Origin of the sequence: Acinetobacter sp. 22323, from assembly GCF_052044895.1 — a bacterium.
In the GTDB taxonomy this organism is placed as follows: Bacteria; Pseudomonadota; Gammaproteobacteria; order Pseudomonadales; family Moraxellaceae; genus Acinetobacter; species Acinetobacter schindleri.
The window spans coordinates 1-115,343 of the sequence record NZ_JBQEOL010000009.1; the positions used below are offsets into that span (position 1 = coordinate 1).

97 protein-coding genes, 2 tRNA genes and 2 pseudogenes (1 of these 101 running past the window's edge) are annotated in these 115,343 nt (G+C 42.1%); 65 read left to right on the top strand and 36 right to left on the bottom strand.

The genetic code is table 11. The features are described from left to right. Positions 1 to 32: 32 nt before the first annotated feature. The 3 genes from ACTJIX_RS07390 to ACTJIX_RS07400 form a co-directional block, all read right to left on the bottom strand. Positions 33 to 108: transfer RNA gene (locus tag ACTJIX_RS07390), tRNA-Asn, on the bottom strand. 148 nt (positions 109 to 256) lie between these two features. After that, entirely contained in the window at positions 257 to 883 is a 627-nt protein-coding gene (locus ACTJIX_RS07395; protein ID WP_005221437.1) for a superoxide dismutase, read from the bottom strand. 154 nt (positions 884 to 1,037) lie between these two features. Then, positions 1,038 to 1,796 carry a Nif3-like dinuclear metal center hexameric protein gene (locus ACTJIX_RS07400; RefSeq protein WP_005221439.1) on the bottom strand — a complete coding sequence of 253 codons (759 nt, stop codon included), beginning with the start codon at positions 1,794 to 1,796 and terminating at the stop codon, positions 1,038 to 1,040. A gap of 172 nt (positions 1,797 to 1,968) precedes the next feature. Between ACTJIX_RS07400 and ACTJIX_RS07405 the strand changes: the two genes are divergently transcribed. From ACTJIX_RS07405 to ACTJIX_RS07445, 9 genes are all read left to right on the top strand, one after another. Next, positions 1,969 to 3,150 carry a trypsin-like peptidase domain-containing protein gene (locus tag ACTJIX_RS07405; RefSeq protein WP_004810569.1) on the top strand — a complete coding sequence of 394 codons (1,182 nt, stop codon included), beginning with the start codon at positions 1,969 to 1,971 and terminating at the stop codon, positions 3,148 to 3,150. 140 nt (positions 3,151 to 3,290) lie between these two features. Beyond that, positions 3,291 to 3,548, top strand: coding sequence for a hypothetical protein (locus ACTJIX_RS07410; RefSeq protein WP_004810565.1), 258 nt, complete (start codon positions 3,291 to 3,293; stop codon positions 3,546 to 3,548). 80 nt (positions 3,549 to 3,628) lie between these two features. Continuing rightward, entirely contained in the window at positions 3,629 to 4,426 is a 798-nt protein-coding gene (gene rutD, locus ACTJIX_RS07415) for a pyrimidine utilization protein D (protein WP_005221441.1), read from the top strand. 330 nt (positions 4,427 to 4,756) lie between these two features. Next, complete coding sequence (gene rutA / locus ACTJIX_RS07420; RefSeq protein WP_005221443.1) at positions 4,757 to 5,863, top strand: pyrimidine utilization protein A; 1,107 nt, start codon at positions 4,757 to 4,759, stop codon at positions 5,861 to 5,863. Then, on the top strand, positions 5,860 to 6,621 hold the full coding sequence (gene rutB, locus ACTJIX_RS07425) for a pyrimidine utilization protein B (protein ID WP_262478606.1): 762 nt from the start codon (positions 5,860 to 5,862) through the stop codon (positions 6,619 to 6,621). The genes rutA and rutB overlap by 4 nt, the downstream gene beginning before the upstream one ends. 33 nt (positions 6,622 to 6,654) lie before the next feature. Next, the gene (gene rutC, locus ACTJIX_RS07430; protein ID WP_440611321.1) at positions 6,655 to 7,035 is read left to right on the top strand and encodes a pyrimidine utilization protein C; all 381 of its coding nucleotides are present in this window, start codon (positions 6,655 to 6,657) and stop codon (positions 7,033 to 7,035) included. A gap of 145 nt (positions 7,036 to 7,180) precedes the next feature. After that, positions 7,181 to 7,696, top strand: coding sequence for an NADH-dependent FMN reductase RutF (rutF, locus tag ACTJIX_RS07435; RefSeq protein ID WP_372510662.1), 516 nt, complete (start codon positions 7,181 to 7,183; stop codon positions 7,694 to 7,696). 33 nt (positions 7,697 to 7,729) lie between these two features. Further along, entirely contained in the window at positions 7,730 to 9,091 is a 1,362-nt protein-coding gene (gene rutG / locus ACTJIX_RS07440; protein WP_284879217.1) for a pyrimidine utilization transport protein G, read from the top strand. Positions 9,092 to 9,142: 51 nt separating this feature from the next. Continuing rightward, positions 9,143 to 9,982 carry an NAD(P)-dependent oxidoreductase gene (locus ACTJIX_RS07445; protein WP_440611338.1) on the top strand — a complete coding sequence of 280 codons (840 nt, stop codon included), beginning with the start codon at positions 9,143 to 9,145 and terminating at the stop codon, positions 9,980 to 9,982. A gap of 134 nt (positions 9,983 to 10,116) precedes the next feature. Here ACTJIX_RS07445 and ACTJIX_RS07450 read toward each other — a convergent pair whose 3' ends face one another. The 3 genes from ACTJIX_RS07450 to lipA form a co-directional block, all read right to left on the bottom strand. Beyond that, positions 10,117 to 10,509, bottom strand: coding sequence for a carboxymuconolactone decarboxylase family protein (locus ACTJIX_RS07450; RefSeq protein ID WP_440611339.1), 393 nt, complete (start codon positions 10,507 to 10,509; stop codon positions 10,117 to 10,119). Positions 10,510 to 10,677: 168 nt separating this feature from the next. Beyond that, positions 10,678 to 13,182 (bottom strand): acyl-CoA dehydrogenase, encoded by a 2,505-nt coding sequence (locus ACTJIX_RS07455; protein WP_440611322.1) that lies wholly within the window; start codon positions 13,180 to 13,182, stop codon positions 10,678 to 10,680. Positions 13,183 to 13,531: 349 nt separating this feature from the next. Further along, the gene (gene lipA, locus ACTJIX_RS07460) at positions 13,532 to 14,545 is read right to left on the bottom strand and encodes a lipoyl synthase (protein WP_163168404.1); all 1,014 of its coding nucleotides are present in this window, start codon (positions 14,543 to 14,545) and stop codon (positions 13,532 to 13,534) included. Between the two features lie 217 nt (positions 14,546 to 14,762). On the opposite strand from lipA, the gene sthA reads away from it, so the two are divergent. Then, the gene (gene sthA / locus ACTJIX_RS07465; RefSeq protein WP_004810544.1) at positions 14,763 to 16,178 is read left to right on the top strand and encodes a Si-specific NAD(P)(+) transhydrogenase; all 1,416 of its coding nucleotides are present in this window, start codon (positions 14,763 to 14,765) and stop codon (positions 16,176 to 16,178) included. Between the two features lie 130 nt (positions 16,179 to 16,308). On the opposite strand, the gene ACTJIX_RS07470 is transcribed toward sthA, so the two are convergent. The 5 genes from ACTJIX_RS07470 to ACTJIX_RS07490 form a co-directional block, all read right to left on the bottom strand. Continuing rightward, the gene (locus ACTJIX_RS07470) at positions 16,309 to 16,638 is read right to left on the bottom strand and encodes a four-helix bundle copper-binding protein (RefSeq protein WP_180184318.1); all 330 of its coding nucleotides are present in this window, start codon (positions 16,636 to 16,638) and stop codon (positions 16,309 to 16,311) included. Between the two features lie 603 nt (positions 16,639 to 17,241). After that, the gene (locus tag ACTJIX_RS07475; RefSeq protein ID WP_004810539.1) at positions 17,242 to 17,376 is read right to left on the bottom strand and encodes a hypothetical protein; all 135 of its coding nucleotides are present in this window, start codon (positions 17,374 to 17,376) and stop codon (positions 17,242 to 17,244) included. Further along, the gene (locus tag ACTJIX_RS07480) at positions 17,369 to 18,583 is read right to left on the bottom strand and encodes an MFS transporter (protein ID WP_368781345.1); all 1,215 of its coding nucleotides are present in this window, start codon (positions 18,581 to 18,583) and stop codon (positions 17,369 to 17,371) included. The genes ACTJIX_RS07475 and ACTJIX_RS07480 overlap by 8 nt, the downstream gene beginning before the upstream one ends. 224 nt (positions 18,584 to 18,807) lie before the next feature. Beyond that, positions 18,808 to 19,881 (bottom strand): OmpW family protein, encoded by a 1,074-nt coding sequence (locus tag ACTJIX_RS07485; RefSeq protein WP_368781344.1) that lies wholly within the window; start codon positions 19,879 to 19,881, stop codon positions 18,808 to 18,810. 230 nt (positions 19,882 to 20,111) lie between these two features. Further along, positions 20,112 to 21,182 (bottom strand): OmpW/AlkL family protein, encoded by a 1,071-nt coding sequence (locus ACTJIX_RS07490; RefSeq protein ID WP_004893975.1) that lies wholly within the window; start codon positions 21,180 to 21,182, stop codon positions 20,112 to 20,114. Positions 21,183 to 21,432: 250 nt separating this feature from the next. Here ACTJIX_RS07490 and ACTJIX_RS07495 point away from each other — a divergent pair, with 250 nt between their 5' ends. Continuing rightward, positions 21,433 to 21,612: a hypothetical protein gene (locus ACTJIX_RS07495; protein WP_004810533.1), complete on the top strand. Its 180-nt coding sequence runs from the start codon at positions 21,433 to 21,435 to the stop codon at positions 21,610 to 21,612. A 67-nt stretch (positions 21,613 to 21,679) separates the two neighbouring features. Here the strand turns inward: ACTJIX_RS07495 and ACTJIX_RS07500 are convergent, their stop codons facing one another. After that, positions 21,680 to 23,131 carry a diguanylate cyclase domain-containing protein gene (locus tag ACTJIX_RS07500; protein WP_440611323.1) on the bottom strand — a complete coding sequence of 484 codons (1,452 nt, stop codon included), beginning with the start codon at positions 23,129 to 23,131 and terminating at the stop codon, positions 21,680 to 21,682. 186 nt (positions 23,132 to 23,317) lie between these two features. Next, positions 23,318 to 24,106 carry an A1S_2505 family phage non-structural protein gene (locus tag ACTJIX_RS07505; RefSeq protein WP_004893982.1) on the bottom strand — a complete coding sequence of 263 codons (789 nt, stop codon included), beginning with the start codon at positions 24,104 to 24,106 and terminating at the stop codon, positions 23,318 to 23,320. Between the two features lie 384 nt (positions 24,107 to 24,490). On the opposite strand from ACTJIX_RS07505, the gene uvrB reads away from it, so the two are divergent. The 7 genes from uvrB to ACTJIX_RS07540 all read left to right on the top strand — a co-directional run bounded on the left by uvrB (position 24,491) and on the right by ACTJIX_RS07540 (position 32,480). Further along, entirely contained in the window at positions 24,491 to 26,512 is a 2,022-nt protein-coding gene (gene uvrB / locus ACTJIX_RS07510) for an excinuclease ABC subunit UvrB (protein WP_004893985.1), read from the top strand. Positions 26,513 to 26,664: 152 nt separating this feature from the next. Then, complete coding sequence (locus tag ACTJIX_RS07515) at positions 26,665 to 27,252, top strand: lipocalin family protein (RefSeq protein WP_004893989.1); 588 nt, start codon at positions 26,665 to 26,667, stop codon at positions 27,250 to 27,252. Between the two features lie 157 nt (positions 27,253 to 27,409). After that, the gene (rarD, locus tag ACTJIX_RS07520; protein ID WP_004893992.1) at positions 27,410 to 28,348 is read left to right on the top strand and encodes an EamA family transporter RarD; all 939 of its coding nucleotides are present in this window, start codon (positions 27,410 to 27,412) and stop codon (positions 28,346 to 28,348) included. An 81-nt stretch (positions 28,349 to 28,429) separates the two neighbouring features. Continuing rightward, the gene (locus ACTJIX_RS07525; protein ID WP_004893993.1) at positions 28,430 to 29,866 is read left to right on the top strand and encodes a hypothetical protein; all 1,437 of its coding nucleotides are present in this window, start codon (positions 28,430 to 28,432) and stop codon (positions 29,864 to 29,866) included. Next, positions 29,860 to 30,018: a hypothetical protein gene (locus ACTJIX_RS07530; RefSeq protein ID WP_004893995.1), complete on the top strand. Its 159-nt coding sequence runs from the start codon at positions 29,860 to 29,862 to the stop codon at positions 30,016 to 30,018. Before ACTJIX_RS07525 ends, ACTJIX_RS07530 begins: the two co-directional genes overlap by 7 nt. Before the next feature lie 444 nt (positions 30,019 to 30,462). After that, positions 30,463 to 31,920: a glyceraldehyde-3-phosphate dehydrogenase gene (locus ACTJIX_RS07535; protein WP_004893999.1), complete on the top strand. Its 1,458-nt coding sequence runs from the start codon at positions 30,463 to 30,465 to the stop codon at positions 31,918 to 31,920. 185 nt (positions 31,921 to 32,105) lie between these two features. Further along, a complete protein-coding gene (locus tag ACTJIX_RS07540) occupies positions 32,106 to 32,480 on the top strand; it encodes a winged helix-turn-helix transcriptional regulator (RefSeq protein WP_004810515.1) in 375 nt (124 codons plus the stop codon). Between the two features lie 500 nt (positions 32,481 to 32,980). On the opposite strand, the gene ACTJIX_RS07545 is transcribed toward ACTJIX_RS07540, so the two are convergent. Then, positions 32,981 to 34,183, bottom strand: a complete 1,203-nt coding sequence (locus ACTJIX_RS07545; protein ID WP_004894007.1) for an MFS transporter — start codon at positions 34,181 to 34,183, stop codon at positions 32,981 to 32,983. 273 nt (positions 34,184 to 34,456) lie between these two features. On the opposite strand from ACTJIX_RS07545, the gene cgtA reads away from it, so the two are divergent. Beyond that, on the top strand, positions 34,457 to 35,662 hold the full coding sequence (gene cgtA, locus ACTJIX_RS07550; protein ID WP_312080436.1) for an Obg family GTPase CgtA: 1,206 nt from the start codon (positions 34,457 to 34,459) through the stop codon (positions 35,660 to 35,662). Positions 35,663 to 35,689: 27 nt separating this feature from the next. Further along, entirely contained in the window at positions 35,690 to 36,823 is a 1,134-nt protein-coding gene (proB, locus tag ACTJIX_RS07555) for a glutamate 5-kinase (RefSeq protein ID WP_004894012.1), read from the top strand. Between the two features lie 62 nt (positions 36,824 to 36,885). On the opposite strand, the gene ACTJIX_RS07560 is transcribed toward proB, so the two are convergent. Both ACTJIX_RS07560 and ACTJIX_RS07565 read right to left on the bottom strand, forming a co-directional pair. After that, complete coding sequence (locus ACTJIX_RS07560) at positions 36,886 to 37,482, bottom strand: phosphatase PAP2 family protein (RefSeq protein ID WP_440611324.1); 597 nt, start codon at positions 37,480 to 37,482, stop codon at positions 36,886 to 36,888. A gap of 164 nt (positions 37,483 to 37,646) precedes the next feature. Beyond that, positions 37,647 to 38,351 carry an SIMPL domain-containing protein gene (locus tag ACTJIX_RS07565; protein WP_004810506.1) on the bottom strand — a complete coding sequence of 235 codons (705 nt, stop codon included), beginning with the start codon at positions 38,349 to 38,351 and terminating at the stop codon, positions 37,647 to 37,649. A gap of 475 nt (positions 38,352 to 38,826) precedes the next feature. Between ACTJIX_RS07565 and ACTJIX_RS07570 the strand changes: the two genes are divergently transcribed. The 10 genes from ACTJIX_RS07570 (at position 38,827) to ACTJIX_RS07615 (ending at position 49,593) form a co-directional block, all read left to right on the top strand. Then, on the top strand, positions 38,827 to 40,200 hold the full coding sequence (locus ACTJIX_RS07570) for a diaminobutyrate--2-oxoglutarate transaminase (RefSeq protein WP_004894020.1): 1,374 nt from the start codon (positions 38,827 to 38,829) through the stop codon (positions 40,198 to 40,200). Positions 40,201 to 40,203: 3 nt separating this feature from the next. Beyond that, positions 40,204 to 41,736 carry a pyridoxal phosphate-dependent decarboxylase family protein gene (locus ACTJIX_RS07575; protein ID WP_004894021.1) on the top strand — a complete coding sequence of 511 codons (1,533 nt, stop codon included), beginning with the start codon at positions 40,204 to 40,206 and terminating at the stop codon, positions 41,734 to 41,736. Between the two features lie 382 nt (positions 41,737 to 42,118). Beyond that, a complete protein-coding gene (locus ACTJIX_RS07580) occupies positions 42,119 to 43,147 on the top strand; it encodes a substrate-binding domain-containing protein (protein ID WP_005221480.1) in 1,029 nt (342 codons plus the stop codon). Between the two features lie 99 nt (positions 43,148 to 43,246). Next, on the top strand, positions 43,247 to 44,626 hold the full coding sequence (pstC, locus tag ACTJIX_RS07585; protein WP_005221482.1) for a phosphate ABC transporter permease subunit PstC: 1,380 nt from the start codon (positions 43,247 to 43,249) through the stop codon (positions 44,624 to 44,626). Further along, positions 44,626 to 46,017 carry a phosphate ABC transporter permease PstA gene (pstA, locus tag ACTJIX_RS07590; RefSeq protein ID WP_005221485.1) on the top strand — a complete coding sequence of 464 codons (1,392 nt, stop codon included), beginning with the start codon at positions 44,626 to 44,628 and terminating at the stop codon, positions 46,015 to 46,017. Before pstC ends, pstA begins: the two co-directional genes overlap by 1 nt. Positions 46,018 to 46,027: 10 nt before the next feature. Next, positions 46,028 to 46,942, top strand: coding sequence for a phosphate ABC transporter ATP-binding protein PstB (pstB, locus tag ACTJIX_RS07595; protein ID WP_004810494.1), 915 nt, complete (start codon positions 46,028 to 46,030; stop codon positions 46,940 to 46,942). Between the two features lie 109 nt (positions 46,943 to 47,051). After that, on the top strand, positions 47,052 to 47,750 hold the full coding sequence (locus ACTJIX_RS07600; protein ID WP_262478614.1) for a hypothetical protein: 699 nt from the start codon (positions 47,052 to 47,054) through the stop codon (positions 47,748 to 47,750). 47 nt (positions 47,751 to 47,797) lie between these two features. After that, entirely contained in the window at positions 47,798 to 48,760 is a 963-nt protein-coding gene (gene sohB, locus ACTJIX_RS07605; protein WP_004894036.1) for a protease SohB, read from the top strand. Between the two features lie 107 nt (positions 48,761 to 48,867). Further along, positions 48,868 to 49,329 carry a hypothetical protein gene (locus ACTJIX_RS07610; protein WP_005221490.1) on the top strand — a complete coding sequence of 154 codons (462 nt, stop codon included), beginning with the start codon at positions 48,868 to 48,870 and terminating at the stop codon, positions 49,327 to 49,329. Positions 49,330 to 49,356: 27 nt separating this feature from the next. Beyond that, the gene (locus tag ACTJIX_RS07615) at positions 49,357 to 49,593 is read left to right on the top strand and encodes a hypothetical protein (RefSeq protein ID WP_005221492.1); all 237 of its coding nucleotides are present in this window, start codon (positions 49,357 to 49,359) and stop codon (positions 49,591 to 49,593) included. Between the two features lie 64 nt (positions 49,594 to 49,657). On the opposite strand, the gene ACTJIX_RS07620 is transcribed toward ACTJIX_RS07615, so the two are convergent. The 7 genes and pseudogenes from ACTJIX_RS07620 to ACTJIX_RS07650 form a co-directional block, all read right to left on the bottom strand. Beyond that, positions 49,658 to 50,299 (bottom strand): DUF2238 domain-containing protein, encoded by a 642-nt coding sequence (locus ACTJIX_RS07620; RefSeq protein ID WP_004894044.1) that lies wholly within the window; start codon positions 50,297 to 50,299, stop codon positions 49,658 to 49,660. Between the two features lie 90 nt (positions 50,300 to 50,389). Beyond that, complete coding sequence (purB, locus tag ACTJIX_RS07625; RefSeq protein ID WP_004810482.1) at positions 50,390 to 51,778, bottom strand: adenylosuccinate lyase; 1,389 nt, start codon at positions 51,776 to 51,778, stop codon at positions 50,390 to 50,392. 56 nt (positions 51,779 to 51,834) lie between these two features. Beyond that, positions 51,835 to 52,566: a high frequency lysogenization protein HflD gene (gene hflD, locus ACTJIX_RS07630; RefSeq protein ID WP_004894049.1), complete on the bottom strand. Its 732-nt coding sequence runs from the start codon at positions 52,564 to 52,566 to the stop codon at positions 51,835 to 51,837. A 13-nt stretch (positions 52,567 to 52,579) separates the two neighbouring features. Continuing rightward, on the bottom strand, positions 52,580 to 53,713 hold the full coding sequence (gene mnmA, locus ACTJIX_RS07635) for a tRNA 2-thiouridine(34) synthase MnmA (RefSeq protein WP_004894053.1): 1,134 nt from the start codon (positions 53,711 to 53,713) through the stop codon (positions 52,580 to 52,582). A 4-nt stretch (positions 53,714 to 53,717) separates the two neighbouring features. Continuing rightward, on the bottom strand, positions 53,718 to 54,203 hold the full coding sequence (locus ACTJIX_RS07640) for an NUDIX hydrolase (RefSeq protein WP_005221494.1): 486 nt from the start codon (positions 54,201 to 54,203) through the stop codon (positions 53,718 to 53,720). Between the two features lie 280 nt (positions 54,204 to 54,483). Next, positions 54,484 to 55,866, bottom strand: coding sequence for a heavy metal sensor histidine kinase (locus ACTJIX_RS07645; protein WP_440611325.1), 1,383 nt, complete (start codon positions 55,864 to 55,866; stop codon positions 54,484 to 54,486). Next, a pseudogene (locus ACTJIX_RS07650) lies at positions 55,863 to 56,534 on the bottom strand (heavy metal response regulator transcription factor). Before ACTJIX_RS07650 ends, ACTJIX_RS07645 begins: the two are co-directional and overlap by 4 nt. A gap of 121 nt (positions 56,535 to 56,655) precedes the next feature. On the opposite strand from ACTJIX_RS07650, the gene ACTJIX_RS07655 reads away from it, so the two are divergent. The 3 genes from ACTJIX_RS07655 to ACTJIX_RS07665 all read left to right on the top strand — a co-directional run bounded on the left by ACTJIX_RS07655 (position 56,656) and on the right by ACTJIX_RS07665 (position 58,411). Further along, a complete protein-coding gene (locus ACTJIX_RS07655; RefSeq protein WP_005221499.1) occupies positions 56,656 to 57,132 on the top strand; it encodes a heme-binding protein in 477 nt (158 codons plus the stop codon). A gap of 30 nt (positions 57,133 to 57,162) precedes the next feature. Further along, positions 57,163 to 57,561, top strand: a complete 399-nt coding sequence (gene uraH, locus ACTJIX_RS07660) for a hydroxyisourate hydrolase (RefSeq protein WP_005221501.1) — start codon at positions 57,163 to 57,165, stop codon at positions 57,559 to 57,561. A gap of 334 nt (positions 57,562 to 57,895) precedes the next feature. Then, on the top strand, positions 57,896 to 58,411 hold the full coding sequence (locus tag ACTJIX_RS07665; RefSeq protein ID WP_005221505.1) for a DUF1543 domain-containing protein: 516 nt from the start codon (positions 57,896 to 57,898) through the stop codon (positions 58,409 to 58,411). A 141-nt stretch (positions 58,412 to 58,552) separates the two neighbouring features. Here the strand turns inward: ACTJIX_RS07665 and ACTJIX_RS07670 are convergent, their stop codons facing one another. The 5 genes from ACTJIX_RS07670 to ACTJIX_RS07690 form a co-directional block, all read right to left on the bottom strand. Then, positions 58,553 to 59,332 (bottom strand): DUF4262 domain-containing protein, encoded by a 780-nt coding sequence (locus tag ACTJIX_RS07670; protein ID WP_005221506.1) that lies wholly within the window; start codon positions 59,330 to 59,332, stop codon positions 58,553 to 58,555. A 77-nt stretch (positions 59,333 to 59,409) separates the two neighbouring features. Next, positions 59,410 to 59,940 (bottom strand): gamma carbonic anhydrase family protein, encoded by a 531-nt coding sequence (locus ACTJIX_RS07675; protein ID WP_005221508.1) that lies wholly within the window; start codon positions 59,938 to 59,940, stop codon positions 59,410 to 59,412. 111 nt (positions 59,941 to 60,051) lie between these two features. Continuing rightward, positions 60,052 to 61,200 carry a D-alanyl-D-alanine carboxypeptidase PBP5/6 gene (dacC, locus tag ACTJIX_RS07680; protein WP_004810469.1) on the bottom strand — a complete coding sequence of 383 codons (1,149 nt, stop codon included), beginning with the start codon at positions 61,198 to 61,200 and terminating at the stop codon, positions 60,052 to 60,054. A 127-nt stretch (positions 61,201 to 61,327) separates the two neighbouring features. Beyond that, entirely contained in the window at positions 61,328 to 61,711 is a 384-nt protein-coding gene (locus ACTJIX_RS07685; protein WP_004810468.1) for an MCR_0457 family protein, read from the bottom strand. Positions 61,712 to 61,869: 158 nt separating this feature from the next. Further along, positions 61,870 to 62,244 carry an MCR_0457 family protein gene (locus ACTJIX_RS07690; protein ID WP_440611326.1) on the bottom strand — a complete coding sequence of 125 codons (375 nt, stop codon included), beginning with the start codon at positions 62,242 to 62,244 and terminating at the stop codon, positions 61,870 to 61,872. A 109-nt stretch (positions 62,245 to 62,353) separates the two neighbouring features. Between ACTJIX_RS07690 and surE the strand changes: the two genes are divergently transcribed. The 3 genes from surE to ACTJIX_RS07705 all read left to right on the top strand — a co-directional run bounded on the left by surE (position 62,354) and on the right by ACTJIX_RS07705 (position 65,091). Beyond that, a complete protein-coding gene (surE, locus tag ACTJIX_RS07695; protein ID WP_008306600.1) occupies positions 62,354 to 63,130 on the top strand; it encodes a 5'/3'-nucleotidase SurE in 777 nt (258 codons plus the stop codon). A 108-nt stretch (positions 63,131 to 63,238) separates the two neighbouring features. Continuing rightward, entirely contained in the window at positions 63,239 to 64,069 is an 831-nt protein-coding gene (locus ACTJIX_RS07700; protein WP_005221515.1) for a peptidoglycan DD-metalloendopeptidase family protein, read from the top strand. A gap of 92 nt (positions 64,070 to 64,161) precedes the next feature. Continuing rightward, positions 64,162 to 65,091, top strand: a complete 930-nt coding sequence (locus ACTJIX_RS07705; RefSeq protein WP_008306598.1) for a LysR family transcriptional regulator — start codon at positions 64,162 to 64,164, stop codon at positions 65,089 to 65,091. 60 nt (positions 65,092 to 65,151) lie between these two features. Here the strand turns inward: ACTJIX_RS07705 and ACTJIX_RS07710 are convergent, their stop codons facing one another. Then, positions 65,152 to 66,363 (bottom strand): aspartate aminotransferase family protein, encoded by a 1,212-nt coding sequence (locus ACTJIX_RS07710; protein ID WP_005221525.1) that lies wholly within the window; start codon positions 66,361 to 66,363, stop codon positions 65,152 to 65,154. A gap of 198 nt (positions 66,364 to 66,561) precedes the next feature. Between ACTJIX_RS07710 and grxD the strand changes: the two genes are divergently transcribed. Beyond that, positions 66,562 to 66,903, top strand: coding sequence for a Grx4 family monothiol glutaredoxin (gene grxD / locus ACTJIX_RS07715; RefSeq protein ID WP_004810457.1), 342 nt, complete (start codon positions 66,562 to 66,564; stop codon positions 66,901 to 66,903). A gap of 93 nt (positions 66,904 to 66,996) precedes the next feature. On the opposite strand, the gene ACTJIX_RS07720 is transcribed toward grxD, so the two are convergent. Continuing rightward, complete coding sequence (locus ACTJIX_RS07720; RefSeq protein WP_440611327.1) at positions 66,997 to 69,669, bottom strand: Lon protease family protein; 2,673 nt, start codon at positions 69,667 to 69,669, stop codon at positions 66,997 to 66,999. 196 nt (positions 69,670 to 69,865) lie between these two features. Here ACTJIX_RS07720 and ACTJIX_RS07725 point away from each other — a divergent pair, with 196 nt between their 5' ends. From ACTJIX_RS07725 to rpmE, 4 genes are all read left to right on the top strand, one after another. Then, entirely contained in the window at positions 69,866 to 72,028 is a 2,163-nt protein-coding gene (locus tag ACTJIX_RS07725) for an AmpG family muropeptide MFS transporter (RefSeq protein WP_440611328.1), read from the top strand. A 1-nt stretch (position 72,029) separates the two neighbouring features. Beyond that, positions 72,030 to 72,431, top strand: coding sequence for a lactoylglutathione lyase (gene gloA / locus ACTJIX_RS07730; RefSeq protein ID WP_440611329.1), 402 nt, complete (start codon positions 72,030 to 72,032; stop codon positions 72,429 to 72,431). A 147-nt stretch (positions 72,432 to 72,578) separates the two neighbouring features. Beyond that, positions 72,579 to 73,559, top strand: a complete 981-nt coding sequence (locus tag ACTJIX_RS07735; protein ID WP_005221531.1) for a bile acid:sodium symporter family protein — start codon at positions 72,579 to 72,581, stop codon at positions 73,557 to 73,559. A gap of 200 nt (positions 73,560 to 73,759) precedes the next feature. Further along, positions 73,760 to 73,984, top strand: a complete 225-nt coding sequence (gene rpmE, locus ACTJIX_RS07740; protein WP_004782616.1) for a 50S ribosomal protein L31 — start codon at positions 73,760 to 73,762, stop codon at positions 73,982 to 73,984. Between the two features lie 87 nt (positions 73,985 to 74,071). Here the strand turns inward: rpmE and ACTJIX_RS07745 are convergent, their stop codons facing one another. From ACTJIX_RS07745 to epmB, 3 genes are read right to left on the bottom strand one after another with little or no spacing between them, the layout of a single operon-like run. Next, a complete protein-coding gene (locus ACTJIX_RS07745) occupies positions 74,072 to 76,261 on the bottom strand; it encodes an EAL domain-containing protein (RefSeq protein WP_005221533.1) in 2,190 nt (729 codons plus the stop codon). Continuing rightward, positions 76,243 to 77,988, bottom strand: coding sequence for a hypothetical protein (locus ACTJIX_RS07750; RefSeq protein ID WP_005221534.1), 1,746 nt, complete (start codon positions 77,986 to 77,988; stop codon positions 76,243 to 76,245). Before ACTJIX_RS07750 ends, ACTJIX_RS07745 begins: the two co-directional genes overlap by 19 nt. Positions 77,989 to 78,000: 12 nt before the next feature. Next, positions 78,001 to 79,017 carry an EF-P beta-lysylation protein EpmB gene (gene epmB / locus ACTJIX_RS07755; protein ID WP_262478617.1) on the bottom strand — a complete coding sequence of 339 codons (1,017 nt, stop codon included), beginning with the start codon at positions 79,015 to 79,017 and terminating at the stop codon, positions 78,001 to 78,003. Between the two features lie 378 nt (positions 79,018 to 79,395). Here epmB and efp point away from each other — a divergent pair, with 378 nt between their 5' ends. The 11 genes from efp to ACTJIX_RS07810 all read left to right on the top strand — a co-directional run bounded on the left by efp (position 79,396) and on the right by ACTJIX_RS07810 (position 92,902). After that, a complete protein-coding gene (gene efp / locus ACTJIX_RS07760; protein WP_004810438.1) occupies positions 79,396 to 79,965 on the top strand; it encodes an elongation factor P in 570 nt (189 codons plus the stop codon). A 170-nt stretch (positions 79,966 to 80,135) separates the two neighbouring features. Continuing rightward, positions 80,136 to 82,235, top strand: coding sequence for a carbon starvation CstA family protein (locus ACTJIX_RS07765; RefSeq protein WP_004894100.1), 2,100 nt, complete (start codon positions 80,136 to 80,138; stop codon positions 82,233 to 82,235). A gap of 10 nt (positions 82,236 to 82,245) precedes the next feature. Beyond that, complete coding sequence (locus ACTJIX_RS07770; protein ID WP_004894103.1) at positions 82,246 to 82,548, top strand: YbdD/YjiX family protein; 303 nt, start codon at positions 82,246 to 82,248, stop codon at positions 82,546 to 82,548. 462 nt (positions 82,549 to 83,010) lie between these two features. Beyond that, positions 83,011 to 83,970 (top strand): AAA family ATPase, encoded by a 960-nt coding sequence (locus ACTJIX_RS07775; protein ID WP_004894105.1) that lies wholly within the window; start codon positions 83,011 to 83,013, stop codon positions 83,968 to 83,970. 10 nt (positions 83,971 to 83,980) lie between these two features. Next, positions 83,981 to 84,886: a DUF58 domain-containing protein gene (locus ACTJIX_RS07780; RefSeq protein ID WP_004894108.1), complete on the top strand. Its 906-nt coding sequence runs from the start codon at positions 83,981 to 83,983 to the stop codon at positions 84,884 to 84,886. A gap of 10 nt (positions 84,887 to 84,896) precedes the next feature. Then, a complete protein-coding gene (locus tag ACTJIX_RS07785) occupies positions 84,897 to 86,906 on the top strand; it encodes a transglutaminase family protein (protein WP_004894110.1) in 2,010 nt (669 codons plus the stop codon). A gap of 32 nt (positions 86,907 to 86,938) precedes the next feature. Next, positions 86,939 to 87,015 (top strand) — tRNA-Val (locus tag ACTJIX_RS07790). A gap of 677 nt (positions 87,016 to 87,692) precedes the next feature. Further along, positions 87,693 to 89,420, top strand: coding sequence for an NAD-dependent malic enzyme (locus ACTJIX_RS07795; RefSeq protein ID WP_034592862.1), 1,728 nt, complete (start codon positions 87,693 to 87,695; stop codon positions 89,418 to 89,420). A 314-nt stretch (positions 89,421 to 89,734) separates the two neighbouring features. Continuing rightward, positions 89,735 to 90,958 carry an efflux RND transporter periplasmic adaptor subunit gene (locus ACTJIX_RS07800; protein ID WP_008306585.1) on the top strand — a complete coding sequence of 408 codons (1,224 nt, stop codon included), beginning with the start codon at positions 89,735 to 89,737 and terminating at the stop codon, positions 90,956 to 90,958. Then, positions 90,955 to 92,178: an ABC transporter permease gene (locus tag ACTJIX_RS07805; protein ID WP_005221575.1), complete on the top strand. Its 1,224-nt coding sequence runs from the start codon at positions 90,955 to 90,957 to the stop codon at positions 92,176 to 92,178. Before ACTJIX_RS07800 ends, ACTJIX_RS07805 begins: the two co-directional genes overlap by 4 nt. Then, entirely contained in the window at positions 92,171 to 92,902 is a 732-nt protein-coding gene (locus ACTJIX_RS07810) for an ABC transporter ATP-binding protein (protein ID WP_004894119.1), read from the top strand. Before ACTJIX_RS07805 ends, ACTJIX_RS07810 begins: the two co-directional genes overlap by 8 nt. Positions 92,903 to 93,095: 193 nt before the next feature. Here the strand turns inward: ACTJIX_RS07810 and ACTJIX_RS07815 are convergent, their stop codons facing one another. Beyond that, positions 93,096 to 93,287: a hypothetical protein gene (locus ACTJIX_RS07815; protein WP_004894121.1), complete on the bottom strand. Its 192-nt coding sequence runs from the start codon at positions 93,285 to 93,287 to the stop codon at positions 93,096 to 93,098. 424 nt (positions 93,288 to 93,711) lie between these two features. Here ACTJIX_RS07815 and ACTJIX_RS07820 point away from each other — a divergent pair, with 424 nt between their 5' ends. The 3 genes from ACTJIX_RS07820 to ACTJIX_RS07830 all read left to right on the top strand — a co-directional run bounded on the left by ACTJIX_RS07820 (position 93,712) and on the right by ACTJIX_RS07830 (position 98,939). Next, entirely contained in the window at positions 93,712 to 94,365 is a 654-nt protein-coding gene (locus tag ACTJIX_RS07820) for a YitT family protein (protein ID WP_004894123.1), read from the top strand. A 988-nt stretch (positions 94,366 to 95,353) separates the two neighbouring features. Continuing rightward, on the top strand, positions 95,354 to 97,591 hold the full coding sequence (locus tag ACTJIX_RS07825) for an NADP-dependent isocitrate dehydrogenase (RefSeq protein ID WP_004894125.1): 2,238 nt from the start codon (positions 95,354 to 95,356) through the stop codon (positions 97,589 to 97,591). A 307-nt stretch (positions 97,592 to 97,898) separates the two neighbouring features. Then, positions 97,899 to 98,939: a metallophosphoesterase gene (locus ACTJIX_RS07830; RefSeq protein ID WP_004894128.1), complete on the top strand. Its 1,041-nt coding sequence runs from the start codon at positions 97,899 to 97,901 to the stop codon at positions 98,937 to 98,939. A 79-nt stretch (positions 98,940 to 99,018) separates the two neighbouring features. Here ACTJIX_RS07830 and ACTJIX_RS07835 read toward each other — a convergent pair whose 3' ends face one another. After that, on the bottom strand, positions 99,019 to 99,441 hold the full coding sequence (locus ACTJIX_RS07835) for an OsmC family protein (RefSeq protein WP_004812288.1): 423 nt from the start codon (positions 99,439 to 99,441) through the stop codon (positions 99,019 to 99,021). Positions 99,442 to 99,588: 147 nt separating this feature from the next. Between ACTJIX_RS07835 and crp the strand changes: the two genes are divergently transcribed. From crp to clpB, 3 genes are all read left to right on the top strand, one after another. Then, positions 99,589 to 100,293 (top strand): cAMP-activated global transcriptional regulator CRP, encoded by a 705-nt coding sequence (crp, locus tag ACTJIX_RS07840; protein WP_004812290.1) that lies wholly within the window; start codon positions 99,589 to 99,591, stop codon positions 100,291 to 100,293. A gap of 181 nt (positions 100,294 to 100,474) precedes the next feature. Further along, a complete protein-coding gene (locus ACTJIX_RS07845) occupies positions 100,475 to 101,524 on the top strand; it encodes an NADP(H)-dependent aldo-keto reductase (RefSeq protein ID WP_333839401.1) in 1,050 nt (349 codons plus the stop codon). Between the two features lie 250 nt (positions 101,525 to 101,774). Beyond that, positions 101,775 to 104,354: an ATP-dependent chaperone ClpB gene (gene clpB / locus ACTJIX_RS07850; RefSeq protein WP_440611330.1), complete on the top strand. Its 2,580-nt coding sequence runs from the start codon at positions 101,775 to 101,777 to the stop codon at positions 104,352 to 104,354. A gap of 150 nt (positions 104,355 to 104,504) precedes the next feature. Here the strand turns inward: clpB and rlmKL are convergent, their stop codons facing one another. Continuing rightward, on the bottom strand, positions 104,505 to 106,709 hold the full coding sequence (gene rlmKL, locus ACTJIX_RS07855; RefSeq protein WP_004894138.1) for a bifunctional 23S rRNA (guanine(2069)-N(7))-methyltransferase RlmK/23S rRNA (guanine(2445)-N(2))-methyltransferase RlmL: 2,205 nt from the start codon (positions 106,707 to 106,709) through the stop codon (positions 104,505 to 104,507). A gap of 248 nt (positions 106,710 to 106,957) precedes the next feature. On the opposite strand from rlmKL, the gene ACTJIX_RS07860 reads away from it, so the two are divergent. The 7 genes and pseudogenes from ACTJIX_RS07860 to ACTJIX_RS07890 form a co-directional block, all read left to right on the top strand. Then, complete coding sequence (locus ACTJIX_RS07860; RefSeq protein ID WP_004894140.1) at positions 106,958 to 107,284, top strand: hypothetical protein; 327 nt, start codon at positions 106,958 to 106,960, stop codon at positions 107,282 to 107,284. Positions 107,285 to 107,509: 225 nt separating this feature from the next. Continuing rightward, positions 107,510 to 108,526, top strand: coding sequence for an aspartate carbamoyltransferase catalytic subunit (locus tag ACTJIX_RS07865; RefSeq protein ID WP_004812299.1), 1,017 nt, complete (start codon positions 107,510 to 107,512; stop codon positions 108,524 to 108,526). 10 nt (positions 108,527 to 108,536) lie between these two features. Beyond that, a complete protein-coding gene (locus ACTJIX_RS07870) occupies positions 108,537 to 109,775 on the top strand; it encodes a dihydroorotase (RefSeq protein WP_004812302.1) in 1,239 nt (412 codons plus the stop codon). Between the two features lie 184 nt (positions 109,776 to 109,959). After that, a complete protein-coding gene (locus ACTJIX_RS07875) occupies positions 109,960 to 111,453 on the top strand; it encodes an OmpA family protein (RefSeq protein ID WP_004894141.1) in 1,494 nt (497 codons plus the stop codon). A gap of 126 nt (positions 111,454 to 111,579) precedes the next feature. Continuing rightward, complete coding sequence (locus tag ACTJIX_RS07880; RefSeq protein WP_004894145.1) at positions 111,580 to 112,359, top strand: Rossmann-like and DUF2520 domain-containing protein; 780 nt, start codon at positions 111,580 to 111,582, stop codon at positions 112,357 to 112,359. Positions 112,360 to 112,496: 137 nt separating this feature from the next. Next, positions 112,497 to 114,106 (top strand): annotated as a pseudogene (locus ACTJIX_RS07885) (GMC family oxidoreductase). Positions 114,107 to 114,148: 42 nt separating this feature from the next. After that, positions 114,149 to 115,343, top strand: the 5' portion of a protein-coding gene (locus tag ACTJIX_RS07890; RefSeq protein ID WP_440611331.1) for a coniferyl aldehyde dehydrogenase. Its footprint extends 233 nt past the window's final position; only the first 1,195 of its 1,428 coding nucleotides appear in the window; its start codon is at positions 114,149 to 114,151; the stop codon falls past the right edge of the window.

The following is a 115,343-nucleotide window of genomic DNA, read 5'->3' on the forward strand; positions in this document are numbered from 1 at the left end:
CGCTCTACCGACTGAGCTATGGGAGAATAGATTGGCTCTCCAACCTGGGCTCGAACCAGGGACCTGCGGATTAACAGTCCGTCGCTCTACCGACTGAGCTATTGGAGAATCTGATCGGCATTTTAGGGAGGAATCGGCAGGTCGTCAATCAATTAATGTAAAGAAATGAATTGTTTGCTTTATAAATATTCATTTAGAGCCTAAAAATAAAAAAATCACCCAAAATGGGTGATTTTTTTAGTAAAGAAATAAAGAATTATTTCTCAACACCTGCAGGCTGGCCTGCATATTTCGCGTTTGCGTAGTCCCAGTTCACCAGGCTTTCTAGGAAAGTAGAGATATATTTAGGACGAGCATTGCGGTAGTCGATGTAGTAAGCGTGTTCCCAAACGTCAATTGTCAACACAGCAATTTTACCGTGTGCCATTGGAGTATCAGCATTAGACGTTTTAAGAATAGAAAGGTTGCCGTTAACTTGGTCAGCAACTAACCAAGCCCAACCTGAACCGAATTGAGTTGCAGCAGCATTGGCAAATTCTTCAGCGAATTTTTCGTAAGAGCCGAAAGCTTCATCAATTTTCGCAGCCAATGGGCCAGTTGCAGCACCACCGCCATTTTTCGCCATACAGTTCCAGTAGAACGTGTGGTTCCAAACTTGAGCCGCGTTATTGAAGATACCTGCTTTAGATGAATCGCCAGCAGAAGCCAGGATGATTTCTTCTAAAGTTTTGCCTTCAAGCTCAGTACCAGCGATCAGGTTGTTCAGGTTAACCACGTAAGTATTGTGGTGTTTGTCGTGATGGTATTCTAAAGTTTCTTTGCTGATGTGTGGAGCAAGATCTTCGTAGCCGTAAGGTAATGCTGGTAAAGTAATGGTTGTCATGTTTTCAATTCCTTGCATTTTGCTGGGTTTTGACAATAAGTGGCTTTATTGTAATAGAAAAACAGGCAGAAATGCGCATTGTAGATAAATAAGAATACAGAATAAAGCCTGAAATTATACGTATAAAGCCGCTGTCAAATACCGTCAGGTGAAATTAAATCGGATTGTTTAATTCGAAATAACTATACTCAATATTGAACTGCTGGGAAATAGCTTTTGCAAGGCGTTGAACACCATATTTCTCGGTTGCATGGTGACCACAGGCATAATAATGCACATCCAGTTCCTGAGCTTCATAGAAGGTCCGTTCAGACACTTCACCAGAAATATAGGCATCACAGTTCTGTGCTGCAGCTTTTTGAATATAATCCTGCGCACCTCCAGTACAGAAACCAACTTTACGAATTTCAGTTTTGTCTGCTGGTAAATGAATCGCATCAAAGCCCAATTTTTCAGAAACATAAGCCTTAAATTGTTCTGGTGTCATGGCCTGTTTTAAATAGCCAATATTGCCAATTGGACGACGTTCATTTGGATCTAATTGTTCCAGATTTTCCAGTTCCAGCAGGTCGGCAATTGCCGCATTATTTCCCAAAGTCGGATGACTGTCTAAAGGCAGGTGATAGCCAACCAGTGAGATATCATGTTGAATTAGCGTCTTAATCCGTTTACCGCGCATGCCAGTAATTGGGTAGGGTTCACCCTTCCAGAAATAGCCATGATGTACCAGTAGGAGATCCGCACCCTGAGCAATTGCGGCTTCAATGGCTCCTTGAGAAGCAGTCACAGCACACAGAATTTTATTGACCTCAGACTTACCTTCAATTTGCAAACCATTTGGGGCATAGTCCTTGAATTCATGTGCAATCAGCGTTTGGTCGCACCATTGAATAATGTCCTGCAATCTGGCCATAAATTTCTCTCTAAACCTTTCAATTGTCATCATCAAAACATATTTTGAATTGTAACTAAAGCAGCACAAATCTCTTTTGCTTTTTTTATGTTTAGTTTTGTGTTTAGCTTTACAATAGAGCACAAATTGCTTAGTCATCAATAAATTAAAAATATTGTCAGAGGATAATAACGTGCGTCGGACCTTTACATGGTTACCTTGGGTATTGCTGATCTTAGTGATCATCGTCTTTCTAGGTTGGCAACAGTTGCAAAAGCCAAAAGCACCTGTTGCGCCAGATGGCGTCAAAATGCCTGCTGAAAAAGTTGAACCATTACTGGATACTTCACGTGCTGGTGGGGTGGTTTCTTACAGCGCTGCGGTGAAAGTGGCTGCACCGGCTGTAGTGAATATTTTTACCACACAAAAAGTGAAGAGACAGGATAATCCTTTACTGAATGATCCTGTGTTCCGTGAGTTTTTCGGTGATCAGTTACCAGAACAGTTCTCTCAGGGGCCAAATGAAAATAGCCTGGGTTCAGGCGTAATTGTGCGTGCAGATGGTTATATTCTGACGAATAATCATGTGATTGCACAGGCTGACCAGATCATTGTCGCCTTAAATGATGGCCGCCGTGCTGAAGCAGAAGTGATTGGGACTGACCCGGATACTGACTTGGCAGTGATCAAGATTGAGCTGGATAAATTACCGGTATTGCCATTTAAATTGAGTGGTAATGAAGTTGGTGATGTCGTTCTGGCGATTGGTAATCCGTTCGGTGTGGGTCAAACCGTGACGCAGGGGATTATTTCTGCGACGGGTCGTTCTGATCTGGGTATCAATACCTATGAAGACTTTATCCAGACGGATGCAGCAATTAATCCAGGAAACTCAGGTGGTGCCCTGATTGATGTCTCAGGGAATCTGATTGGGGTGAATACGGCAATTTTCTCTCAGTCTGGCGGTTCATTAGGCATTGGTTTTGCAATTCCAGCCAAAGTCTGTCAGCAGATCATGAATGCCATTTTGAAAGATGGCCGTGTAGTGCGTGGCTGGTTAGGTATTAGCTTGTTGCCTCCACAACGAAATGATGTAATGAAACCATCCGAACAGGGCGTGACTGTGGCAGAAGTATTGCCAAATGGTCCTTCCGCCCAAGCAGGTATTCAGCGCGGTGATAAGATAATCATGGTCAATGACGAACAGATTACTTCAGCCTCACATCTGATTAACTACGTAGCTCTGCAAGCTCCAGGTAGTAAAATTAGGATTGAAGTGGAACGTGAAGGTAAAAAACAGGATCTGGAGGTTGTGGTGGGTGAACGTAAACAGCAGCAAAATACATCATCGCAATATATTCCTTTACCAGAATAAAATTTAAATCGCTTAAAAAATCTCTCCTAGTGGGGGATTTTTTTATGACCAATTTTTATTTTTGGTTTACAAAACACGAATATTTTATGTGATTTAAATCATTTAATTTCATTGAATAAAATCAAAAAAGAGTAAAAACAATGAGTTTTATGACTGCTGATCAGGCCAAAGTTTTATCGAATGTAGCCAACTTGAATATTGAAATGTATAAGCCCCGTTTGGCTCAATTAATTGAGGACAATGCCCGACAAGGCAATACTGCTGTATTAACGGTATTTCCAAAACATTTGCCTTTAGAAGAGATCCGTGGTCTTTCGGCAGAATTGACTGAACTGGGCTATAACGTGCGCTTTGAGGTGCAGGAATTTTATTATAGCTTTAATGTCTACTGGCTATAATTTTATCAATTGTTCAAAAAAAATCCTGTTCAGGCATATATCTTGCTGCATTCAACTCATAGTTAAAATATGAGAGTGATATGTCTTTATCTATTCATCTTGCAGCACGGGCAGATGCACCTTATGTGGTGCTTTCACCCGGACTGGGCGGGCATGCCAGTTTCTGGAATCCTCAAATTAGAGTTTTACAGCAGCATTTTCATGTAGTCACTTATGATCAGGAAGGCTGTCATTCAGATTCTGAACTCTTGCCCATGTCTTATTCGATCGACCATATGGCCTGCCAGATTCTGGATTTATTGATCAATGATGGTATTCGAGAGTTTCATTTTATCGGGCATGCATTGGGCGGACATATCGGCATGCAACTGGCGACCTATCAGGCTGAAAGAAAGTTTAAGCTGCTCAGTCTGACCATGTTAAATGCTTGGGGAGAGCTGGATGCTCATACTCAGAAATGTTTCGAGGCACGAACTTCCTTATTGGTGAATAGCGGGGCAGAGGCTTATGTGAGAGCACAGGCTTTATTTCTTTATCCGCCGCAATGGATCTCGACTCATATTGATCAGTTAACTGAAGCAGAAAATAAGCAGCTTTTAGATTTTCCTCCAATTTCAAATGTTCTAGCACGCTTACAAGCTGTACAGGCCTTTAAACTGAACGAAGAGCATCAGCAAGCACTCAAAGATGTTCGTGTGCATCTGCTTGCCAATCAGGATGATTTTCTGGTGCCTTATCAACGGTCACAGCAATTACAGCAATGCCTGCCGCATAGTTACCTCAGTTTGCTTGCTACAGGTGCGCATGCCTCCACTGTGACCGAGACAGATCAGGTCAATCAACGGATCCTTTCCTTCCTGATTTCCCCCTTAGCTTGAAGATTTTTTAAAAGCCAGACCTCGTGTCTGGTTTTTCATTTTTTCTAATCAATCATTTTGTAGCATCAGCATGGTTTTTACTTCGAATTGATGCATGAACTGCAAATGCACAAATTGCTACGAGTGCACTTGAATGAAACAGTATGTTCAAAATTGACTCATAGGTAAAAATAGATATTTTACTAAAAATTCAAAAAATAAAATATTAAGTGTATGATATTTATAAATTAAATATAGTTGGCACACGCTTTGCAATGTTTATCTTGTAAATAAAATTCCCGAAGTGGAATCAGAATTTTGAATAAGTGTTAAAAATAATGAGGTGTGAAAATGAAAATAGGTGTCTTCTGTCCAATCGGAAATAATGGCTGGTTACTCTCTGAAAATGCACCGCAGTACATGCCGACTTTTGAGTTAAATAAACAAATCGTACAGCGCGCTGAGCACTATGGTTTCGATTTCGCACTTTCCATGATCAAGCTGCGTGGCTTTGGCGGCAAGACTGAATTCTGGGAACATAACCTGGAAACGTTTACCCTGATGGCAGGTCTTGCGGCTGTCACCAGCAAAATTAAAATTTTCGCAACTGCCGCAACTCTGGTGATGCCACCTGCAATTGTCGCGCGCATGGCATCAACCATTGATTCGATTTCAAATGGCCGTTTTGGTCTGAATGTCGTAACTGGCTGGCAGCCACCTGAATATACCCAAATGGGTATGTGGCCAGGTAATGACTATTTTGGCAAACGCTATGAATATCTGTCTGAATATGTACAAATTCTGCGTGAACTTTGGGCGACTGGTAAATCAGACTTTAAAGGCGAACATTTCCAGATGGAAGATTGCCGTGTTAGCCCACGTCCACAAGCCGACATGAAGATTATCTGTGCAGGTCAATCTGATGCAGGTTTAGAGTTTTCTGCACAATATGCTGACTATAACTTCGTGTTTGGTAAAGGCCTGAATACTCCAACAGCTTATGCAGAAATTAATGACCGCCTCAAAGAAAAAACAGATGTGACTGGCCGTGATGTACAGACTTATGTGCTGTTTATGGTGATTGCTGCAGAAACTGATGAAGAAGCGCAAGCCAAATGGCAGCACTATAACGATGGTGCTGATATGGAAGCGATTAACTGGCTGATGAATCAAGGCGGTAAAGATACCACTTCCGGTGCAGACACCAATATCCGTCAAATGGCTTCTAGCGTATCTCCAGTGAATATCAATATGGGTACGCTGGTGGGTTCTTATGAAAATGTGGCACGAATGTTGGATGAAATTGGTGAGATCAAAGGTACGGAAGGCGTACTACTAACTTTTGATGATTTTATTCAAGGGGTTGAAGACTTTGGTCAAAAAATCCAGCCGCTAATGAAATGCCGTGATCATATTGTCATTGAAGATGCAGCGCCAGTTTTGGAGAAAAGCGCATGAGTGAATCAGTCGTAACAGCCGGTTTTACGGAAAAACTCGGCACAGGAAAAACGCTTAAAGCGGAACCCGAAGCGATTTGTCTTGCACCAGAACAGACAGCCTTGATTGTGATTGATATGCAAAATGCCTATACCTCTCAGGGTGGCTATCTGGATCTGGCGGGCTTTGATGTCTCGAAAACCAAGCCCGTGGTTGAAAATATTAAAAAGGCCGTTGATGCCGCACATGCAGCCGGTATTCAGGTGATTTATTTCAAAAATGGCTGGGATGCAGAATATAAGGAAGCGGGTGGTAAGGACTCTCCAAATTTCCATAAATCCAATGCCTTAAAGACCATGCGTAAACGTCCTGAATTACAGGGGCAATTGTTAGCAAAAGGTGGCTGGGATTTTGAGCTGATTGATGAGTTAAAGCCACTGCCACAAGACCTGGTGATCGAAAAGCCACGTTATAGCGGTTTCTTTAATACTGCGCTGGACAGCATGTTGCGTGTAAGAGGAATTCGCAATCTGGTCTTTGTGGGGATTGCCACCAACGTGTGTGTGGAGTCGACACTACGTGATGGCTTCTTCTTAGAATATTTTGGTATCGCACTTGCTGATGCCTGCCATCAGGCCGGTCCAGTCGAAGCGCATGAAGCCAGTCTGTATAACATCAAGACTTTCTTTGGCTGGGTATCAGATACCAAAAATTTTGTAGAGACCTTACAAAAAGAAAGTGAGTCACTAAAAGAAACTAAATTAGCTGTAAGCGCATAAAGAATTAAAGAACAGAATTAAGGAAAAAATAGTATGCCTAAAGAAATCATTATTCCAGCAGGAACATCGAAACCATTAGCACCGTATGTACCGGCAACCAAGGCAGACAATATCGTGTATGTATCCGGTACATTAGCTTTTGATGAAAATAATAATGTGGTGCATGTCGGTGATGCCGCAGCACAGACCCGTCATATTCTGGAAACTATCAAGCGTGTGATTGAAGAAGCCGGTGGCAGCATGGATGACGTAACGTTTAACCATGTCTTTGTCAAAGACTGGGCAGATTATGCTGCGATTAATACAGTTTATGCTGAGTATTTCCCGGGAGATAAGCCGGCACGGTATTGCGTACAGACGGGTTTGGTCAAACTTGATGCGCTAGTCGAAATTGCTTCGATTGCCCATGTATAAGCCGATCCACCTGATTCAATCTCATTACTAGATGCCCCAGGTCTGAAACTGAACATCGACTTGGGGTAGGGAGAACAGCATGAATGCCAAACTATCTAAAATCATCACAGAGACAGTTGCAGAAAATAAAGCATTAAATAAGGTTTTGGCGACTAACGCATCGGGTGACATCTTTACCCAAGTTGATCAGCAGATTTTCCGTCAAGGCATGTCCAATCTCGGGGCTGCAGTCAATGTCATTACCACGCAAGGTGAGGCAGGACAGGCAGGATTTACTGCCTCAGCCGTATGTAGCGTGACGGATACACCACCAACGTTGCTGGTGTGTCTGAACCGTTCTGCTTCAGTTTATGAAACCTTTAAAAAGAATCAGGTGTTGTGTGTGAATACCCTGGCATCACATCAACAACATCTTTCCAATCTGTTTGGTGGAAAAACACCAATGGCAGAGCGTTTCAGTCAGGGGAACTGGAAAACTTTGGTGACTCAGTCACCTGTACTTGAGGATGCCTTAGTCAGTTTTGACTGCGAGGTGGTCCAATGTTTATCCGTAGGCAGTCATGACGTGCTGTTCTGTGAGGTGAAAGCGATGTGCCAGAGTCAAGGCAATGCGCTGATGTACTTCAACCGTTCTTACTGTGAGCCACACAAAATGTGCTAATTCAATTCAATCCTAATCAAGGAGGGGAAGCCGATGCAAGAAAAAGAAACGTGGTTTCCAAAATTTAAGCCTTACCAAGGCAATCTCGATACCACACCCGTGCAAACAGATGAATATCTGCCTGCTGGAAAAAGTATTATTCTCGGGTTGCAGCATGTGTTTGCCATGTTTGGCGCAACCGTGCTGGCACCCTTATTAATGGGGTTTGATCCCAATCTCACGATTTTCATTACTGGGATTGGGACCATTTTATTTTTCCTGATCACGGGCGGTCGATTGCCTAGTTATCTGGGATCAAGCTTTGCCTTTATTGGTGCGGTCGTCGCAGTGACGGGTTATTCAGGGGTTGGAGCCAATCCAAATATAGGATTAGCCCTTGGCGGTACGATTGCTTGCGGTATTGTCTATGCCTTGATTGGGCTACTGGTGATGAAAACTGGTACCAACTGGATTGAAAAACTGATGCCACCTGTAGTGACAGGCGTGATCGTGATGATCATCGGTTTGAACTTGGCGCCCGTGGCGATTAAGAGTGTTTCAGCGAACCAGTTTGATTCGTGGATGGCTTTAATCACGATTATCTGTATCAGTGTGATTGCTGTGTTTACCCGAGGAATGGTACGCCGTCTATTATTGTTATTGGGCTTATTATCTTCCTACCTGATTTATTTCCTTTTCACCAATGTGATGGGCTTCGGACCTGCGATTGATTTTACCAAAGTCAGTGAAGCAGCATGGTTTGGTTTGCCGAATTTCCAGAGTCCGGTCTTTGAAATGAATGCCATGCTGATGATTGCACCAGTGGCAATTATCTTGGTTGCAGAAAATCTAGGGCACTTTAAGGCAGTCTCTGCGATGACCGGTAAAAACCTGTCTCCATATATGGGTCGTGGTTTCTTTGCTGATGGGGTGTGTACTTCATTGTCCGCTTCTGTCGGTGGTACGGGGATGACCACTTATGCTGAAAATATCGGTGTGATGGCAGTCACCAAGGTTTATGCAACCACGGTATTTGTCTTCGCGGGTATCTTCGCGATTTTACTCGGACTTTCACCTAAATTTGGTGCAGTGATCAGTACCATTCCAGTGGCTTTATTGGGTGGTGCATCGATTGTCGTATTTGGTCTGATTACGGTGGCTGGTGCAAAAATCTGGGTAGATAACAAGGTTGATTTTACCAAGAACAGTACGCTGATTATTGGTGCCGTGTGTCTGATCATGGGTACAGGGAACTATAGCTTGCAGATTGGTGGTTTTGATCTAGGGGGTATTGGTACTGCGACTTTAGCTGCGATCTTACTCAATCTATTCCTGAATCGTGGTGAAGATAAAGAATTGCCAGCCTCTGAACCAGCTGAAACCATAACTGAGGTTGAGGCTAAGCCAGTCGCTTAAAATGAGGAGTATTTTTTGAGTCATACAATTGCATTTTTAGGACTCGGGGCAATGGGCTGGCATATGGCCTCCCATCTGCCAAAACTCGGACATCAGGTTTGGGTCTGGAACCGGACTGAACAGAAAGCTGTAGCGCATGCTGAAACTTTTGTAACGCAGGCAGTTGGTATTGAGCAGGCGGTTCAGGCAGATTTTATCTTTTCCTGTTTGCCGACCAGTCAGGATGTAGAAGCATTAATTGCAGCTCATCCACCCAAACAAGGGGCAATCTGGATTGACTGTACCAGTGGTGTACCGGAATCAGCACAGAAACTGGCGAAGCTCTTGGAGCAACAAAGCAGTTTTTATCTGGATGCACCGGTTTCTGGTCAAACCATTGGAGCGGAACGCGGTACTTTAACTGTTATGGTGGGTGGTAATGAACAAGCTTTTGAACAAGCCAAACCGATCATTGATGCCTTTTCTGGCCTGATTGAATATGTGGGAGAAAGCGGTTCTGGCTTTGCGGTGAAAGCCGTGAATAATACCCTAATGGCGACTCATTTATGGGCATTGGCTGAAGGGCTGACTGTGCTGAAAGGGCAGGGCGTTGATTTAAGCAGTGCACTAAACTGTATTAATCATTCCAGTGGTAAAAGCAGCATGTCGGAAAATATCATGGCACAGCGTGTACTGAGCCGTGAGTTTCACAAGACCTTTGCGCTGGATTTGTTGCAGAAAGATATTGGCATTGCTTTGGAGCTGGCACAACAACAGCAACTGGATTTATCAGTGATGTCTTTGGTTCAGCAGGAATTTCAGCAGATTTCCAAGCCACAGGCTAGCCAGCTGGATTTCTCCGCTGCGGTGCAAGGCTTGGAGCAACGTACTCAAATTGAATTAAGAGAATAATCTTTTCAAACAATATTAAAGACAGTGTTAAAGAAGTTATAGCTATAGATATATCAGTTTAAAATTTAAAAAGCCGGGAATTTTAATTCCCGGCTTTATTTATTCATTAAGCAGCTCAATAGCCTAAGTAATTCTTAATTCTCTTGATTCGTCTGATATTCCTGAATCACTTCGAGCGCTGCACGGAATGCTTCTTGTGTTGCAGGAGCGCCGCAGTAAGGCAGGCTATGCAGTAGCACTTCCTGAATTTCTTCCACTGTCGCACCGTTATTCAAAGCGCCACGAACATGGCCTTTCAATTCAGTTGGGCTTTTTTGCGCGGTAAGAAAAGCAATGGTAATTAGAGAACGGTATTTACGTGGTAAAACCCCTTCACGTTGCCAGGTTGAACCCCAGGCATGTTCATTAATCCAGTCCTGCAAAGGTTGGGTAAAAGGCACCGTATTGTCCTGAGCACGCTTTACAAAGCTTTCACCCATCACTTCAGTACGGACTTTCAATCCATTTTCATAATCTTTTTGTGACATCATTGACCCTCAATTTTATTATGGGTCTAGCTTAACGTTTAATATCTTAAATACCATCGTGCAATAGTCGTAAAAAAGTGGCTGAATAGCCACTTGTGATATTCCAAAGTGAAATCAGGAAATAACCTCACTTTGGAAAGCAAGATCCGATTTAGATAAAAGTTCTATCTAAGGACTGGTTGAATGTGAAGGTGCACTTTGAACTGATGTATCAGTACCTGTTGCATCTGCTTTCGAAATATGAGGATTTTCAAGTTCCAATACTTCCTGTAAATGCAGATCGAAGACATCAGTCAACATGCTGTCGTAGCGACGCGCATTATAGTCCAGCAACTTATTGGCTTCTTCTTCATTAATAAAGCCTTGTTCATGCGCATCAGCCACATGATCAGCAAAACTGAGTCCTTTAAATTGACCTTTGTTTTCGGCTTTTTTAAAGCGATCCCAAAGCTGCTCAATCTCCAATAACATGGTGAAGGTCGATTCCATACGACCATTCACATCATCTTCCGCTGTGCTATAGAAAATATGCTTTTTCAGTACTTTCCGGAAAGCGTTATCTTCCATCATGACATTTGCGACTTCCTGTTTAAGTCGGTCAGATGGCTTCGCGACAGGTCGGCCAAATGGGAAACAGATAAGTTTGACCATGCCAGCAGCAACACCCACCGGGAAATTTGCAAACAGGTCATAAAACGCTTCCTGAGCGGTATATAAAGATTTCTCAATTGCCAATTGTGCATGCAGACGTTCAGCTTCAGTTTTTTTGCTATGTTCAAAGAATTTCAGGATTGCCGTCGCAATAAACAGATGGGCATGAATATCAGCCAGACGGCCAGAAAGCATTTCCTTGCGTTTAATATCACCGGCAAGTAAACCCAGACACATATCTGCAGTCAGGGCAAAGTTGGCACTGAGCCGGTTAATAATCTTGTAATAAGGACGGGTAAAATCAACTGCACTTTGTGGCGCAGCACTTGAACCACCGCTAAAAGCATAGGCAAAAGAGCGGGCAGTCCGGTTAAAGGTATAACCCAGATGTTTAAATAACATAATATCGAATGGATTCAGAGCGGCTTTTGGGTCTTCAGCTTGCAGAAGCTGTAATTCTTCATATAGATAAGGATGGCAACGCATTGAGCCTTGACCAAAGATCATCAATGAACGGCTCAGAATATTGGCGCCTTCGACTGTAATCGATACTGGAATGGCCTGATAGTTGAGAGCCAGGAAGTTACGAGGCCCCATTTGAATAGCACGACCGCCCACGACATCCATACCATGATTGACGATTTTACGCATGGTCTCTGTGGCATAGTATTTGGCAATCGCGGTCATAACTGCCGGCTTACCACCTTGATTCAAGCCACAAGTCACTAAATAACGGAATGCTTCCAGCATATAGGCATCACTGGCAATTTCACTATTGGCTTCCTGTACGCCTTCAAATTTACCCACTGAAATCTTGAATTGCTGACGGATTCGCGAGAACGCACTGACATTCAGATAAGTCATTTCAGCACTGGAGGTAGACAAAGCCGGTAGGGAGATACCACGACCAACCGCTAGACATTCCATCAGCATACGCCAGCCTTTACCGGCATTTTTCACGCCACCAATGATCCAGTCTAAAGGAATAAATACATCCTTACCTTCAACAGTACCATTCATAAAAGGGGAGCCAGGATTATGACGTGGACCGACTTTTACCCCTTCATGATTGGCCGGTAGCAAGGCACAAGTAATCCCATAATCTGTTTTATCACCGAGTAAATGATCAGGGTCATACATTTTAAAAGCTAAACCGACGACAGTGGCAATTGGTGCTAGAGTAATCCAGCGTTTGGAGAAATTCATCCTCAGACCAAGCACTTCCTGACCTTCAAACTGGCCATAGCAGACTACACCGGTATCTGGAATGGCTCCGGCATCTGAGCCTGCCTCTGGACTGGTCAAACCGAAACAGGGAATTTCTTCGCCGCGTGCCAGCCCTGGCAGATAACGGTTTTTCTGCTCTTCGGTACCGTAATGGAGCAACAGCTCACCCGGACCGAGAGAGTTAGGTACCATACAGCTGACTGCAGCAGTGAGAGAACGCGAAGAAATCTTGCTCATGACCCGGCTTTGAGCAAAGGAACTAAAGGCACGACCGCCATATTCTTTGGGAATAATCAAACCGAGGAAACCATTATCTTTAATATACTGCCAGATATGTTCAGGCAGCATTTTTTTCTCATGGATTTCCCATTCATCTAACATGCTACATAGCGTTTCAACTTCGTTATCCAGAAATGCCTGCTCCTCGACCGATAATTTTGGATAAGGATAATTATTAAAGGTTTCCCAGTTGGGCGCTCCCATAAAAAGTTCTTTTTCCCACCAGCTGGTACCGGAATCCAGCGCTTCACGTTCTGTCGGGCTAATGCTTGGCATGGCATCTGCTAAAGCCTTATAAGCTGGCCTGGAAATAAAAGACATACGCAGAGGATCAATTAGCACGACCAGACTAATCAGAATTAGGGGAATACCGAGTAATAGCGACCAAGGGCTGATGAATGCACAGACCACTGACATGATCATCAGGGTAATCGCACCAGTGGTACGGGAAAATTGAAAGAAGAAAATCGCCCATAAACTGGCAAGTAGAAGAAGCACGGCAAAAATAAATAGCATTGTTATATTTCTCCAGGGTTATACAACTGTGCCGCTGCCAGTATTAATAATGTGTTTTCTTAAAACTTGACGATATTTTTGCATCATTTAAGAATTAGGCAAGTTCACAGCTGTTCTTGTGAGAACTATCGTTATTAAATATTTCAACGACATATTAAAGTGTTTTAACTATTTTTGAGATTGTTTGAAAAGTAAGCAGTATTCAAGTGAGAACACGCAAAGAAATGTGAAGATAAGTAATAACTTAATGAATGAAGACGAGAAAAAAATTATTAAAGATTAACTTAAATTTAAACTCATAAGCTATAAAAAAGCCCTCTATTTAAGAGGGCTTGGGCTGAAGCGATTTTTAAGCTTCAATCGTCTGAACAGTGATTTTTTTTGCCGGATCAACTTTACGACGTACTGCTGGAACCGGTTCGCCGTAGTATTGACGATCGGCAAAGTAGCTTGAACGTACCATTGGAGCCGACCAGATATTCTTAAAGCCAAGCTTACGGCCATGTTCTGCGTAGCGCTCGAATTCTTCTGGGGTTACAAAGCGGTCAATTGGCGCATGCTCTTTAGAAGGCTGCAAGTACTGACCAATCGTTACATAATCGACCTCATGTGCTTTCAGGTCATCCAGCAGTGCAATGACTTCTTCTTCAGTTTCACCAATGCCGACCATCAAACCACATTTGGTTGGAATATCCGGGCAGTATTCTTTAAACATTTTCAGCAGGTTTAAAGAGTGCTGATAATCAGAACCCGGACGCATCGCTTTATACAGACGTGGCACAGTTTCGATATTGTGGTTAAACACGTCTGGTGGACATTCAGTCATGATACGTAGCGCAATATCCATACGACCGCGGAAGTCAGGAACCAGGATTTCTAATAAAGTCTTTGGACTCAGTTCACGTGCTTCTTTAATACAATCAACAAAATGCTGTGCACCGCCATCCAGTAAATCATCACGGTCTACCGAAGTGATCACCGCATATTTCAAACCTAAGTTAGCAATCGTTTCTGCCATATGGCGCGGTTCATCTGGATCTAGTGCATTTGGACGGCCATGTGCCACATCACAGAACGGACAGCGACGGGTACAGATGTCCCCCATAATCATAAAGGTTGCTGTACCACCGCCAAAACATTCAGGCAGGTTAGGACAGGCGGCTTCTTCACATACGGTATGTAATTTTTGCTGACGAAGTGTAGTTTTAATACGTTGTACTTCTTCAGGTGCGGCCATTTTGACGCGAATCCAGTCCGGCTTCCGTGGTGTTTCAACCGTAGGTACAACTTTTACAGGAATACGGGCGACCTTTTCCGCGCCGCGAAGTTTGACACCCTGTTCAGGTTTACGGTTTTCAGACATATTCAACTTTTCCACTGTTTTTGAAGGGAGGAGATAATCAAAGATAGCGCTTTTATTATAACGGACTTAGCTACAAATGGGGCAAAAAGGACTATTCATTTAAAAAATGTTCTCATCACACAATATATGTCAGTTAAATACACCAAAATGACATGATTTACGTCATAATATGGCAAACAGATATTGCAGATGAATTTAATTTATAAAGGAGCGTTGAATGCCACGTAAGAAAGAGGTCGTTAGTGGGACTTTCGTTAAGTACGATGCGGTAGTTCTAGGTTCAGGCCCTGCGGGCGAAGGCGCGGCAATGAAACTTGCCAAATCGGGTAAGCGCGTTGCAATCGTTGATATGCGTGAACAACTTGGTGGTAACTGTACTCATGTTGGTACGATTCCAAGTAAAGCATTGCGTCAAACGGTATCAAGCATCATCCGTTATCAACGTGATCCAATGTTCCAGAAAGTTGGTGAATGGAAACAGTTCACCATGAAGCAAGTGCTTCGTAATGCGCATAAAGTGATTCAACAGCAGGTTGAAACACATTCACGTTTTTACGACCGTAATAAAATTGATATCTTCCATGGTCGTGCCTATGTTCAGGATGAAAATACCATTTTTGTATTTACTCCAGATGGCATCAAGGAAACGATTCAGTTTAAACAATTAGTGATTGCGACCGGTTCTCGTCCTTATCGTCCGGAAATTCTAGACTTTAATCACCCACGTGTATTTGATTCAGACAAAATTCTGGATCTGGATTATTCAATCCAAAAAATCATTATTTACGGTGCAGGTGTGATTGGCTGTGAATACGCATCGATCTTTATTGGTCTGGGCCATAAAGTTGACCTGATCAATACGCAGCCGAAACTGCTGAGCTACCTGGATGATGAAATCTCTGATGCATTGTCTTATCACTTGCGTGAGCAAGGCGTGTTGATCCGTCACAATGAGCAAATTGATTACCTTGAAACATCTGATGATTATGTAGTTCTACATACACAAAGTGGCAAGAAAATTAAGGCAGATGCCATCCTTTGGTGTAATGGTCGTTCAGGGAATACTGATGGTTTAGGTCTGGAAAATGTTGGCCTGAAACCGAACAGCCGTGGTCAATTGACTGTGAATGATCAATATCAAACCGAAGTCGAAAATATCTACGCTGCGGGTGATGTGATTGGCTGGCCATCTCTTGCTTCTGCTGCCTATGACCAAGGTCGTTGTGCGGGTGCCAACATGAGTGGAGAAAAAGATGTTGCACCAGTGACGGATATCCCGACTGGTATTTATACCATTCCGGAAATTTCTTCAATTGGTAAAACTGAACAGCAGTTGACTGAAGAAAAAATTCCGTATGAAGTTGGCCAAGCTTCATTCCGTCATCTGGCACGTGCCCAGATTACCGGTGATACGGTAGGTGAATTGAAAATTCTATTCCATCGTGAAACGCTGGAAGTTTTAGGCGTTCATTGTTTTGGTAACAATGCTTCTGAAATTATTCACATTGGTCAAGCGGTGATGAACAGTCCGAACAATACCATCAAATATTTTGTGGAAACTACGTTTAACTACCCAACCATGGCGGAAGCATATCGTGTAGCGACACTGAATGGTATGAACCGTTTATTCTAATCTGATTAATTCAAGTTAGATCAAAAACCCGTAAGTATTTGCTTGCGGGTTTTTTTATTGGAATGGTTTGAGCATACAACTATTAACCTATGCCATTTGAAATGAAGAACAGGATTATCAAATTAATTTTTTAAGCCGCCATTTTTCGGCATTCTTCAGCACAACGACGGCACGCCTTGGCACACTGCAGGCAATGATCGTCTTGATGTTGACCACATTCTTCTGCACAGTAGTCACACGCTTTGGCGCAGAGTTCACACATCTCATGCATGAAAGGAGACTGTTTCTGTTCCATACGGGCGCAAAGCTGGCAAATATCTGCACAATCCAGACAGCGTTGAATACATTCCCGCATCATCTCCAGATCTTCTTCTTTAAGACAGGCGCTAGCACAGTTGGCACATGCGAGTGAACAGCTCATACAGGCCCGAACACAATCTGAAAATTGAAGCTCATTCATGGTCTTTTCCTCTATTCATATGCTGAATCCTGATTTTCTAATACGCTAAGCAGAAAAAGGAAAATACACCAGACATATTAAGTGAGAAAAAGTAAACAGCTGCTTGGTTTTGTTAAAGATCGATTAGATCAAACCTAATATTCAGAGTTAACTTTTGCTTGAAAATAAAAGATTTTTGATGCGGTTACAGTCTTAATGGTAGACAATCTATATGCAGAGTCATTCTTATCAAAGGTTTAGGTTACCTTTCTCGTTATTCTCATTTTTTATTAAAATGGACGGAAACCCGCCAGGCTATAGCATTCCAAGAAAGGGCAATGACCAGTTGGAAAGAGTGCCGGGAAGATGGAATGACCTGATTGTCTCGGAATACAATTCTAACTAATAATTTGCTCGTAATCACTGGGATAAATTTGTTATTACGAGGCCTCAACTTTATTTATGATAATCAAAACATATGAACAAACTTAAACCCAGACAGCGCAAAATTATTATGAATTCTAAAATTTTGAAATAATAAAGAAATATAGGAATTGTTGGGTTTTACTACTTTTAGTTTTTGTGCTGAAACATAGTGAAATTTACTGATGCTATTTCAGCAGTTTAATGCGCGCAGAAAGCCTGATTAAAGTATTCAAACAGTTCAGGGGTTTGCAACCATAGTGCAATCGACAATGTGAGTAAAAGCAGGATTGCCACAGCAATCGAGATTTTGAGTTTCAGCAGAGAATCAGTCATGGACAATTTGCTCCTCATTAACCCAGAAATGTACCAGTACGCCAAATATGCTTAATACAATTGATAGCATCCATACGGCATTGTAATTGCCTGCTATATCATGGTTAACACCACCAAGCCATCCACCAAAGAATGAGCCAACCTGATGGGTGAAAAATACAATACCACTCAGCATGGTCAGATACTTAACCCCGAACATATTGGCGACAATACCGTTGGTCAGTGGTACGGTAGACAACCATAATAAACCCATGATGACACCAAAGGCATAAACTGTCCATGTGCTGAGTGGCAGCAGTAAAAATGCAATAATAGCAATGCCGCGTAGACCATACAGGCCCATCAATAAGTGCGGTTTAGAGTATTTCCCACCGAGCCAGCCGGCGGTATAGGTGCCGACCACATTAAACAAACCGACCAGTGCCAGGAAAATTGTTCCAGTAGTGGCATTAAACCCGTGATCAATCAGATAGCCAGGCAGATGAATTCCGATAAAGACTACCTGGAACCCGCAGACAAAGAAGCCCAGTGCCAGAAACCAGAAAGGTTTATGGTTTTTAACCACCACTAGAATCTGTTTAAAACTGAGTGATGCTTTATTGGGTGTAGGAATGGCATTAGCAGCAACATACATCGGTGCTTTCAGCATCCAGGCGAGGGGTACAATCAGTGCGATTAAAATGGCACTGACCATCAGTGCGGCTGACCATCCGACATTCTGTAACAGCAGCAGGGTCGAGGGCAGCATGATAAACTGACCAAAAGATCCGGCTGCACTGGCAATGCCCATGGCCAGACTGCGCTTTTCTGGCGGTGCTGCACGTCCGACTGCAGACAATAACACCGGAAAAGAAGTTGCAGATAGCGCTAGACCCAGAATCAGACCCACACTCAGATTTAACAGTAAGCCGGTTGAGCTGACTGCCATCAAGAGTAGACCGATTGCATATAAGGCTCCGCCTACAGCCACCACAATTTTGCTACCATATTTATCGGCAAATGCCCCGGTAATCGGTTGTACTGCACCCCAGATCAGGTTTTGCATGGCAATAGCCAAGCTAAAAACATTATGACCCCAGCCAAACTCTTCGCTCATCGGCACCAGATATAGGCCAAATGCATGACGGACACCTAAAGACAATGCCAGAATTACTGCTGAACCAATGAGCATATAAATAAGTGGCTTGGAAAACTGGCTGCTGGTCATAAAGAGTCTGTACCGTGAGTATCGCAACCTATGTTAGTCGATTCGACTTGTTGTCGCGATAGAATAATAATTACTTAAAAGATAAATTTTTTTTATAGATTCAATGTTTATAGAGATGGATAGGTCCAGATTAGAATCTAGATATTGCGTAAAGTCTTAGCTGATTTGGTAAATTCCGAACTTAAAAAAGCAGAGCTTAGCTCTGCTTTTAAAATTGAACTGTCTTAGAATCGTATACCAATACCTGCATACGCTAGGATCGGATTAATTTCTACATCGGCTTTAGAATTGATTAACGTTTGCCCGGTATTTTCATTAATTACAGTAATTTTGGATTCGTTTTGCAAATGGGCATAAGACACTGAGCCAACTGCAAACCATTTCTCATTGAAATCATAAGTAAAGCCGGCAGTCACCACAGGAGCAAAAGCATCGGTAGCTTCGAGATCCACTTTCATTCTGCCATTACTGTCCTTCATTTCAAGAGAAGCACCAGCATTTTGATTAATAATATTCTGGATCATATGACCTGCAGCAACCAGATCAGCTTCAATGCCTTTATCCATTTCAAGTTCATTGAAATAGGCATACATTAAGCCTACTCCTACATATGGACGGAATTTATTTACTCCTGTTTTACCAAAATGGTACTGGAATTCAAAAGCAGGCGTCCATGCACGAGCTTCGGCGGCTTTGTTAGACTGCGCCAGGTTTGTAATTCTAATGTCATTGGCAAGATTTAAATTGCCTGCAATCCCACCCAAAGGCGTTGCTACAGCGGCGAATGGAGCATAAATTGTACCTTTACCTTTGATATCTACTTTGGGGGGAATACCAGCCTTCATTTCAAATGAAACGTTATCAGTGAAGAAATAATTGGTCATGATGCCAAGCGTAGTGACATCATCTGCTTCAAGACCTGTTCCCGGGTTATCCCATTCTGAAAGACCATATACATAAGAATCTCCAGAAAGGCCACTAGATACCTGACCCCCAAATGCACCAATGAGTCTAACTAATCCTTCAACAACACGATTTGGTCTACGGTCGGGATCAAGGTTATCTATGACGGTTTGTGCTTGAATATCTCCAACTTTGGATTGATAACCTTCATTAATTGCAGTATTTACACGAACGGGCTGTGCTTTACCTTGTGGCATGACATGTAAAGCCCCTACTGAGACTGAAAAACGCTTAAAGCCATCACCTTCTTGCAAGCTGAAATAAGGAGAGTCTGCATGAGCCAGAATAGGCATTAATGCCATTGATCCAATGAATGTCCCTAAAATCTTTTTCATTTGAACTCCTTGTTCAATTTATTCATCTTTGTTTTTGTTATTGTTAATAAACTAAACTTAGTTCAATTAATCTGTATAAAAAACGAGAGTGCTAAGTGGGTGAAAAGTTAATAAATAATGATTTTTATTTCAATGTGTTAATTTATTTTAGTAATTATGTAATTTATTAAATTAAAGATAAAGAGCAGAGTTTAACTCTGCTCTTTGGGTATCTAATGAAATCTATATAATTAGAATCGCATACCAATACCTGCATAGGCCAAGATCGGGTTTACCTCAATATCTGCCTTGGATTCAATTAGTTTGCCGAAGTTATTATCTGTAACTGTGATCGTAGTTTCATTGTTTAAGTGAGCATAAGAGATTGAACCTACCGCAAACCATTTATCATTGAAGTCATAAGTAAAACCTGCAGTGACGACTGGAGCAAAAGCATCTGTTGCTTCAACTTTAACTTTTGGATTAGCGTTTTCATTTGGTGATCCATCTAATGATGCTCCAGCTTTATTATCCAAAATATTAGCAATCATATGACCCGCAGCAATCAGGTCTCTTTCTGTCTGTGGATTAATTTCAAGTTCATTAAAATAAGCATACATGAGGCCTACGCCAATATAAGGACGGAACTTGTTTACGCCAGTTTTACCAAAGTGATACTGGAATTCAAAAGCTGGTGTCCATGCTCGGGCAGAAGCTGCAGGACCATGTGCCTCTAAATCTGTAATAAAAATATCATTGTCTAACTCAATAGAACCGACGATTGGCGACGCAATTGCACTAAATGGAGCGTATATTTTCCCCTTTCCTTGTAAGTCTACTTTAGGTGGAATCCCAGCTTTCATTTCAAAAGAAATATTATCAGTAAAGAAATAATTGGTCATGATGCCTAATGTGGTGACATCATCTGCCTCTAACCCAGTTCCCGGATTATTCCAGTTTTCTAAACCATAAATATTTGCTGTACCACTCATGAACGCGGGCAATGTACTATTTGGATTCACACCATTAATTAAATCAATTAGCCAATTAGCCAAACCTGATGAGTTTTCTGCACGGTTATCAATAACTGCTTGGGACGAGATTTCTCCAACATCAGATTGAATACCTTCATAAGCAGCTGTACTTACTTTAAACGGCTGTGCTTTGCCTTGCGGCATGACATGTAAAGCCCCCACTGAGACTGAAAAACGCTTAAAGCCCTCGGCTTCCATACTGAAATATTTTGAATAGTCGGCCGCCTGAGTGGTGGAAGTAATTCCAATAAGTCCGGTAGCCATACATATAAAAGTTGATTTTTTCATCTTAAAGTTCACTCCATGAAGTTTAAATGACGGATTGTTATAAGTTCAATTTAGATAATTATAGAGTATTTACTCTACTCTAAAATTGCTTAAATTAAGATAAATGAAATACTTGAGACGTTGTTTTTTTAATCAAAAAATGGTAGCAACATTAAATGAAACATCGTTTGATAACACAATAAAAAGACTTGTTTTTACATCTCGCTCTTTTTTTTTGTACAATAGACTGAGTTATTATTGAGTCAAGCTGATGAGCTCCCCAAATACTCCCAAGAAAAAGCCTTTAGTTAATTTGCCGTTTCCATTGAAGCAAGCTGATCAAGGTGCAACAGATGAGATCTTAGAGGATCTTCGTCCCAAGCCACAACGTTATGCTGATCGAACCTGGATGCCACCACGTGGCACCCGTCGTTCAATGGGAAAACGATAAGTTTTCTAATAAAAAAGCCATGGTTTAACCATGGCTTTTTTATTTATTGCTATTTAAATCATTCCACTTACTGAGAAGCTGGCATTCTGCGGTCATTATTCTGATAATGGCTTCTTTTCTGATGATACATATCTTGATCGGCACGTTTTAGCATGTCTTCAAGACGCTCATCTGCATAGCTGGTTGCATGTCCGATCGATAGGCTGATTGGCTGATGTGAGTAAAACTGGTTATCAACCTCTAAAAGTTCATGCAAACTGTTCAGGCAATTTTGCAAAGCAGTTTGATCCGCACCAGGTAAAAGGACTACAAATTCATCTCCACCAATTCGAGAGGCAGAATAGGGCGTATGTTGAATAAGTTGATTCAGGATATTACCCACGCGACGTAACTGGTTGTCTCCAGCATCGTGTCCAAGGCAGTCATTTAATTCTTTGAGTCCATTGAGATCCATAAAAATACAGGATACTGGACGTAGTAAATTACGCTCCAGACGGTTTAGTTCCTGCATGTAAAATGAACGGTTACATAGTTGGGTCAAGACATCATGTCTGCCTAAATATTCCAGATAATGTTCAGCTTTTTTACGTGCGGTAATATCTGTCAGGGCAATTTGAACAATACTCCAGTCATGGAGATAATCAGGAAATACGGTAAATTGAAGCAGGACATGACGGATACTCCCATCCAGTGCATAGTTTACGGCTTCACGCTGATGATGCAGATTACCATTCCAAAGCTCAATAAGTTGTTCTTTAAAGGTCTGTACCATTTCTTTAGCAAAGACTTTATGTACATTCTTTAATAGAGCATCTTTGGTTGAGGCGCCGAACAGATCGAGAGTGGCCTGATTGACATCAATGATTCTAATCTCTCTAATGCATTCATAAATAAAATCATGATGTACATCCAGAAAAGTCTGAAAATCTTCAATTCCTAAATCACGTAAATGATCTAGTTTAATTTTAATATGGCTAAAATCCTCGATCCATAATGAAGCCGGTGAATAAATAAAACGAGCTTCAGCCAGATGGCGATTTTGTTCTTCTAAACGACGAGCTTGTGTATAAGCAGTGATGTCTTCAGTAGTAATCAAGAGTAGGGAGAGATCATGCTCATGTTGTGGCAGGATAATTCCTTTCAGCTGAATATCCAGACGCTGACCAGTCAAGGTATAGTTTACTGCTAAATGGGAAAATTGGGTGTCTCCATTCCATAGAGCGACGAGTTCCTGGATGTGGGATTTGCTCATATCCTCTTTGAACACAAGATCCAAATTTTGACTTAGATGGTTAAAGTCATCTGCCTGATAAAGCTCTAGTGTTTTAGGATTGACCTTAAGCAGTTTAATTTTTTTCGCACATTTTAAAATACGTGATTCGTCTTCTTGCAAAAAAGTGAGTAAATCCTGCACCCCTTGAGCACGCCAGAGATCAAATTGTTTTTTTACTTCACTAAAATCTTCAAGCCACATGGCAATAGGAGATAATTCAAAAATTGGAGAATCCAGCATGTTCATTCAAGCAGCTCAATTTTATTATTTAATTTAATGAGGCAAGTATAAGACCAAAAAAATGATTTTAGAATAATGTGATAATTAAATATTTATCTTGAAATTGAATGCTATTTTTATTAGATCACCTTTTATATTTCACAATAAAAAAGCCAATTCAGGCATTGGCTTTGATTGATACTAAGTCTGAAATTAGAGAAGGCTTCTACGTGCTTTATTTTCAGGCTTTGGTGGCGCAATTTCACGCTTACCATGCCAGACATCTGAAAAATCCTGTTCATTAATATTATACAGTTCAAGCAGTGCCAGAATCACACCACCAAAGACCATAGGACCTTCAGAATTGTTCTGGAAATCGAAAACCTTGCCATTCAAATTATGCAAAATGTCCTGAATCTCAAAAACACGATCACGGCCATTACTATCTGTTGGATACATCTGGGTATTCAGTAAAATTTTAGCCAGGCTTTTTTCACTATCGGTCACTGCAAGCACTTCGATCAGTTCATCGGTGGGGTCAGCAAAAATGATAGAGTCACGGAAAATGGTTTTAAGGAATTTTTCATTCAATTTCGGAAGCGGTTTTTCTACAAACGGGCGAAAAGATTGCGGGAAAATCACATTATGTGAAATCCCCTTAAACATAGGCGCAATTTCTTCTACTTTATAACCTGCAATGCCGCAGCCGACCGAGGTCAGGAAATACTTATTTTTCGGATGATTCTTGGTATAAATTTTAAAGTCATCGATATAATGCTGAATCTGTGACAACGGCATTTGTTGCAAATGCTCATTCATTGTAGGAATAGCATAGCTTTGACCAGACCAGCCACGACCAACCCCTTCTACAGCACCAAAGTGCTCAAGCGCTGTTCTTGCGGCACCGCCTGCATGCAGCCCTGCCATATTGCTGCCAAATACAAATACAGTATTTTCTGGCAAGGATTTGACGATACTTTCATCATGGTATTGGTAAGTCATGGCTTTTGATTCGATATCCTTATTGGTTTCATGTTGCCTTTGAAATCGCTAGGGGTCAAGGCAAATTGTGTCTATAAGAAAGCAAAAGTCTCAAGAGAAATTAGAACTTTATGTAACTGAATTTTGGCTATCTTCATAGAGATGTTTAAAGTGCCACTTGTTTGAGTTCTTAAAGATTATTATCTAATTTTTAAATAAATATTCTTGAAATTTAATAAAATATTCAAGGCGGATAAGATGAGATGGAACTGTTTTGTAATCATTCTATTAAGTTACTTATAGACTTCAATTTTTACCAAATAGACACCTGTTTAGGCATTGAGTAATTCAGATTTAACCCCATAATTAGAGCAACAAAATATTGCCAGTGAATTGCCGCAAATTATGTCTGATAAAACCCCTTTCGATTTAGTGACCAGCTATCAACCTGCTGGCGATCAGCCACAAGCCATTGAAAAACTGGTTCAGGGAATTGAACGGGGCTATAAGAATCAGCTATTGCTAGGCGTGACAGGGTCCGGTAAGACCTACACTATGGCCAATGTAATTGCGCGGACGCAACGCCCGACCATTGTCATGGCACATAACAAAACCTTGGCAGCACAGCTCTATGGCGAATTTAAGGCATTCTTCCCGAATAATGCGGTGGAATATTTCGTTAGTTACTATGATTATTATCAGCCTGAAGCCTATGTGCCATCTTCCGATACTTTTATCGAGAAAGATTCAGCAATTAATGATCATATTGACCAGATGCGGTTATCCGCAACACGTGCTTTATTAGAACGCCGTGATGCCATTATTGTTGCTTCAGTTTCTGCAATCTACGGTTTGGGTGATCCGAATGCCTACATGAGCATGTTGCTGCATGTGGTGGAAGGGGATCGTATTGGTCGGGATGACATTATTCGCCGTCTGGTCGAGATGCAATATACTCGTAATGAACTGGAGTTTCTGCGTGGTACCTATCGTATTCGCGGTGAAATTATTGATATTTTCCCTGCGGAATCGGACCAGAATGCAATCCGTATCGAGCTGTTTGATGATGAGGTAGATTCGATCCGCTGGTTTGATCCATTGACTGGCAAAATGATCCGCAAAGTACCGCGTGTGACAATTTATCCAAAAAGCCATTATGTCACACCAAAGGATAATCTGACCCGTGCCATTGAGACCATCCGGGAAGAGCTGAAAGAGCGCCTGGTGTTTTTCCGTGAAAATGACAAGTTATTGGAAGCGCAACGTATTGAACAGCGTACCCGTTATGATCTGGAAATGATGCAGCAACTGGGCTATACCAATGGCATCGAAAACTATTCACGTCATTTATCTGGCCGTCCCTCAGGTGAAGCACCGCCAACACTGTTTGATTATGTACCTGATGATGCCTTGCTGATTATTGATGAATCACATGTAACAGTTCCACAGATTGGTGCGATGTATAAGGGTGACCGTTCACGTAAGGAAAATCTGGTGAATTATGGTTTCCGTTTGCCGAGCGCACTGGATAACCGTCCAATGAAATTTGAGGAATGGGAACGTATTATTCCAACCACGGTTTATGTCAGTGCAACGCCAGCACGATATGAACTGGAAAAGTCAGAACAGATTGTAGAGCAGGTGGTGCGTCCCACAGGATTGGTCGATCCTGAAATTGAAATCCGTCCAGTGCTGACCCAAGTCGATGATGTATTGTCCGAAATTAATATCCGCAAAGATCTGAATGAACGTGTACTGGTGACGACATTAACCAAACGTATGGCAGAAGACCTGACTTCATATTTGAAAGAATATGGCGTAAAGGTAGCCTACTTGCATTCAGATATCGATACTGTAGAGCGGGTAAAAATTATTCATGAATTGCGTACCGGTATTTACGATGTGCTAGTCGGGATTAACTTGCTGCGTGAAGGTCTGGATATGCCAGAAGTGTCCTTGGTTGCGATTCTGGATGCAGATAAAGAAGGTTTCCTACGTTCCGAACGTTCGCTGATTCAGACCATTGGTCGTGCTGCGCGTAACTTGAAAGGTAAAGCAATTCTTTATGCGGACCGGATCACGGACTCCATGCAAAAAGCAATTGATGAAACGGATCGTCGTCGTACCAAACAGATTCAGTTTAATGAAGAGCATGGCATTGTCCCACGCAGTGCCGTACGTCAGGTGATCAAGGAAATCGATAATGGTGAGGTGCTCGATGATGATCAGATTGATGAACGTATTTCAAATCAGGCTAAAGCTTTAAGTGCTGATGAGCGGCATCTGCTGGCAGATCCGAAACTGTTTGCAAAGCATATGACTAAGCTTGAAAAAGAGATGCTGAAAGCTTCTAAAGAACTGCAGTTTGAACAGGCAGCGCGTTTGCGTGATGAAATTCTGCGCTTGAAGGCTCAGATGCTGAGTTAAGCATCTGATCTGCCTATGATTAGTTGTGCAAAACTAATCATAAATCTTACATATCGATACACAATCATTCACACGATGACGTTATTGTTGTTACAGATAAAATTTTACAAAAACATGTGGTTCACTCATCTGTGTGAATGAAAGGATACTTTATGACAACTAAGAATTTTTCTCAGGCAAGTCTAAAAATTGCCAAAATTGCGGTTGGTAGTGCTGTTCTTCTGGGTTTGGGCGCTACGACCATGGCATATGCGCAAAAAGAGTCATTACCGACCGTGGAAAAAGTTGAACTGGACCGTTATTTGGGTACATGGTACGAAGTGGCGCGTAAGCCTTTATATTTTCAGAATAAGTGTGACCGTGATGTCACAGCAACGTATACTTTGAATGAAAATGGCAATATCGTGGTTGATAACCGCTGTATTAAAAAAGATGGTGAACAAACCCAGTCAGTGGGTGAGGCATTTGTGCAAAATCCACCCCAAAATACCAAATTAAAAGTCAGTTTCTTGCCAGACTTTATCCGCTGGATTCCTGTCGGGCGTGGTGATTATTGGGTTTTGAAACTGGATGAAAACTATCAAACCGTTCTGGTTGGTGAGCCTAAACGTAAATATATGTGGATACTCTCACGTGATCCGCAGTTGGATAAAAATGTAGTGAATGAATATTTACAATATGCTCAGTCAGTCGGTTATGACCTGAGTGATGTGATTCATACCAAACAAACTGCACGCTAAACTCAGTTTATCCTCAAACCATGCTTCGGCATGGTTTTTTTATATTTATACAATCAGAAGCTACACCTTGAAAATTTATCATTCGATCAAAGAATAGAGACAAGTATTCTTGAAGACATCCCGATATAATGCGCGCAAAGAGATTTTGGGGTAGTGAATGTATAAAGGGATCGCGCTGTCAGTGCTGGCGTCACTGGTTTTTGGTGTGCTTTATATTTTCACGCCTTTTTTGCAGCCACTAGACAGTGAGCAAACCTTTGCATGGCGTATGTTGGCGACCCTCCCGTTTCTGACGGCGTTTATGTGGTGGTCAGGTGATCTCAATCATATCAGCAGTATTTTTAAGCGAATTCTACAGCAGCCGACGTTTCTGATCTGGTTAATTATCAGCTCTTTACTTTGTACAACCCAACTCTGGTTATTTTTATGGGGGCCGATTAATGGTCGCGGCCTGCAAGTGTCGCTGGGTTATTTCCTGTTGCCTTTGGTGATGGTCCTGGTTGGCTGTGTGCTCTATAAAGAAAAACTGTCTGCCTGGCAGATGGCGGCGGTGGTTTGTGCGGTAATAGGCGTGGGACATGAAATCTGGCGGATTGGTTTTATTGCCTGGGAAACGGTCTATGTAGCTTTGGCTTATCCACTGTATTTTTTCCTGCGCCGTCGCTTTGGTACGGATCACTTGGGTGGATTCTGGTGGGACTTATGTCTGATTCTGCCAGTGGCTTTTTATCTGGGCTTTGTACATAGCGATTCTCTCAAGCTGATGGTCAGTTTCCCTCATCTCATCTTGGCAGTGTTGGGTTTGGGTTTCTTAAGTGCTTTAGGCTTAGGTAGTTATATTCTGGCAAGCCGTTATCTGCCTTTCGTAATTTTTGGTCTGCTGAGCTATCTGGAGCCAGTGTTACTGGCTTTTGCCTCGATGGCACTTGGGGAACGGGTAGAATCTGGAGAATGGCTGACCTATATCCCGATTTGGCTAGCGGTGATGGTGCTGATTGTGGAAGGAATATTGCATTTAAAACAACAGCAGTTGAAAAAAGATGAACTTGAAAAAAAAGCTGAAAAAATGGAAAAACTCAAAAAAAATAATGAATAATGCTATTTGCATAAGTGTGATATTCGTCAGATAATTTTGACGTAAATGTTATCTAATTCATGTACCATTTTGTTTAAAAGAATGTTCGTTATATTTAAAGGGGATAGACATGTCACAGATTGCGATTCCATATCAGTTACGTGCACGTTTATCCCAACGGAGCCGAGCCTCGATTTAGAATGGGAGCGGGAGCTTAAAGCTGTTCTGGCAGATATCTCGCCTGAGCTCAAGGAAAGTATCGATTTTCAGATTTTAAAGCCAAAAAGAATTCTCTGGGATCAGGAAACCAATCGATACCGTTATCAGGCTTATCATTCGGTAGAAGCTTTAAGCCAAAAATTTCTGAATGACCGGATGCGTTATTATGCCAGCACGTTCGGTCTCTCTTTGAAAAGCCTGCTCGGGTTAAATGACAGCTTGCAAGTTGCCGACTACCTGGAAAACGTGCTCGAGCAGATTGATAAAATCGAAGTCAATGAAAACTTCCAGATGCAGCGTGAAAAGCTGGAACTACGTCGTACTTTCTTGTCGAATGCTGCTGAAATTATTCGTGGTCTTCAATTACAGCCGGTCGAGGGCGTACGTAAGCTCACTGAACAGCAGGTTAAATGCTTCATTATTGAAGTGTTTATCAAGCAACAGTTGTTGGGCTACTGGTATAAACCTTTATTAAAAAAACAGACTGCGGAAATGCAACATCCGCTATTCCGTTATTTTCTGATTAAAGAACAGCAAATCCGTCATTTTGATATTGTCCGCACTTCACAGTTTTTATTTATCGTTGCGCCTGTGATGGATGTACAACAAAACCCGTATTCTATTCGTCGCTTCCTCATAGAAGAAAAAGGTGCATTAGAAGGTCAAGTCTATCTGAATATTCTGGTTCTGGATCTGAAAGAGGATATGAATGAAGAGGTAGTGGAGACCCTGAAATCCCAGCTGCAGCGAATGGTAACCTTGCAAAGCCAGATCCATTTGGACGTCAGGGACATTGTGCATAATCTGGAGCAGGTCTCTGAACTAAAGTTATTGCCTCTGCTGGTCGAACCGGTTCAGGTGGTTGAAAAGAATGCCGATGTTGTGGCGCAACGCCATTTGAAGCAGTTGGAGGAAATTCTGACGCGGGAATTGCTGCTGCCAATGCGGGATGCGATTCGTGATCATTTATCGCATATTGAAGAGTTTGCTTATCTCTATTTGCATGTACATAAAATCTTTACTGAAATTTTAGCCTATTACTGGGACTTCAAAGCTCAGCCAGGATTTATGTTTAATTCCTATATCCAGAATTTCGAATATAAGTTATTGGCATTTATCCGTTTGCTGGAAAAGCGTAAGGGTGAAACCTTTATTCCGATGAACCGGAATGAATGGCAGGTAATGCATCAGCGTTCCCAGCAGCCGATTAAAGATATTCAAACCACAATTGCCGATAATGTGCAGCAATATCGGGATCTGAAAAAATATATCAATACGTTGAACCGTCAGAAAGCCGAATATGAAAAAAATCCATGCTGAAAAAGCTTTGGCGTAAAGATAATTCAGATGAGGCAATAGAAATAGCACTGAATAAATTGCAGCAGTTAAAACGTAGTATGTTCCTGGAAATTATTCAGGTGCCAAGAACCCATGAAAACAGCAGTGTATTTCTAGAATTTGAAAGTTTGTAAAGTTTCCAGAAAGTTGAGCGTCACTATGCCTTTCCTTGTGGGGATAATGGTCTCACCCGTTTACCTGTACTGATTCATTTGCCAGAAACTTATGATGATTTTGATGTAGAAAACTTTAATGCTTCTATGAGTCTGGATATGAATTTTTCAGCAGGCAGCAGGCTGCAACTGGATCATGAAAATGCAGTCAACTTCGAGATTTAGATTTGTGTGAATAAACAACATTTAACAAAAATCTGGTTTAGAGCTTGAAAAATGTTATTTTTCGATTTTTAAATGCAAAATCATCTGACTAATTACAACTATTTTTAAAATTTATAGTGAATATAGGCCTTTTTCCTCAGGACTTTGGCAGCTTTTGATTCAAACTTGCTGCCAATTCCATTACAATTATGGGGTTTTGAAATTTATGCTTAGATTTACAATTAATTAGAGGACGTATCTGTGAGCAAAGACACTATCGTTGCCCTCCATGCAGAGCACCAAGGTCGCTGGAAAAACCGTGAAGAACTCGCGGAGCGTATGATTGCCCTAGTAGGTCAGTTATATCGTGAAAAAAATATCGTAGCTACAGTTTACGGTCGCTCTTTAATTAACCGTTCTGTAATCCAGATCCTTAAAGCGCATCGTCGTACTCGCGTATTGGACGTTGAGCTTTCTGTTGTAGACACTTTCCCAATCCTTGAAGCATTGGCGAACATTGACAACATCGGTACTGCTGAAATTGATCTAGGCAAACTTGCTGTTGAATTCAAAGCAAAAGGTGGTGATGTTAACGCATTCGTTGCTGACGCTGTGAAATCTCTTGAAGGCAATGCAACTTCAGTTGAAGGTAAGGACGTTGTACTTTACGGTTTTGGTCGTATCGGCCGTATTCTTGCACGTTTGATGATCAGCCAGTCAGGTCTAGGCCGTGGCTTGAACCTGAAAGCAATCGTGGTTCGTAAATCATCTGACGGTGACCTGGAAAAACGTGCATCATTATTACGTCGTGACTCCATCCATGGTCCATTCGCTGGCACGATCTCTGTAGATGAAGAAAACGAAGCAATTATTGCAAACGGTCAGTTCATCAAAGTGATCTATGCATCTAATCCATCTGAAGTGGATTACACTGCATACGGTATCGAAAATGCACTAGTAATCGACAACACGGGTAAATGGCGTGATGCTGAAGGTCTTGCTCAACACCTGAAATGCCCGGGCGCTGCGCGTGTCATTCTGACTGCACCTGGTAAAGGTGACATGAAGAACGTGGTTTATGGCGTAAACCAAGCTGACATCCTTGATGAAGACAAAATCATCTCTGCAGCAAGCTGTACAACGAACGCGATCACTCCAACACTGAAAGTGTTAAACGACAAGTACACAGTGATCAATGGTCATGTTGAAACAGTTCACTCGTTCACGAACGACCAGAACCTGATCGACAATTACCACAAAGCTGATCGTCGTGGCCGTGCTGCTACACTGAACATGGTAATTACTGAAACTGGTGCTGCTAAGGCCGTTGCAAAAGCGCTTCCAGTACTTCAAGGTAAACTGACAGGTAACTCTGTACGTGTACCTACACCAAACGTATCTCTTGCGATTCTTAACCTGACTTTGGGTCAAGAAGTTGATCGTGATGAAGTGAATGAATATATTCGCCAAATCTCTATCAATTCTAACCTTCAAGGTCAAATTGGTTATACCAACTCGACTGAAGTGGTATCTTCTGACTTTATCGGTTCACGTACTGCAGGTGTATTCGACGCGCAAGCGACTATCACTTCAGGCAACCGCTTAACTGCTTATGTTTGGTACGATAACGAAGTAGGTTATAGCTGCCAGGTATTACGTATTGCTGAACAAATGGGCGGCGTAAGCTATCCAAAAGTTCCTGCTGAAACTAATGCATAATTAGTATTGAGCTGAAAAAAGGGCCTCATTTGAGGCTCTTTTTTATTGCATATTTTTTAGGTTTAATTTTTGGATTGAAATGGAATATTAATTTGAATATTACCTTGCTGATGAATTCTTGATCTGATAACTTTCTAAATGAAAGTACATGCTGAAAAGTAAGTTTATAAATTAAGAGAAATATTATGTCAGCTTATGAAACCAGTAAATTGCTGGGTCAGGTTTTATCAACGGAATGTCCTTCACGTGAAATACTGGAACACTTAGCCAATAAATGGTCGATTCTGGTGTTACGTTGCTTAAGTGATGGCGTACATCGTTTCAGTGAGCTGAAACAGCGCATTGAAGGGGTGAGTGAAAAGATGCTGGCCCAGACTTTAAAAATGCTGGAGCAGGACGGGTTCATTTTAAGAACAGTCTATCCTGTTGTACCACCAAAAGTGGAATATCAGTTGACCATTACCGGTTCACAGGCCGCAGAAAAAATAAATTATCTGATTGGCTGGTTAGAGCGTAGTCTGCCGGAGATTTTAGAAAATAAAGAACGTGTTGCAAAATAGAAGCTAAATTGCTTTTGGGGAAGCAATAAATGAAAAAGTTATAAAATTTGGTTGCTACTTTAATTGGCGATCTATGGGATTTTATGTGCGATCAGTATTGCTCTTTATGAGCTGATACAAATTTTTGTAGAAGATAAGTCTACCGCAACAAATCTTTTGATTTGGTCGGCGACAATGTTTGCACCTATAGAGGTGTTTGTAATTTATACAAGTTGAAAAAACAAAAAAGTACAGAGCTTATATTTCAACAATATAAGTATATTGATGCAATTAATTAAGGTGGAGAATAAATATAATATATTGAAAAATATAGTTTTAGTTGGTGATAATAATTATGATCATTTAAAAAAGACAACTCATCTATTCGACGATGATTGTATTTTTCTAAAAAAGAGTGTTTGGTTTTAAAAGAGCTGATAAGTGACGAAAGCGGTAAAAAGGAATTAAAAAAAATTAATAAATTTCCCTCTCCTTAAAGGAGAGGGTTAAGGAGAGGTCAATTAAGATGAAATTTTTGTCTCAAACATCTTCCTAAAATCCCACCGATCAATCAGCAAAATCCCAATCGAGAAAACAAGGCTAATTACCACACAACCAACCCATTCAAAGTGCTCCCAGGCATACACTGCACCTAACGAGCCTAAAGCTGCACCACTGAAGTAAATCGTCATATACACCGCATTAATACGAGAACGTGATTTCAGATCAATCCGATATACCAAATTCTGATTGAGCACGTGAAATGCCGTCAAACCAAAATATGCCATCAATACACCAACTGCATACACCAAGATATTTTGCTGAGCAAAATATAACGGAATACAAGAAAGCAGCATCAGGCTAATACAAAGCATAGCGACCAGATTTTCCCTACCTGCACCGACAGTTCGACCTGACCAGCTCGATGAGTAAATCCCAATAACACCGAGTAAGCCGAACAATCCAATTTCAAAGTCAGTAAAGTAATATGGGGCATTGCCTAAGACGAAAGTCATAGAAGTAAAGATCATGGATAAAATGCCAAAAGCCAAGGCACCGGCACAAGCTCGACGAATCAGATGTGGATTCTGTTTAGCGATAATGAATAGAGAGCGGTAAATGTCGCCAATGGTTAAACCTGCTTGCGGTTGAGTATTGGGTAGTTTTTTCCACATTAAGATTGCAAACAGCAGGGTAATAATGCCACTTGATAGATACACACCTTCCCAAGACCAGTAAGTCGAAACAAATCCGGCAAAAGTACGTGACAGGATAATTCCCATCACCAAGCCACTCATCAGTTTGCCGACAATGGCGGCACTGGATTCAGGTGGACTAATCGTAGAAGCAAAAGGAATTAAAACCTGAGCCGAGATTGCGCCAAATGTCGCACATAAGGTAAATACATAAAGCGTTGATAAAGTCGTGCTGAATGAAAGCAGAATCTGCGAAATGGCTGCAAAGACCATCAGACTGAGAATCAGCTTGCGTTTATTCAGGAAATCTCCCAATGGTACTAACAGCATTAAGCCCAGTACGTATCCAATCTGGGCGATCACTACCGTTAAGCCAGCCTGACTGGTTGTAATTCCTAAACTTTCCTCGATTGAATAGATCAAGGGCTGATTAAAATAAGCCGATCCGGCACAGAGACCACATGCCATTGCCATAAGTAATACAAATTGTGATGACAATGGGCTGACAGAATTCTTTTCTGTGGTCATAGCTATACCATGGGCTTTTTTTCGACGTTGAGCACTATAGGCAGCTCGATGCCAAATCAGAAATAATAAAAAACGATCAATTAAGCTTTAAAAACTATATTTTGAATTTTTATAGGTCTGAATATTTTTCAGACTGTTTTGTATTTTGAGACAAGCTGAATGAAATTACCCTTGAAATGAGCGATCTTCATGGAATAGTGCATAAATGTAGTCGAGAAATGCTTTAAAATATGGCAGAATAGGCGGTTTTAAAGTTTTTAGAGGATTGGCAATATGCGCTTTGTTGATGAAGCAGTCATTACCGTAGAGGCTGGCGACGGTGGCAATGGCGTAGCCAGTTTTCGCCGTGAAAAGTTCGTACCATTTGGTGGTCCAGATGGTGGTGATGGTGGTCGTGGCGGCAGCATTTATGTTCAGGCTGACGACGACACGAGTACCCTTGTAGATTATCGTTATACCCGTAGATTTCGCGCTGAACGTGGTAAAAACGGTGCTGGCGCAAACTGTGCTGGTCGTGGTGGCGAATCAGTTATTTTAAAAGTTCCTGTAGGAACAACTATTGTAGATAGTGAATCTGGCGACATTATTGGTGACCTGATCGAAGATGGTCAAAAGGTATTGGTTGCTCAAGGTGGTGATGGCGGTTTGGGTAATACCCACTTCAAATCGTCGACTAACCGTTCTCCACGTAAGTGTACCCATGGTGTTAAAGGTGAATTCCGTGAAATCCGTCTGGAGCTAAAAGTGCTTGCAGATGTTGGTTTACTGGGTATGCCTAATGCAGGTAAATCAACCTTTATCCGTGCAGTATCTGCTGCAAAACCGAAAGTGGCAGATTATCCATTTACCACAATGATGCCAAATCTGGGCGTTGTGGATGCGGATCGTTACCGTTCATTTGTGATGGCTGATATTCCAGGTCTGATCGAAGGTGCTGCTGAAGGTGCGGGTCTGGGTATTCGCTTCCTGAAACACCTGGCACGTACACGTATTTTGCTACACATTGTCGATGTACAACCGATTGATGGTTCAGATCCTGCTTACAATGCCAAAGCAATTATCGCAGAGCTCGAGAAATTCTCGCCAACGCTTTCTAAATTGCCTGTGGTATTGGTTCTGAATAAGGTTGACCAGTTAGCAGAAGAAACACGTGACGAATGGTGTAACCATATTCTTGAAGAATTACAGTGGGAAGGCCCTGTCTTTAAAACTTCTGGCTTAACGGCAGAAGGGACGAAAGACGTTGTGTACTACCTGATGGATCAAATCGAACAGCAACGCGAACGTGAAGTTGAAGATCCAGAATATGCAGCAAAAATGAAAGCATTCCGTGATCAGCTGGAAGCTGAAACACGTGAACAAACGATTGCTGCGAAAGAAGCTTATCGTGAAATGCGTCGCGCTCAACGTCTGGGTGGCGATGACTTTGATGATGAAGATGATGACGACAGCGACGTAGAAGTATATTACGTACGTTAATCTTTTAAAGATAAGTCTGAGGACAAGATGATAGAAGTGGTAGATGGGCAACGTCAGCTCAAGGGTTGTAAACGAATCGTTGTTAAAATCGGATCATCTTTACTCACAGCAAACGGGCAAGGTTTAGATTTAGATGCTATCTCGCACTGGGCGGGACAAATCGCAGATCTACACAATGCAGGACACGAGATTATTCTGGTGTCATCAGGTGCTGTGGCTGAAGGTATGGTTCGAATGAAACTAGAGAATCGACCCACCGATCTACCCAGTCTTCAGGCTTGCGCTGCTATTGGTCAGATGGGGCTCATTCATACCTGGTCAAGCGTACTGGATAAACACCAGATCCAGACTGCTCAGGTACTGTTAACCCATGATGACCTGGCAGATCGTCGCCGCTATCTCAATTCATGTGATGCCTTGCAGCACCTGATTGAATGGCGTGTGATTCCGGTGATTAATGAAAATGACACTGTTTCTACCGATGAAATCCGCTTTGGTGATAATGATACCTTGGCTGCCATGGTAGCAGGTCAGGTGCATGCGGATCTGCTGATTATCCTGACCGATCAGGAAGGCATGTTTGATTCGGACCCACGTTCTAATCCGAATGCCAAACTGTTCCATACCGTACGTGCGATGGATGAGAGTCTGTTTGATATGGCTGGCGGTGGTGGCAAATTTGGTCGTGGCGGCATGCTGACCAAAGTCCGCGCTGCACGTCTGGCTGCGAAGTCGGGTTGTCCAACGCTGATTGCCAGTGGTGACAGTGACTGCGTTTTATCGCGTCTTATGACGGGTGAAATGTTGGGCACTTTATTCATCACTGATGATGATCGTGTTACTGCACATCAGCAATGGCTGGCAGCGCATTTGCAAACGGCAGGTCGTCTGGTGATTGATGATGGTGCTGTTAAGGCCATTAAAGAAAATCACCGCAGTCTGTTACCGGTAGGCGTTAAAGCAGTTGAAGGTCATTTCGAGCGTGGTGATGTGGTGGAATGTGTCGATACACAAGGTCACCGTATTGCGGTCGGACGTGTGAACTTTAGTTCACGTTCAGCTGAGATCGTCAAAGGTCTAGCATCAGACAAAGTGCATCAGGTACTCGGTGAAGCACGTTCACTGGAAATGATTCACCGCAATCATATGTCGATCTATTAAGTTAAAGAAATGTAAAAAAATCCCGCTTTCGAGCGGGATTTTTTATGGCATTTTCATTAGATTTATTTAATCCAACCCATCCTGATTAAAGGTGCAAACAGGAACTGATAAATACTCAGGATAAAATCCATCAGTTTTTCCTGATATTTCCACCAGAGTGATAAGCCAGCCAGATTTACAACAAGTGCAATTAGGAAAGCTCCCGCCATATCGATTGGAAAATGTACACCGACATAGATCCGCGACCAAGCTACCAGCCAGGCAGTCCAGAGTAGAAGTCGTCCCAACTCACGTTGTGGTGAAAAATAATAGGCTAGGGCAATCCCGCTAAAAATACTCATATGATTGCTGGGAAAAGAACCTGTAGGCGCATGTTCAATCAGAGTACGTCCGACTTCCATAATAAAAGGACGAGGTGTATTTAACGCAGCAGATAAAACTTCACTCATGGATAAAGTAATGGCAGTGAAAATAAAGGCTTTAATAATTCCGGTTTTCACTTCACGATTGCCACGTAGCCAAGCTATGGCAAAGATCAGCAGGAATAAATACACCAAATCATGTGCAATTAGACAGGCATAGTTGATCATCCATATTGAAGCGTGATCAGGTGCATTAAAAAGATGAAACAGATATAAGTTGGGTTGATCAAGGGACATAAGGTAAGAGGATTGATACAAATGTCGGTTACTCTAAACCTATCAAAGTGGTATTTATACCGAAGTATGTATGAATTTGTAGCGTTGATTTTTTAAAGTAACCTCAGGTGATAAAAAACCACCCAAAAGGGTGGTTTTTAAAATCAGAATACTTTTACTAACACTTACTTAAACTGAATCGAACCATTGGCACTCACAGTCATTTTAGACTCACCCGCTGCCATTTCCTGATCTGGAATAGCTGCTTCTGCATAAGCCGCTTTGGCCATTGCCATACGTGGAACCGGTGGGTAGCCTGAATTATTGGTGTTAATATTCATATTTACCAGTTGATATCCAGCTTTGTTCCAAGCCTGAGCCAGGCTTTGTGCACGTTGCTGGAAGTTTTTGGATGCTTCCAGCATCAGCTCATTTTCAACTTTCTTACGTTTTGCTTCAGATACTGTAAAGTTAATTGATTCAGTCTGGAAGTTTTGCTGCAATTCGGCAATTAGCTGTGAAGCCGCTTTGAAGTCAGTCGATTCAATACGTACCTGAGCACGAGCTCTCCACTCTCTGAGTTTACGGTTGTCATTGTCATAGACTGGATAAGTGTGTTGTGAACCGGTTTCAATTTTCACACTCGGATATTTCTTTGCGGCATTGATGGCCTGGTTCATGAGTTGATTAATTTGCGCTGCAAGCTCAGCAGGCTGTTTATTGGATTTTTCTACATATAAATTGGCATGCATCAGGTCATTGGAAATATCGCGGCTGGCCTCTGCTGAAATATTAATAATATTATAATTCAGTGGCTCATTTTGGTCTGCAAATGCAGTACTCGCCAAGGTGCCTGCAAGTATAAGGCTGGACAATGCTAGGAGGCGCATATTTTCTTCCTGTTTTTCTTAAAATTAGCCATCTTGGCTGATCCTCAGATATTAAATCTCAATTGTGCTCTTTTTGCGAAATATTTGTGGTAAGAGTGTTAAGTTTTCGATTATTTTTTCTCGAGTTTTAAGTTTTAATTATTTTAAAAATTATATATTTATTAATGTATTATTAAAATCAATGCGAACTTTTCTGAAAGGCTACAAAAAAGTATAAAAGAAGCTGCTTTTCTTTCCTTTGTCACACGTTAAGATGATAATTTAGAGCTTAGACAGGCATGATATTTTTTTTCGATAAATTTTCAGGTAAATTGAGTTGAAAGTTATTTATTTTCCTGAAAAATTCGGTATCATCCGCCTCCTAAGTTAGTTAACTAAGATTATGGCTAACTAAAATCTTATAAAGCACCGAGTCAAAGGACCAAACGTCACCAGACTTATTTCTTTCAACCCATATCAGAGATGGTAATTCGATATGAGCGTTACTTCTGTAAACCCTGCCACCAATTCCACAAACGAATACTACTTGACTCGCCAAAGTCAGATGGAATCGAATGTGCGTAGTTATCCACGTAAATTACCGTTAGCGATAGCGAAAGCACAAGGTTGCTGGGTTACCGATGTTGAAGGTACTGAGTACCTTGATTGTTTAGCTGGGGCAGGGACATTGGCTTTGGGCCATAATCATCCTGCGGTGATTCAAAGTATCCAGGATACGCTTGCAAGCGGTCTCCCACTGCATACCCTGGATCTAACCACTCCTTTAAAAGATGCTTTCACTGAAGCTCTTCTTTCCTACCTTCCAGGTGGTAAAGAAGAATATTGCTTACAGTTCTGTGGCCCATCTGGTGCAGATGCAACAGAAGCAGCGATTAAACTTGCCAAAACCTTTACCGGTCGTAGTTCAGTGATCAGCTTCTCTGGTGGCTATCACGGTATGACGCATGGTGCATTGGCCATGACAGGTAACCTGTCTGCGAAGAATGCCGTGAATGGTTTAATGCCAGGCGTTCAGTTCATGCCTTATCCGCATGAATACCGTTGCCCATTGGGTCTAGGTGGTGAAGCGGGTGTTGACGCTTTAACTTACTTCTTTGAAAACTTCATTGAAGATGTTGAAAGCGGTGTAACGAAGCCAGCAGCTGTGATTCTTGAAGCGATTCAAGGTGAAGGCGGTGTGGTAACAGCACCAGTAAAATGGTTACAGAAAATCCGTGAAGTGACTGAAAAACACAACATCGTATTGATTCTTGATGAAGTTCAAGCGGGCTTTGCACGTTCAGGCAAAATGTTTGCATTTGAACACGCGGGTATCGAACCTGATGTGGTGGTGATGTCTAAAGCCGTGGGTGGTAGCCTGCCACTTGCAGTGCTTGGTATTAAACGTAAGTTCGACGCATGGCAACCTGCTGGCCATACCGGTACATTCCGTGGTAACCAGCTGGCAATGGGTACAGGTCTTGCAACCATCAATACCATTAAAGAGCAAAATCTGGCGCAAAACGCACAAGAACGTGGTGATTTCCTGCAAGCTGAACTGAAAAAGCTAGCTGCTGAATTCCCATGTATCGGTAACGTGCGTGGCCGTGGCTTAATGATCGGTGTTGAAATTGTAGACGAACGTAAACCTGCCGACCATATGGGTTCTTTACCTGCTGATGGTCAATTGGCTGCAGCGATCCAGACTGCTTGTTTCAACAACAAACTGTTGCTTGAGAAAGGTGGTCGTAACGGTACAGTGATCCGTTTGCTTTGCCCATTGATTATTACTCAGGCAGAGTGTGAAGAAGTTCTGGTTCGCTTCAAGAAAGCGGTTGCTGAAGCTTTAGTCGCAGTTCGAGGCGCGTAATTTATGGTAGATTTTGCAGAACATCGTAAAGCGTTACTCTGCAATGATGCTGCATCTATCGCTGACTATGAGTCAGCGATGGACCAGGCGACCGAAGCGGTTGCAGCATGGTTGCAAAATGACAAAATGTACACGGGTGGCAGCATCAAGGAATTGCGTAGCGCAATTGCTTTCAACCCTTCTAAAGATGGTTTGGGTCTTCAAAAGTCTTTAGAGCGTATGGTTGAGCTATTCCTTAACAAAAGCTTGAAAGTACATCACCCTCATTCTCTAGCGCATTTGCACTGTCCAACCATGGTGGCAAGCCAGGTTGCGGAAGTGCTGATCAATGCGACTAACCAGTCAATGGACTCTTGGGATCAAAGCCCAGCGGGTTCTTTGATGGAAGTGCAGTTAATCGACTGGCTACGTCAAAAGGTTGGTTATGGTTCAGGTCAGGCGGGTGTATTTACTTCAGGTGGTACACAGTCGAACCTGATGGGTGTATTGCTGGCGCGTGATGCCTGCATCGCGAAAAACTGGAAAGACGAAAACGGCAATCCGTGGTCGGTTCAGCGTGATGGTATCCCTGCGGACGCGATGCGTAACGTCAAAGTCATCTGTTCTGAAAATGCGCACTTCTCTGTGCAAAAGAACATGGCGATGATGGGTATGGGCTTCCAGTCAGTAGTTACTGTTCCTGTAAATGAAAATGCACAGATGGATGTTGATGCTCTGGAAAAAACCATGGCGCATCTTCAGTCTGAAGGCAAAATCGTCGCATGTGTGGTAGCAACCGCAGGTACAACCGATGCGGGCGCGATTGATCCATTGAAAGCAATTCGTGAAATCACCAATAAATATGGCGCGTGGATGCATATCGATGCGGCATGGGGTGGCGCACTGATTCTATCCAATGACTATCGTTCTATGCTGGATGGGATTGAGTTATCTGATTCGATCACATTGGATTTCCACAAGCATTATTTCCAAACGATTTCATGTGGTGCGTTCTTGCTGAAAGATGAAGCGAACTATCGTTTCATGCATTATGAAGCGGAGTATTTAAACTCTGCTTATGATGAAGAGCACGGCGTTCCGAACTTGGTATCGAAGTCACTGCAAACCACGCGTCGTTTCGATGCGTTGAAGTTGTGGATGACGGTTGAAGCCTTGGGTGAAGAGCTTTACGGTTCAATGATTGATCATGGCGTGAAATTGACACGTGAAGTGGCAGATTACATCAAGGCAACGGATGGTCTGGAACTTCTGGTTGAGCCGCAGTTTGCATCAGTATTGTTCCGTGTGGTTCCAGCAGGTTATCCAGCTGAGTTTGTGGATGCCCTGAACCAGAACGTGGCAGATGAACTGTTTGCGCGTGGTGAAGCGAACATTGGTGTAACTAAAGTCGGTCAGGTTCAATCTCTGAAAATGACGACTTTAAGTCCGGTGGCAACACTTGAAAACGTGAAGAACCTGCTGGCACTGGTGCTTGCAGAAGCGGATCGAATCAAGGATTCCATCGCTGACGGTACTTATACACCACCAATTGCATAAGTGATTGTGGTGTGAAAAAGGAGGCCTGTTGGTCTCCTTTTTTTATATTTCAACAAAGATTATTTGTTTCTAGATCAAATTTAAATAGTGGTTATTCATGCATCAAAATTGTGGTAAAAAAAGAAATTCTTTGTAAGAAACACAAAATTTTTTACATATTTTCTTGCTATAAAAATGTCGAAAAAATTCTTAAATAATTTATAATACATTGAAAATAATAAATATTTTTAATTTATTTGGTGCTGTAAGACTTATCATAAAATCTTCATAAATCTGTAACCCGCCTGTCATATTTAAAAATCAAAATACTTGTATCGAAACAAGTACAACACGACAAAAAAAGTGGCGTACTCCAAATTTAAATGATTGTGAGAGATACAGAATGCGCTTTACAAAAATTGCACTTGCACTTGCAGTGATGGGGCTAGGCATGACTGCTGCGAATGCAGCACGCGACACAATTCAAATCGCAGGTTCTTCAACGGTACTTCCATATGCAAGTATTGTAGCTGAAGAATTTGGCAATACTTTCCCGCAGTTTAAAACTCCAGTTGTCGGCTCAGGCGGTTCGTCAGGTGGTTTAAAGCAGTTCTGTAATGGTGTTGGTGATAATACCATCGATATCGCAAACGCATCTCGCCAGATCAAAAGTTCCGAATTGGCAGAATGTAAAAAGAATGGCGTTAACCAGGTACTAGAAATCAAAATCGGTTATGACGGTATTGTCTTTGCATCGAATGCCAAAAAAGCAGCTTATAAACTTCGTCCACAACATGTTTTTGCAGCCTTGGCAGCACAGTTACCAGCCAATGGCAAAATGGTAGCTAACCCGTATACACGCTGGAACCAGATTGACAAGTCACTTCCTAATGAGCCGATCACACTGGTAATTCCTGCTTCGAATCATGGAACACGCGAAGTCTTCCAGGAGAAGATGGTGGATGCAGGTTGTGAAACATATGCTGCAATTAAGTCTTTAGATAAAGATGCCAAAAAGAAAGCCTGTACCACTTTCCGTAAAGATGGTCGTGTTATTGAAATTTCAGGTGACTACACCGAAACACTGGCACGTCTGAAAACCTCTCCAAGTGCAGTTGGTGTATTTGGTCTAGGTTTCTATGACCAGAACCGTGACAAGCTGCGTGTTGCAACAGTTAACAACGTTGCACCATCTGAGCAGACCATCCTGAATGGTTCTTATCCGGTATCTCGCCCATTGTTCTTCTATGTGAAAGGCGAACACCTGAAACCAATCAAAGGTTTGCCACAGTTCACTGAATACTTCCTGAGCAAGAAAGTATCTGGTAAAGGATCGAAACTGGAAAAAGCAGGTTTGATTTCAATGTCTGATAAGGAACGTGTAGCAGTACTTGCTAACTTTAAGGCAGCTAAAGTAGTTGTAGTGAAGTAAGCAAATATTGAAATAGCTGGTGGCTGGAAACGGTCACCGGCTTTTAGTCATAGATAGGTTTTTTAAAAATATGAAGATTGAAAAAACAGTGGAGCATACATGAATCTGCTACTCCTGGGTGTGTTACTGGCGATTATCGCCGTTGCCTATCAGATCGGATTAAGTCGAAGCCAGAAATTGGCAGGCCAAGGCAAAAACACAGCAATGCTGAATTCGCGTCCTGGCTATTATGGCGCCATGGTGGCTTTATGGTGTGGTATTCCTGCATTTTTAATCTTCATGATTTGGAATCTGGTTGAACCTGTGCTCTTGGAACAGCTGGTGCTGAAACACCTGCCACAACAGATGGTCGCAGGCATGGATTCTGCAGCTCTGAGTGTGATCGTGGATCGGGTACAGGCACTGGCTTCCGGTTTTGGCGTTAGTGATATACCACAGGCCTATGAACTGGCTGCAGCAGAGCAGGTGGCACGTATCATGAGCATCAGCAGCTATGCCAAACTGGTGGTGGTGATATCTGTTGCTGTTGCCGGACTGGTTTGGGCCAAAAAACGTATCAGTAATCAGTTGCGTGCACGTCATCAGGTTGAAAAAGTTATCAATATCAGCTTGGCACTCTGTTCTGGTGTTGCCATCCTGACCACACTCGGCATTGTCATGTCGATGTTTGGCGAAGCAATGCGCTTCTTTAGCTTCGTCAGCCCAATTGATTTTTTCTTTGGCACACAATGGAACCCAGGTTTTAGCACTTCAGGCAATGCTGAAGGAAGTTATGGCCTGTTGCCTTTATTGTGGGGCACCTTGATGGTCAGTGGAATCGCCCTGTTGGTAGCAGTTCCATTGGGTCTGATGATTGCGATCTATCTGTCCGAATATGCCTCACCAAAATTCCGTTCATGGGCAAAACCGACTATTGAGGTTCTGGCTGGTATTCCAACCATCGTTTACGGTGTGTTTGCCTTGATGATTCTGGGCCCATTTATTAAAACGCTCGGTGCTATGGTCGGTGTTGATATTAATGCGACCAGTGCCTTAACTGCCGGCTTTGTTATGGGCATCATGATCATTCCATTTGTATCTTCTTTATCAGATGACATTATTACCCAGGTACCACGTGCCTTACGAGACGGTTCACTGGGTCTAGGCGCAACCAAATCTGAAACGATCCGCCAGGTGGTACTACCAGCCGCTTTGCCGGGCATTATCGGTGCCTTCTTGCTAGCAGCATCCCGTGCGATTGGTGAGACCATGATTGTAGTACTGGCAGCAGGTAATAGCCCGCTGTTACATGCTAATCCACTAGAAGCGGTATCAACTGTAACCATTACCATTGTGAACCAGTTAACTGGCGATACTGACTTTGCCAGTCCACAAGCACTGGTTGCGTTTGCATTGGGTCTGACTCTTTTTGTTATTACCTTAGGTTTGAACATTGTCGCACTGTACATCGTGCGTAAATATCGTGAGCAATACGACTAATGAGTACTTCAAATACCACACCTTTAGATCAGCGTATTGATCCATCTGTTAATGCTGAGCTGCGTGAAGAGCGTAAAAAGACCATTCAAAGCTCTCTTGCACGGCGCCATCGCAAAGAAAAAACCTTTCGTATGCTTGGTTTTTCTGCAGTATTGGCGGGTCTGTTCTTTGTCGTATTGCTGTTCGGTAGTATCTTGGCCAAAGGCTTGCCGGCATTCTGGCAAAGCAGTATGAGCCTGCCTATCCATTTCGATCCGGCAATTGTCAATATTGGTCCACAACCCAAACAGACTGCCGGCGAGTCTCCTGCACAGTTTGAACAGCGTATGGTGGATTGGCAGATGCAGGCTGGCATGGTCGACTGGGATGCCCTGATCATTAACGGTATGATTGCCAAAGACAGCAAGCTGGAAAACCAACGTGATGAACTGGGTTATTTATATACCAGTTCAGAAGCCTATCGTCTGCGTGACATGGTGCTGAACAATCCAAGTCTAGTCGGGAAAACCCAGGAAGTTAAAATTTTGGCCGACGCCAATGTTGATGTATGGCTTGCAGGTAATATTGACCGTGACCTGCCAGATGAGCAGCAACAGCTAAGTCCTGAAGTCCGCCAGATTGCTGATGACATGAAAGCTTCAGGCGTGATCGAAAACGGCTTCAATACCAATATCTTTACCAATCCGGACTCTCGTAGTTCGCCTGCAACCTCTGGTTTGGCAGGTGCATTCATGGGCTCGCTGTTCATGATGTTGATCGTGATCTTTATCTCGATTCCAATCGGTGTAGCTTCAGCCATCTATCTGGAAGAGTTTGCACCAAAAAACTGGATCACCGATGTCATTGAAGTCAACATCAATAACTTGGCAGCCGTTCCGTCTATTGTTTTCGGTCTACTTGGTGCAGCGATCTTCATCGGCTGGATGCATTTACCACTTTCAGCGCCATTAGTCGGTGGTCTGGTACTTAGTCTGATGACTTTGCCAACCGTGATTATTACCACACGAGCTTCTCTAAAAGCTGTGCCACCATCAATTCGTCAGGCAGCCTTAGGCTTGGGTGCCTCACGTTTACAGACTGTATTCCATCATATTTTACCACTCGCACTACCAGGTATTTTGACCGGAGCGATTATTGGTGTCGCACAGGCACTTGGCGAAACCGCACCACTGTTATTGATCGGGATGAGCGCCTTTGTTGCTAGCGTACCGGCAACGCCACTAGATCAATCGACTGCTTTGCCTGTACAGATTTTCCTGTGGCAGGGTAATGAATTGCGTAACTTCTTCGAAGGTCGTACTGCTGCCGCCATTATTGTTCTCCTTGTCATGATGATTGGCTTAAACAGCTTAGCCATCTGGTTACGCAAGAAGTTTGAAGTCCGTTGGTAAGGAGAAAATAATGAAAACAATGAATATTTCAAACTATTTAAAAAAGGATCTATCCATGAACCTCCAGCAAAATAAATTTATTGCAGATGCCGCTGCAACCAAGCCCCTGATTTCATATAATTCTCAGTTCGAGACCCAAGCTGAAAATAAGAAAAAAGACAAGACGGGTAATGTCAAGCTGAGCGCGCAGGATGTACATGTTTACTATGGTGAACTCGAAGCGATCAAAGGTATTGACCTGAACATTTATGAAAATGAAGTGATCGCCTTTATTGGTCCATCGGGTTGCGGTAAATCGACTTTCCTGCGCGCTCTTAACCGGATGAACGACACCATTGATGGTTGCCGTATGACAGGTAAAGTTTTGCTGGATCATCAGGATATTTATGATCCTAATCTGGATGTAGTATTGCTACGTGCGCAGGTTGGCATGGTATTTCAGAAACCAAACCCATTTCCAAAATCTATTTTTGACAATGTGGCCTATGGTCCAAAACTGCATGGTCTGGCTCGCGATAGATATGATCTGGAAGAAATTGTCGAGAATAGTTTACGTAAGGCCGGATTGTGGAATGAAGTAAAGGACCGACTGAATCAGCCGGGAACAACTTTATCTGGTGGTCAGCAGCAACGTCTCTGCATCGCGCGAACCATTGCGGTAAGCCCGGATGTCATCCTGATGGATGAACCATGTTCAGCGCTGGATCCGATTGCGACAGCAAAAGTGGAAGAGCTGATCTCCGAACTTTCTACCCAATATACGATTGCTATTGTGACTCACTCAATGCAGCAGGCGGCACGCGTGTCAGATCGAACAGCATACTTCCATTTAGGCGATCTAATTGAAGTGAATTCGACAGAAAAAGTCTTTAGCCAGCCGGATCATCAGTTGACAGAAGCATACATTACTGGTCGTTTTGGTTAATACACATTTAAAAAATATTTTAAAACAGAATCTTAGGATTCTGTTTTTTTGTTATGCTGTATGTAATTTTTTAAAATTATAAAATTAAATTGAGATGCGTAATTATAATTTGACCAAAAAAGAAGGCAAGGTCGTTGCTGAAACACAGCAAGCGCTCTATCGAGCATTATTCGGTTCAGTGAATTTTCCAAGAAATCTAAGCATCTTTCTGGTTGGTATTAGTCTTTTTATGGCGACTTTGGTTCTGCATGAAGGGTGGTTTCCCACTTCACAAAGCCAAGGTATGAGCAATTATCATCGTTGGTTATATGATGTTTATGTGACGGTTTCCATATTCATTGTACCTTTAATCTATCTGCGTTTTAAGCAGCTCGAAGGCTCTGTCGCTTTCCGAAGAAAATGGAACGCATACATTCGAGCTTATGCGCAGTATCAGTTCAAATTAAAACAAGTGGTAGAAAGTGTAGATAATGACAGGTCTGGTCAGCAAAAGTTAAGTGACTCAATGACTCGGCATTTTTTGAAACATCCATGGTTTCAATATCTAATGATTGGTGTGGTGATTTATGGTTGTATTGCAATGTATATTTGGGTCACACCATTCACGAGTAGCCGAGGATCGAGCTTCTGGATTCTCGCATGGTGGCCGATTAATGCTGTTATTATCGGGATGCTTTACTATATACAATTTCCGTTAATGCTACGGTGGTTATCAATTGCAAAAATACAAGAACAATATGGAATTTTGCAACTAAGAGCAGTGCGAGAGAATTCAGTCAATAATATGGTTGAAAAAATACCAAATTGACCTAATCTAAGGTTTATAGACCGAATTAAACTGAGAATAGATTTTATATGTTATTTCATACTCCGAAACTACCGGCTGAAATCCGTATCAGTCACCTAAATGCGCGTATTAATGAACAACGAAAAAAAATTGCGCAAACCACTGCCTCTAAGCTGGAGCTATTGCAGTTAAGTCAGCAACTGGCAAAAGAAGCACGTGCCCGTAAAAAAACCAATGAAAAAATCTACGTGCTCGATTTTAAAGGAGATACTGCTGCTTCTGCAGTTGAACAGCTACGTGAAGAAATTACCCTGATTCTGGCAACAGCAAAAGCTGGACGCGACCGTGTAATCGTACGCTTGGAAAGTCCCGGTGGTATGGTACATGGCTATGGTCTGGCAGCTGCCCAACTGGTGCGATTACGTGAAGCAGGATTCCATTTGACGATTTGCGTCGATAAAGTCGCTGCTAGCGGTGGCTATATGATGGCATGTATTGCCAGCGAAATTATTTCTGCCCCGTTTGCGATTGTGGGTTCAATTGGTGTAGTTGCTCAAGTACCGAACTTTAACCGTCTGTTAAAAGACAACAAAATTGACTTTGAACTGTTTACGGCAGGTGAGTACAAACGTACCGTAACCATGTTCGGTGAAAATACTGAAGAAGGTAAAGCCAAGTTTGAAGAAGAAATTCAGCAAACGCATGCGCTGTTTAAGCATTTTGTGGAAAAGTATCGTCCGCAACTCAATGTTGAAAAAGTGGCAACAGGTGAGCACTGGTATGGTCAGGATGCGCTGGATCTGAATCTGGTGGATAAGCTGCAAACATCGGATGAGTACGTATTGGGTTTATTGCCTCAGCATGATGTATATACGATCAATACGCGTAAGAAACCAACTTTAGGTGAAAAACTGGGTTTGCAGGCAGCACAAATTGCTGACTCTCTAATTCCTGCTGTAATGAACAAAGTAGTCGACACGCTGACGAAAGCCAATTCAAATCTGGTTCAGATGCGTGATCCGAAACTTTAATTTATTTCCCTGTAGAGGATATGGAAAGCTCACTTGGTGAGCTTTTTTATTTTTGAAATCAAATCATTATGATATAAGTGAAGTACTTTAATTGAGTCTAGGCTCATATGCTCACGTTCATTTTATTATTGGGATTCTTTAGCATCGTGTTTATTCCGATGTTATGTATGCTCTATGCTGAAGCCAAATTCATAAATAATGATTCGAAGAAGATTCTGTTTTGGCTGAGCTTCCTACCCGGTGCTTGTATTTTTCTGCTGTATGGTGTTTTAAAGCCAAATAATCCACCCGTTACTCCATCGAAAGAATGTGGTGTGGTGCAGTCTTATCAGGTATATAAAACTCGAGGTGGAACTCAGCATGAAAGCGTAATCATTCGCTTCAATGGTGCCAAGTATAGTCGTTATTTATATTTCGATAAGGATTCTGAGAAAATGCCGAAAGGGCAAAGGGTCTGTTTTGAGTATTTAGATAAGTTTAAATACCCACACTTGTCAAAATCTAAGTTTGTTAAATGGATTGACCCCACTGAAATGCCGACCATCACTGAAGCTAATCAGATAAAATAAAGCATATTTTACTGTTAGAGCAGAAACATGGCTGTCGCTGAAGCATATCTTGCAACGCAAAACTGTTATTTTAATTACGAGTTTGAAGAATTGAATTTGGATGATTTTCCTGAGGAGTTATCTGTGTCACTGCGTGGCATGATGTTCCGCCATGAAATTCAATATCCTAATGCAATCTATTTCATTTATTACAGCGAGATATTGACGGGGAGTGAATTGCAAAAAATGAAAGATGATTGGAAGCGATATTGCCCACTTCCATAATTGAAAAATAGGAAGGTAATTAAATCCATGATTCAAAACTTTAATTCATGATGATCTAAAAAGCTCACTTTAATGAGCTTTTTTTATTTTGTGAAATCAGCATCAGTGCACCCGTAAACATCGACCCAACTGTTGCTAAAAACATATCTTTATGTGCATCCCACATGTCGCCTTGCTGACCATTATAACTTTCTGCCTGTTCAGGGGATAAGCCAATCGCAATCAGCCATTCGATCCATTCATAAATCAGGCTGGTTGCCATGACAAATTGAATGACTAACAAGAAAACTGTGAATGGTTTTTGCTGCGGCAGCCAGACCTGAAACAGCCGGTAAAATACCGGGTAGAGTAGAAGGCCAAAAGCCAGGTGTACAAAACGGTCAAACATGTTGCGTGACCAGCCTATGGCAGCATTCAGGTCAAAGCCAAAGAGTGTCTGAGTCCATTCATTATAAGGTACATAAGAATACAGATAATGTGCAGCAACCACATGAATCAGCAGAAAAGCCAGATAGAGGTTGAAACTGAAGAAGCTCAATCCGATTTTATACAGGCACAAGATCAACATAACGATCATAAAAACCGTACCTGTTTGATGGAGCAGATAAGATTCCATTTCTAAAGGATGAATACTGGCAAAGATAATCGCAATTGCCAAAATCCCTAAACTAACAAAATGTTTGCTGCTTAATCGATGATCCATCATCTATTTCTATATCATTTTTCTTAAAGTTAGACATGATTATAAATAAAAAAAGCGAAGCCGGAGCTTCGCTTTTGGTCTTAATTGTCTAAATTAGATTTTAGCGATTAAGTCTTTAATTTGTTTTGCTTGTTCAGATGCATTACCTGTATATGTTGCAGGTGTCATTTCAGCCAAACGAGCACGATCCGCTGCAGGAACAGCTTCTAATTCGTTACCGTTTACGAAATCAACCATCATGTCACGAGTCATTGCCTGACCACGAGTCAATGCTTTTAATTTTTCATATGGTTTTTCAACATTATAACGACGCATAACCGTTTGAATTGGTTCAGCCAAGACTTCTTGAGCATTGTCTAAGTCTTCATCAATACGTGCAGCATTCAATTCAAGTTTACCCACGCCTTTTAAGCAAGCTTCAAACGCGATCAAGCTTTGCGCAAAACCTACACCCATGTTACGAAGAACAGTTGAGTCAGTCAGGTCACGCTGCCAGCGAGAAATAGGCAGTTTTTCGCCAAGATGTGCAAGAACTGCATTGGCAATACCCAAGTTACCTTCTGAGTTTTCGAAATCAATCGGGTTAACTTTATGCGGCATAGTTGAAGAACCCACTTCGCCTTCTTTTAGTTTTTGCTTGAAGAAACCAAGCGAGATATAACCCCAAACGTCACGATTAAAATCGATCAAGATGGTATTGAAACGACGAAGCGCATCAAACAGTTCCGCCATGTAGTCATGTGGCTCGATCTGAGTGGTGTACGGATTAAAAGTCAAACCTAAAGATTCAACAAATGCTTGTGAATGCGCAGGCCAGTTGATGTCTGGGTAAGCTGAAAGATGCGCATTGTAGTTACCCACTGCACCATTAATTTTGCCCAGTAGCTCAACTTGTTTGAACTGTTTGATTTGACGGGCAAGACGGTAAGCCACGTTCGCCATTTCTTTACCCAAAGTGGTTGGGCTCGCTGTTTGACCATGTGTACGAGACAACATTGGTTGGTCAGCATGTTTTTCAGCTAATGCAACAATTGAATCAATGATTTGTTGCATAGACTCAACCAGTACATCACGACCGCTTTTCAGCATTAATGCATGAGACAGGTTATTGATATCTTCAGAAGTACATGCAAAGTGAATGAATTCGCCTGCATTTTTCAGTTCTTCAATGCCTGCAATTTTTTCTTTCAGGAAATACTCAACCGCTTTTACGTCATGGTTAGTCGTACGCTCAATCTCTTTAATGCGGTTTGCATCTTCTTCAGAGAAATTTGCAACGATTGCATCAAGTGCTGCATTGGTTTCAGATGAGAAAGCTGGCACTTCAGTGATTTCAGGACGGTTGGCAAGCGCTTGTAACCAACGCACTTCAACAGTCACACGAGCATGGATCAGACCAAACTCAGAAAGAAAAGGGCGCAGCGCATCACATTTGCTAGCGTAGCGTCCATCTAATGGAGAAAGTGCAGTTAAAGCGTTCATATCGATTCCCTAAATTTTGGAATTAAACGAAAAACGAGATACGCGTACAGCATCAGTTAAACTGCCTGAAACTGTAAGCGCGCGAGATTTTGGATATCCTGTAGCAGCTTGCGCTTGCCAAAAACCATACCCCAGGAACTGCCGCCGAGTTGACGCCATAGGTGTGCCATTTGCAGGCCAGTAAACAATGAAGCACGAATACGGTTGGTGTGACCGGCATCTTTAAAGGCTTCAGCATTACCACGCACCATAATGCGCGGATTAATCTGTCCGGCAGTATCCACATAGGTTTGTGCGAGATTGGCAATGATGCTGGGGTGCATATAGTTATTGTCGAAAAAGGAGAGCTGTCTTAGAATTTTTTGCTGGGATTGTTCAATAATTTCAACAAATTTAGGATTGCTGTAGACCTTCTTTTCTAACTGAAGAAGTGCCATCGCATAGGACATTGGCAGCTTGGTAGAGGAGAGTTTTGGAAGTCTGGATTTTGGGCTGGTATCGAAGGGTTGAGTAATGGAACTTTCTAGGGTTTTTAATCCGAGAGAAATATCAGCCAGCTGATTAAACAAATCCAGGGTCTGGACATTGAGCGAGCCGCTTGGTCGGATATTTAAACTGGCTTTAATCAGCTGTTCAAAATAGAAATTACCACTTTCCCCAATGCTTTGCTGACCGGTTAAAGCAGTCATATGGGTCAGCTGGGTGGCCTGAAACACACCCGCTAACGCCAAAGCACGGTTTTGACGAACATTCAACGCTGTGGCCTGTTGAAAAGGTAATTTCGTCATGCCGACCTCATCCTTATATAAAATCAGGTTTAGGTGCATTGGTATGATGAATCACACCGCCACCCAAACATACTTCACCTGAGTAGAACACCACGCTTTGACCTGGGGTCACAGCTCGTTGTGGCTCATCAAATTCTACCCGAACACCTTGGGGTGTTTCTGGATCCTTATAAATGGTACACGCTTGATCAGGCTGACGATAGCGGGTTTTTGCCGTACAGCGGAAACCTGATTCAGAGATCTCCTGCTCACCAGCTACCCAGTCAATCGCTTCACTCCAAAGCATGGTGCTTTGCATTAGTGGATGTTCATGGCCCTGACCAACCACGAGACGGTTACCCTCGATATCTTTGTGCAGTACAAACCAGGCACCTTCTTCAGCGCCTTTCATACCGCCAATGCCGATCCCGCCGCGTTGACCGAGCGTATAGTACATTAAGCCGTGATGTTCACCAACCTCTTTACCGTCTTCTAGCACGATTTTTCCGGGTTGAGCCGGTAAATATTGCTTCAAGAAGTCATTAAAGCGGCGTTCACCAATAAAACAGATGCCCGTCGAGTCTTTCTTCTTCGCTGTAGCAAGACCTAATTCTTCTGCAATTTTACGCACTTGCGGCTTTTCAATTTCACCAACCGGAAACAGGGTCTTGTTAATTTCACGACCATGAACGGCATGCAGGAAGTAAGTCTGGTCTTTATTGTTGTCTACGCCACGTAATAAAGGTGCATATTGATCACCTTTAGAATTGGTCATGGTTTCACCACGACGACAATAGTGACCCGTCGCAATAAAGTCGGCACCCAGGTTAATCGCATGATCCAGGAAAGCACGGAATTTAATTTCTTTATTACACAAAATATCCGGGTTTGGGGTACGACCAGCCGCATATTCAGCCAGGAAATGCTCGAATACGCGATCCCAGTATTCCATTGCGAAGTTGGCAGTATGCAGTTTAATCCCGATCTTGTCACAAACGGCCTGAGCATCGGCAAGGTCATCCATTGCCGTGCAGTATTCTGTGCCGTCATCTTCTTCCCAGTTTTTCATGAAAAGACCTTCAACCTGATAACCTTGTTGAAGTAGGAGTGCTGCAGACACAGATGAATCTACACCACCAGACATTCCGACGATGACACGTTGTTGCATAGGATTAGGCATCCAAATTTGAAATTAAGGGAGAGTTTTGGTGCTCGTAAATGAGCGATAAAGGGTATTTTTGACCAGAAAGCGCATCTTGTACGGCTTTAATCACCAGCGGACTACGCGCACGAGCTGACTCTTGCAGTTCATCTAAAGTCATCCAGACTGCACCGACAATGTCCGTATCTAAAGTGGCATGTGGATCATAATCAATGGATTTGGCTAAAAAACAGAAGCGAAAATAAGTACGGTCTGGGAACATCGGCGGGGTATAGGTATACATGCCTAAAAGATGGGTCACTTCAACCGTATGTCCGGTTTCTTCCATGGTTTCACGAATTGCGGCCTCGACAATGGTTTCACCGCATTCTACATGACCTGCTGGCTGATTAAATACTGTGTGTGTCACACCTTCTGTATGTTCTTCTACAAAAAGGAATTTTCCGTCTTTTTCGACAACGGTTGCGACAGTGACGTGAGCAGTCCAAGCAGTCATAGAAACAGCACCATGGAAAATGATGCACTATTGTATAAAATTTTGTGGTGTGTGGCTATGTTGAGAGGGGATTTCTTTAGCTACTAAAAAATTATTAGTCTTAAAGAAATAAGCAATTTTATGAAATATTGCCTCTATTTTAAGCGTGAAATACTGAAAATCACTAAAAAAGCTCAATTCAACAGCATTAAGCTTTTATGTGTATAACAAAACTATGAATTATAAAAAATAATTTCTTATAACGTGCATCATGTTAATTGAGAAATATTAAGCATAAACTTTAAACAATATTCAGGTCTAAGCTTAAACCAAATACAATGCCTTGCTGGGTGTTATACGCATATGCTTCCCCATCATGTAACATCATAATAGATTTCACGATTGATAGCCCCAAACCGCCCGTTTTTGCTTTGGAATGTCGACTACTATCAATTTTATAAAAACGTTCAAATAAATGCTTCAAATGATGCTCATCTATAAAAATATTTTTGGTTAATACTTCAATATGACAAACATTGTCTATTAACTTTGTTGAAATAACGATGTCTTGACCTTCAAGACCATAATCAATGGCATTGATGATCAGATTGGACAGTGCTCTTTTAAGTAAATCTGAATTCCCATATATTTGAATTTCTTGTTCTAATTCCAGACTAAAGGTCATTTTTTTATCTTCAGCCAAGAATTCAAAGTAATTCACCAGTTCTAAAATCAGTGTAGATAAATTAATGATTTCTTTGGCGATAATATAATCAATGTGTTCAGAACGGGCGATGAACAGCATATTATCGATCATCTTACTAAGGAGCTCATATTCTTCAAGATGAGAATATAAAAGCTGTTCCAGTTCTTGTTGCGAGCGAGATTGCATGAGCATGATCTGTGTCTGACCCATTAAATTATTTAAGGGGGTTCTTAGTTCATGTGCAATATCTTCAGAAAATCGTGCCAATTGTTCATAGTTCAGTTGAATTTTTTCTAACATGGCATTCATTGCTGAACGGAGTTGTTCAACTTCAACTGTGGTACTTTGAGCTTCGATTCGTTGATGTGGTCGAGTCCCTTGAATTTGACGGGTTTGCTCAATCAGATGATTTAAAGATTTCAGTAAATATAAGCCGACCCAACGTCCAAGCAAGCTGGCGATAATAATGCCCAGTAGACTATAGAGAATCAATTTCCATAAATATTGATCTAAAGTCGCTTGGGCTTCATCGAATTGTGTACCAGCAATGAGTTGATAATATTGATGATTAAAAACAACCGTTTTATAGGCTAAACGAGTTGTAGCGAACTCATCTTGATTATCTAAAAAGGTAATTTTTGTTGATTCCGCCATAGCAGGAATATGGACGTTAAGCGGATTAATCTCAATTAAGGTCTGTTGTTGGTTTTTTAAGATTAAAAGATTATCTTCTTTTCCTAGCATATTTTCATACAGACGAGGGTACTGAACTAGGATTTGAAAACTTTCTTTATCTTTAAGAAAAATTTCAATACGCTCCATACGTGCCGTTAAATTTTGATCACGTTGCTTCGCTAACAACTGTTGCATGTTGTAATACGACAGTAAACCAATACCCAAAAATACAGTACAACAAATAATACTAAAGGAAATACTTAAGCGTGTGGTTAAACTCAAGTGTTGTAGCTGACTTTTCATGGATTGGCACTTAAGCGATAACCCATACCTCGAACAGTATGAATTAATTTAGGCTGAAAATGGTCGTCAATTTTGGCGCGTAATCGACGAATTGCCACATCAACCACATTGGTGTCCGTATCAAAATTAATGTTCCATACTTCAGATGCAATTTGCGATCGGGTTAATAACTCCCCTTGATGCCGCATTAAGAATTGCAAGAGCGAAAACTCTTTAGCGCTTAACTCAATTTTTTGTTGGTTTCGATAAACTGTATGTTACAGTCGATATAAAATCAGATCCGCTACTTGATAGTATTCGGCGTCTGTTTTTACACTACGTCTCAATAAGCTTTTGACTCGTGCTAACAGTTCAATATAGGAGAAGGGTTTAATCAAGTAGTCATCTGCCCCTAACTCTAAGCCTTTAACTCGATCCAAAACATGATCTTTTGCAGTCAGCATGAGTACAGGGATCTGCGAGAAAGTTCTTAACGTCTTTAATACTTGCCAACCGTCAATTTCAGGCAACATGACATCCAAAATGACTAAATCATAATTTTTTTCTTGTAAGGATGTAAGGGCTGTTAATCCATCATGAGCAATACTGGATAAATAACCAGATTCATTTAAGCCCTTTGCTAAAAATTCAGCAATTTTAGTTTCGTCTTCAACAATAAGTATATGCATTTCAAAAATATTATATCAATTTCTCTGCCTCAACATTACAAATCTGTAATTTCATTGTCATGCAGTAACGGCTTTATTTTGACTAAGCTAAGTCATCTCTTCATTTAGCTTAATAGAACTCATGAAAAAACTTCTATGTGTTCCGGTCATTCTATGTAGCTCACTTGCATATGCTGCTCCATCAACCAGTTATGTAATGGACTTAAAGGTTGCGAATCAACTTGCGACAAACATTATGCAAGCTTGCACCGATATGGCAAAACCTGCGGCGGTGGTCATCCTTGACCAAGGTGGCAATGTTTTGGCAAGTCAGCGTCATGAAACAGTGGGTATTCATAATCTCATCGCAGCAGAAAGGAAAGCTTTTACCGCATACTCAACCAAGGTTACGACCTTAGAATTTATGCGTAATGCTCAGAAGAATAGCGATTCACAGAATTTAACCAGCTTACCCGAATTGTTGCTTTTAGGCGGAGGCGTACCAGTCTTTTATAAAAAGCAGTTGCTGGGTTCAGTTGGTGTGGCAGGTGCAGGAGGGTCATTACAAGATGACCAATGCGCGCAGCAAGGGATAGATAACACCCTTAAATTATTTTAAGACAATATCATTTTATAGAGGAAAACTGTTATGAAAAAATTATGCTTATTTGCAGGCTCAGTATTATTTTCAACATGGAGCATGGCACAAAATCCTTTAAGCGTGCATGTGCTTAACCTGGAAAATGGTTTACCATCACCTGAGGTGAATGTAACCTTAGAAGAGCAAAAAAATGGAAAATGGGTGCAAATTTCACAAGCTAAAACCAATGAACAAGGACGTATAACCGAATTATTTCCAGAGAATCAGAAATTTAAAAACACTACTTATAAAGTGACTTTCAAAACGGGTGAATGGTTTAATAAACATAATAAGAAAACCTTCTTTCCCGAAGTTCCTGTGATTTTCCAAACAGATGGTTCGGTAAATCACTACCATATTCCTTTATTACTCAGTCCGTATGGTTATTCGACATATCGAGGTAACTGAGTCCATTAAAGGATTTATCAAGTTAACTGATGTTATACAATAACGTCTTATACTATGTTTGGATCTAAACTAATACTACAACATGTATAGTACTTATTTTCAAATCTAGGTAATTGTATAACATCAAAAGTGAATCCATTTAATATAATCGCTGTTATACGAAATAGAACTCTATTGATATCTCCTAAAAATATTTACCTAAAACTTTATAAAATAAGGAAAAATATCATTTTATTCGTAAGTCGGAGTAGAGAATACTTCTTAACTAATGAAATCGAATTAATTTAAACTATGGATCTTTACTTTATTATTCTACTATTTAAAGGAATCTCCTATGTCTGAACTGCACTTCTACATCACCTTACTGGGCGGTAAACATGAAAAAGCCAATGTAGAAGTACATGATGTAATTCCTGTGATTAGTTCAGATATTGAATCTGCGTATCCTTATTTAAAACAACAATGGTTTGGCTTGCAAAAAGGCCTGCATGTCGATGGCTGGATGAAAATCAATGGAGTGAGTTATCAAGGAGTAAATTATCAGGTCCAGATTAGTGATTTGCCTGTAAATAGCGGTTTAAAACTGTTTTTGATTAATCTGGGTGCTTATATTCCAGACCAGTTTGGGGAAGTCCATAAATATCTGGTTGTGGCTGCCAAAAACAAGACAGAAGCTAAAGCCCAAGGTAAACTGGCAATTGAAAAAGGCTGGTATAAACCACATACCGATGCAGTGATTGATGTCGATGACTGTTTAGAGTTAAACCAGATTGATCAGAAATTTATACATTTGATCGAAGGGGATTTTGAAGCAAACAGCTTTAAGAACGATTATCTGATTGTTCCGTAATTTTAAAAATGGCTACTCGAAATGAAGTGGCCATTCTGATATTCATGAAGTGATATTGCTATAAAACTCCCGGTATTTAATTTTTTTAAATGAAATATTAGGTGTTTAAAGAGAGTTAAATATCATCTTAAACTCACTACTTTAACCAGCGAGTTGATCATTATCCTCTAGTTCTGTAATCATCCATTCATCCCCGATAAATTTCCGGTCAGCTGCCTGTCCATATTGCAGGTCGAATACTTCATTTAAGGTTGGATCACGTTGGAGGATGTGCTCTAATCCAACCAGTATATAATCCTCCTCAGCCAAGGGTTCTGCCGTCAAAAATTGCCAGTCACCATCGCGTTCATGCAATACGGTAACAATTGGCTGCTCCAGTTCCAGCCATTGCCTAGTCGTATAAATGCCTAAATTCCGTGGTTCGCGGAATTTAAACTCGGCATTGCGATCCAGCAGGGGCTGATCAAATTCAAAAACTTCCTCGAAGCCATCTTCCCAAGGAAATTTATCATTCCGATCTGTCCAGACTAATTGTAAGGCTGGAAACGCTTCATCTTGGTAATAGCTTTGCGCAATCCCAAAATAGTCACCGATATTTCTGCGATCAACTTTTAGAAACTTACAGCGGCTTTCTTTAAAAAATACATTCGGATACGTGTTACTGAGCTGGATGCGTTGACCTTTTTGAACGACCTCAGTTACATGATTCAGAATAGTTTGACTAAGTTTAGCAGTGAGTCCAAAACAGATAATTTCTGGATGCTGGAATCTTTCATACAGACCAATGCTATAGCTAAAAGGTGGAGAATAGTCAGTATGAGTGATCGAAATGATTTGTACGCCGTACTGTCGAATATTAATTCTGGTCTGATTTAATAGTCCATTGCGATCCGGGCAATGATGATCTTCTGTATGTTTCATGGTTTTTATTCTTTGAATTATTTTTTAAATGAACATACAGAAGATTTAAGCTTTCGACAAATGAAATTGTCTAAAGTTTATTTATAGTTAACTGAAACCTTCACATAATTCTGTGCTGAATACGGCAAAAAAGCTTTTTCTTTGTCGGTAAGTGGACGCACTTTTTTCACAGGGCTTCCTACATACAAGTAACCACTTTCCAAAACTTTATTTGGCGGAACAAGTGAACCCGCACCAATCATCACATCATCTTCAACAATCACATCATCTAAAATAATCGTGCCAATACCGACCAAAACGCGATTGCCAATGGTGCAGCCGTGTAATTTTACATGATGACCAATGGTGACATCTTCACCAATGATCAGTGGCGAACCTTCTGGCTTATCGGCTTTCTTATGACTGACATGCAACATGGCATGATCCTGCACATTGGAATTCTTGCCAATCCGGATATGATTGACATCACCACGAATTACGGCAAAAGGCCAAACCGAGACATTCTCAGCCAAAACCACATCGCCAACCACAATCCCCATAGGATCGATATAACAAGATTCATCAATCTGTGGGATCATGTCTAAATAAGAACGTATGTTTTGGCTCATAGTGGTCTATTCATTAAAAGTTTAAACGTCATGTATAGAGTATAAAATAAAAAGCACCCATCTGAATGAGTGCTTTGGTCTTAGTCTAAGGCTAAAACAGTCTGTTTAAACTTAAAATAAGTTACTGAAGAACTGTTTGATATGATCCAGCATACGCGCAAAGAAACCAGCTTCTTCTACAGCTTTTAGTGCAACAAGCGGTTTTTCAGCAATCACTTTACCATCAAGAGAAGCAACGTATTTACCTACCACTTGACCTTGTTTTAAAGGTGCAGTCAATTTAGGTTGAACTACGATTTGCGTTTTAATCTCATTCGCTTTGCCTTTTGGCATGGTCACATTGAAGTTTTCAGCAAGGCCGATTTGAACTTCATTTTCCTTACCAAACCACACCTTAGACTTGGCTAAGACTTGTCTGCCGGCCTGAACATTTTTAGTTTCGTAGTTTGCAAAACCCCATGCCAAAAGTTCACGTGTATGTGTTGCACGATCCTGCATAGATGGCGCACCGAAGATCACAGAGATCAAACGCATTGGACCACGTTTTGCAGAAGTCGTTAAGCAGTAACCCGCTTCATTGGTATGACCGGTTTTCAAACCATCCACACTTGGATCTGTATACAGCAGGGCATTACGGTTGCCTTGCTTGATTCCGTTAAAAGTAAATTCTTTTTCAGAATAAATCGGGTAGTACTTTGAACTGTCTTTAATGATGTGCTGTGCCAGCATGGCCATATCTTTGGCAGTCGAATAGTGACCTTCCGCAGGCATACCGGTTGAGTTTACAAAGCTGGTATTGGTCATGCCGATACGTTTTGCTTCCTGGTTCATCATATGTGCGAAGGTACCCTCGTTACCTGCAATATGTTCTGCCATTGCTTTGGAAGCATCGTTACCTGACTGGATGATGATACCGCGCAGCATCTCAAGTGCTGTTGCCGTGCCGTTTAGCGGAACATACATACATGATTCAGAACTACTACCGCGACACCATGCCGATTCGTTCATACGAACCTGTTCATCTTCAGTCAGTTCACCGCTTAATAACTTTTGTTCAATGATGTAGCTGGTCATCATTTTAGTCATTGAAGCAGGGGCTAGTTTTTCATTTTCATTTTTAGATGCGAGAATTTGCCCTGTTTCGTAGTCCATTAGCACATAAGATTTATTATTCAATTCTGGTGGTGCAGATAGGACAGTTGCTGCAAAGCTAAAACTAGGAATTAATAATAATGCAGCAAGAGCAGTTTTTTGGGTCATTTCTAGTAGGTTCCAATATCTTGATGTAAGCACGAAGAGCCTAGCATTTTAGGACAAAGCTAGGCGGACTTCTACGGTTTGCAGCGGCTTATTTCAAAAGTATTGTAAGCATGGCGGCAGAAAAAAATCAGGATTTGCTATAAGTGGTGAGTTCTGTACAAATCGCTTGATTTTTCTGCTGACCTGCTTTCTGCGCATCCTGTTGTGCTTCTTTCAGGATCGGCTGGAATTTTGTGTTTTTGCTAAGCTGATTCAAGGCTTCTACCGGGTTCTTTTGACCAGGCATATATTCACTGACCAGCTGGCTATAACCCGCTTTAAATTTATTCTGGTCTTTCACCATACCTGGACAGATTTCTGAAAGTACATAAATGGCCGCAAGCTCATGCTGAGTCACTTCTTGAATCGGAGTGACTTCAATATTGGTATCGGCTGCAAAACTTTGTGTAGTCAAAATGCTGAAAGTTGAAAGAGTAAAAATGCCAAAGGCTTTAATGAATAAATTTTTCATTGAAAATCAAAAGCTCAAATTAGAAATTAAGATGGGCTTAGATTAACTAATTTTGAAGGAATGAAAAGATTAAAAATGTAAGGAAGCAGTAAAATAATGGAGAAAATCGTTATATAAACAGGATGATGGCGCTGCATCATCCTGTCAGAAAGTCTGAATTAGATTTGTTGAGTGATCAGGTCATTACACACTGCCTGATGTTCATCTTTAGCGGTTTGCTTGGCTTCCTGGCGTGCTTCTTGAAGTGCTGACTGATATTCCTTGTCCTGCTGGATCTTGTCATAAGTCATCGATTTATCAGAATAATCGGATAAGTATTGTTTAATCAGCTGTTGAGTGTTCTGCTCAAATTTGGCATTTTTACCCACAATCCCCGGACAAACTTCAGTGAGCACTTGGACTGAAGCCAGGTCTTCCTTAATAGTCAAATCTACCTCAGCAGATAAATTTTCAGCTGAAAAAGCAGGAGAGCTCAGGCCAGCAGTCAGAGCTAAAGCCAGTGCGGCTACAGCAACCGTATTTTTAATCATCATGAACCACATATATTAAAGATGGATGTTGAACGATAAATATATATAATTCCGTGGCTAATACAAACAAATGTCCCAATCAGTCATTTTTTGGGACGAACGGGATTTTGCTGTGAATATATTGATATCAAATGATGATGGCGTATTTGCTCCGGGCATACAGGCACTAGCGCAGAGCTTAAAAGCCTTAGGCCGTGTAGTGGTTGTTGCACCTGAAAGCGAACGTAGCGGATTTTCCAGTGCATTGACCCTTGACCGTCCACTGCGACCGATTCAGATTGCTCCAGATGTTTGGGCAGTAAATGGTACTCCGGCAGACTGTGTCTATCTGGCCATGAATGGTTTGTTTGATGTCGAATTCGATCTTGTGGTGAGTGGCATTAATAGCGGTGCCAATCTGGGGGATGATGTATTGTATTCAGGAACAGTGGGGGCAGCATTTGAAGGTCGTCTAGCAAAACATCCTGCACTGGCTATTTCTTTGTGTGGGCAAAACGTGCGTGCTTATACCTCACCAGAAGATTATCGTGTTGCAGCGCAATGGGTTCATGACTTTATTGCAGCAGGTTTGCCAGCATTGCCTGAGCGTCAGATTTTTAATGTCAATATTCCGGATATCGCTGAGCTAAAAGGAACCAAAGTGACCTTCCAAGGTCGCCGTAGCCAGTCTAAACCCATTAGCAGTCATGTGGATCCACGTGGCCGTCAGGTTTACTGGATTGGTCTATCTGGTGAAGCAGTTGCAATGCCAAAGCATCAAGGAACTGAAATTGAGTCAGACTTTTTTGCCATCGCCAATGGTTATGTCAGTGTGACGCCAATCCAGATGGATGCTACAAACTATGACGTACTTCACGAATTACAGGGTCAGATTTTAAATAAAATCTAACTAATGTTATAACTTTGTGAATAGATGGACATTGCAACCTTATTTGCTGTGTTTTTTTGCTAATCTAATCGAGTTTTTTAAACCGTATAGATGTTAGAGAGGAAGATAATGTTCCTGGTGTCACCGAAACGCTTTATTGCTTTGCCTACAGGCCTGATTAAAACGTTAGTACTCACAACAGCAGTGGTTTCAGCAGTTATCGTAACTGGGTGTGCAACCAAACCTTATATTAATAATTCCGCACGTTATGCTGCAGCACCTGATTTTTATACGGTTCGTTCAGGTGACACCCTAAGTGGCATTGCAGCACGCTATGGTCTGAGCTATATCAGTGTCGCGGAAATGAATGACATTCCGGAGCCATATCGTATTTATGTCGGTCAATCGATCCGTTTGAAAAATACCAAACGCAGTACGACTACTCAAGTCGTTGATACTTCAGCACCTATCCAGCGTAAAACTGTCGTGGCTCCAACGCCGGTAACTCCAGCGCAGACCACTGTTAAAACGACACCATCAGTAACACCAAAAGTCACTACACCTGCTCCTGTGACAACTGTACCGTCATCCGGATTACGTTGGGTAAAACCATCGAATGGTGCAGTATTGCAGCAATACAATCTGGCTTCAAATATTAAGGGCATACGTTACGCAGGTAATGTTGGTGATCCGGTATTTGCTGCTGCTGATGGTCAGGTGGTGTATGCCGCTGACGGTCTAAAAGAATACGGCAATCTGGTGCTGGTCAAACATATTAATGGCTACATCACTGCGTATGCACATAACAGTAAACTTAACGTGAAAAGTGGTCAAAATGTAACCGCAGGCCAGAAGATTGCAGAAATGGGTTCAAGTGGTACAACCCGTACCATGCTTGAATTCCAGGTACGTCTGGATGGAAAACCGGTGAATCCTGCATCCGTTTTACCGAATAGTTGAATAAAAAGGTGCAAATGCTAAATTTCACCGTATAATACAATGAGTTGCTTTTATCAAAGGATGAAGCACCTCATAAGTTTAGAGGGGAATTTATGTTAGATCAACTTCGAGCAATGGGCGTATTTGCTTGTGTTGTAGAGAAAAACTCGTTTAGCGGTGCTGCACGTGAACTGGGTATTACCACCAGTGCCGTAAGCCAGCAGATTCGATCGCTGGAGCAGGACATGGAAGTGATTCTCCTGAACCGTTCCACACGAAAATTGAGTTTGACTGAAGCAGGCCAGGCTTTTTTCTATAGCTGCCAGGAAATGTTATCCGCTGCTGAACGTGGCAAAGTCCGTATCAATGAGCTACGTGATGATCTGGTTGGTGACCTGCGTATCGTTGCAACTGCAGAACTGTGTTCAATGCATGTGATTCCGGCATTGTCGCACTGGATGGCTGCGCACCGTGGTTTGACAATGCAGTTTGAAACACAAGATCAACCGCTTGACCTGAAGGATGGTCGTGTTGATATTGAACTGCGCCTTGATCAAGTCATCGACGATAGCAATGTTGAAGTCGTTCCACTTATTCAGATTGAACAGATTCTGGTAACAGCTCCGAGTTACATCAATCAATCTGTTTTAATTACACAGCCGGATGATCTGAAGCAACATGACATTTTGTCACTCAGTCATTTGAACAATCATCAACAATTTTATTTCCAGCATGTCAATACAGCCCAAAAAGTTGAACTTGAACTGAGCTCACGACTAAACACCAATAATAGTATTGTGGCGAAGTCGATGTGTCTGCATGGCAATACCATTGCCCGCATGTCATATCTGGATGTACAAAAAGATTTAATAAACGGCTCTTTGATTGAAGTCCTGCCTGAGTGGAAATTACAACCATTTACGCTATATGCAGTCATGCCAAAACGTGAACAACAACCTATAAAAATTCTCCGTTGTCTTGATACCTTGAAACAATATTTTGGCCAGTTGTCTGGCGGACGTTTGTTGCAAATCGCATCATAAACTGCAAAGAATTAAAAAAGCCGCTTGATGCGGCTTTTTATGTTTCTGGCTTTTAAGAAATTAAGCCAGATATGCTTTAATCATTTTAACCAGACGTTCAATCAGTTGATCAGCCTGTTCCTGAGTAATGTTCAGGGTAGGCAGCAGACGTACCACATTGCCTGCAGTTACGTTGATAATGGTTTTATATTCATCACGCGCGATATCTACCAGTTCGCCACATGCTTTTGGCAATTCAATACCAATCATCAGACCAAAACCACGAACAGTGACATTCTGATCACCAAGCTGGCTACAAAGTTGCTCAACGATATAAGCACCTTTTTCTGCTGCATTCGTCACGATATTTTCTTTTTGCATAATATCAAGGATGGTATAAACAATACGTGAACCTAGTGCTGTACCGCTGTAGGTTGAACCATGGTTCCCGGCAGTTAAAACACCAACACCACGTCCTTGGGTCATCACCGCACCAATCGGAAAACCATTACCCAGACCTTTTGCAGTGGTCAGTACATCTGGAACAATGTTGGTATGTTGATATGCAAAATATTTACCGGTACGGCCATTACCTGTCTGAACTTCATCCAACATCATCAGCCAGTTATGCTGGTTGCACAGTTGACGGATTTCTTCCAGGTAGCTGAAGCCTTGTGGTGCAGTATTGACACCGCCTTCACCTTGAATCGGTTCAACGAAAACAGCTACGATGTCAGGGTGATTAATTGCTGCTTCCTGAATCGCTTCGATATCACCAAATGGTACGCGGATAAAGCCTTCAACCAGCGGTCCGAAACCTTCCTGAACTTTTTTGTTACCTGTCGCTGAGAGGGTAGCCAAAGTACGACCGTGGAAAGAGTGGTCAGCCACAATGATTTTTGGTGTAGCGATGCCTTGCATATGGCCAAATTTACGTGCAATCTTGATTGCACCTTCATTGGATTCTGCACCGCTATTCGAGAAGAAAATTTCTTCCATGCCTGAAACTTCAGCCAGTTTTTGTGCAGCAGCAGTCTGCCATGGTACTTCAAACAGGTTGCTGGTGTGAATCAGGGTGGTGGCCTGTTCAGCAATTGCTTCAGCAAGTACCGGGTGGGCATGACCCAGCCCACATACTGCAATTCCGGTCAGAGCATCTAGATACTCAGTACCATCTTCAGTATAAAGATAAGCACCTTGTCCTCGGACAAAACTGATCGGCTGACGGCCAAATACCGGCATCAAGTGTGAAGGTTGATCAGTTTGCACAGGAGCAAGGGTAATATTCTTCATGACTAACTCTTATCTGTTAGGTGGATTGAAAATTGAAGTCATAGATGCCATATATAGACATAACGACAGGACCTATATAAGCAAAATCTCAAACAGAATAAAAGCTGAATTGTAAATAAAACATGAAATATTATTTTAGACATACTGTTTTAGTTCATTTTGAGTATAATGCGAAGCAGATTTATTGAGGATATATCAATGACTGAACAAGCACGCGATACAGAAGCGTTAATTCGTGACCAAATTGCCAAACACGCAGTACTTCTTTATATGAAAGGCACACCACAATTCCCACAATGTGGTTTCTCTGCTCGTGCGGTTGAAGCACTCAGTCAAATTGGTCGTCCATTTGCTTATGTGAATATTCTGGAAAACCCAGACATTCGCGCAACTCTTCCAGTTATTGCGAACTGGCCAACTTTCCCACAATTGTGGATCAATGGTGAATTGATCGGTGGTAGCGATATCATGCTCGATATGTTCCAGAAAGGTGAATTGAAGTCTTTAGTTGAACAATACAGCCCGGCACCTGAAGCTTAATAGATTTATTAGACTTGCAGATGTTAAAAAGCGCTTCCAGAGAAGCGCTTTTTTATGACTGAAATTTAACACTTAAAATGGAAAAGGGCAGGATTAGTTTTCTGCCTTATTCTCAGAGGTTTCAGATTGTTCCAGTTCTTTTGATTCAGCCGCAAGTGCTGCTGCAAGCGCATCTGGATCTGCCTGAATATCCTTTACTGGTGCTTTGTCTTTTTTCTTTTTCTTCTTTTTTTTCTTTTTCTTTGGCTCTTCTTCCTCAAGCTCGGCACCATCTTCAATAGCTTGCCAGTAATCCAGTTGCTCCATCACCGCAGCATAAATTGAATGCTTGCTATAGCGGCCTTTCTTGTCCAAGGTACCGACTGGACGTGCCATTAGAATTTCCAGTGCTTGATCGATGGTATCAATCGCATGGATATGGAACTGACCTGCTTCAACTGCTGCAATTACATCTTTACGCAGCATCAGATGCTGCATGTTCTGACGCGGAATGATGACACCTTGCTTGCCAGTCAAGCCTTGCAGTTTGCAGGCATCAAAGAAACCTTCAATCTTGGCATTTACCCCACCAATTGGCTGTACCTGACCGAGCTGGTTCATTGAACCGGTAATCGCCCAAGACTGGTCAATTGGCAACTGACTAATGGCTGAGATCAATGCAGAAAGTTCAGCCACAGTAGCGCTGTCACCATCTACCTGACCGTAACTTTGTTCAAACGCCAGAGCTGCAGAGAAGTGCAGGGTTTGTTCACGACCGAAATGTGCTTTCAGGAAAGACGCCATCAGTAATACGCCTTTGGCATGTAGTGAACCACCGAGTTCCACGCTGCGTTCGATATCCAGAATGTCACCACCACCTTGATAGACCGATGCAGTTAAACGTGAAGGTAAACCGAATTCCACGTCCGCATAGTGAATAACGGACAGGGCATTGATCTGACCAAGACGATGGCCACGTGTCTCAATCAGCTGGGTACCACGAGACAGATCTTGCCAATATAGCTCACGTAAATAGCCTAAGCGATATTTGCGATGATCCAGGGCAGTGTTGATGTGTTTTTCTGAAACCATTTTGTCATCAGCTTTAAAGGCATGATGATGCGCTTCACGAATCAAATCACCCAAAGTCAGCGCATGTAATGACAAGGAGCTTTGGTCTTCAGCCTGACGGCTTGAATCAGTCAATAAGGCAGCCAAGGCAGAACGGTCAAAAGGCAACAGTTTGTCTGCCTGAACGTAATCAGCAATGAGCTGCATATAGGCCTGCTCATTTTCGTCATTACGTTGTAATGTATCTGTAAAGTCAGCACGGATTTTAAAGATACTGCCCAGCTCAGGTTCGAGCTCCAGAATTTCATAATAGATTTCTGGTTCAGCTAGTAACACGATCTTGATATCAAGTGGAATCGCCGCTGGCTCAATCGAAATACTGCCCGTTAGCGTTAGCATATGTTCTAAAGAAGACAGTTTCAGCTGACCAGATTTCAATGCACGTTTTAGGCCTTGCCATGCATACGGTTGTTCTAAGAGTTGCTCAGCTTCAATCATCAGGAAGCCGCCATTGGCACGATGCATTGAGCCTGGACGGATCAAGGTGAAGTCAGTGGTAATCGTACCGTTCTGGGTTAACTGTTCTACATGACCGAGCAGGTTGTAATGGGTTGGGAAATCTTCAAAGATTACCGGCGCACCGCTGTTTGGCTTATATGTCACAATGACATTGGCCTGATAACGGGACGGCACACGACTGAACAGGCCAGGAGTAAAGTCATCTTCTTCCTGTTCCAGCACAATCTCGACATTATTAATGATGTCTTCCGCATAGAATTTCAGATATTTATCCAGGCCTTCCACATCTTTAAATTTAGCCAGCATCTGTTCAACACGCGGTACAACCACCTGTTTGGCAATCTCACGGTTGAGTACCTGTACACGGTCACGGGCATCATCTTCCAGATCACCGAGGTGCAGGCCCAGGCGTTCCAGTTTTTTATCCATGTAACGCATGTTGGATGCAATTTCAGCACGATCTTTATTGCTCAGTGCATTCAGATCATCTTGTGTCATTTCCTGCAGCTTGTCATCTTTGAGATGAACCGGTACGAAGCAGTGCTCATCATTGCGAGAGATCAGCTTTAGATCGAATTCTTCACCTTCACGGGTCAGTTCAATCAGCGCTTGCTGCTGCTCATCACCGGTTTGCTGACGGATCATCTCAATACGGTTGTAATAGGTTTCCGCAGTAAAACGACGTTCCAGCTGTTTAAGAATGGTTTGCCAGCTTTGATGCAGCATTGCCTGGAATTTAGGACCTTGACCTGCAGGAAACTGCAATGCAATCGGCTGACGGGAATTCTGGAAATTATTAACATACACCCAGTCATTTGGTGTTGCTACTGTTTTGGCATGTTGCTGTAGCAGACGTTTGACCATGGTGCGCTTGCCAAGACCTGCGGTTCCGACAGCAAAAATATTATAGCCTGAATATGGCAGGGCAATCCCGGCTTCAACTGAGGCACGTGCACGATCCTGACCAAGAAAATTATTGAGTGGTTTAATACGCTTGGTCGACGCCGGAATTTTATCCAGTTTTGGAATATGTGTCAGTTGCGTGGGCGGCAAGCGGGTTTTTTCAAGAGTAGGTTGTATTTCGCTTTGTTCAAATGCTGTCTTTAATAGTTCAGCATGGTTTTGTTGTGCAGTTAGGGTAGTGTTAATCGTATTGGCGGTTATTGAAGAATGAATTTGATCGAGTCTCTGGGTCACTGTTGATGTCCAAAACGAAATAGTGCATTAATGATTTAAGGTATACAGAATTAGCCGGAAAATTCAAGCCAACATGTCGCTTTTGGCGTAAAAAAATAAAATGATCTATGCAGAGAAAATGGTAAATCTTGTTGAAAGATCCTGTATTAAAGGATTGAATAGCAACTACTGGTTTTTTGCGGAAAATAATAAAGCAATGACAACACAAACGACGGGTTGGAAATCCGCCTTTACAGCCTTCTTGGATCGGCGTGCGCTGATCATGCTGTTTCTGGGTTTTTCAGCCGGTGTACCGATTCTCCTGATTTTTTCAAGTCTGTCTCTCTGGCTCGGTGAAGCGGGTATTAGTAAAAGTGCAGTAACTTTCTTTAGCTGGGCTGCCTTGGGTTATTCCTTTAAGTTTGTCTGGGCACCACTGATTGATGAACTACCAGTGCCATTCCTGACTAAGGCTTTAGGTCGACGTCGTGCCTGGTTGCTGATCGCCCAAATTCTGATTGTCTGCGCGATCTGTATTATGGCTTTTTCAGATCCGGCTTTAGGACAACTACATCTTCAGCAGATGGCGCTTGGTGCAGTCTTGCTTGGCTTTTCCGCAGCAACTCAGGATATTGTGATTGATGCCTACCGTATTGAACTGGCAGAAACTCAGATGCAGACCGTGCTGGCTGCAACTTATAACGCAGGCTACCGTATTGGTATGATTGTCGCTGGTGCGGGCGCATTGTTCCTTGCCGCTTACCTAGGTACCGCAAAAGGTAACTATATTTATGATGCCTGGAAATGGACCTATTTGGCCATGGCTGCGGTGATGTTGGTGGGGATTATCACGACGCTGTCAATCCGTGAACCGCAGGTCGATCGTGTACGAAAAACCTATATACGCAGTGATTATTTCCGCCTGGTCGGGGTGTTTTTTGTCGCGGTCATTAGCTTTGTATTGAGCTATGTATATTCAGGTAATCTGGTGAGCATGTTGACTGAACAGTTTGCCATTCAGGATACCTTTGCATTATTTACTTTTGAATCTTTGCGTTTTATCGGATCTGGTGCAGTCGCATTCGGTGTGGGTGCCGCCTTGGTGAAAATGGGTGCGGTGAACCGGGAAATGGCCTATGAAACCTGGGTCAATCCTGTTGCAGATTTCTTCAAGCGCTATGGCCTAAAACTGGCTTTGGTCCTGTTATTGCTGATTGGTTTTTATCGTGTTTCAGACATTATTGCTGGTGTGATTTCTAATGTGTTCTATCAGGACATGAACTTTAGCAAGGAGCAGATTGCTGAAGCAGTGAAGGTCTATGGGGTGATTTTTTCCCTCTTAGGTGGTTTCCTGGGAGGATTATTGGCCCAGAAGATGAATATCATGAAGCTGATGTTTGTCGGTGCCATTCTGGCCTGTTCTACCAATCTGATCTTTATTGGTTTGGTTAAATCCGGGCAACAGCTAAATCCGGTAGATATTCAGGTTGGACAGCAACGCTATCAGGCAGACACGGATGAAGTTGGTTACTGGAAAGTGAAAGTACCCGTACAGGTACTGGCTGATGCCAAGCAGATTCAGGTTCAGGCGGCTTATGCCAATGCTAATACGACTGATAGTACAGTTAGTCTGTCCATGCCATATTTGCTGCAGACATCAGGTAATGCACAGCTGCAGATTCTACCAATTACCAGCGACAATACCCTTCATGCTAATGAAGAAGGGAGTATTGTGGTTCGTGGTCAATATGTCGGTGAAGCTTTACAAGATAATCAAAAGATCATTTATGAACTGAATGATGAGCGTTTTGAAGCCAAGCTGGTAGAACAGGGGGTGTTTAGTACAGCTATTCCAGCAGAAAAACTGAAATCTGCGCCAGCGCATTTAATCAGTGTGGTATTGATGGAGGATGAGCGAGCTGTTCAGCAAGTGACACATGTCTATCAGACGAGCAATGATGCTAAAAATACCAAGATGCTTGATGTCGATATCCAGCCACTGGTTCCTGTGGATGTGAATCGTAATACTGATATTGAAGTGACAGGCAAGGTGATCAAGCCATATAGCGATGCCTGGCTGTATTTTGCGATTATCGTCGACAACCTAGCTGCCGGTCTGGCAGGTGCAGCATTTATTGCCTTCTTATCCAGCTTGACCAGCGTATCTTTCACTGCAGTCCAATATGCGATTTTTAGCTCACTTATGACACTAACCCCTAAGATTTTAGGGGGATATTCAGGTACTATAGTCACCAATATCGGTTATCCGAACTTCTTCCTGATGACCACATTGATTGGGATTCCGATTCTCATTCTAGTGGTCTGGGTTGGAAAATTACTCGGTGAACACCAACAACAATCTGGCAATAAGGATGAATAATATGCGCATGCTGCATACCATGTTACGTGTAGGCAATCTGGAACAGTCACTAAAGTTCTATACTGAAGTTCTTGGTATGACTTTACTTCGTAAGCGTGATTATGAAGAAGGTCGTTTTACCTTGGCTTTTGTGGGTTATGGCGATGAGGAAAATCACACTGTGCTTGAACTGACCCATAACTGGGATACAGAAAGCTATGACTTAGGCAATGGCTACGGTCATATTGCGATTGCAGTCGATGATGCTTATAAAGCCTGTGAAGAAATCAAGGCTCGTGGCGGCAAGGTGGTTCGTGAAGCAGGTCCAATGAAAGGCGGTGTAACCGTTATTGCATTTGTCGAAGATCCAGATGGTTATAAAATTGAACTGATTCAGCAGGACCATAATGCACGTAACAACTAAGTGTTAGTTAGATAGCATGATATATGAAATGTATTCATGTATAGATGAAAAGATTACATCAATCTGAATGCATAGCCTGGGCCCGGTATCTGTTAAGATAGCCGGGCATTTTTATATCAAACAATAAAATCTAAGGGATGAAGGGATATGCTTAAGTTATTGGCATTGGACCGTTTTACTATACTGCTTTTTATAATGGTGATACTTGCCAGTTTTGTTCCGGTATCAGGACAGGCGGCTGAAGTCTTTTCATCTATTACCACAATTGCCATTGCTATCTTATTCTTTCTGCATGGTGCCAAGTTATCACGTGAGGCCGTAGTTGAAGGATTGATGCACTGGAAGCTACATACCTTGGTGTTCGCATTTACTTTTGCGCTGTTTCCTATAATTGGTCTGTTGGCCAAGCCGGTCCTGGTTCCGTTATTGGGTCAGGAGCTGTACTGGGGCTTCCTGTTTATGTGCTTCCTGCCATCAACAGTACAGTCTTCGATTGCCTTTACTTCAGTGGCACAGGGTAATGTCGCCGGTGCAGTGTGTAGTGCCTCATTTTCCAATATTGTCGGTATGTTTATTACCCCGGTATTAGTAGCCTTTTTTATTTTGGGTCAGTCACAACATGGTTTTGATCCCACCTCATCCATTATGCAGATCACTTTACTGCTTCTGGTGCCGTTTATCCTTGGACAAATTCTGCGTCCTTGGGTATTTCCACAAATGAAGAAAATGCCAGAAATTGTTAAGGTTTTTGATCAGGGTTCGATTCTCATGGTGGTGTATGGCGCGTTCAGTAGTGCTGTTGTGGCAGGGCTGTGGCATCAGGTAAGCTTATCGACCTTATTACTGCTCATTATTGCCTGCTCAGTCTTACTGACTTTGGTGATGCTGCTGGCCCTGTTTGTGCCACGCTGGATTGGTTTTGATAAAGCGGATCAGAAAACTATTTTTTTCTGCGGTTCCAAGAAAACTTTAGCCAGCGGCGTGCCGATGGCACAAATTCTGTTTATTGGTCAGCCAATTGGCATGATTGTATTGCCGATCATGATTTTCCATCAGATTCAGCTGATGGTTTGCGGCATTGTTGCCAATATGTGGGCCAAACAGGTTGCAGTTAAAACTGAAGAATAATTCGCTTATTAAATTTGTTTCACGTATAATATTGCCCAACTTGTTGTGCTTAGCTCTGACGGTATCCGTCTCGGTGGGCCAAAAGAATGGTCTGTTGTGGTGTTGATCTGCCTGAATTTGATTCTGGCCTTTCCTCAGTTTCTGAGAGTGATCAATTGCGATGACAGCAAAACCTTCTTGATCTTTATGGAGAATCGACCATGCGCGCCGATATTCACCCAAAATATGAAAAACTAGTTGCTACTTGTTCATGTGGTAACGTAATCGAAACTCGTTCAGCTGTTGGTAAAGAAACGCTTTACCTAGACGTATGTTCAGCTTGCCACCCATTCTACACTGGTAAGCAAAAGAACGTTGACACTGGCGGTCGTATCGACAAGTTCAAACAACGTTTTGCTGGTATGTCACGTTCTGTTAAACGTTAATACCCAAAATGAAAAAAACGGGCAAATTGCCCGTTTTTTTGTGCCTGAAATTTGTGGATTTACAATATTCAGGCTTTTTACAGAAGCTTAGCGCTCCTGTACATCAATTAAATGATCCAGTTTTTTCTGGAAGTAATCACCTTGAATGAAGCGTGCATCGACATTCCAAGCATTAGCAAAAGAAGTCATATCATTCAGTTCACGTAACAGGAGATAAACCGGTTTGATTTCCAGGTATCGAGTGATTTTTTCCTGAAGTTCCTCGGTGTTGGAATTCAATTGTGCAGTGAGCTGTGGATGGATCGTTAAGGCATTTACATCCATTTCACGGAGCAAGGTTTCACTATACATCGAATTGCCGAATTCACGAATTGCAATCTCTGCGCCATGGTCACGCAGAATACGGATATATTTCTGCGCATCCTCGCGGTTCAGAATCAGATCCTCTTCAGCAAATTGTAAAGTGAGAGGATGCTTTAATTTACTGCGAATAATCGTAATCAGCTTGGAGATAAACTCAGGAAAACTACGGTCTTTGAAGAGCACGGCACGATTCAGGTTTACGATCAAGCGGGCTTCAGGATATTGGGTGATAAAGTTATGCAGTTGCTTGCAAGACTCAACCAGAATCCAGCGATCTAGCTTGATTGAAAGTTCATCATCTTCACGCAGTTCCAGCAGCTTGGAAATATCCTGCCATTTATTTTCAAAAATAAAACCGCTGGTAACCTCATAGGTATACAGATTGCTATCTTCCTTGTCATACAGCTGCTGATATTTCAGATGGATTTCGCCACGCTCCAAGCATTGACGCAGTGCATGCAGGATTGAACCTGGCATCGCTACAGGTGCTGCGGCTGTAGCTGGTGTTACAGGCGTTGGAACTGGTGCAGATACTGGACTAGAGGCTGACTGGGCTGCAGCTGATTCGGCAATACTGAACTCCAGACTTGGAACAGCTTCTGCAGGTGCAAGCATATCCGATGGAATATCCAGCACAAATTCGGAAGACTGTTGTGCTTGAGGTAATGGTGTAGAGAAGGCACGAGCAATATGCTGATCCAGCTGTGCCTCATCATGTAGTTCACCGTCGAGTTTGGTATAACCGATGCGTAAGTTCAGAGAGCAGGTCTGCTGATTGACTGTAATCAACTGCGGTTTGGTTAATGCAGCTAACCCAATCAGTTTAGATTCCAGAATTTCCTGAGAATCGGCCTGAATGACACCGACCAGGACATCATGTTCCAGTTTAAACAGCGATACACGAACCTGTTCTTTCAGGAAGTTCTTAACTTCATGGAAGTAGCCTGTGTAGATCGCCCAATCTGCATTGAGAATTTGAGACTCATAAGCAGCAAAAGAGAAGGTGATCAATGCATTGGCATTGGCAGGCTCGCGGTTCAGCTCGCGTTTTAGTAATTGTAACGTACTTGGCTTGACTGCTGCTTTTTCAGTTGTTGTAGCAGATTGAGTTTTCGCAGTATCAATCGTTAGCTGTAAAGCATCTTCTTCACTGGTAGAAGCCAGGAACTCAAGCTTGAGGGGGTTGACTGCAGCAATCTTTGGATTGGTTGAATGAATTTCAAAACCACCCAGCTCGAACTGACCTTGGGAAATTTTCTTAAAACGGGTCTTAAATTCGTTTAGATCTTGTGGCTGTAACAGATCGAGTAAAGGCAAACCGATAATGTCATCTTCAGAATTCAGGCCAAACAGTTTCAGGTAATCTTCATTGGTCTGAATGTGAATGCCTTCCTGAATGGTGGCTACCGCTTTGTTACTGTCCTCAACCAGTAATTGTGCCTGAGTTTGTACTGTTTCCAGCTCTTCTATTAAATGTTGCTGCGACTGGGTCAGACGGCTGAAAGACAGGGCACGTACCAGACCGAGGTAAAAGCGTTCTGGATATTCCAGATTCAAAATGTCATACACACCTTTCTGGATATAACCGGTATATTGATTAGCCTGATAGTCATCAGGTTTAAGCAGCAGAATCGGCAAGTTTGGCTGTTTCGATAGGCGTACCAGACTGAGTGCCTGTTCATATTTCAGGTCATACGCACGGCCAAAGATGATCAGGTCCCAGTTGAAATTCAACTGCTTTTCAAAGTTCTGCAGGTCATCCAGTAGAACTGCATCCACCTGATATTCATTGGCGGTCAACAGATCACGAATCTGGTTAAATCTAATTTGATTATCATCAATAATCAGTAAACGTGTTTCTGTACGTTTTAACTTTTTAGACAATAATGGATTTCTCACTTCAATGCTTCCCATAAGTCGTGATTATTGATTTCATTCATTTGCTTGTGAATAAAGCCTTTAATGATCTGTTCTTCCTGATCATTCAATAATTCATAGTCAAATCGAATAAAGCTTTGTGTGATCAGCTGTGCTTTGGTCAGATAGATTTTTATTTCACGACCATCAACACGCAGGTGAATCGTCTGTTTTTCCCTAAACATCTGTACACCTGACACAATAACACTATTCGAAATCTGATCTAGTTGGGTTATCTGTACCAGTAAAGCTGGCTGATAATTTTTCAGATGACGGTCGGTCCGTGCATAAACTGCACATGGGAACAGGTCTTGCGCCAGAATTTCCAAGCCTAGTTCCAGACTTTTTTCTGTTGACTGTTTGATCCAGCGGATCACACCACCACGCCATTGGCTTTGGGCATTTTCCTGAACCAGAATAAATTCGCCGGTTTTCAGATTCGATGGGGTAAAGCCGGTCCACTTAATCCGGTAACCATTGACGCTGATGTCCAGCACTTCGGCATGGTGAATCTGCTTGGCTTCACGATCTAAGGCTTTGATATGACTAAATGAACCTGGTACGGCATTTTCTGATGCACTGATAAAGCTACTTTCACTCTGGAAGTTATAGCCGCCTTCAACATCTAGGGTTTCATGGAAGTTTTTGCCCTGAGACAGATAGAAATGTGCAGCAGACAAACCAAAACAGATATTGATATGCGCTGAGTATTCATAACGCTCATGACGACGTTCCATGGTTGTGGTCAACAGGTTATAAATATGAAAATGCAGCGCTGGGGTGAGGAACAATTTCTCATTACGCGACAGATACTGGGCATTTTTGGTTTGTGTACCCGCCAGATGTTCCATCAGGTTCTGAGTGGCAATAAATATGCTCGGCTTGAAATGATCATTCAGACGCGAGTTATATACCGGTGGCAAGTCTTTGCTGCTATCGACTGCATAGCGGGACAGGGTAGTCTCTTTAGGTAAAACCTGAACCAGTTTGGCCCAGTCAAAACTGCAAAGATACAATCCCTGAATTTCTGCCGGTCGGATTTGATGAGTATTGAAGATTTCCAGCAGGATCAGCTGTGCATACGCATTCGAAATATTCTGTAGCTCATGCTGAGTACCCAAGACCTGATTGATATTGCTCTGATGGAAATTATTTTGCATTGCAATTTCAAGCAGCTGATGAGCTGCAAGCCATTGGCCCATCACTGGCTTGCCATACAGCATATGCTGTTGATACAGCAGCAGGCTGAGCTGTTGTAAGGCATAGTAAATCGAAACCATACGTGCTGTGGTCAGACTTTTCTTTTTTCCCAGTTTAAATAAGGAAAAACTGCTGTGATTCAGCTCATGATTACAGCGCTTGGCAATATCAATATAGGCCTTGGCAAAATGACTACGCAGCAGCATTGCCAGTTCAATAATCTGGTCATTACGGTCAGTAGTAATCAGGCCTTGATTAACAAAGTGTTTTTCCAGGCTGGTCAGTACATTTTCAAGAGTCGGATGCAGTACCTGAATTAGGTCAAAACGCAGGGTTTCAGAACACTTCAGTTCAGAGATTTCCAGTAGGGCACTGAACAAGGACTTGGAGGATGTCCCCAGTTGCAGGATCGAAATTCCTGCCACCCATTCCTGCAAGGCTTTTACATTGGCTGGACAAAAGCTCAGTTGATCCAGTTTAAGTTCCGTCGGCGTTTGAAAAATATCTGAATTATGTTTACTCATTTATTATTTAACTCAAAATGTTGAAACCCCAAAAAGCGGTGTCTTATTTTTTTCGCCCGCAATTTCCCGAACAAGTTTAGGTACCAAATACCCGGGTAAGTTCGCTAAAACTTCTGTATAAATCTCGTTTATATGCTTAGGTGACAAATCAAAATGATGCGCCCCTTTTACTTTATCAAGTACATGTAAATAATACGGCATCACTCCGGCTTCAAACAAGCGATAACTTAAATCGACCAAAACTGGTGCAGTATCATTTACTCCTTTGAGTAACACTGCCTGATTAAATACGGTAATCTGTTGCTGAACCAACTGATTCAGTTTGCTACAGGTGTAATCATCCAGCTCAGATGCATGATTTGAGTGTACCACCAGAATAATACGTAGCCTACTGTTTTTTAACATGCTTGTCAGCTCGTCATCGATTCTGCTTGGGATTACAATCGGAACTCGTGAATGTATTCTTAAGAATTTAAGTTGAGTTAAAGTTTCCAGACGTTCAATCCAGAGTTTTAATTTCCGGTTAGAAAGAGTGAGTGGATCACCACCACTCAGGATCACTTCATTAATATCTGGCTGGCTTAGCAGATAGCTTTTAATATTTTCCCAGTCTTCATTTTTAGGTAAATTTTCTTGATAAGGAAAGTGACGTCTAAAGCAATATCGGCAATGTACGGCACAGGCTCCGGTCAGGGTCAGCAGAAAACGTGACTTATATTTATGTAGGACGCCTGGCTGCTGGTTAGCCTGTTCTTCACCCAAAGGATCAGTAACAAAACCCGGATGCTCTTCCAGTTCCAGATGATGTGGCAGGACTTGCAGTAACAGGGGGTCAAGTGGATTGCCAGTCTGCATTTTGCCAACAAAAGCACGTGGTACCCGTAACTTGAATTGTTCTGATGCCAAAATTGCGCCAGAAAGTAGCTGCTCAGGTGAGAGTTTCAGTTGTTGTAATAATTCCTGCGGGTTTGTGATCAAGTCACTCAGTTGTGACTGCCAGTTTTGTTCCTGATAGAAAAAGTCTGTCATGTGGGAAGAATAAAGTAAAAGTGGAAGCGATGAAGCTGAAGCGATTAGTTTAACAGTTTATATATAGTATGAATGTGCCTGTATTGGATAAAGTTTGACGTATTAGTTGAGCAGATTATATAAAGCTTTGTCTTAATGATCAGCAGATGGTAGGAACTGAATAATTTGTTCAATGGTATGTCTGACTGTAACTTAGTCAGTGAAGGTCTGTTAAATAGGAATTTTTCGTTGCGGCATGGTGTATTGGTCATTTAGAATACGCAACATTAAATGAATGTGCATGTGGCAACTACATGTTCGTGTCAGACTTGCTAAATGACATTGCAACAGCCCATAGCATCAATAGATTAAAGTTAGTAAGTTTGGAGTGCGCCAGTCATGGCCTATTATTCTACGAATGATTTCAAGTCAGGCCTTAAGGTTATGCTTGATGGTAACCCATGTTCAATCATGGAAAACGAATACGTAAAACCAGGTAAAGGCCAGGCCTTCAACCGCGTAAAATTACGTAACCTTAAATCAGGTAAAGTGTTAGAAAAAACATTTAAATCTGGTGACTCACTAGAAGCTGCTGACATCGTAGAAGTAGAAATGGAATACTTGTACAACGATGGCGAAATGTGGAACTTCATGGATCCAGTATCTTTTGAACAGATTGCAGCAGATAAAATCGCGATGGGCGATGCAGCAAAATGGTTAAAAGATGACTCCAATGAAAAATGTACCATCATGCTTTGGAATGGCGTTCCTTTAACAGTGAATGCACCAAACTTTGTGGTATTGCAAATCGTTGAGACTGATCCAGGTGTACGTGGTGATACTTCTGGCGGTGGCGGTAAGCCAGCGAAACTGGAAACAGGTGCGGTAGTACGTGTTCCATTATTTGTTCAGCAAGAAGATAAAGTTCGTGTTGATACACGTACAGGTGAATACCTAGAACGTGCATAATGGTCTGAAAATAGACTATTATCAAAGGGGATGATGAAAATCATCCCCTTTTTTATGCCAAAGTCTTAGAGGCAACAAAAAAGAACAGGCGTAAAGTCGCAAGGGAAAACAGCAGTACCTCGAACAAAAAGAATCACGCTGATTTAAATGCAACAGATATGAGGGATTGAATGGAAACTTTACAACAGAAGTCGAGCATGACTTCGAAAATTATGTGGCTCCTTGTAGCCATTGTCGGGGCAGTATCCTTTGGGATTCTTGCACTTAGCCGTGGAGAGCATGTCAATGCAGTCTGGCTGGTGCTGGCAGCTGCCTGTGTATATAGCATCGCTTACCGTTTTTACAGTTTATTTATTGCCAATAAAGTTTTTGAACTGAATGAGCGCCGTTTAACGCCTGCCCATCGTCTGGCTGATGGTCTGGACTATGTACCCACCAATAAAGGGGTGCTTTTCGGTCACCACTTTGCCGCGATTGCCGGTGCAGGTCCACTGGTGGGGCCAATTCTGGCAGCACAAATGGGTTATTTGCCGGGCACGATCTGGCTATTAGTCGGTGTGGTACTTGCCGGTGCAGTTCAGGATTTTCTGGTACTGTTTATTTCAACTCGTCGCGATGGTCGTTCACTTGGTGAAATGGCCAAACAGGAACTAGGTACTTTTGCCGGTATTATTGTCATGCTCGGTGCCTTAGGCGTGATGATTATCATCTTGGCGGTATTGGCGCTAGTCGTTGTCAAAGCTTTAACCAACAGCCCATGGGGTGTATTCAGTATTGCTGCGACGATTCCGATTGCAATATTCATGGGTATTTACATGCGCTTTATCCGACCAGGACGAATCGCAGAAGTCTCCATTATTGGTTTCGTGTTGATGATGCTCGGCATTATCTACGGTGAAACTATTGCTCAACATCCATACTGGGGTCCATTCTTTACTTTGTCAGGTACTGAACTGACTTGGGCATTGATTATCTACGGTTTCATTGCTTCTGTATTGCCGGTATGGTTGCTACTTGCACCGCGTGATTACTTATCTACCTTCCTGAAAATTGGCGTGATTGCGGGTCTGGCGATTGGTATTCTGTTCGCGATGCCAGAAATGAAACTGCCAGCAATTACCAAATTTATTGATGGTACTGGTCCTGTATTTGCAGGTTCCATGTTCCCATTCCTGTTTATTACCATTGCCTGTGGTGCGATTTCCGGTTTCCATGCACTGGTTTCATCAGGAACCACACCAAAGCTGGTCAACAACGAACGTGATATCCGCATGATCGGTTATGGCGGTATGTTAATGGAATCTTTTGTGGCGATCATGGCCTTGATCTGTGCTGCGATTCTGGATCCAGGCATTTACTTCGCGATTAACTCGCCAGTCGCATTACTTGGTACTACGGCAGAAAGTGCAGCAGAAGCAGTACGAACCCTTGGTTTCGTAGTAACCCCTGAAGCCTTGACTTTGCTGGCGCAGGAAGTCGGTGAAAACTCGATTCTGTCGCGTACTGGTGGTGCACCGACTTTCGCGATTGGTATGGCGCATATCATTACCGAAATCTTCAATAGCCGTGAAATGATGGCATTCTGGTATCACTTTGCGATTCTGTTTGAAGCATTATTCATCCTGACTGCTGTTGACGCCGGTACTCGTGCCTGTCGCTTTATGGTTCAAGATACCGTAGGTATCGTGATTCCTGCAGTAAAACAGTCACATAATTTCTTTGGTAATTTATTAGGTACAGCTGTCGCTGTCGCTGGTTGGGGCTTCTTCGTTTATCAAGGCGTGGTCGATCCACTCGGTGGGATTAACAGTTTATGGCCACTGTTTGGTATCGGTAACCAGATTCTGGCTGCAATGGCACTCATTCTGGGTACCGTCATCCTGTTTAAGATGAAAAAACAGAAATACGTTTGGGTGACGATTATTCCAACTGTATTCCTGTTCATTACCTCAATGACTGCAGGCTGGCAAAAGATTTTCCACGAAAATCCGAAGATCGGTTTCCTTGCGCAAGCTGACCGCTTTAACACGGCAATTGCCAATAATGAAATTCTGGCACCAGCAAAAACCGTGGCTGAGATGCACACAGTGGCATTGTCGAATCAGATCAATGCGGGTCTATGTGCTTTCTTTATGATTGTTGCTTTCGTCATGCTATTTGCTGCAATTGGTGTGATTCGCCGTGCTTTGGCAAATCCGGAACCAACTGTACATGAAGCTGAAGCGATTTATCGCGATCCTGCTGAGATCAAACCTACAGCACATCACTAAGGAGACTGGTATGAATCTGAAATTTGCCAAAGGCGGAAAAGCGGTGATCTACAAGATCATTAAAATGACCGTCATGTCGCAAAAGGATTTAATCCTGAACCCGAAAAACTGGTCACGTATTGCGACCCTGTGGCAACGTTTGCAGCAGAGTTTCCGTTTGATGGTCGGAGTGCCTGATTATCAGACCTATCTGGAACATATGAAAAAACATCATCCAGATTTGGAAGCGATGGATGCTAAAACTTTCTATCGTCATTGTGTGGATGCACATTATCCCTCTGCTGGCGGTGGCATGAAAAAATGTCCATGTTAATGAATCAATAAAAAAAGTGCCTTTCGGGGCACTTTTTACATTTTACGAAAGCTAGAGAGATTAAATATTAGATGGTTATACAAGTCTATGCGCTGATTTATATTTATCATCAAGTTTAAACTTTATACAAATAACTTAAAAATATACTTTTAAGATATGGCTTTTATACCTGTAAAAAATATGAATAATCAATTCATTTCATAACTTTGAAAATGTAGAGCAACCCAATTAGATTGCTTGAGGCAATTTATCTTTATTGAAGGATTAAACTATATTTCAATCAGCTTCTAACTTGAGAAAAGTTAATTTCCGAGATTGAAACTTTTAAATGAACCACTTTTTATTGGATATTTCTGATGATTAGGTAAATGACTCAGTGTAAAGATATATTATTGGTCTTTAGTGTGGTTTAAATTCAGTGTATGTTAATCACAAGTATCTATTTTAATGAGAAAATTTGTGATGTGGGGCGTAAAGCAAAAAGCAAATCATGATATAGCGCACATAAATACTCAGCTTGAACAGCAAATTGCCAGCTATGCTCCCAGCATTGAAAAATTCCTTAAAGAAATTAATGCAATTGTGCTGGATAAACAGGCACAAACCCGGCTGGCATTGTGTTGCCTGATTGCTGGTGGACACGTTCTGTTTGAAGATTTGCCGGGTTTAGGTAAAACCACATTGGCAAGCAGTCTATCTCATCTTGCCGGCTTAAAGTTTCAACGGATTCAGTTTACCAATGACATGCTGGCCAGCGATGTAATTGGCATCAACATGTTTAATCAGAAAGAACATCAATTTGAGTTTAAGCAGGGTCCAATCTTTACCCAGATTCTTCTGGCAGATGAAATTAACCGTTGCAGCCCCAAAACCCAAAGTGCTTTGCTGGAAGCGATGGAAGAAGGTTATGCGACAGTCGATGGAGTACGTTATGCCTTGCCTAAACCATTTTGGGTGATTGCAACACAGAATCCATTATTCCAGAGCGGAACGTATGCTTTGCCAGAATCCCAGCTAGATCGGTTCTTGATGCGTTTATCTTTAGGTTATCCATCCCGACATGCAGAAAAACTGTTATTGCAGCAAGAATCCCGCTTTGCCCTGATTGCCACCTTGGCGCATGTGTTCCGTGAGGAGCAAATTTTAGAGCTGCAGCGACTGGTTAATCAGATCTATATCAGCGAACCCATACAGGAATATTTGCTAGATCTGGCTGAAGAAACCCGAAAAAACCGTTATGGATTATCAACACGTGGCTTATTGGCATTAAAACGGGCAGCTCAGGCACATGCTTTGATTGAGAATCGTGCTTTCGTCACACCGGATGATGTACAAGCTGTGTTTGTGGCAGTGGCTTCGCATCGTTTAGGGTTGAGTGAGGCAGAAACCTTAAATCTCATGCAGCAAGTGGCGATAAGCTAGGAGCCAGATCTTGGGAAAGTTTTGGCAGAACTGGTTAAGTAAACGTTTTCAGTTTGCACAGCAAAAACAGCTCTCACAACGTGATGTGCTGGTCTTTATCTATCAGCAGGGCTATCTGTATCTGGTACTCATTTTCATCACCTTTATTGCAGGTGTAAATTATGCCAATAACCTGACTCTAGGTTTTTGCTTTCTGATCAGTGCCGTGCTGTGTATCAGTTTTTATCTGACTTTTAAACAGCTGCACGGATTGAGTATCGAACTGCTTACAGATGAAATCGGGCAGGTGGGACACGACCTGAATCTACATTTCCATTTTCAGCAACCAGTCGCGCAATCACGATACCTGTATATTCAGGCAGGTGAACAGCTTTATAAGGTATTGGTCAATCAGACCAGGCAAAAATTTAGCCTTTCCTTTTATGCTGAACAGCGTGGAAAGTTTGTTTATCCAGCAATCCAGATTTATTCAGTCTATCCTTTTGGACTGGTAAGAGCTTGGACCTATCTTTATCACCAGCGCTTTGCATGGGTAGCACCGAAAGCCCAGTATTCGACTGCTGAAAATAAGCAGCATTTGCCAAGTTTTGAGCCAGAAATGGATGAGTTTCGAGAACTACGAAGTTATCAGGCAGGGGAATCATTGCAGGCTGTTTCCTGGAAACAGGTAGCCCGTGGGCAGGGTTTATATATTAAAGTCTTTGAACAATATCAGAACCAGCACAGTATAGAGATTCATTATGCACATATGCCAAGCCCATCACATGAAGAAAAGCTGGAATGGATGATGGGGCTGATCGAACAATGTGAACAACAGCAATTGGCCTATAGCCTGCATTTGCCCCATGTAGAACTGGCTTCAGGTTATGGCGCTGAACAGATGCATCAGGCCAAACTCTTATTGGCACAGGCTTAAGAGGATAGACATGATGAATGCAAATATCCGCACAGCCATTTTGCTCAGTCTCAGTTTAATTCTGGTTGTACAGGTGAGTTATTTGCCTGCAGGACTCAGCATCATCTTTGCCCTGATGCTGGTATTGCTCTGGCTGAATCTGAGAAAGCAAAAGACTTTTCCTAAAAAATGGACCCTGTTGCTGACAGTCGTAGCACTTGCAGTTATTTATTTTACGCATCAAAGTTTTTTGGGTGTAGATGCAGGTGTTGCCGTGCTCTCCACTTTCTTATTTGCCAAGGCTTTTGAAACCCGTACTAAACGTGACCTGATTATTTTATTTAACTTTGCCCTGTTTGTGGCGGCGAGTACTTTCCTGTATAGCCAGTCTTTTATCATGGCTTTTGGGATTCTGCTGTGCTTACTAAGCTGTTTCATTGGCTTATATCGTATTCAGGTAGGTGAATTTGAGCAGGATTTACAGGCTCAGGAGAACGCATTAAAACAAGATGTTAAACATGTCGGCAAATTTGTACTCTATGCACTGCCATTTTTTATTTTACTCTTTATCTTTTTTCCACGTTTGCCACCGATGTGGCATATCCCCATTCCTGAAAATAAAGGGGTCACCGGAATTAGTGACAGGATGTCTCCGGGGGATATTGCACAGTTATCTCAGTCGAGTGCATTAGCATTTCGAATTATAGGCGATGTAAGCAAGCTACCTCCACGTGCAGAATTATACTGGCGTGCCTTGGTATTAGATGAATATGATGGTCAAACCTGGACCAGTAGTGCAATCAATCAGCAGCCACAAATCCGCCAACAGAATGATTCTGCCTCATTGGCATCGGGCTGGGATTATCAGTATTTGGCTTCAGATCCGTCCGTACTCTGGGTGATGGGATTGGATAAATCAGTCCCTTTAGAGCGTCGTTATTATAACCGTTATGATTGGGGAATTGTACCGCGTCGTTTAACTCAGCGCGTGGAACCTGTTCAGCTTCGCTGGGTAGGAACAGAAGTAGAGCAGCCTAATTTAAATACTAACTATCTGCAATATATAAATACCCGAACCCCTGCTCAATATAATTCTCAAACTCAGGCACTGGCGGCAAATTTAGTGAAACAGAGCGAGGGTAGTCAACAGCGCTATATCCAAAATGTGTTGAACTGGTACCGGGCGAATAATTTTGTATATACCTTAACTCCAGGAACATTAGGCCAAAACCGGGTGGATGAATTTCTGTTTAATGCGCGCCGTGGTTTCTGTGAACATTATGCCTCCAGTTTTGTCATGCTGATGCGTTATGCAGGAATACCAGCACGTGTGGTCACGGGGTATCAAGGTGGTTCACTCGCACCTGATGGTAAGAGTTGGGAAGTGCGCCAGATGGATGCGCATGCCTGGACTGAAGTCTGGGTGAACCAGCAATGGCAGCGGATTGATCCTACTGCCATTATTGCCCCACAACGTATTGATAATGGTATGCAAAACTTGATGTCTGAAAATTCAGCAGTTTTAGGTGAGGGTAGAACATGGACAACACAGCAATATCAGTTTATGACCAAGTTGAGGATATGGAGTGACTATGCCAGTTATCAGTGGCAAAGTAAGGTGGTCGGTTATAATGCAGATTCACAACGCAGCTGGATGTCTAAACTTGGCTTGAACTCTGCTTATGCAGCTGTGTGGATACTTATAATAGGTATTGCATCTTTGATCGCATCTTATTTCTTATGGATTTATATTCAAAAGCGAAGACAGAATTCACCATTCGAGCTAGCCATAGAGCAGCTTAATCGTTCCCTGCTTATTCAGATGCGTAAGCAACCGGCTGAAACATTTAAACAGTGGATGCTTCGAATATCAGCTTCCTTAAGCTCAGATCAGGTTACGTCTTTTTATGAAGCTATACAAATCTATGAGAGAAATCAATTTTCAGCTTATAAGCCTGACCAAAAGGATATTAATAAATTCAGATACTTGCTTAAAAAATGTGCATATACACTGAAAAATAAAGGAAAAAACTTGTCTTAAGATTCAAAAATTTATAATATGCGTAACATTCTAGGTGTATAGCTCAGTTGGTTAGAGCGCTACGTTGACATCGTAGAGGTCTCCAGTTCGAGTCTGGATATACCTACCAAAATTTTAAAACTTCTAAATACTATAACATTTTTTATTTTAAGCCTTTTTATATAATCTAATTTAGTCATATATAAATTCTTCTTTTATTATTCTGATTTTGCTATTTCCTCTCTAAGCATTAGGTTTTTTATAGATTATTTTTTAGATAAAATCTTCAACAAATTATAAATTATTACTAATTCCTTGCTTATTAGAAACAATAACTTATTTCATCCTTAATTATAATTTCCTGTTTTTTTTGAGATTTTTTTAAAAAATAATAATTTTTCTCTATTTAATTAAGGCGAATTTATGCTTCTAAAGCAATAATTAAAAATATGAGGATATGTAAAATTTAATAAAATAATGTATTAAAAATAGAACTGGTTAATATATAGTCATTAGCGCAAAATTTCTATTTGATTTGAATCTGTTTTTAACTTATTAAATTATTTTATGTAATTGATTTTATTGGTTTATAAGCTTGAGTATTTTTTTGATATTACCTAATTTTAAAAAAGAAAAACATAGGATCTTTTAAAGTATGCATAAAAAATAATTTGTTTGCTGATATTTTTGTAAGACATTAATTTACTAAATACTCATTTTATTAGTATTAATTATTAAAATATCTAAAATATTAGAAATAGCGATAAGATAAAAATATAGAACTTATTCAGCTATTTTTAGAGAGTTATGCCAAATTCCAGAAGTGAGTCAAGTAAAGTGACTAAAAATCAGATAGAGAAACGTCCTCTTTATGTGCCATACGCAGGATATACGTTACTTGAGCTGCCTCTTCTAAACAAAGGTTCTGCTTTTACCGAAGAAGAAAGAAAGAGTTTTAATTTACATGGGCTTATCCCTCATGTCATTGAGTCTATTGAAGAACAAAGTCAACGTTCTTATCAGCAATACTGTTCTTTTAATGATGATATTAATAAGCACATTTATCTGCGTAACATTCAAGATACCAATGAAACGCTGTTTTATCATTTAATTGAAAATCATTTAAGTGAAATGATGCCCATCATTTATACCCCAACGGTAGGCGAGGCATGTCAGCGCTTTTCAGATATTTATCGCCGGCATCGTGGGATATTTATTTCCTATGCTGACCGTGAGGGCATTGATCAGATTTTACATAATGTCAATCGCAGAAATGTCAAAGTCGTGGTGATTACAGATGGTGAGCGGATTTTAGGTTTGGGTGATCAAGGGATCGGAGGAATGGGCATTCCGATTGGAAAATTAGCCTTATATACTGCATGTGGGGGAATCAGTCCGGCTTATACATTGCCAATTACGCTGGATGTGGGAACCAATAATCAACAGCTCTTAAATGATCCGATCTATATGGGCTGGCGTAAACCGCGTATTAGTGGCGATGAGTATTTCAATTTTGTTGATCAGGTCATTCATGCCGTTCAAAAAAGATGGCCAAATGTCCTGATTCAATTTGAAGATTTTGCTCAACATCATGCGATGCCATTATTAGAAAAATATCGTGATCAAGCATGCTGTTTTAATGATGATATTCAAGGGACGGCTGCAGTTGCAGTGGGTAGCCTGATTGCAGCATCACATGCTTCTAATAAACAACTGAAAGACCAAACCGTAGCTTTCCTCGGAGCAGGTTCTGCAGGATGTGGTATTGCGGAGCAGATTATTGCCCAGATGGTAGCAGAAGGATTAACGGATGCTCAGGCACGTAAACGTGTTTTCATGGTGGATCGTTTTGGTCTGATTACAGAAAATCAGCCAAATCTTTTAGATTTCCAGCGAAAATTAGCTCAGGATCCAAAAAATATCACCAAATGGGCAGATGCGGAAAGTACGATTTCATTACTTGATGTAGTGAAATTTGCGAAACCTACCGTTCTTATTGGTGTATCTGGACAGCCGGGCTTATTCAGTAAAGATGTCATTACAGCGATGGCTGAGCACTGTGAGCATCCGATTATTTTCCCATTGTCTAATCCAACTTCCAAAGTGGAAGCGGTTCCTTCAGATATTATCCAGTGGACAGATGGGAAAGCATTAATTGCTACAGGTAGTCCATTTACACCCGTCAACTATCAGGGGGAGATTTATAACATTTCGCAATGTAATAACTCCTATATTTTCCCTGGGATTGGATTAGGTGTAATTGCATCTGGAGCGAAGCGAGTGACCAATAATATGTTAATGGCCTCAAGTAATGCATTAGCTGAATGCTCACCGAAATTGAAAGATCCGAAAGCAGATTTGTTGCCTGAATTGGATCAGATTCAGCAGATTTCCAAGGTGATTGCATTAAGAGTTGCGCAAGCGGCAATACAAGATGGGGTGGCTCCTCAGGCAACTATAGAAACGTTGAAAGAAGCAATTGAAGCGAATTTCTGGAAGCCTGAATATCGTCGATATGAGCGGGTTACATTTTAATAGGTGATCAGTTTATAGGAACTAGGTGCAAGGGTTTATAAGTAATATGCTTATGAACCCTTTTTTGAGTAGCTAAGACGATGATCTTCATGAGTAATATTTTCTTGCTTTATAATGTCTGATACAAAAAATGAATCTGGGCAGATTCAAAAAGAATAATTTTACAGTTTAATTGAAACTATGAAAGAATGTTAAATAAACTGGTATATGAAATCATCATAAAAACTTGTTATAAATTAAAGATTACGAAACAACTAAATACTTCTACACCTTTTTAATTGAATATGCAGTTAAAAATCCTCGGAGATGTCCATGTGCGTGCTGCCCGCTATAAAATTCTGATTGTTATATTACTGGTCCTGATAGCGGGTTTTGTACTTTTGCGCTGGTGGAAAGGACCGGAATTGCCGAGCTATACCTTAAAGGCGATGCCATTAGTACAAAATGTAGTAGCAACAGGACGTGTGGCAACGGTATCTCGTGCTGACATTGGCAGTGAGCTTGCTGGTGTTGTGCTGGAACGACGCGTTCAGGAAGGTGATCAAGTTAAACCAGGCGATCTGTTGGTCGTATTGAAATCAGATGAATTGGCTGCCCAGGTGCGGCAGGCAGAAGTTGCACTGACCGAATTAGCCACAAGTCGACGTCCACAGGCCGCAGCAGAATTAGCCTCGGCCAAAGCTCAACTTGAGCAGGCCAGCCGTGAAGCCAACCGTCGACGTAATGCCGAGCCAGGCATTCTTTCGGCTGAAGAAATTGAACAGGCAGTCGAAGCGGAAAGGGTCGCACGCAATAACTTCGAAACCGCACGACTCAAGGCAGCTGCATTGGCACAGGGACAGGTTGAAGAAGCCTCATTGCGCGAGCAGCTTGCAGTTGCTAAGGCTCAACTGGACAAAACCAAAATTCGTGCGACGGTCGCAGGCACAGTACTGACTCGCGATGTAGAGCCGGGTGATCTGGTTCAGCCAGGACAGACCTTATTTACTATTGCCATTAATGGCAATACCGAAATTCGCGTTCCATTGGATGAACGTAATTTATCGCGACTGGCTTTAGAGCAAAAAGCAACGGTGATTGCTGATGCCTATCCCGAGTACACTTTCCCTGCATGGATTAGCTTTATTGCTCCAAGTATCGATCCGCAACGTGGCACAGTTGAGCTTAAACTTACTGTAGATCCGGTACCTGATTTTCTACGTCAGGATATGACGGTTTCAGTCAATGTAGAAACGGGTCGCCGCGAGCGAGCTTTAGCCATACCTAATGATGCGCTTACCGGTCTTAAAGGAGATAAAGCGACAGTACTACTGGTACGCAATGGTAAGGTTCAACGTCAACAAGTCACATTAGGCTTGCGTGGTCTGGATCGTGCTGAAGTAATTTCAGGTTTGAAGGAGGGTGATCAGGTACTGGCTAATCCGGACGCTTCTTTAGAAGATGGCGCACGAGTGCGGATAAAACCGCAAAATATCCTAACTGAAAATCCTGCCAATCAAAACAATACTAAAAACGAAATACCGGTGAAACTCGATTGAAAAACTTTTTCGGACGGCTATGGACCGAATGGAAAATTGCGGTCAGTTTCTTACGTGAAGGCCGATCACAATCCATCATGATCACTGTCGGAGTCGCAGTGGGCGTGGCTGTGATTGTATTTATTACAGCATTGATTCAAGGTTTGCAATCCAATCTGATTGACCGGACTTTAGGGACCCAAGCACATATCCGTTTATTGTCTCCAGATGAAGTCAATCAGGTCGCGCCAACCAAAGAAGGTATTATTCAGCTTGTATTGGAAGATAAGCGCGCACAACGTTTACGTTCCATCAATAACTGGCAGCAAATTGTAACGACACTGGATCAATTGCCCGTTCTGACTGCAGTATCACCTGTTGTTTCTGGACCGGCTCTGGTCCAGCGTGGGGATGCGATCGAATCTGTTGCACTGGTTGGGATTGATCTGGAACGTTATCAGCAGATTATTCCTTTAAAAGAATACTTACAGAGCGGTCAGTTAAGGATTGGTGCGGATGATGTCGTGATTGGCAGTGAATTGGCTAAAGATCTTGGTGTGCAGGTAGGGAGTAAATTACGGCTGGATACCGGGCAGCAAGAAAGTACCTTGGTAAATATTGCCGGGATTTTTGAGTTAGGGGTGCGTGAACTGGATGCACGCTATATCTATCTGGATTTGAAACAGGCACAGTCTTTGTTGCTGTTGCCGGGTGGGGTGACGGTAATTGATCTGCGGGTAACGGACCTTTTTCAGGCAGATCAGATTGCGGATCAGGTAGGACGCCTGACATCCTTGCAGGCTGAAAGCTGGATTGAAACCAATGCGCAGTTGATGAATGCGATTTCCTCACAAAGTCTCTCGACCAATATGATTATTATTTTCGTCGCCGTTTCAGTCGCTTTTGGTATTGCCAGTGTCATGTCAGTTAGCGTGGTGCAACGAACCCGGGAAATTGGAATCTTACGCGCGACTGGTGCAACCCAAACACAAATTTTAAGAGTATTCCTGTTTCAGGGGGCGATTTTTGGGCTTATCGGTTCGGCAATCGGCAGTTCTGCCAGTTATGGCCTGGTATGGATTTTTAATAATTTTGGCCCAGGCCTGTTTTATATTCCAGTACCTATTGAACTGGTACTTCTAGCACTGTTATTGGCAACTTTGACCGGTGTACTGGCAGCCGCTATACCAGCACGTCGTGCAGCAGCCTTGGACCCAGTGGAGGCGATTCGTCATGTCTGAGCAGTTTCAAGAAGTTTTGCGTTTAGAGGCGCTGCGAAAATCTTATAATATTGGTCAACCAAATGAAGTGGAAGTTTTGCACGGTATTGACCTATGTATTGAACGTCAGGATTTTGCTGCACTGATTGGTCCTTCAGGTTCAGGAAAAAGTACCTTATTGAATATTCTGGGATTACTGGATCAGCCGAGCAGTGGTGAATTATATCTGCTTGGTCAGCCGACCAGTAAAATGACAGATACAGAACGGACTGCACTACGAGGCAACAGTATTGGCTTTGTTTTCCAGTTTCACCATCTGATTCAGGCATTTACTGCACTTAATAATATTTTAATGCCATTAATGTTGACCCACGGCAGACCCGATCAACAGTCAATTGATCAGGCACGTGAATTACTGGCAGCAGTTGGACTGGAAAAGTTTGCTGATCGTAAACCGAATGAGCTGTCTGGTGGACAGCAACAGCGTGTTGCGATTGCTCGTGCATTAATTACCAATCCAGCTTTATTACTGGCAGATGAACCCACCGGAAATCTGGATACGCAAACTGCGGAAGAAATGTTTGCGCTATTTCGTAAGGTGCATCAGGAACGGGATTGTGCCGTACTTTTAGTCACTCATGATCCGCGTTTATCAGCTACCTGTGATCGTACCATCAATCTGGTCGATGGCCTGATTCAAAGTGATACCAGAATGCAAAGGGTTGAGAAAGAACCGAAGCAATGACTCATTCATTCATCATTATAAGAACATGACTATTCTGATTTTGGTGATGTCGCTCATGTTCTACAATAGGATGAGTTTTTCAAAAAGTATCCAAAGCAGAGGGACAGCTCTGTATTTTCAGGATTTTTCAGGGGGTAGGGTAGTTCAAGCCAAATATAATGCTAAAGGCCTGCAATACCATAAAGATGATTAGCTAGGGATTCTCATCTTCTTCATCCTCATGTCTTTGACGGATCTGGTCGCGTTTAACTTGGGGATCTTTATCTATACCTAATTGACCACGTTGAATTTCCAGATCCTGCTTTTCTTGCGGGTCTAATTCCTCCTCAGGAAATTCTTCGTTCAATGCTTCCTCAAGTTCTTTGTTTTCATCTGGATTTGCCATAAGAGTTTACCTACTTCTTCATGAATCACGTTATTGGATGTTCTTCCTATTATAAAAACCGAACCTCCCAAGTCTGTTGTATTTATAGCTCGGCTGATTTAAAAAATTGTTGCCAATGTAAGTGATTTTAATGACTCGCTAATAATCCTAATAAGTGCTTTATAAATGTTAATGCTTGTTTAGAAGCATTAGTTCACAATTTCTTTTTCTCCTAGACAGATCAATGTATTAATCTAAGTCTAGTGCCAAATATCTTATGACATAGAGAATGATAAATTTTATATAAAAATCAGTTTTTGGTGCCTGTTGCTGGCAAGCAAATTGCAATAACAACATACCGTCAGGTTCTGTGCCAGAAGTGCAGAGCCTAAATTAAACCCTCGGCTTCGCCACAAGCGAAAAAGAGTTTTAAAGGTTAGCGTATATGGCAATTCAATCTAATCCTCGGGTGATTTACCCGACGCGTCATCCTGCACCGCAGGAGACCAGAAAACATACTGCGTTTGAAGACCTACAGGCCTTATTCTCAGGTTCTCTGTTTGTCAGTATCTGTATGACCATGTTTGCTCAGGCGGGCTTATTGACCGGCAGTACCGCAGGGCTTGCCTTTGTGCTGCATTACGCCACAGGCTGGTCTTTCAGTCTAATCTATTTTGTGATCAATATCCCTTTTTACTGGTTCGCCTGGAAATATATTGGCAGGGAATTTACGCTCAAGACTTTTATTTCTGTCGCTTTACTCTCACTGATTACCTTTATTGCACCTCGGTATTTGCATATTGATTATCTGCATCCAGCTTTTGCCGCGATTGCAGGTGGCTTTCTGATGGGAACCGGTGTGCTGTTCTTGGCCCGACATAAATCCAGTCTCGGTGGTGCAACCATCATTTCCCTATATGCACAGGAAAAGTGGGGTATGAAAGCAGGCAATGTACAGATGGTAATTGACTGTATTGTGGTGCTACTTGCACTCTGGATTGTGCCATTTGATAAAGTGTTTTGGTCAATTCTGGCAGCAGTGATCATGGGAAGTTTTCTGGCGATTAATCATCGACCGGGACGCTATAAAGGGCATTGAATAAAAGACAGGATTGGAAAATAGCCTAAGCATTAATACTGATTCATAAATCTAAAAAAGAGCAATGAACAACAAGGCCTGTTGCTCTTTAATATTGAATCAAACCACGTCCATCAGAACATGATCGCTAGGATGTGTACTGATAGCTAACTATATTTAACTTTACTTGAATTGCTTTAATTTGCTATCTAAATGCCTTTCTTTTACTGACTTCTTTCCACCTTCAGTTTTGTAGCCGACGGCTTTTTTATAACAAATATCTACAATAATTTATTGTGTTAAAAGTAGAGCAACACCCCTTATGAACATCTCAAAATTACAATCTTGGAGTAGATTACTGATAAATAAAAAAGTATATTTTTTAGCTTAAATTTGCCGATTTATTTATCTAAAAAACTATGATCAGAATAAAATTAAAAACAGTAAAATCATCATTTTCGCTAACATATTCAGATTTTGTTTAAATTGACCAAGATGTTTCAAGTAGTCTGTCATTAAGTCCAACACTGAACAAATCTGTTCATCGTTTTTTTGTCTCTTTTAATAGTTAAAAACTTTGATTGCCCTGAAATAGGGCTAAAAATGATGATGATGAATAGTCCATTTGACTTTTTAAAGTATAGGTACTTATAAAAAAGCTATTTTCTATACGGTGAATAAACTAAGTAAACTTAAGGATTCATTAGAAATTAACAGCTCTAAAAAAACTATATATTAGAAAAACTGCTAAATATTCTTTAAAAATAGGCAGAATAAGAATAATAGATTTTTTGTATATGAAAGATGAGTAAATTGATTGGATTATAATCAATAGAAAATTGCAACAAATTGTATAATTTTTCAGCAAAATCACAACTTGAAATGATATTTCGTTGACTGTAAAGCAAGGAGATACGATACTCTCAAGGTTTAATGCAAACATATCGGTTCACAGGGTCTGAGTCAAAAGCTTGATCCTCAAAACTCTATCAAACGCAAGGGGCTATATATGGCTGGTGGAAAGTCAACAATCATTTACACACTGACCGACGAGGCGCCATTGTTGGCGACCTACTCGCTACTGCCGATCATTGAGACCTTTACTAAGCCTGCTGGCGTTGAGATTGTCAAAACTGACATCTCTGTTGCAGCACGCGTGCTCGCAGAATTCTCAGACTACCTGACTGAAGAACAGAAAGTAGCTGACAACCTTGCTGAGCTAGGCCGTCTTACACAAGATCCAAGCACAAATATTATTAAACTACCTAATATCAGTGCTTCTGTAGCTCAGTTAACAGCATGTATTAAAGAGCTTCAGTCTAAGGGCTATGCAATTCCTGATTATCCAGAAAACCCAACTACTGAAGAAGAAAAAGCACTTAAAGCACGTTTCGGTAAATGCCTCGGTTCTGCTGTAAACCCGGTATTACGTGAAGGTAACTCTGACCGTCGTGCCCCAACTGCCGTTAAAAACTACGCGAAAAAACACCCGCACTCTATGAGCGAGTGGAAACAGTGGTCACAAACTCACGTTTCACATATGGACGAAGGTGACTTCTACCACGGTGAAAAGTCGATGACTTTAGACCGCGCACGTAACGTGAAAATGGAATTAATCACTAAGTCTGGTGAAACCATTGTTCTTAAGCCAAAAGTTGCGCTTCAAGACGGCGAAATCATCGACTCAATGTTCATGAGCAAAAAAGCGCTTTGCGACTTCTATGAAAAAGAATTAGATGACTGTAAAGAAGCAGGCATCCTGTTTTCTCTACACGTTAAAGCGACCATGATGAAAGTGTCACACCCGATCGTATTCGGTCACTGTGTGCGCATTTACTACAAAGAAGCGTTTGAGAAACACGGTAAACTGTTTGATGAGCTAGGCATTAACGTAAACAACGGTATGGCTGGCCTTTACGAGAAGATTGAAACACTTCCGACTTCTTTACGTGAAGAAATCATCCGTGACTTACACGCTTGTCAAGAACACCGTCCAGCGCTTGCAATGGTTGATTCTGCGAAAGGTATCACTAACTTCCATTCTCCAAACGACGTAATTGTAGATGCTTCTATGCCTGCAATGATTCGTGGTGGTGGCAAAATGTGGGGTGCTGACGGCAAACCTTACGACTGTAAAGCAGTAATGCCTGAGTCTACTTTCGCACGTATTTACCAGGAAATGATCAATTTCTGTAAATGGAATGGTAACTTCGATCCACGTACAATGGGTACTGTACCTAACGTTGGTTTGATGGCACAAAAAGCTGAAGAATACGGTTCACACGACAAGACTTTCGAAATTCCTGAAGCAGGTATTGCGAACATCACCGACCTTGAAACAGGTGAAGTGTTGATGTCTCAAAACGTGGAAGAAGGCGATATCTGGCGTATGTGTCAGGTGAAAGACGCACCGATCCGCGACTGGGTAAAACTTGCTGTAACGCGTGCACGTAACTCTGGTATGCCTGCAATCTTCTGGCTTGACCCGTACCGTCCACACGAAAACGAACTGATCAAGAAAGTTCAAACTTACTTGAAAGATCATGACACTGACGGTCTAGACATCCAGATCATGTCTCAAGTACGTGCGATGCGTTATACACTTGAACGTGTTGCTCGTGGCCTGGATACTATTTCAGTGACTGGTAACATCCTGCGTGACTACCTGACTGACTTGTTCCCAATCATGGAACTGGGTACTTCTGCGAAAATGCTTTCTATCGTGCCATTAATGGCGGGTGGCGGCATGTACGAAACTGGTGCGGGCGGTTCTGCACCTAAGCATGTACAACAGCTGGTAGAAGAAAACCACTTACGTTGGGATTCTTTAGGCGAGTTCCTGGCACTTGCTGTTTCTCTAGAAGAAATGGGTATTAAAGAAAATAATCCACGTGCGAAACTACTTGCAAACACACTTGATGCTGCGACTGGTAAATTGCTTGACAATGACAAGTCTCCATCACGTCGTACTGGCGAGTTAGACAACCGTGGTAGCCACTTCTACCTGGCTAAATTCTGGGCTGAAGAGCTTGCTACACAAGATCAAGACGCAGAATTGAAAGCGAAATTCGCGCCTATCGCACAAGCCTTGGCTGAAAACGAAGCGAAAATCGTTGAAGAACTGAATACTGTTCAAGGTAAAACTGTAGACATCGGTGGTTACTACGCAGTTGATCCTGCGAAAGTAAATGCTGTAATGCGTCCAAGTGCGACATTGAACCAGATCATTGAATCACTACAGGCTTAATTAGAAGCTGGACTGACTATCAGCTTAGTGAACTGAAATAAAAACCGGTGCTTAGGCACCGGTTTTTATTTACCATGATGAAAACTAAAGGGATGCTTTATTGTCGAAGCATCAGCCTTTAGAGCTATAGGTGAAATGAATAAACAGCCATTTCATATAGATAAGAAGATGGTTCGTTTTGAACGCCCCAAAAATTTAGCTTGAACACCCGATTAAAGGTATAGACAATATAATGAATATATTGAAAGAATTAGATTAATACTCAGTCTGAGTAATTGCAGGACTCAAATGTCGAGGAGGTGTCTGAATGTCATATCAGTTCATCCAGCCTATTCAGGGAGATCGTTTCGACATTGTGGGTGATATTCATGGTGAGATCGACGCCTTAAACAGTCTCTTACATGTCATGGGCTATAATCTTAAAGGTGAGCATCCAGAACAGCGTAAGCTGATCTTTGTGGGTGATCTTTGTGACCGTGGGCAAAACAGTGTCGCAGTAATTCAGCAAGTGAAGATTTTAATGGAGCGGGGCCATGCCTACTGTGTGCTGGGCAACCATGAGCTGAACCTGCTAAATCAATCCTATCGTGAAGGCAATGGCTGGTATTTTGGCTCACCGCATATGGATGACCATAAATCTTTTTACTCTGTACCTGCTACACCACAAGACCAGCTGTGGATTCTACAATTTCTGCAAACTTTGCCCATTGCACTGGAATCAGATCAAATCCGGGTTGTGCATGCCTGCTGGGATACACACTCCATTCAACAACTAAAAGCACTGGACAAGCTGCATTTACTTGAAGCCTATGAACATTTTGTCCAGCAGACCCAGCAACATATTACTGATGCAGGTATTACAGAACAGGCATTCCAGGAAGCAGATCAGTTTCGTGAAGCGCTCACTGATCCGAATAGCGATATTCCTTGGCTGAAACATTTGGCACAAAAGGAATGGATTGAGCAGATGTATAATCCCATCAAAGTGTTGACCTCTGGTACCGAATATATGACAGATAAGCCCATTTATGCCGGCGGCAAGTGGCGTATGAAAGACCGTCTGCCTTGGTGGGAAGATTATCAGGAGGATATCCCCGTCATTATTGGTCATTACTGGCGTAAATTTGACTCGGCTGAAGTGAAAGCTGGCCTGTTTCAGCAGATTAATCCGCTACAGTGGTTTGGGTATAAGCAAAATGTGTTCTGTGTGGATTATTCAGTCGGGAAACGCTATCTAGATCGGCAGCAGCAACGAGAATTTTCAAGCAAATTAGCAGCTCTTAGATGGCCTGAAAAGCAGGTGATTTTTGAGGATGGTTCAACTTATTCGACCTCTCAATCTGTCTAAATGGTGTTGGTCTGATATCAAATAACAGATTAAAGAAAAAGCGGTCTGAGGGACCGCTTTTATAACTAGATCAGCCGGATTATTCAGCTTCAATAATTTCAAAATCGTGCGTAATTTCCACACCGCCATCAGACAGCATTTTACTGGCTGAGCAGTATTTTTCGGCAGAAAGCTCGACAGCCTTAGCCACTTGTTTCTCTTTAATGCCTTTACCTGTCACCACAAAATGCAGGTGAATCTTCGTAAATACCGCAGGAATAGTATCGGCACGTTCCGCATTGAGTTCACAACGAACATCGGTAATATCCTGACGTGCCTTCTTTAAAATGGTGACAATATCAAACGAAGCACAACCACCCAAACCGGTTAATAGAAGTTCCATTGGACGAGGGCCACGGTTCTCACCACCATATTCTGGCGAGCCGTCCATGACGATACTGTGACCACTTTGCGTTTTTGCTTCAAAAGCAACATTCTCTAACCAATGAACGCTTGTTTGCATTGCAACTACCTAAAAAAAGCTATAAATTTACGAAGTAACTGTACACTAACATAAATTGGGTTGATAAGGAATTTCATTCCCACTGTGTGACAAGTTCACATTAGGTCTTGTGCGATCTAAAAATTATCCTTATTTGGAACTGCTAGCATGACTTCAAACTTTTCACAATTAAGCACAGATGCACTTTCTCCGGGACAATTGCCAGAATCCGTGAAGGCATTATTAAAACGTGCATATATCAACCGTTACCCAAAACGTACAACGATCGTTGATGCAGGAACAGAATCTAAATCTTTATATTTGATTCTGAAGGGGTCTGTATCGATCATTCTTCGTGAAGATGATGAGCGTGAAATTGTCGTGGCATATTTGAACGCGGGTGACTTTTTTGGGGAAATGGGCTTATTCGAAGCAAATCCACAACGTACTGCAGAAGTGCGTACGCGTGACGTTTGTGAAATTGCAGAGATTAGCTACGAAAACTTTCATGAACTAAGCAAACAATATCCTGACTTGAGTTATGCCGTCTTTGCCCAACTGGTTCGCCGTCTGAAGAATACGACACGTAAAGTAACTGACCTGGCATTTATTGATGTTTCTGGTCGTATCGCACGTTGTCTGATCGATCTTTCAGCTCAGCCTGAAGCGATGATCTTACCAAATGGCCGTCAGATCCGTATTACCCGTCAGGAAATTGGCCGTATTGTAGGTTGTTCTCGTGAAATGGTCGGTCGCGTACTGAAAACCCTTGAAGAGCAAGGCATGATCGAAACAGATGGTAAAGCAATTCTGATCTTTGATGCCTCACTTGAACAGAACGAAGTACCGACTGAAGATGATTCAGAAGAATAAGCTGCAATTTTGAGAAAAGGGCAAACCTTCGGGTTTGCTTTTTTTATAGCTGCGGAAAATCCAACATCACAAATAAGAACAAACTTCTTAGAAAAGATGATTTCAGCCCGTCGCTTTCCTTCTATACTCTAGGTGTACTTTATTATGATAAGTCAAACCTAGAATAGACAGGGAATTATTCATGCAATTCAAACCACTTGCAGATACCGGTATTTTACTTCCAGAAATCTGTTTAGGCACCATGACCTTTGGTGAACAAAATACCCAGGAAGAAGCTTTTGAGCAGCTCGATTATGCACTGGATCAAGGACTGTATTTCTGGGATACCGCAGAAATGTACCCGGTACCACCAAAACCGGAAACCCAAGGTGCGACAGAACGCATTATCGGGAACTGGATTGCATCACGTGGCGGTCGTGACAAACTGTTTTTAGCATCCAAAATCGCTGGTCCATCACAAGGTGGTAGTCATATCCGTGATGGACAGACCCGTTTTGGGGCAGATGAAATTTCAGCGGCCATAGACCAGTCATTGTCACGTCTGCAAACCGATTATATCGACTTATACCAGTTGCACTGGCCGCAACGCCCAACGAATTTCTTTGGTAAACTCGGTTATGGCAATGCTGAAGCGGCTGAAGACCGCGCAGTGACGGATCTCGAAGAAACCCTGACTGCCTTGCAATATGAAATTAAAAATGGCCGTATCCGTTATATCGGTCTGTCGAATGAGACCCCATGGGGGACGATGAAGTTCCTGCATCTGGCCGAGAAACTGGGATTATCAAAATTTGTCAGCGTACAGAATCCATATAACCTGCTGAATCGTACTTATGAAATCGGTATGTCAGAAATTGCCAAATACGAAGGTGTTGGCTTGCTAGCATATTCACCACTGGCATTTGGATATCTGACGGGTAAATTCCGCAATGGCGCACGTCCAGCCAAGGCTCGTGTCACCTTATTCTCGCGTTTTAGCCGTTATAGCAATCCGGAAAGTGAATGGGCAGTGGAGCAATATGCACAACTGGCAGAGCAGCATGGTCTGACCCTGACTCAATTGGCATTGGCATTTATTAAACAGCAGTTCTTTGTAACCAGCACGATTATTGGTGCAACTAATCTGGATCAGCTAAAAGAAAATATTCAGGCTTTTGAAGTCAACCTGTCTGAGGAAGTACTGAAAGGCATTGAAGCGATTCATCGTCAGCAGCCGAATCCGGCACCATAATTTTTATAATTTTATTCCGGAAAAGCCTTTATTGATAAAGGCTTTTTTATTTCACATGATTAAGTTTTTGGCTGAATAAAAATTCTTCTTTGTTCACTTGAAATATGATTTGACTATACCAATATTATTATTAAAGACTGCCTGATATTTATTTTAAGTTTTTGAAAAATATATATAAATTTATTTGAAATTTGTGTGCGTGCTCCCATATATGAATTAAGTTAAAAATTTGTTGTGAGGAATAACAATAATGCGCTTTGAAAAATTTACAAATCGTCTGCAGCAAACCCTTTCAGATGCACAATCCTTGGCAATGGGTAAGGACCATGCTTCTATCGACGGTATTCACATTCTGGCAACTTTGTTAGATGAATCATCCAATATCAGTCTGCTGCAACAGGCAGGTGCGAACTTACGTGATTTGCAAGCTAAACTGCAAACTGCGCTGAGTAATGCACCGACTTTAAGCCAGTCCACCGGTGATATTAACCTTAGTCCTGAAGCAGCGAAAGTTCTGCATCTGGCAGACAGTTTTGCCCAAAAAGCAGGGGATGAATTCCTTTCTACTGACTGGGTATTGTTAGCATTAGCGGAAACAGACAAAACCAAATCACTTTTAAGTGAAGTAGGTGTTAAAGCCGAGACCTTAAAACAAGTCATTCATCAAATTCGAGGCAATGAAAAAGTCATGAGCAATAATCATGAAGATCAGCGTGACTCTTTAAATAAATACACCATTGACCTGACTGAACGCGCATTACAAGGCAAGCTGGATCCAGTGATTGGTCGTGATGATGAAATTCGCCGTACCATTCAGGTCTTGTCACGCCGTACCAAAAATAACCCGGTACTAATCGGTGAGCCTGGTGTCGGTAAAACTGCGATTGTAGAAGGTCTGGCACAGCGTATAGTGAATGGTGAAGTTCCAGAAGGTCTGAAAGGTAAACGCGTTCTGTCACTGGATTTAGGTTCATTGCTGGCTGGTGCCAAATACCGTGGCGAATTTGAAGAACGTCTAAAAGCTGTTCTGAAAGACCTGGCCAAACATGAAGGCGAAATTATTCTGTTCATCGACGAGCTGCATACCTTGGTGGGCGCAGGTAAGGGCGATGGTGCCATGGATGCCGGTAACATGCTGAAACCAGCATTGGCACGTGGTGAGCTGCGTTGTGTGGGTGCAACGACCCTGGACGAATACCGCCAGTACATCGAAAAAGATGCAGCTTTGGAACGTCGTTTCCAGAAAGTATTGGTGGATGAACCAAGTGTAGAAGATACCATTGCAATTTTGCGTGGTCTGAAAGATCGTTATGCGACTCACCATGGTGTACAGATTCTGGATTCTGCGATTATCGCTGCGGCGAAAATGTCACATCGCTACATCACTGACCGTCAGTTACCAGACAAAGCGATTGACCTGATTGATGAAGCAGCATCTCGTATCAAAATGGAGCTGGACTCTAAGCCAGAAGCTTTGGATAAACTGGAACGCCGTTTAATTCAGCTGAAAATGCAGCTGGAAGCGGTGAAAAAAGATGAGGATTCGGGTGCCAAGTCTGAAGTGAAATATCTGGAAGATCAGATTGCTACAGTTGAGAAAGAGTATAGCGAGCTAGAAGAAATCTGGCGTGCAGACAAAGCGCTGGTTGCGGGCAATAAAGACATTCAGGTGAAACTAGATCAAGCCCGTATTGCGCTAGAAAAAGCGCAGCGTGAGGGTGATCTGGCAGAAGCGGCACGTTATCAGTATGGCGTAATTCCTGAGTTACAGAAGCAACTGGAACGTATTGAAGCAGCTGAAGAAAGTGAAGCACCAAAACTATTGCGTGACAAAGTTACTGACAATGAGATTGCTGAAGTGGTCAGTGCTGCAACTGGTATTCCAGTGGCAAAAATGCTGCAAGGTGAGCGTGACAAACTGCTACATATGGAAGAATTCCTGCATAAACGTGTCGTCGGTCAGGAAGAAGCTGTCGTGGCAGTGTCGAATGCAGTACGCCGTTCACGTGCCGGATTGTCTGATCCAAACCGTCCAAGTGGATCATTCTTGTTCTTAGGTCCAACTGGGGTGGGTAAGACTGAGTTGACCAAAGCTCTGGCGAACTTCCTGTTTGACAGTGATGATGCAATGATCCGTATCGACATGTCGGAATTTATGGAAAAACATTCTGTCAGCCGTCTGGTTGGTGCGCCTCCGGGCTATGTCGGTTATGAAGAAGGGGGTGTGCTAACTGAAGCGGTACGTCGTAAACCCTATAGCGTGGTGCTGTTTGATGAGGTTGAGAAAGCGCATCCGGATGTATTTAATATCTTATTACAGGTATTGGATGATGGCCGCTTAACGGATTCACAAGGTCGTGTGGTGGACTTCAAAAATACCGTGATCGTGATGACTTCTAACCTGGGTTCAAGTGATGTGCGTGAACTGGGTGGTGGTGCGACCCGAGATGAGGTACGTAGTGTGGTGATGAATGCAGTGTCGGAACACTTCCGTCCTGAGTTCATTAATCGTATCGATGAGATTGTGGTGTTCCATTCACTGGAAAAAGCCCAGATTCGTGGTATTGCTGATATCCAGTTGAACCGTTTACGTCAACGTCTGGCAGAGCGCGACTTGCGCTTATCCGTGGAAGACAGTGCTTTTGACCAGTTGATCGATGTAGGCTTTGATCCTCTATATGGTGCGCGTCCATTGAAACGTGCGATTCAGCAACGTATAGAAAATGGCCTGGCGCAAAACATTCTTGAAGGAAAATTCAATCCGGGCGATACCATTGTGGTCAGCGCTGAAAATGGTGAACTGGTCTTTGAGAAAATGAAGCTCAACTAATCCAAATTGATCGGAAAAGAAAAACCCAGCCTAGGCTGGGTTTTTCTTTATGGCATTTACTTCTTTCATCGCACCACTTTTCATTTCTCCCTCTGCGAGAAAAAGAAAGAGGGTGTAAATCCTGATGAAAGAAATTAATTCACTATTAAATTACATTTTTGGATGAGTGATTTTCCATGCACGGTGAATCTTCTGATTACGCTTGAAATCAGGACCGATGGTTTCATGGGTGATTTCTTCCACATCAAAGAATGCCAAGATTTCTGCATCCATTTCAAAGCCACGATAATTATTTGAGAAGTAGAGTGTACCTTCAGTGGTTAAACGGTTCATGGCACGTTTAATCAAAGATAAGTGGTCACGTTGTACGTCAAAAGTACCGTAGAATTTCTTCGAGTTTGAGAATGTCGGTGGATCGATAAAGATCAGTTCATACTGCTCATGACCTTCTTTCAGCCATTCGAAACAGTCAGATGCAAAGAACTGATGTTGCTCATCAGCATGATCTACAGTCAGGCCGTTCAAGACGAAGTTTTCTTTTGACCAGTTCAAATAGGTATTGGACAAATCCACACTCGTCGTACTTGCTGCACCACCCAGTGCTGCATGTAAACTTGCCGTAGAGGTATAGCTATACAGATTCAGGAAATGCTTACCTTTGGCCTCTTTAGCAATACGTAAACGCATTTGACGGTGATCGAGGAACAGACCGGTATCCAGATAATCGGTCAGGTTGACCAGAATCTTGGCTTGACCTTCCTGCACGATAAAACGTTTAGACGCCGTGCTTTGTTTGGTGTACTGGTTTTTGCCTTCCTGACGAGCACGGGTCTTGATAAAGATCGCATCACGACCTAAACCTGTCACAGCACGAATCGCCTGCAAAGCCAGGTTAAAACGTTTTTTAGCTTTTTCAGGATCAATTTTTTTCGGTGGGGCATATTCCTGAACGTGCAGACGCTCACCATACAGGTCTACTGCGATATTAAAATCAGGTAAGTCTGCATCATACAAACGTAGACAGTGAATATTTTCTTTCACCGCCCATTTTTTCAGAGTTTGCATATTCTTGGTCAGACGGTTGGCAAATTCCATCGCACCTTCGATTGGCTCGAATTGCTGTGGTTGCCAACTTTCCAGGAATGGACGTACCACTGCAGCCGGTTTAACTGTACCGAAACGGATATAGATCGGTAATTTACCGTTCATCAGGCGTAGAATTTGCGGATCATTGAACGCCAAGACATCTGCCTGTTCAACTTGGGATGCAATCACTGCTGCTTTTTGATTCGGGAAATTCTTTTGCAGCAGATTAGACAAACCTAAGTACAACGCACGGTTAGAAGCCTTGTCACCTAAACGTTCACCATAAGGCGGGTTGGTCACGAAGAATACTTTCTTGCCTTCGGCCTGGAAATCAGGCCAGTCATTTAAGGTACGTTCTTCGATCATAATCTGGTCAAGCGCTGATTCAAAACCTGCCGCAATGATATTTTGCTTGGTGGCTTTTACCGCTTCCCAGTCAGCATCGAAGGCATAAAATTTTGGTAATGGATTTTCCAGCGCAGCTTTATGACGTTCAGCAGCTTCGGCTTTAATACCCATCCACAATTCATGATCATGACCATTCCAGCCGTTAAAGCCGAAACGACGGACCAGGCCTGGTGCACGATCAGTCAGAATCATTAAAGATTCAATAATAAAGGTACCTGAACCACACATAGGATCAACCACAATATCCGGGTTGATGTCTTTCAGGCCACCTTTTTGCAGGATCGCTGCTGCCAGGTTTTCCTTGATTGGTGCTTCAGTCATAAAGCGACGATAGCCACGTTTATGCAGAGAATCACCAGAAAGGTCCAGACAGTAGGTATGGGCTTTTTTACCAGCCAGAATATACATAGTGATTTCTGGCTGTTTGGTATCGATACTTGGACGTTTACCCACGGCTTCCATAAAGGAATCCACGACACCATCTTTAGCACGCAAAGTGGCAAATTGGGTATTGACCTTGATATCACGTTCGACATGCAGACGAATTGCGAAGGTACTTTGTGGTGCAAAAATGAGTGACCAGTCAAAGCTGATTGCACCTTCATAAAGCTCTTCAGCCACATCACGCGCATCATGGGAGAATTCAATTTCATGTGTGTGGATTGGCATCAGGACACGTGAAGCCAGACGCGACCACATACAGATGCGGTACGCATTTTCCAGTGTACCTTTAAAGGTCAGACGACCCGGGAAACGTTCAATATCCTGAACACCTAAACCTTTGATTTCTTCTTCTAATAAGGTTTCCAGACCATCGGCACAGGTGACCCAATAATTGCTTAAACGTGAAGAGGTATTCATAAAATAGAGAGACCGGAAAAGAATAAATAAAAACTGCGCTCAGTTTACCGTATTTTGCCTTTTAAAGCTTTTGAAATTGTTTCGATTGGCTTTGAAATTTCACCTGAACAAGCCCGCTACAATGAAATAAATATTAAATACATGATAAGTGAATCAAATTGGTATGGAAATTGCTCCTTATACAAAATGAGACTGTAGCCACTGGGGAGGGGCTACAGTCTCATTTTTTAAATAATTGGGGGTTTAAAATGGTAAATGGGGATAGCTTTTCAATTGCAACTTTAATTTATGCGCGTTTAAGACGTATTTCCGGTCGTGTAATTGATGCAATCTACCTGTCTGAAAATAAAGACTATGCAAAGCATGTGATTGAGCTGGCTATAGCAACTCAAGATGAGGAGTTATCACGACTGGTAGAAAAATTAAGACAGGTTTTCGATCTGTCTATGGATCAGGATGAATCTCTAACAGATACAACTCAGCATGTTCAGGATGACTGGATTGTTGTGGAACCGACACAAGAAGATATTCATCGCGCCCAAGTTGCCCATCGTTATATTGGCGCATTGCGCTAAGCTGGTTATGAGTGCAGATGCACCAGACTGATGCACTCATTTTTTTGCATGCAAAAAAATAGCAATCTGAGAAAAAGGTTAAATTATCTTATTGAAAAAATACATAGGAATTTCAAAATCAATTTTTATTATCAAGTCGGTTTTTGTACAAGTAGCCGATTTCCCAAGTGCGAACAGAAGTGAATCTCTGTATAATACGTTGACTTAACGTATAAGGAATCTCTCATGCACTTGGCTGCATTGCATACACCGAGCCAGATTCAACTCAATAAAGAAGGCAATCTAAAACACTTCTTGACTATCGAAGGTCTTTCTAAAGAAACTCTTACAAAAATACTGGACACTGCGGCGTCCTTTTTTAATGACCAAAATCAGCTCATTACCAATAATTTGCTCGAAGGGCGAACGGTAATGAACCTCTTCTTCGAAAACTCTACCCGTACTCGTACCACTTTTGAAGCAGCTGCAAAGCGCCTTTCTGCTAACGTTCTTAATATCGATATCGCACGCTCAAGTACCTCTAAAGGTGAAACGCTGCGTGATACCTTGTGGAACCTTGAAGCAATGGCAGCGGACATTTTCGTGGTACGTCATTCATCTTCTGGTGCAGCGCATTTTATTGCCAAAGATGTCTGCCCAAATCTGGCCATCATTAATGCGGGGGATGGTCGTCATGCCCATCCAACCCAAGCCATGTTAGATATGCTCACGATTCGCCGTGAGACTAAAAAGAATTTTGAAGATATTTCAATTGCGATTATCGGTGACATCAAGCACTCACGTGTAGCGCGTTCGGATGTCGCAGCCTTACAAACCTTAGGCTGTAAAGATATTCGTGTGATTGCGCCGAATACTTTACTTCCTTATGGCTTCGATGATTACGGTCCAGAAGTTCGTCTGTTCAATAATATGGAAGACGGCATCAAAGACTGCGATGTGATCATTACCTTACGTATTCAGAACGAGCGGATTGATTCACCGGCGCTATCTTCACAGGCTGAATTCTACAAAATGTATGGCCTGAATAAAGAACGTCTTGCCATGGCGAAACCCGATTGTATCGTGATGCATCCGGGTCCAATGAACCGTGGTGTAGAGATTGATTCCAGTATCGCAGATGGTCCACAGTCAGTGATTCTGAATCAGGTGACCAACGGGATTGCAGTACGTATGGCGGTGTTGGCACTTTCAATGCAGGGCCAGCTCCAGGAACAAGGTTTGATTGAAGCGATTGCGGTATAAGGAATAAGTCATGTCTATTGTTAAAATTGAGAATGTTCGAGTTCTAGACCCAATCGAAAAAACTGACAGTGTACAAACAGTTTATCTGGAAAATGGTAAGCGTATTGCTGAAACTGCAAATGTGTCAGAAACGATTAATGGTCAAGGTAAATGGCTGATGCCTACTATGGTCGATCTGTGTGCACGTTTACGTGAACCTGGTCAGCAACAGCATGGTACCTTGAAATCTGAAGGCAAGGCAGCACGTGAAAACGGTATTCTGCATGTGTTTACGCCACCTGATTCAAAGCCAATCGTACAGGACAATGGTGCCTTGATTCATGGTCTGGTTGAAAAAGCCATGCTGGATGGCGGCATCTATCTGGAAGTGATTGGTGCGCAGACACAAGGTTTAAATGGACAACAGCCGGCAAATATGGCGGGTCTGAAAAAAGGTGGTTGTAGTGCTGTATCCAATGCCAGCGCGCCGTTTGCCAATGATGATGTAGTCCTGCGTACCCTAGAATATGCAGCAGGTCTTAACCTGACTGTAGTGTTCTATGCAGAAGAACCGCAAATTGCCAAAGATGGCTGTGTGCATGAGGGTTTTATTGCATCACGTCAAGGTTTACCAATGATTCCGGCACTGGCAGAGACTGTCGCGATTGCTAAATATCTGCTGATGATTGAAGCGACTAAAGTGCATGCACACTTTGGTTTGTTATCTTGTGGTGCTTCGGTTGAGCTGATCCGCATTGCCAAAGAAAAAGGTCTCCCAGTAACATGTGATGTGGCGATGCATCAGTTACATTTAACTGATGCACTGATTGACGGCTTTAACTCACTGGCTCATGTTCGTCCGCCATTACGTTCTGAATCAGATAAAGAGTTACTGCGTCAAGGCGTGAAGTCTGGAGTGATTGATGCGATCTGTACCCATCACGAACCACTCAGCAGCTCTGCAAAAATGGCGCCGTTTGCAGAAACTCAGCCTGGCTTTACTGCATTTGATACCTTCCTTCCATTTGGTTTGCAACTGATCAAAGAAGGTCTGTTTAGTCCATTGGAATGGGTAGAGAAAGTGACGATTGCACCTGCCAAGGTCGCTAAAATGCAAGAGCGCTGGATGAATGAGGCAGGTTGGGTGCTGCTTGATCCTGAAATAGAATGGACTTTGACGAAAGAGAGCATTGTGTCACAAGGTAAAAATACACCATTGATCAATCAAAAGGTTAAAGGAAAAGTTTTACAAAGCTTTGTGCCAGCATAAATCAGTTCCTGATTGTTTTTATTAAAGTCAGCTGCGGCTGGCTTTTTTTATTTTGGTAAACATATCATTAACTAGCACTATTGAAATGTTATGATTTTCATACAACTATTTACATTTTCTAAAAAGATCGGGTCTTAAACTGAATAAATATTAATCATTAAAAAATCAAAAGAATGGTGACTTTATGAATGACGACCTGATTCAACGATTAAAATATCATGTTACTCCGAGGGTGCTGCAAGGCGAAACAGAATATGTTGCTGCCAAAGAGCAGGCGCTGGCGCAATTTTATCCTATTTTCCTGAGTATATTGCGTGTGCATCCGGAACAGGCAGAAACTCTCAGTCAGCAATTAAATCCAAAGATTAGTGAATTGTTCACAGAAAAACCTGAAATCAAACAACGTCTGCTCGAGCATCTGGCCAGCCTGTCCGATAGCGTGCCACAAGAGCAGCTTGAACAGACCTTAAACCGTTCGATTAAACCAACTATTGAGTATCTAAAAACAGAAGCTGATGCATCTAATCCTGATGCAATTAATTATGTAATTGAAACCAATAATGATTCAATTCAAAAAGCGTTGCCGACCTGGGCATCACAGCTGTTACTTGCTATAGGTGCATCGCCACTGGTTGGCCATCATCCAACACCTGTACCGGGAATTGATCCTGAACCTGTTGAACCAGCGATTCAAAAAGAAAGAAGATCACGTTTTTTAATTCCGGTCATTGCCTTTATTATCGTGGCTGCTTTAATTATGTTCTTCTTCCGAGGCTGTACACGTGATGATGATCCAGATGATATCCGGGATATGCAAAATGCATCTAAAGCAGTCGCAACTGAAACTGCATTTCTAAAATTAAGTACTGGAAGTGAGGGGCAGATTACTAGCTGTCAGGTACAGATTAATGATCCTCAGTATATGGAAATTCTACAAAACGAGATCAAACAGATTTTTAATTATAATATCGGTTGCGGTTCAGAAAATAATGATAATTACCATTCTGAATTCACCGATCAGGATACGATTCCATCTGTATTAAAAGCAATGCAGGGTGTGCCAAATGTCAGCTTGCATTGGGAAGGAAAACAGGTTTCTGTACAAGCCGGGAATTCAGCCGATGCTGAACGTATTGCAGGTGAAATTCGCCAGCTAGCAAAAAATATGACGGTCATTACCCAAAAACCTATTAGTACTGCAAAGGCGATTAATACGCCGAGCAATGAAGCTGAAAAAGTCTTGGCAAGTATGCCTATAGAACAAATCCAAGCCTTAGATGTTGCGACAGCTTTAAATCTGCAAGCAATTAACTTTGCTCCAGGTTCAACTGAAATCCCGACCATCAACCAGTCGATTCTGGATCAGACAGCAGCTTTAATGAAACGTGCGCCACAAGTTCATTTACGAGTGATTGGTCACACAGATGCTCAAGGCGATGAAGAACTAAATAAACAACTTTCTTTACAGCGTGCTCAGGCGATTGTTAACTATCTGGTAAAACAGGGGGTCGATCCTGCCCAGTTGAATGCGATAGGTATGGGGCCGGCTCAACCCAATGCATCAAATGCTAAAGATGTAGACCGTTATAAAAACCGTCGTATTGCCTTTGAAGTCATGAATACCAATACCGGGACTGTACGTGCGGTCGATGACCAAGGTGTAAAACAGAAGGTGTAAATTTAAGACTAAAGAACGGTTTATTTAAATAGCCTATTTAACTAGATTGATCAAAATGAAAAGGACGAATTGCTTCGTCCTTTTTTTATTGGCATGCTGTGCGCAATTGATCAGGAATATGAGTAAATGCGGATTACTATCATCGGGGCAGGGCGAGTGGCTTATCATCTTACCCGTGTATTGTCAGTACAGCATGAGATTGTGCAGATTTATAGCCGGACCTTGGAAAAAGCACAGCAATTGGCAGATCAATTCCAGGCACAGGCAATTGAAAAGCCTGAGCAACTGGATAATCGTGTGGATCTGGTCATTATTGCGGTTAGTGACCAGTCAATTGCCATGGTTATTGAACAGATTCATCCATATTTACCGAATAACCTGATCGTACATACTTCCGGCAGTACTCATTTAGATGTGCTGAAACAAATCCATGTACGTGCTGGTGTATTCTATCCATTACAAACCTTTAGTCTGGAACGTGAGATTAACTGGGAAAATACACCTTTATTTATCGAAGCACATGATCGCGAAGACCAAAATATCCTTCAAAATTTAGCAACTAGCCTAAGCGGTAGAGTTTATTCGTATAGTTCAGCGCAACGCCTAAGTCTGCATTTAGCTGCAGTCTTTGCATGTAATTTTAGTAACTACTGTTACGACATGGCCAAACAGGTAGTCGATGCACAGCAAGTGGATTTTGGTCTGCTTTATCCATTAATTCTGGAAACAGCAAATAAAGCGACACAGAATGATCCACGCCAGATGCAGACAGGTCCTGCTATGCGGAGAGATCAAAATATTCTGAATATGCATCAATCCATGCTGGAACAGTCACAACGTGGTGATCTGGCAGAAGTATATGCCTTGATGAGTCAGCAGATCCTGCAACGCCATCAAGCTTCCTGAACCTGAAAAATATATAGGTAACTGAATTGCATGCAGATTTCTCGATCAAGCATCGAGTTTAATTCTGAATATCAATTGTTCTATTTTCAGAAAATATCTTAAGTTGAGAAGATAATAATGAAAATGGAACAATAACAATGCAACAGGAATTTGACTACATCATTATTGGTGGAGGGAGCGCGGGATGCGTACTGGCCAGCCGTCTCAGTGAAGATCCCACTATTTCTGTCTTTTGGAAGCAGGTGGGCATGGCAATGCCTGGACAGTAAATATTCCGGCAGCCTGTGTCATGAGTTTACCAACCAAAATTAACAACTGGGCTTTTGAAACCGTTCCACAAAAAGGATTGAATGGACGTAAAGGTTATCAGCCACGTGGTAAATGTCTGGGGGGTTCCTCAGCAATTAATGCCATGATTTATATCCGTGGCAATCGTGCCGATTATGATGATTGGGCAGCACAAGGCTGTACTGGCTGGTCTTATGATGAAGTACTGCCATATTTTATCCGATCTGAGAATAACCATCGCATTCAGAATGAATATCATGGTAATGCAGGCCCTTTACATGTATCCGATGTGCAAACAGACAGTATTTTCCATGAGCGATATTTACAGGCAGCACGTGAGCAGGGCTATCCAGTGCTGGATGATTTTAATGGTGCAGAGCAGGAAGGCTTAGGGATTTATCAGGTGACTCATGATAATGGTGAGCGCTGTAGCGCAGCTCGAGCTTATCTGTTTCCACATTTGAATCGTCCGAATTTGACCATATGGACTAAAGCCACCACGCATAAAATTATAATCGAACAAAAAGCGGCAGTTGGGGTGCAGGTGCAACATGCGGGTCAATTAAAAACGTTACGAGCACGACAGGAAGTTTTGCTCTCGGCAGGTGCTATGCAATCTCCACACCTATTGATGCTATCTGGAATTGGTGATGCTGAAGAACTGAAACAACACGGTATCGAGCTCAAGCACCACTTGCCAGGGGTTGGAAAGAATTTTCATGATCACCCCGATTTTATTTTCGGCTATAGCGTCAAGGAATTTGCCGGAACTTTCGGGATATCCATGTCAGGTTCACTGGATATGTTTAAGCAGATTGGGCGATATCGCAGTGAACGCCGCGGCATGATTGCGTCTAATTTTGCTGAATGTGGAGGATTCATTAAAAGCTCGCCAGCACTGAAAATTCCCAATCTGCAACTGCATTTCGTGGTGGCATTAGTGGATGACCATGCACGTAAGTTCCGCAGAAGCCACGGTATTTCCTGTCATGTCTGTTTATTAAATCCACGCAGCCGTGGTTCAATTAAGCTGAGCGGGCCAAACATTCATGATCCGCTATTGATTGATCCAAATTTCTTGAACGATGAACGCGATTTGGATGATCTGGTCCAAGGCTTTAAACTGACGCAAAAATTGATGCAGTCACCATCGCTTTCCAATCTGTATAAGCAGGATTTATTTACTGCGCAGGTAAAAAATGATGATGACATCCGGGGAATTCTGCGCAATCGGGTAGATACGGTGTATCACCCAGTTGGTAGTTGTAAGATGGGCGTTGATGATATGTCTGTAGTCAATCCTGAATTATGTGTCTATGGCATTCAAAATCTGCGGGTGATTGATGCTTCAGTCATGCCATCGGTCGTGAATGGCAATACCAATGCACCAACAATTATGATTGCAGAAAAAGCAGTAGATCTAATCCGGGCAAGACAGCAAACATCGAAAGTTGCTTAAAAATATGAGAATTTCATTTTGCAGAATAAATAGGAACCGTATATGACGTCATGGGAACAAGGTGCAAATCTGGATAGTGCCAAATACATGCAGGATATTTTCCAGCAACAGCGTCAGGTGTGTTTGCAAGCAGCATATCCAGACTATGAGCAGCGTCAACAGCAACTCAAAACACTATATCAAATGGTGGTGGAGCATCAGCATGAGATGGCTGCTGCCATTAGTCGGGATTTCTCGAACCGGAGTCTTGACGAAACCAAGCTGTTTGAAGTGCTGACCAGTTTAAATGGACTGAAACACAGCTTGAAACATCTGAAAAAATGGATGAAGCCGAGTAAACGTCAAGTTGGTATTCTGTTTCAGCCAGCCACGGGTTATGTGATGTATCAGCCGGTAGGCGTGGTTGGTATTGTGGTGCCGTGGAATTATCCGCTTTTCCTTGCCATAGGTCCTTTGGGCCAGGCCTTGGCTGCGGGTAACCGGGTCATGCTAAAAATGAGTGAATATACCCCGGAATTTTCCAGTCTGTTTCAACAGCTGATTGCCCGTTATTTCCCAGCTGACCAGATTGCTGTAGTTACGGGGGATGCACAAGTCGCGCAGCAATTTACTACTTTGCCATTTGATCATTTGCTCTTTACTGGCGCGACTTCAATTGCACGTCATGTGATGCATGCGGCGGCGGAGAATCTGACCCCAGTCACACTGGAGCTCGGTGGTAAGTCACCTGTTATAGTCGCGAAAGATGCTGATTTACAGGAAAGCGCACGCCGTCTGGCTTTTGGCAAAACCATGAATGCCGGGCAGACCTGTGTAGCACCAGATTATGCATTTGTACATCATTCACAAATACCCGCTTTTATTCAGGCGTACTTTGATGCTATTCGACAGTTCTATCCAAATAGTATTTTAAGCAATCTGGATTATACAACCATCATTAATGACCGGCAGCTTGCTCGATTACAGCAATATATTAAGGATGCTCAGGCCAAAGGTGCACAGTTGCATCAGATTGAACAAGGGGTAGATGGGCGCCGTTTGCCGCACCTGGTCTTGACCAATGTTCATGACGATATGTTGATCATGCAGAATGAAATCTTTGGCCCACTTTTGCCCGTCATTGGCTATGAGCAGATGGATGAAGTAATTAACTACATCAACCAGCATGACTGGCCATTGGCACTATATTATTTTGGCTATAACAAAGCTGAGCAACAAAAAGTATTACATGCGACAC

Excerpts from the sequence above, each read along its gene's own strand:
- lipA (WP_163168404.1), bottom strand. The coding sequence starts at position 14,545 with ATGTCTGAAAACCGTAAACCTGAACAGGGTGTCAAACTTCGCGGCGCG.
- mnmA (WP_004894053.1), bottom strand. The coding sequence starts at position 53,713 with ATGCAACAACGTGTCATCGTCGGAATGTCTGGTGGTGTAGATTCATCT.
- ACTJIX_RS07530 (WP_004893995.1), top strand. The coding sequence starts at position 29,860 with ATGCTGAAAAAGCTTTGGCGTAAAGATAATTCAGATGAGGCAATAGAA.
- ACTJIX_RS07515 (WP_004893989.1), top strand. The coding sequence starts at position 26,665 with ATGACAACTAAGAATTTTTCTCAGGCAAGTCTAAAAATTGCCAAAATT.
- rutD (WP_005221441.1), top strand. The coding sequence starts at position 3,629 with ATGTCTTTATCTATTCATCTTGCAGCACGGGCAGATGCACCTTATGTG.
- ACTJIX_RS07470 (WP_180184318.1), bottom strand. The coding sequence starts at position 16,638 with ATGAATGAGCTTCAATTTTCAGATTGTGTTCGGGCCTGTATGAGCTGT.
- ACTJIX_RS07735 (WP_005221531.1), top strand. The coding sequence starts at position 72,579 with ATGCTTAAGTTATTGGCATTGGACCGTTTTACTATACTGCTTTTTATA.
- gloA (WP_440611329.1), top strand. The coding sequence starts at position 72,030 with ATGCGCATGCTGCATACCATGTTACGTGTAGGCAATCTGGAACAGTCA.
- ACTJIX_RS07675 (WP_005221508.1), bottom strand. The coding sequence starts at position 59,940 with ATGAGCCAAAACATACGTTCTTATTTAGACATGATCCCACAGATTGAT.
- ACTJIX_RS07485 (WP_368781344.1), bottom strand. The coding sequence starts at position 19,881 with ATGAAAAAGATTTTAGGGACATTCATTGGATCAATGGCATTAATGCCT.
- ACTJIX_RS07610 (WP_005221490.1), top strand. The coding sequence starts at position 48,868 with ATGCTCACGTTCATTTTATTATTGGGATTCTTTAGCATCGTGTTTATT.
- ACTJIX_RS07765 (WP_004894100.1), top strand. The coding sequence starts at position 80,136 with ATGGAAACTTTACAACAGAAGTCGAGCATGACTTCGAAAATTATGTGG.
- ACTJIX_RS07570 (WP_004894020.1), top strand. The coding sequence starts at position 38,827 with ATGAGCGTTACTTCTGTAAACCCTGCCACCAATTCCACAAACGAATAC.
- ACTJIX_RS07490 (WP_004893975.1), bottom strand. The coding sequence starts at position 21,182 with ATGAAAAAATCAACTTTTATATGTATGGCTACCGGACTTATTGGAATT.
- ACTJIX_RS07815 (WP_004894121.1), bottom strand. The coding sequence starts at position 93,287 with ATGGCAAATCCAGATGAAAACAAAGAACTTGAGGAAGCATTGAACGAA.
- dacC (WP_004810469.1), bottom strand. The coding sequence starts at position 61,200 with ATGACCCAAAAAACTGCTCTTGCTGCATTATTATTAATTCCTAGTTTT.
- ACTJIX_RS07540 (WP_004810515.1), top strand. The coding sequence starts at position 32,106 with ATGTCAGCTTATGAAACCAGTAAATTGCTGGGTCAGGTTTTATCAACG.
- ACTJIX_RS07875 (WP_004894141.1), top strand. The coding sequence starts at position 109,960 with ATGAATGACGACCTGATTCAACGATTAAAATATCATGTTACTCCGAGG.
- ACTJIX_RS07705 (WP_008306598.1), top strand. The coding sequence starts at position 64,162 with ATGTTAGATCAACTTCGAGCAATGGGCGTATTTGCTTGTGTTGTAGAG.
- rutA (WP_005221443.1), top strand. The coding sequence starts at position 4,757 with ATGAAAATAGGTGTCTTCTGTCCAATCGGAAATAATGGCTGGTTACTC.
- rutG (WP_284879217.1), top strand. The coding sequence starts at position 7,730 with ATGCAAGAAAAAGAAACGTGGTTTCCAAAATTTAAGCCTTACCAAGGC.
- pstB (WP_004810494.1), top strand. The coding sequence starts at position 46,028 with ATGAAAACAATGAATATTTCAAACTATTTAAAAAAGGATCTATCCATG.
- ACTJIX_RS07505 (WP_004893982.1), bottom strand. The coding sequence starts at position 24,106 with ATGACTTACCAATACCATGATGAAAGTATCGTCAAATCCTTGCCAGAA.
- ACTJIX_RS07475 (WP_004810539.1), bottom strand. The coding sequence starts at position 17,376 with ATGACTGATTCTCTGCTGAAACTCAAAATCTCGATTGCTGTGGCAATC.
- ACTJIX_RS07750 (WP_005221534.1), bottom strand. The coding sequence starts at position 77,988 with ATGAGTAAACATAATTCAGATATTTTTCAAACGCCGACGGAACTTAAA.
- ACTJIX_RS07665 (WP_005221505.1), top strand. The coding sequence starts at position 57,896 with ATGTCTGAACTGCACTTCTACATCACCTTACTGGGCGGTAAACATGAA.
- clpB (WP_440611330.1), top strand. The coding sequence starts at position 101,775 with ATGCGCTTTGAAAAATTTACAAATCGTCTGCAGCAAACCCTTTCAGAT.
- ACTJIX_RS07495 (WP_004810533.1), top strand. The coding sequence starts at position 21,433 with ATGAGCTCCCCAAATACTCCCAAGAAAAAGCCTTTAGTTAATTTGCCG.
- ACTJIX_RS07450 (WP_440611339.1), bottom strand. The coding sequence starts at position 10,509 with ATGTCACAAAAAGATTATGAAAATGGATTGAAAGTCCGTACTGAAGTG.
- ACTJIX_RS07545 (WP_004894007.1), bottom strand. The coding sequence starts at position 34,183 with ATGACCACAGAAAAGAATTCTGTCAGCCCATTGTCATCACAATTTGTA.
- ACTJIX_RS07395 (WP_005221437.1), bottom strand. The coding sequence starts at position 883 with ATGACAACCATTACTTTACCAGCATTACCTTACGGCTACGAAGATCTT.
- hflD (WP_004894049.1), bottom strand. The coding sequence starts at position 52,566 with ATGACGAAATTACCTTTTCAACAGGCCACAGCGTTGAATGTTCGTCAA.
- ACTJIX_RS07525 (WP_004893993.1), top strand. The coding sequence starts at position 28,430 with ATGTTCGTTATATTTAAAGGGGATAGACATGTCACAGATTGCGATTCC.
- ACTJIX_RS07700 (WP_005221515.1), top strand. The coding sequence starts at position 63,239 with ATGTTCCTGGTGTCACCGAAACGCTTTATTGCTTTGCCTACAGGCCTG.
- rarD (WP_004893992.1), top strand. The coding sequence starts at position 27,410 with ATGTATAAAGGGATCGCGCTGTCAGTGCTGGCGTCACTGGTTTTTGGT.
- ACTJIX_RS07795 (WP_034592862.1), top strand. The coding sequence starts at position 87,693 with ATGCCAAATTCCAGAAGTGAGTCAAGTAAAGTGACTAAAAATCAGATA.
- rutC (WP_440611321.1), top strand. The coding sequence starts at position 6,655 with ATGCCTAAAGAAATCATTATTCCAGCAGGAACATCGAAACCATTAGCA.
- ACTJIX_RS07655 (WP_005221499.1), top strand. The coding sequence starts at position 56,656 with ATGAAAAAACTTCTATGTGTTCCGGTCATTCTATGTAGCTCACTTGCA.
- sthA (WP_004810544.1), top strand. The coding sequence starts at position 14,763 with ATGCCACGTAAGAAAGAGGTCGTTAGTGGGACTTTCGTTAAGTACGAT.
- uraH (WP_005221501.1), top strand. The coding sequence starts at position 57,163 with ATGAAAAAATTATGCTTATTTGCAGGCTCAGTATTATTTTCAACATGG.
- ACTJIX_RS07860 (WP_004894140.1), top strand. The coding sequence starts at position 106,958 with ATGGTAAATGGGGATAGCTTTTCAATTGCAACTTTAATTTATGCGCGT.
- proB (WP_004894012.1), top strand. The coding sequence starts at position 35,690 with ATGATAGAAGTGGTAGATGGGCAACGTCAGCTCAAGGGTTGTAAACGA.
- ACTJIX_RS07565 (WP_004810506.1), bottom strand. The coding sequence starts at position 38,351 with ATGCGCCTCCTAGCATTGTCCAGCCTTATACTTGCAGGCACCTTGGCG.
- ACTJIX_RS07455 (WP_440611322.1), bottom strand. The coding sequence starts at position 13,182 with ATGCTATTTATTTTTGCCGTGCTTCTTCTACTTGCCAGTTTATGGGCG.
- ACTJIX_RS07445 (WP_440611338.1), top strand. The coding sequence starts at position 9,143 with ATGGGCTGGCATATGGCCTCCCATCTGCCAAAACTCGGACATCAGGTT.
- ACTJIX_RS07575 (WP_004894021.1), top strand. The coding sequence starts at position 40,204 with ATGGTAGATTTTGCAGAACATCGTAAAGCGTTACTCTGCAATGATGCT.
- ACTJIX_RS07785 (WP_004894110.1), top strand. The coding sequence starts at position 84,897 with ATGATGAATGCAAATATCCGCACAGCCATTTTGCTCAGTCTCAGTTTA.
- grxD (WP_004810457.1), top strand. The coding sequence starts at position 66,562 with ATGACTGAACAAGCACGCGATACAGAAGCGTTAATTCGTGACCAAATT.
- ACTJIX_RS07620 (WP_004894044.1), bottom strand. The coding sequence starts at position 50,299 with ATGATGGATCATCGATTAAGCAGCAAACATTTTGTTAGTTTAGGGATT.
- rlmKL (WP_004894138.1), bottom strand. The coding sequence starts at position 106,709 with ATGAATACCTCTTCACGTTTAAGCAATTATTGGGTCACCTGTGCCGAT.
- efp (WP_004810438.1), top strand. The coding sequence starts at position 79,396 with ATGGCCTATTATTCTACGAATGATTTCAAGTCAGGCCTTAAGGTTATG.
- crp (WP_004812290.1), top strand. The coding sequence starts at position 99,589 with ATGACTTCAAACTTTTCACAATTAAGCACAGATGCACTTTCTCCGGGA.
- rutB (WP_262478606.1), top strand. The coding sequence starts at position 5,860 with ATGAGTGAATCAGTCGTAACAGCCGGTTTTACGGAAAAACTCGGCACA.
- ACTJIX_RS07710 (WP_005221525.1), bottom strand. The coding sequence starts at position 66,363 with ATGAAGAATATTACCCTTGCTCCTGTGCAAACTGATCAACCTTCACAC.
- purB (WP_004810482.1), bottom strand. The coding sequence starts at position 51,778 with ATGAACGCTTTAACTGCACTTTCTCCATTAGATGGACGCTACGCTAGC.
- cgtA (WP_312080436.1), top strand. The coding sequence starts at position 34,457 with ATGCGCTTTGTTGATGAAGCAGTCATTACCGTAGAGGCTGGCGACGGT.
- ACTJIX_RS07615 (WP_005221492.1), top strand. The coding sequence starts at position 49,357 with ATGGCTGTCGCTGAAGCATATCTTGCAACGCAAAACTGTTATTTTAAT.
- ACTJIX_RS07580 (WP_005221480.1), top strand. The coding sequence starts at position 42,119 with ATGCGCTTTACAAAAATTGCACTTGCACTTGCAGTGATGGGGCTAGGC.
- ACTJIX_RS07670 (WP_005221506.1), bottom strand. The coding sequence starts at position 59,332 with ATGAAACATACAGAAGATCATCATTGCCCGGATCGCAATGGACTATTA.
- ACTJIX_RS07820 (WP_004894123.1), top strand. The coding sequence starts at position 93,712 with ATGGCAATTCAATCTAATCCTCGGGTGATTTACCCGACGCGTCATCCT.
- ACTJIX_RS07810 (WP_004894119.1), top strand. The coding sequence starts at position 92,171 with ATGTCTGAGCAGTTTCAAGAAGTTTTGCGTTTAGAGGCGCTGCGAAAA.
- ACTJIX_RS07870 (WP_004812302.1), top strand. The coding sequence starts at position 108,537 with ATGTCTATTGTTAAAATTGAGAATGTTCGAGTTCTAGACCCAATCGAA.
- ACTJIX_RS07745 (WP_005221533.1), bottom strand. The coding sequence starts at position 76,261 with ATGGGAAGCATTGAAGTGAGAAATCCATTATTGTCTAAAAAGTTAAAA.
- ACTJIX_RS07830 (WP_004894128.1), top strand. The coding sequence starts at position 97,899 with ATGTCATATCAGTTCATCCAGCCTATTCAGGGAGATCGTTTCGACATT.
- ACTJIX_RS07865 (WP_004812299.1), top strand. The coding sequence starts at position 107,510 with ATGCACTTGGCTGCATTGCATACACCGAGCCAGATTCAACTCAATAAA.
- pstC (WP_005221482.1), top strand. The coding sequence starts at position 43,247 with ATGAATCTGCTACTCCTGGGTGTGTTACTGGCGATTATCGCCGTTGCC.
- ACTJIX_RS07640 (WP_005221494.1), bottom strand. The coding sequence starts at position 54,203 with ATGACTGCTTGGACTGCTCACGTCACTGTCGCAACCGTTGTCGAAAAA.
- uvrB (WP_004893985.1), top strand. The coding sequence starts at position 24,491 with ATGTCTGATAAAACCCCTTTCGATTTAGTGACCAGCTATCAACCTGCT.
- ACTJIX_RS07560 (WP_440611324.1), bottom strand. The coding sequence starts at position 37,482 with ATGTCCCTTGATCAACCCAACTTATATCTGTTTCATCTTTTTAATGCA.
- epmB (WP_262478617.1), bottom strand. The coding sequence starts at position 79,017 with ATGACAGACTTTTTCTATCAGGAACAAAACTGGCAGTCACAACTGAGT.
- ACTJIX_RS07645 (WP_440611325.1), bottom strand. The coding sequence starts at position 55,866 with ATGAAAAGTCAGCTACAACACTTGAGTTTAACCACACGCTTAAGTATT.
- ACTJIX_RS07500 (WP_440611323.1), bottom strand. The coding sequence starts at position 23,131 with ATGAACATGCTGGATTCTCCAATTTTTGAATTATCTCCTATTGCCATG.
- ACTJIX_RS07835 (WP_004812288.1), bottom strand. The coding sequence starts at position 99,441 with ATGCAAACAAGCGTTCATTGGTTAGAGAATGTTGCTTTTGAAGCAAAA.
- ACTJIX_RS07725 (WP_440611328.1), top strand. The coding sequence starts at position 69,866 with ATGACAACACAAACGACGGGTTGGAAATCCGCCTTTACAGCCTTCTTG.
- ACTJIX_RS07690 (WP_440611326.1), bottom strand. The coding sequence starts at position 62,244 with ATGATGATTAAAAATACGGTTGCTGTAGCCGCACTGGCTTTAGCTCTG.
- ACTJIX_RS07775 (WP_004894105.1), top strand. The coding sequence starts at position 83,011 with ATGTGGGGCGTAAAGCAAAAAGCAAATCATGATATAGCGCACATAAAT.
- pstA (WP_005221485.1), top strand. The coding sequence starts at position 44,626 with ATGAGTACTTCAAATACCACACCTTTAGATCAGCGTATTGATCCATCT.
- ACTJIX_RS07845 (WP_333839401.1), top strand. The coding sequence starts at position 100,475 with ATGCAATTCAAACCACTTGCAGATACCGGTATTTTACTTCCAGAAATC.
- ACTJIX_RS07685 (WP_004810468.1), bottom strand. The coding sequence starts at position 61,711 with ATGAAAAATTTATTCATTAAAGCCTTTGGCATTTTTACTCTTTCAACT.
- ACTJIX_RS07400 (WP_005221439.1), bottom strand. The coding sequence starts at position 1,796 with ATGGCCAGATTGCAGGACATTATTCAATGGTGCGACCAAACGCTGATT.
- ACTJIX_RS07770 (WP_004894103.1), top strand. The coding sequence starts at position 82,246 with ATGAATCTGAAATTTGCCAAAGGCGGAAAAGCGGTGATCTACAAGATC.
- rpmE (WP_004782616.1), top strand. The coding sequence starts at position 73,760 with ATGCGCGCCGATATTCACCCAAAATATGAAAAACTAGTTGCTACTTGT.
- ACTJIX_RS07825 (WP_004894125.1), top strand. The coding sequence starts at position 95,354 with ATGGCTGGTGGAAAGTCAACAATCATTTACACACTGACCGACGAGGCG.
- ACTJIX_RS07880 (WP_004894145.1), top strand. The coding sequence starts at position 111,580 with ATGCGGATTACTATCATCGGGGCAGGGCGAGTGGCTTATCATCTTACC.
- ACTJIX_RS07410 (WP_004810565.1), top strand. The coding sequence starts at position 3,291 with ATGAGTTTTATGACTGCTGATCAGGCCAAAGTTTTATCGAATGTAGCC.
- ACTJIX_RS07480 (WP_368781345.1), bottom strand. The coding sequence starts at position 18,583 with ATGACCAGCAGCCAGTTTTCCAAGCCACTTATTTATATGCTCATTGGT.
- sohB (WP_004894036.1), top strand. The coding sequence starts at position 47,798 with ATGTTATTTCATACTCCGAAACTACCGGCTGAAATCCGTATCAGTCAC.